This is a genomic window from Pseudomonas sp. LjRoot277, from assembly GCF_964253845.1.
Taxonomy (GTDB): Bacteria; Pseudomonadota; Gammaproteobacteria; order Pseudomonadales; family Pseudomonadaceae; genus Aquipseudomonas.
In genome coordinates this window covers 2,710,650-2,825,992 of sequence record NZ_CAXURI020000001.1, presented here as the reverse complement: position 1 = coordinate 2,825,992, position 115,343 = coordinate 2,710,650, and the positions used below count along the sequence as shown (strand labels likewise).

The following is a 115,343-nucleotide window of genomic DNA, read 5'->3' as shown; positions in this document are numbered from 1 at the left end:
TGCGCAGTGACGTGGACACCCTGTACCAGGCGCAGAACCCGACTGCGCACCTCTACCATGACTTCGCCTGGCGTACGGACAACTCGTCGTCGGGGATTTCCGACCTGACCACACAGACCACCATCCTGCGCCTGGATGCACCGATTGCCGAAGGTCAGGGCTTCCTCCAGGCCGAGCAGGTGGAGCTGGATGTCGGCAGTTTCGCCACCGATGCGAACGGCCTGCACCGCGAGGAGTTCGGCACCTGCGCAGTGGTCACCAGCGGTTGCCCGGATACCTTGGAAAGTACCAGCGGCACAGGCTTGGCGATGGGCTGGAAAAATGAGCGCTGGGCGCTGGATCTGGGGCACTCGCCAGAAGGCTTCAAGGTGCCGAACTGGCTCGGCGGGGTCAGCTACAGCAGTGACTGGCGGTCCCTTGGCTGGTCCCTTACGGCCTCGCGACGGCCGATGAGCAACTCTCTGGTGTCCTATGCCGGCGCGGTCGACCCGATCACCGGAATTACCTGGGGGGGCGTCACCGCCAATGGCGTCACCCTGGGGCTCAGTCATGACGAAGGGGGGGTCGACGGCATCTGGGCCAGCCTTGGCGCCCACTGGTTGCGGGGCAAGAACGTCGCCGACAACCAGCGCCGATCGGCCATGGCCGGCTATTACTACCGCCTGATCGACCGCGCCGACGAGCGTCTTCGCACCGGTCTGACCCTCATGTACTGGGGCTACGACAAGGACCTGAGCGAGTACAGCCTGGGCCAGGGCGGTTACTACAGCCCACAGCAGTACTATTCCATCGGCGTACCGCTCAACTATGCCTGGCGAAATGCCGACTGGTCAGTGCTGCTGGAAAGCTCGGTGGGCTGGTCCTATGCCAAGACCAGCGATAGCGATCTTTACCCCGATCACGGGGCGGACAAGTTGCGCGAGCTGGTTGAGCAGGCCGGCTACGTGTTCGACGAAAATGCCAGCCAGGTCACCACCGGCAGCAGTAGCAGCGGGGTCAACGTCCGCCTGCAAGGCCTGTTCGAACGCAGGCTATCGGACAACCTGGTCCTGGGCTCCGGCATCACCTGGCAGCACAGCGAGGGCTACGCGCCGAGCCGGGCGTTGCTCTACCTGCGTTACACCTTCGACCCCTGGCAAGGCAACCTGCCGTTGCCGGTCGAACCCATAGCGCCTTACGCCGACAGGCGCTGAGGGGCAAGCCGATGGGTGGCAGGCCGATAACGGGAGGTCCGAGGCCGTTGCAGATTTTCGAGCCCCTGGTTCCTGGGTTCGAAAATCTGCAACGGCCCTCCCGGACTGTGCCCCTTGTCGCTGTCTTTGGCCTCGGGGCAGAACTTCATGCAGTACTGGTAATACGCAGCCCATGGGCGCTGCACTGACTCAACAACTGTGCCGCTGTACTGAAGTCATAGGGCAGTTCGGTCTCACGCAAATCCAACAGACGCGGCTCGATCAGCAAGGGGGCGACCTTATCCGGCCACTCCCCCATCAACCCCATAATTGTCGCTTTGTCAGTGCTATGGCCAATACCGGTGGCCGACAGCGAACCCTACAACCGCACTTCGATGCGCTGCACCTGCGCCAGCATTTCCCGTTCGCGCAAGGCCTCGACAAACAGAGCTCCGGCACGCATTGGGCCGACGGTATGGGAACTGGAGGGGCCGACCTCTATCCTGAACAAGTCAAAAATACTGATAGCCATCGTTGATCTCCGTGCTTGATCACACGCCAATCGAGCCTCTTTAAGGCTGACCGCCGGATACAGCCCCCAGGAAATGCGGACCTGCCGAGCACCTGATTGGAGTACTGAAAATGTACCCGCCGGGGCTGGATCTGAGTGTTTTCAACGGATGTCGCGGAAAAAGCCAAAGAAAGACTTTTCTTTGGACGAAAAAAATGGACCTCTTTTCAGAGATCCATTTTTTAATGCTTGGAGCGGGAAACGAGACTCGAACTCGCGACCCCGACCTTGGCAAGGTCGTGCTCTACCAACTGAGCTATTCCCGCGTCTTGGTGTGGCGCATTCTATAGAATCCAGATGCCCCGTCAACCCCTTGATTCAAAAAAGTTTATTTCTTTTCCACGTCGGTCTTCAGATGCGGCCAGGCAGCCCGCAAATACTGGACCATGGACCACAACGTCAGGCCCGCAGATATCAGCAGCAAGGCGTAACCCAGCAGCACCCAGAACGTGAAATCCGACGGATTGGCCAGCAGGATCACCAGCGCCAGCATTTGCGCGGCGGTCTTCCATTTGCCCAGGTTCGACACCGCGACGTGAGCACGGGCGCCGAGTTCGGCCATCCATTCGCGAAGTGCCGAGACGACAATCTCGCGACCGATGATCACGGCGGCCGGCAGCGTGAGCCACAGGTTACCGTGTTCTTGCACCAGCAATACCAGCGCAACGGCAACCATCAGCTTGTCAGCCACCGGATCGAGGAAAGCCCCGAACGGTGTGCTTTGTTCCAGTCGGCGGGCCAGATACCCATCCAGCCAGTCTGTGGCGGCGGCAAATGCGAACACCGAGGCGGACGCCAGGTAGCTCCATTGATATGGCAGGTAGAACAGTAAAATGAAGATCGGAATGAGCAGGACGCGTAGTACGGTAATCAGATTAGGGATATTCATCGGCACAACTGGCTACGAGGTGAGGGGGCATTCTACTCGCTGTGCAGATTGGCATAAATCAACTCTGCGAGCTTTTTACTGATCCCGGGGGCTTTGGCGATCTCTTCGATGCTGGCACGAGACAGCTCCTGCAATCCACCAAAATGTTTCAACAAATCGCGGCGACGGGTCGGTCCGACACCGGCAACGCCCTCCAGTGTAGACGTGCGGCGAGTTTTCCCACGGCGTGCGCGGTGCCCGGTAATCGCGAAACGGTGGGCTTCGTCGCGTATCTGCTGGATCAAATGCAGCGCGGGGGAATCGCCGCGCAAGGTGAATTCATGGGCGGCATCGTTCAGGTACAGGGTTTCGAAACCGGCCTTGCGCGTGGCGCCCTTGGCCACGCCCAGCAGAATCAGATCAGGCACGGCCAGTTCATTGAGCACGTCGCGGGCCATGGACAACTGCCCCTTGCCACCGTCCACCAGCAAAATGTCCGGTAGCTTGCCCTCCCCGTCCTTCAGTTTGCTGAAGCGTCGGGTCAGGGCCTGATGCATCGCGGCGTAGTCATCGCCCGGGGTGACGCCTTCAATGTTGTAGCGACGGTAGTCGGACTTGATCGGACCTTCGGGGCCGAACACCACGCAGGAGGCCACGGTTGCTTCACCACTGGAGTGACTGATGTCGTAACACTCCAGGCGCTGTGGCGGTTCGTCCAGGTTCAGAACTTCTGCCAGCGCATCGAAGCGTGCAGCAACGTGTTGACGGTTGGCCAGTCGCGCGCCCAAAGCCTGCTCGGCATTGGTGACCGCCAACTGTTGCCAGCGCGCTCGCGTACCACGAACCCGATGACTGATGGTCAGTTCGCGACCGCGCAGCTCATCGATGGCCGCGATCAGGGTCGGGAAGTCTTCGTGAACCACGTTGACGATCAGTTCGCTCGGCAAGTCGCGCTCGGGACTGCTGATGAAGTACTGACCGAGAAACGCCGCCATGACTTCGGAAACGTCCTCTTCAATACCCACCTGAGGAAAGAAGTTCTTGCTCCCCAGCACCCGCCCGCCACGCACACTGATCAAATGAACGCAGGCACCACCCGGATTGACAAACGCTGCGATCACGTCGACATCGCCCGTCCCGCCTTCCATGCTTTGCTGGTCCTGGACACGGCGCAGTAATGAAATCTGATCGCGCAACTCGGCTGCACGCTCGAACTCGAGGTTGATCGCCGCCTCTTCCATTCCGGCGGACAACTCATCCGTCAGTGCATTGCTGCGCCCCTCAAGGAACATCACCGAGTGCCGTACGTCTTCAGCGTATACCTCGGGCTCCACCAGCCCGACACAGGGCGCCTTGCAGCGTTTGATCTGGTATTGCAGACAAGGGCGTGTGCGGTTCTTGTAATAGCTGTCTTCGCACTGACGAACGAAAAACGTCTTTTGCAGCAAACTCAGGCTTTCGCGAATCGCACCGGCGCTGGGATAAGGGCCGAAATATTTGCCCTTGGCCTTTTTTGCACCGCGATGGATGCTCAAGCGAGGGAACTGGCCATCCGAGAGAAAGACGTAGGGGTAGGATTTGTCATCGCGCAGCAGGATGTTGTAGGGCGGACGCCACTCCTTGATCAGCGTCTGCTCAAGCAACAAGGCTTCGGTTTCATTGGCCGTAATCGTCGTTTCGACCTGAGCGATACGCGCGACCAGCGCCGCGGTCTTGGGCGCAAGACCGGATTTTCGGAAGTAACTCGACAGGCGATTCTTGAGGTTCTTGGCCTTGCCGACGTAGAGCAGGCGTGCCTCGCTGTCGAACATGCGATACACACCGGGACGCCCACTGACCGTCGACAGAAAGGCGCTTGGATCGAAGACTTCAGTCATTTTCAGAGACTGGCATCGACCATGCCGTGACGAACCGCCAACAGCGTCAACTCGACATCGCTGCTGATCGAAAGCTTTTCGAAAATGCGGTAACGGTAAGTGTTCACGGTTTTTGGCGACAGACACAGTTTGTCGGAAATGATCTGGACCTTCTGACAGCCGACAATCATCAGCGCGATCTGGATTTCACGCTCCGACAAGGCGTCGAAAGGCGAATCATTGGTCGGCTGGAAAGATTTGATCGCCAGTTGCTGTGCAATTTGCGGGCTGATGTAGCGTTGCCCGGCAAACACCAGGCGGATGGCCTGGACCATTTCCGGCAGCCCTGCACCCTTGGTCAGATAACCCGCCGCACCGGCCTGCAACAACCTTGTCGGAAACGGATCCTCCTCGCACACCGTGACCGCGACGACTTTGATATCCGGATGACTGCGCAATAATTTGCGCGTGGCTTCAAGACCGCCGATACCGGGCATCTTGACGTCCATCAACACCACATCGGGTTTCAACTCACGCGCCTTGAGCAGGGATTCTTCGCCTGACTCAGCCTGGCCGACTACTTGCAGGCCATCGATGTCAGCCAGCATTCGTGTAATGCCTGTACGAACGAGATCATGATCATCGACTACTAGCACCCTAATCAAGCAGACACCTCGCGATATGGTCTTATTGGGTTGCCGACACCTTAGCAAAAAGCAACTGGCAGACCTAGCGGCAAGCATCATATAAAAAGTTTCAATACATCTTGAAAGGCTTGCCGTATGCATGTTTCAGCCAGGCGAGGCATCGACATCGCGCTGCATTCTCAGGAAACACTCGTCTGTGCCGACCACCTTCAGGCCCTTTCTCTCATACAACGCTTGCGCGGGATTATTTTCAAAAACCGTCAAACGCAATGCCGGACGCCGTTCCTTGCACGCCATGTCGAATACCTGATCAATCGCCCAGGAACCGGCGCCCTGCCCTCGAAACGCTTCGAGGACGTGCAGTTCACGGATGTACAGGGCTTTGGCGTCACGACTCAGACTGAAAAAGCCCAACACGGTACTGCCACTTACAATCAACCAGTTCTCGCGCCCTGCCCAGCCAACATCGAACCCTTCGTCCTGCCACAGCAGATCGTGCTGAATGTAATAGCGGAGCATGTTGTTGCGGGTCAGTTCACGAGCGAAGTCGAGGTCCCGGGATGTCGCCGGACGCAATTCAAATACCATCACCCCAATGCAACCTCCACTAATTGCCCTTTCCAGCCGTCAGCGTTGCGTCGAGCAACGACCATCAGGTTGCCTGTCCCCGGAGCGGCCGCAATCAGCGAACCGTCCGACGCCCAGATCGCGCTGCGTCCTGCCGATTCCCAGCCACCCGTTGCACCACCATGGTTGGCCATCAGGACCGTCATCGAATGAGCGCTGGCGTAGCCTTGCAACAACTCGGTATCCGGGGCGTAGCCGTTTTCTGTGATCAGCACGCCCGCCGCATAGAGATCGGCGCCTTGCTGCGCCGCCGCGGCGGCATGACTGGCGTGAGAGAAATCCGCGCACACCGCCAACGCGACCGTGTCGGCACCTATGGTCAGGGTCGAACCGCCGGTTCCCGGTGCAAATGCCACCTCCTCGCCTGGATGCAGATGTTGCTTGCTGTAGATCCCGAGCGATCCATCAGCGCCCAACACCAGCGCCCCAATCAATACTGGCGAATCTTCCGACAGCAGAATCGGCATCCCGACGACAGTCGTCACACCGATTTCCCGCGCGAAATCCCGTAGCGGTTGCAGAACCTCGGCGTCTGGCGCAATGGCCAATTCAGCCGCAAGTTCACGCTCGTACCCGGTCAGCGATAACTCCGGGAACACCAGCAATTGCACGCCCTGCTCCGCCGCAAGTTGCATGAAGCGCTGATGCCACACAATGTTTGCGGCAAGGTCACCGGCGATGGAGATCGATTGGGCAGCGGCAATGATCAGTGGCGTCATGGTTCGTCCTTGTGACGTTGTACGTAAGCGAAGCACAAAGTGTGTCACAACCGGCGACGCACTCAAGCGATAGAAAATGCCGCCGGTGATCGATAGCATTTTCTGATTGAAACCGCGTACCGGCCTCTAGTAAGCTCGGCGCACTCATCGGAGACAAAACCATGTTCAACGCCCTCTCACAGCTTCGTACCATCAGCGCCCTGCGCTCGGTAGCGGCTGCCCGGGTGAATGACGTTTGTGCTCCGGTCAGCTTTTATTTTGGGTATTGGTTTAGCCACTGGCGCGCCTGATACCCCAACGGCGCCCACTTTAAACGGGTCGCCACCAGAGAATTCTCAACCCCCGGTCGGCTTCCCGACCGGGGGTTTTGTTTTTTCAGCCCCGCACATTTTTAGCGACACACCAGACAACCAGAGGATTCAACAATGAACTACGCCACTTATTACCGTTACGACAGTTTTACCGCCTGGCGATTTAGCAGCCTCCGCTCGGGACAGCCTGCCGCCTCCGATCGGTCACCCACAGGTGGCAAGCACACACACGCAGCCAATCCGGCCAATTGTCGAACACCCCAGTAGGGCCGAGCGCGCGGGAACGATCCCGCCGCCAGCCCAGGAAGCCCGAATATGAACTCGTCCGTCTCTGCTCTGCCGCTGTCCACCTTGAGCCCTGCCAATGAAGCGCTGACCCTGCGTCTGCCCAGCTCATTGCAACTCAAACAGCAATTGCCACTCAGCAATGCCCTGAGCCAACAAGTCGCCGCCCACCGCCAAGCGGTTCGCGCGATCCTCAACGGTGAAGACTCCCGTCTGCTGGTCATCGTCGGCCCCTGCTCGATCCACGATCCTCAGTCCGCCCTCGAATACGCCGGCAACCTTGCCCGCCTCGCCGCCGAGGTCAGCGATGAAATGCTGCTGGTGATGCGCGCCTACGTCGAAAAACCCCGCACCACCATCGGCTGGAAAGGCCTGGCCTACGACCCGCAGCTTGATGGCAGCGACGACATGGCCGGCGGTTTGACCCTGTCCCGCGAGTTGATGCGCGAAATGCTCCGCCTGGGACTGCCGATTGCCACCGAACTGCTGCAACCGATGGCTGTCGGCTACTTCGACGATCTGCTGAGCTGGGTCGCTATTGGCGCTCGCACCACCGAATCGCAGATCCACCGTGAAATGGCCAGCGGCCTGAGCATGCCGGTCGGCTTCAAGAACGGCACCGATGGTGGTGTCGGTGTGGCCAGCGACGCGATGCGCTCTGCCGCCCATCCGCATCGCCATTTCGGTGTCGACAGCCAGGGTCATCCAGCAATCATTCAGACGCCGGGCAACCCCGACACCCACCTGGTGCTGCGTGGCGGACACCGCGGGCCGAACTACGACCGCGACAGTGTCGCCCAAGTGAACAGCGATTTGACCAAACTGAAGATCCCGGCCCGGATCATGGTCGACTGCAGCCATGCCAACAGCGGCAAAGACCCGTTGCGTCAGCCAGCGGTATTTAACGATGTGCTTGAACAGCGCCTGCAAGGTGATCGATCACTGATCGGCATGATGATCGAGAGTCACCTGTTCGAAGGCTGCCAACCGCTGAGCCCTTCAATGCGTTACGGCGTATCAGTCACGGACGGCTGCCTTGGCTGGAGCGGGACGGAATCATTGTTGCGCCAGGCCGCCGATCGGCTCAGAGCGCAGAGCAGGGATCAACAATCGGCGTGAGGCAAACCCATCGTCCAGTCCTCCCATTGAGGACTGGACGTCGGAATCGAGACACTATCAACAGGCAAAGGGTGTTCCCGAAGTAGGCCATCGCAGGAAAACGCTCTGTTACAGATAAAAAGATGTCCAAATATTCCGACCAAGACCTCATCTACTTTCGAACTTTCGTACATTTTCTATTCCGTTTTCATCAGGTTACAGCGGCTTTTTCATACAACGGCGAACAGCGGGTGTGCATTAGAGTGAGCCCATCAACACACCCCTGAACGACTGCGAAAAAGGAAAGAACATGCTACGGAATGCAACTACTCAGTATCCGATCCTGTTGGTCCACGGGCTCTTCGGCTTCGATCGCATCGGCAAGGTCGAACTCTTTCATGACGTCAAGCAGGCCCTCAGGAGTGCAGGCGCAAGAGTGTTTATCCCGCACGTGTCGGCTACCCATAGCAACGAAGCTCGCGGCGACCAACTGTTGATGCAGATCGAACGGGTACTGGAAGGAACCGGTGCAAACAAAGTCAACCTGATCGGCCACAGCCAAGGCGCACTCGCTGCACGTTATGCGGCAGCGACAGCGCCGGAAGCAGTCGCTTCGGTGACGTCCGTCAGCGGCCCGAATCACGGTTCGGAACTGGCCGACTTCTTGCGCAAGGCGCTGACGCCCGGGCGCCTGCCGGAACACGTCGCCTCGACCGTTGCAACGTTGTTTGCAGACTGTCTATCGTTGCTCAGCGGCCACCGCCACCTGCCGCAGAACGCCATCGCCGCGCTGAATGCCCTGACCACCGAAGGTGTAGGCGCGTTCAACGACAAGTACCCCCAGGGGTTGCCGAAAACCTGGGGTGGCAAGGGTCGCGAACGGGTCGACGGCGTACGTTATTACTCCTGGAGCGGCACCCTGCAGGGCGACATCCTCGACAAAGGGCTAGATGCATTGAATCCGCTGCACGGGTTCCTCCGCGCCTTTTCCCGATACTTCACCACCGAACCTGAGCAGAACGATGGCCTGGTTGGCCGCTACAGCTCTCATTTGGGCAAAGTCATCCGCTCCGACTACCCGCTGGATCATCTGGACAGCCTCAGCCAGACCGCCGGCCCGCTGCGCAAGGGCATCGACCCGATTGACCTGTATGTGCAGCATGCGGAGCGTCTGAGAAATGCCGGCCTGTAAAGGAATGCCGTACCGGCCTGCATAGTCTGTACGGAACTTTGAGAAGAAATAGACCACTGAATCCGGTAGGCTCCGCACTTTACTGAACATTGAATGGAGAGTTTTCCCATGCCTAAAGCCACTGCCCGTCACATCCTGGTTGCCTCGGAAGCCAAGTGCAACGAACTCAAAGCCCAGATCGAGGGCGGCGCTGATTTCGCCGAAGTCGCCAAAGCCAACTCCACTTGCCCGTCCAGCCGCCAGGGCGGTGATCTGGGTTCGTTCGGTCCAGGCCAGATGGTCAAGGAATTCGACACCGTGGTCTTCAGCGCACCGATCAACGTGGTGCAGGGCCCGGTCAAGACCCAGTTCGGTTACCACCTGCTGGAAGTGACCAGCCGCCAGGACTGATCAATCCTTGTTTTCTGCACAACGGCCCGCCTTTTGGCGGGCCGTTGTGTTTGGGATACGTGATACGAGTGGCAAGGGACGCGCCGCTAGCGTACAAATTGCGGTTATTGACCACCCGGCTCTAAGGCTGACAATGCGACTGGCTTTCCCTACTTTATTGTTCACTGCCGTAGCCCTGTTGTTGGGCGCCGCAGGCGTGAATGCCGCACCGCAACATGCGTTGACCGTGTACGGTGAACCGGCGAAGTATCCTGCCGGCTTTAGTCATTTTGCCTACACGAACCCGCAAGCCCCCAAGGGCGGCACAATGCGCCGCTCGGCAATCGAAATCGGTCATTTCGATCATATGTTGCCTTACATCGACAAAGGCATTGGCGTCACACAGATCGACGGCCTGCTTTACTCGCCCCTCGCCCAGCGTTCGCTGGACGAGCCTTACACCGTGTACGGCCTGGTGGCTCAGAAGATGGAGCGCTCGGACGACGGTTTGTTCTTGCGCTTCTACCTGAACCCCAAAGCCCGTTTTGCAGACGGCAAACCGATCACGGCCGAAGACGTTCGTTACACCTTCGACCTGTTGATGACCCAGGGCAGCCTGCGTTATCGCACCCAATTTGCCGACGTTAAAGGCGTCGAAGTGGAATCACCCCTGACGGTTCGGTTCGACTTGAAAAGCAATGAAAACCGTACCCTGCCCCTTGATATCGCGACCCTGCCGGTGTTTCCCGAGCATTGGTGGAAGACGCGCGACTTCGCCAATGGTGGCGGTTACGAGCCACCTTTGGGCAGCGGCCCCTACAGGGTGAGCAAGGTCGACTCCGGTCGCAGCATCACCTTCGAGCGCAATGCCGATTGGTGGGGCAAGGATTTACCGGTCAGCCGCGGCCTCTACAACTTCGATCGTTTCAGCATCGAGTACTTCGGCGATACCGACGTCGCCCGTCAGGTCCTGCGCGGCGGAGCCTACGACTACAACCGCGAATTCTCCGCCACCGCTTACTCCATCGGCTACGACGGCCCGGCCCTGAGCGACGGGCGCCTGCAAAAGGCGCATCTGGCAACCCAAGCCCCCCAACCGGCTCAGGGCTTTGTGTTCAACCTGCAAAACCCGTTGTTCCAGGACCGACGAGTGCGTCAGGCGCTGGTCATGCTCTGGGATTTCGAGTGGAGCAACCGGCAGATGATGCGCGATATGTACATCCGCCAGCAGAGCTTCTTTTCCAACACCGACCTCGCCGCCCGACAACTGCCGGACGCCGGCGAACTGGCGATTCTCGAACCGCTGCGAGGGCAGATCCCCGACGAAGTTTTCAGCCAGGTTTTCCAGGCACCGAAAACCGATGGCAGTGGCCTGATACGCGACAAACAGTTGCAGGCACTCGATTTGCTCGAACAGGCCGGCTGGAAACCCGATGGAGATCAACTGGTCAACGCCGAAGGCACGTCATTGAGTTTCACTTTCCTGGTCAGCCAGAACGGTATGGACCGATTGCTGCTGCCTTATAAGCGCACCCTGAAACAGATCGGCATCGACATGAACATCCGCCGCATCGACTCGTCCCAATACGTGAATCGTCTGATGAGCCGCGACTACGACATGATCGTCACCGGCTACCCGGTCACGACTTCGCCCGGGGGCGAACTGCTCAATTATTTCGGCTCGGTCTCGGCCAACGACCCTGGCGCCAATAACTACATGGTGTTGAAAAATCCGGCGGTCGACACACTGATCGCCGGATTGATTCGCGCCACCACCCAACCCGAAATGCTGCACTACGCCCACGCGCTGGACCGGGTGCTGCAATGGAACTACTACTGGATTCCCAACTATTACCCGCCGGGCAGCTCCACCGTGTGGTGGAATCGTTTCGGCAGGCCCAACGAACAGGCGAGCAATGACGAAGCCATCGAGAGCTGGTGGGAAATCAGCACCACGCCGCTGACCAACCAACAGATGACCGCTGAGCAAATCAGCCGTGGCAAACCCGGAGGGCCGCACTGATGTGGGCTTACATACTGCGGCGTCTGCTGCTGATCATTCCGACGCTGGTGATCATTCTTCTGGTCAACTTCATCATCGTCCAGGCCGCGCCGGGCGGCCCGGTGGAACAGGCCATCGCGCACTTGCAAGGCATCGGCGGCGCGAGTGTCGGCGGTGGTTCCGGCGAACGCATGTCCGGCACCTCCCGATCCAGCCGCGGCCTCGACCCGCAACTGATCAAGGACATCGAAAAGCAATACGGCTTCGACAAACCAGCACACGAACGCCTGTGGCTGATGCTCACCAGTTATGCGCGCCTGGACTTCGGCAAGAGCTTTTTCCGCGGCGCGACCGTCACCGACCTGATCCTGGAAAAAATGCCGGTGACTATTTCCCTTGGGCTTTGGGCGACGCTGATCACCTACCTGGTGTCGATTCCTTTGGGCATCCGCAAGGCCGTGCACCACGGCAGCCACTTCGATATCTGGAGCAGCACCGCGATCGTCATCGGCTACGCCATGCCGGCGTTCCTGTTCGCGATGTTCCTGATCGTGGTCTTCGCCGGCGGTACCTCGCTAAACTGGTTCCCGGTGCGGGGGCTGGTCTCGGACAACTTCGAATCGCTGTCGACCGTGGGCAAAATCGCCGATTACTTCTGGCACCTGGTATTGCCGGTGACAGCGCTGGTGATCGGCGGGTTCGCCACGCTGACCATTCTGACCAAGAACTCCTTCCTCAATGAAATCACGCGCCAGTACGTGGTCACCGCCCGCGCCAAGGGTCTGAGCGAACGCCGAGTGCTCTACGGTCATGTGTTTCGCAACGCCATGCTGTTGGTGGTCTCGGGGATTCCTCAAGCGTTTATCAGCGTATTTTTTGCCGGTTCCCTGCTAATCGAAGTGATCTTCTCCCTCGACGGCCTGGGTCGCATGAGTTACGAGGCCGCGGTTTCACGCGACTATCCGGTGGTGTTCGGTTCGCTGTTCATCTTCACGCTGTTCGGTCTCTTGATAAAACTGGTCGGTGACCTCTGCTACACCCTCGTCGACCCGCGCATCGACTTCGCCGCGAGGAACGCCTGATGTTCAAGCTCTCGCCGTTAGGTCGTCGTCGTTTCGAGCGATTCAAGAAAAACCGTCGCGGCTGGTGGTCGCTGTGGCTGTTTGTCGGTCTGTTCCTGCTGACCCTCGGTGGCGAGCTGATCGCCAACGACAAACCGCTGATCGTCAGCTACCAGGGATCCCTCTACTTCCCGGCCCTGAAGCGCCATACCGAGCAGGAGTTTGGCGGGCAGCTGCCGTTCCAGGCCGATTACCGCAGCGATTATGTGCAAAAACTGATTCACCAGGACGGTGGCTGGCTGCTGTTCCCGCCAATCCCCTTCAGCGACGACACCCCGAACTATGACCTCAACCAACCGGCGCCGAGCCCTCCGACCAAGGTCAACTGGCTGGGCACCGACGATCAGGCGCGGGATGTGTTGGCCCGAGTGATTTTCGGTGCACGGGTGTCGATCCTGTTTGCCTTGATGCTGACTTTTGTCAGCGCACTGATCGGCATCGCTGCCGGCGCCCTGCAAGGCTATTACGGTGGCTGGGTCGACCTGATCGGCCAACGGTTGCTGGAGGTTTGGTCGGGGCTGCCGGTGCTGTACCTGCTGATCATCCTGTCGGGTTTCGTCGAGCCGAATTTCTGGTGGCTGCTGGGGATCATGGCGCTGTTTTCCTGGCTGGCCCTGGTCGACGTGGTGCGCGCCGAGTTTCTGCGCGGGCGCAACCTGGAATACGTCAAAGCCGCCCGTGCGCTGGGCCTGACCGACCGTAAAGTCATCGTCCGGCACATCCTGCCCAACGCAATGAACGCGACACTGAGTTATCTGCCGTTCATTCTGACTGGGGCAATCTCGACCCTCACGGCACTGGACTTCCTCGGTTTCGGCATGCCCGCCGGCAGTGCATCGCTGGGCGAGTTGATCGGTCAAGGCAAGCAGAACCTGCAAGCGCCGTGGTTGGGATTGACGGCGTTTTTCACCCTGGCGCTGATTCTTTCTTTACTGGTGTTTATCGGGGAGGCGTTACGTGACGCTTTCGACCCGAGATCATGACGCGGACGGCTGATATGAGTAACAACCTGATCGAAATCCGTGACCTGCGCGTCGCCTTTAGCGGCCAGGCCGTGGTGCGCAATCTGTGCCTGGACATCCGCCCCGGTGAATGCCTGGCACTGGTGGGCGAGTCGGGCTGCGGCAAGTCGGTGACCGCTCACTCGATCCTGCAACTGCTGCCCGAGACCGGTACCGAAACCACGGGCAGTATTCGCTACCGTGGCCGGGAGCTGGTCGGCGCTTCGTCCAAGGTGCTGCGAGAACTGCGGGGTAACCGCATCGCGATGATCTTCCAGGAGCCGATGACCTCGCTCAACCCGCTGCACAGCATCGAAAAGCAGATCGGCGAAACCCTGCTGTTGCACAAAGGCCTGGCCGGCAAAGCGGCGCAAGCGCGGATTCTCGAGTTGCTGCATCTGGTCGGTATTCAGAAGCCCAAAGAGCGGCTCAAGGCCTATCCCCATCAATTGTCCGGCGGCCAGCGGCAACGGGTAATGATCGCCATGGCCCTGGCCTGCGAACCGGAGTTGCTGATCGCCGACGAGCCGACCACCGCGCTGGACGTGACAGTGCAGCGCAAGATCCTGCTGCTGCTCAAATCCCTGCAACAGCGTCTCGGCATGTCGCTGCTGCTGATCAGCCACGACCTCAATCTGGTGCGCAGCATTGCCCAACGAGTCTGCGTGATGAAGGCCGGAGAAATCGTCGAGCAGGCACCTTGCGAGACGCTGTTTACCGAACCGAAACATCCTTATAGCTGCGTGCTTCTGAACGCCGAACCGGAAGGTGAAGCGCTGCCCCGGGACGAGCGCGAGAACGTGCTGGAAGTCGATAATCTGCGCGTTCAGTTTGCCCTCGGTGGCGGGCTGTTTCAACGCAAGACCTACCTGAAGGCCGTGGACGGCATCAGCCTGAACATTCAACGCGGCAAGACGCTGGGTATTGTGGGCGAATCCGGCTCCGGCAAGTCGACGCTGGGTCAGGCGATCCTGCGCTTGCTCGATTCCGAAGGCGGCATTCGCTTTCAGGGTGAAGCGCTGGATGGCCTGACGCAAAAACAGCTGAGGCCGTGGCGCAAGAAAATGCAGGTGGTGTTTCAGGATCCGTTCGGCAGTCTCAGCCCGCGGATGTCCGTGGCGCAGATCATCAGCGAAGGCCTTGAGGTGCATAGCCAGTTGACGGCTGACGAATGCAAAGCCGAGGTAATTCGGGCATTGGAGGAAGTCGGACTTGATCCGCAAAGCCGTCATCGCTACCCGCACGAGTTTTCCGGCGGCCAACGCCAACGCATCGCCATCGCCCGGGCGCTGGTGCTGAAACCGGCGCTGATCCTGCTGGACGAACCAACCTCGGCACTGGATCGCACGGTGCAAAAACAAGTGGTCGCCCTGCTCCGCCAGCTTCAGGAAAAACACGGTTTGACCTACCTGTTCATCAGCCACGACCTGGCAGTGGTCCGCGCACTGGCTCACGACATGATCGTGATCAAGGACGGCAAAGTGGTGGAAAGCGGTGCCAGCCACGACGTGTTCGATTCGCCGCAGCATCCGTATACCAAAGAGCTGTTAGCGGCAGCGCATCCTGGAGCCGTCCGATGAACACCACCGAAAGCCTCAAGGACTATCAGCGCGTTCGCCTGCTGGCGATCCGTTCCTTGTTCGAGATCATCGAGCAGTCCAGCGAAGGCACGGTGATTGTCGACCGCGATGCGAACATCGTCTGGATGAACGAGCGTTATGCCCGACGCTTCGGCCTGGAATCGGCGGAAGTGGCGATCGGCAAGGCCTGCGAAAGCGTGATCCCCGGCAGCCTGTTGCGCGAGGTGGTGCGCACCGGTCGGCCGATTTTGCTCGACATGCAGGACACCCCCAAAGAACCGCTGGTGGTGATGCGCCTACCGATTCACGACGACGCCGGCGTGGTGATCGGCGCCATCGGGTTTGCGCTGTTCGACGAATTGCGCAGCCTCTCGCCGATGCTCAAGCGCTACATGAGCATGCAGGAAGAACTGGCCTCCACCCGCTCGCTGTTGCGAGCGCGGCAGACCAAGTACAACTTCGCGCACTTTATCGGTACCAGCGCCGCCAGCCTCGAAGTCAAGCGCCGTGCCCGACGCAGTGCCAGCGCCGAGTCCCCAGTGTTGCTGCTCGGTGAAACCGGCACCGGCAAAGAGCTGCTGGCCCAGGCGATCCACGGCGCTTCGCCGCGCGCGCACAAAGCCTTTGTCAGCATCAACAGCGCGGCGATTCCCGAATCGTTGCTGGAAGCGGAATTCTTCGGTACCGCGCCCGGCGCGTTTACCGGTGCTGATCGCAAGGGTCGCACCGGCAAGTTGCAGATTGCTCAGGGCGGCACCCTGTTTCTCGATGAAATCGGCGACATGCCGTTGCCACTGCAAAGCAAACTGCTGCGGGTACTGCAGGAGAAAGAATTCGAGCCGGTGGGTTCCAACGAAGTGATCCAGAGCGATGTGCGGGTGATTGCCGCGACCTCCACGGATTTGCAAGCTGCGATCAAACGCGGTGAATTTCGCGCCGATCTGTATTACCGCCTCAACGTGCTGCCGATCCAGGTCCCACCGCTGCGTGATCGACTCGACGATCTCCCGGCGCTCAGTGAAGCCATTTTGGAAGAACTGCGCAGTCAGCACGAATTGAACCGCGAAGCCCTGGAACTGCTGGGTCAACATGCCTGGCCGGGGAATATTCGTGAGCTGCGCAATGTGCTGGAGCGTGCGGCGCTGCTCAGTGATGACTTGATGTTGAGTGCCACAGATATCCGCGCGGCGATTGGTACGTTCACACCCGTAGAGCGCGTGACGCCGGTAACGATTGAGCCGGTTGCGCATGAGACTTTCAGTGAGGCTCGAGAGCGGTTTGATCGGCAGTTGATTGAAGCCGCCCTCGAGCAATGCGGCGGGAAGGTTGTTGAAGCCGCGGCGCGGTTGGGGCTGGGGCGGTCGACGTTGTACAAGAAAATGGTGGCTCTGGGGATTGCAGAGTCTCCATAAAGAGACACAGGTCTCTATTGTTAGACGCGGCCTCGGGAGCGCTGCGCGCTCTTCGCGAGCAAGCCCGCTCCCACATTTCTACCGAGTCGTTCAAAAGAATGCGGTCAAATGTGGGAGCGGGCTTGCTCGCGAAAGGGCCTGCCCTGTCAGAAAAAGTCTCAAAATAGAGATAAACATTCTAGAACCAATGCTCAACTCAAAAAATATCCTTATATTTCAATACGTTGAATGCATGGCACGAAACTCGCTAAAGCCCTCTCCCACAACAGTTCCACCCTAAAAAAATAACAATCCAGGAGACACACCATGAGTGTGATCATTGCCTTGGCAGCCCTCACGCTGCTAATGCTCGCGGCTTACCGTGGCTACAGCGTTATCCTCTTCGCCCCGATTGCCGCCCTCGGCGCCGTGCTGCTCACCGACCCTTCCGCCGTCGCCCCCGCTTTCACCGGGGTGTTCATGGAGAAAATGGTCGGCTTCATCAAACTGTATTTCCCGGTGTTCCTGCTCGGTGCAGTGTTCGGCAAGCTGATCGAGCTGTCGGGCTTTTCGCGCTCCATCGTCGCAGCGGCGATTCGCCTCCTTGGCACGAGTCAGGCGATGCTGGTGATCGTACTGGTCTGCGCCCTGCTGACTTACGGCGGCGTGTCGCTGTTCGTGGTGGTATTCGCGGTCTACCCGTTTGCCGCTGAAATGTTCCGCCAGAGCAATATTCCCAAGCGACTGATCCCGGCGACCATCGCCCTCGGTGCCTTCTCGTTCACCATGGACGCCCTGCCCGGCACCCCGCAAATCCAGAACATCATCCCCAGCACCTTCTTCAACACCACCGCCTGGGCCGCGCCCTGGCTGGGCCTGATCGGCGCGATCTTCGTGGTCTGCGCCGGCATGCTGTTTCTGCAGCGCCAGCGCAACAAGGCGCAGCACGCCGGTGAAGGGTATGGCACCGATCTGCGCAATGAGCCGGAAACCGCTGCCGACATCAAACTGCCCAACCCGTGGATCGCCGTGTCGCCGCTGCTGGCCGTCGGCATCATGAACCTGCTGTTCACCCAGTGGATTCCGCAGTGGTACGGCAAGACCCACAGCCTCGCGCTGCCGGGCATGGCCGCGCCGGTGACCACCGACATCGCCAAGCTCACGGCGATCTGGGCCGTTCAGGCAGCCTTGCTGGTCGGCATCATCATGGTGCTGGTATTCGGCTTCCAGGCCATTCGCGGCAAGTTGGCCGAAGGCAGTCGAAGCTCAGTCAGCGGTTCGTTGCTGGCGGCGATGAACACCGCGTCGGAGTACGGCTTTGGTGCGGTGATCGCCTCCTTGCCGGGCTTCCTGGTATTGGCCGACTGGCTCAAAAGCATTCCCAATCCGCTGGTCAACGAAGCGATCACCGTGACCCTGCTGGCCGGCATCACCGGTTCTGCATCGGGCGGTATGAGCATTGCGCTGGCGGCCATGGCCAATGACTTCATCGCCGCCGCCCACGCCGCCAACATCCCGCTGGAAGTGCTGCACCGGGTGGCCGCGATGGCCAGTGGCGGCATGGACACCCTGCCACATAACGGCGCAGTGATTACCTTGCTGGCGGTCACCGGCCTGACCCACCGCGAAGCCTACAAAGACATTTTCTGTATTACGCTGATCAAGACCCTGGCGGTTTTTGTGGTGATCGGTACTTTCTACGCCACTGGCATTGTGTGAGGTATTCATGACGACTCTTTCGGGCAAGACTGCACTGGTCACCGGTTCCACCAGCGGCATCGGCCTGGGCATCGCCCTCAGCCTCGCCAAGGCTGGCGCCAATCTGATCCTCAACGGTTTCGGTGATGCATCCAAAGTGATTGCCGAGGTGGAGCTGCTCAATAACAAAAGCGGTGGCAAGGTCGGCCATCACCCGGCCGATGTCAGCGACCCGGCGCAAATCGCCGACATGATTGCCTACGCCGAGCGTGAGTTCGGCGGCGTGGACATCCTGGTCAACAACGCCGGTATTCAGCATGTGGCGCCGGTGGAAGACTTCCCGGTAGAGCGTTGGGATTCGATCATTGCGATCAACCTGTCGTCGGTATTCCACAGCACCCGTTTGAGCCTGCCAGGCATGCGCGCCAAAGGTTGGGGACGGATCATCAACATCGCCTCGGTGCACGGCCAGGTCGGCTCCGTGGGCAAAGCTGCATACGTGGCGGCCAAGCATGGGGTGATCGGTTTGACCAAGGTGGTGGGTCTGGAAACCGCCACCACCAACGTCACCTGCAACGCCATCTGCCCGGGCTGGGTGTTGACGCCACTGGTGCAGAAGCAGATTGATGATCGCATCGCCAAAGGGATCGACCCGCAACAGGCGCAGCATGATTTGCTGGCCGAGAAACAGCCTTCCCTGGAGTTTGTGACGCCGCCACAATTGGGCGAACTGGTGCTGTTTTTGTGCAGTGAGGCCGGTAGCCAGGTGCGTGGCGCGGCGTGGAATATCGATGGTGGGTGGTTGGCGCAGTAACCACCAGCAGACACCTGTGGCGAGGGGGCTTGCCCCCGTTCGGCTGCGCAGCAGTCGTAAAATGGTTGGCGCTACTATTTTCAGGACGGCTTCGCCGCCAAACGGGGGCAAGCCCCCTCGCCACAAAAGCCAGTGCGCATACACATAAGAAAGAAGAGGCAAGCCATGTCCGACATCCTCTGGCAACCCAGCGCCAAGCGCATCGGCAAGACCCGCATGGAGGCCTTTCGGCGCTTCATCAATCAGCGACACAACCTCCACGTCGACGACTACCCTGCCCTGCATCAATGGTCCATCGATCAGCGGGTCGCGTTCTGGCAGGCCATCGTCGATTTCTTCGACATCCGTTTCCACGATCAACCGGACGCTGTGCTGGTTGAGGGCGCGCAAATGCCCAGCGCCCAATGGTTTCCCGGCGCCACCCTGAACTTCGCCGAACACCTGATGCGCCGTCGCGACGATGCCGTGGCGGTCATTGCCATCGGCGAGAACGGCCAGCGTGAACACCTGACCTGGGCAGAACTGGCCGAGCATGTCGCCGGGTTTCAGAACAGCTTGAAAGCCGCCGGTGTCGGCCTCGGTGACCGCGTCGCGGCGTGCATGCCCAATACCTGGCAAACCCTCGTGGCGATGCTCGGCACCACCAGTTTGGGAGCGATCTGGTCCTGCTCTTCGCCGGACTTCGGCACCCAGGGTGTAATCGACCGTTTCGGCCAGATCGAGCCCAAAGTGCTGATCACCTGCGCCGGTTACCGCTATGCCGGCAAGGACATCGACCAGACCGCCAAGGTCAATGAAATCCTTGAACGCCTGCCGTCCTTGCAGCAGTTGATTGTCGTGCCTTACGCCCGGCCGCAAGCGCGCATCGAACACTTCCATACCCGGGCCAACGTGACGCTCTGGGATGATTTCTACGACGCTGGCGGCGAGCCGGATTTCGTTCCCGTGCCCTTCGCGCATCCGCTGTACATCCTCTATTCCAGCGGCACCACCGGCGTGCCGAAATGCATCATTCACAGCACTGGCGGCGTGTTGCTGCAACACGTCAAGGAACACGGACTGCATTGCGATCTCGGTTCCGGTGACCGGTTGTTCTACTACACCACGTGCGGCTGGATGATGTGGAATTGGCTGGTCTCGGCGCTGGCCGTGGACAGCGCGGTGGTGTTGTACGACGGCTCGCCATTTCATCCCGCCCCCGAGCGGCTGATCGACCTGATCGACGACGAATGCATCAGTGTCTTTGGCACCAGCCCCAAGTACCTCGCGACCCTGGAAAGCAGCGGCATCAAACCTCGCGAAAGCCATGACCTGAGCAGCCTCAAAACCCTGCTCTGCACCGGCTCCGCGTTGTCGCCGCAGAGTTACGACTACGTCTACCGCGACTTCAAGGCTGACCTGTGCCTGGCCTCTATGTCCGGCGGCACCGACATCGTTTCGTGCTTTGTGAACAGCAATCCGCTACAACCGGTACGCCGTGGCGAGATACAAGGCAAAAGCCTGGGCATGGCGGTGGAGGTCTGGAACGACAACGGCCAGCCGGTGATCGGCGAAAAAGGTGAGCTGGTGTGCACCCGCCACTTCCCGGCAATCCCCATCGGGTTCTGGAATGATCCTCAGCAGGAAAAGCTTCGCACCTCGTATTTCAGTCAGTTCCCCGGCGTCTGGGCCCAAGGCGATTACGCGGAACAATTGCCCCACGGCGGGATGATGATCCACGGACGCTCCGACGCTGTGCTCAACCCCGGCGGTGTGCGCATCGGCACCGCGGAAATCTACCGTCAGGTGGAGAAAGTCCCACAGGTTCTGGACAGCGTGGCCATCGGTCAGCAATGGCAGGATGACGTACGGGTGGTGCTGTTCGTGCGGTTGCGCGAGGGCGTCGAGCTGGACGAAGCACTGCAGCAACAGATCCGCCAGGTCATCCGCGCCAACACCACGCCACGGCATGTACCGGCGAAGATTGTCGCGGTGACGGACATTCCACGGACGATCAGTGGCAAGGTTGTCGAGTTGGCCGTGCGAAATGTAGTGCACGGGCAGAAGGTGAAGAACACCGATGCCTTGGCCAATCCCGAGGCGCTGGAACAATTCCGCAATCGCCCCGAACTCCTTGATTGACAGAGATCAAGTGTGGGAGCGGGCTTGCTCGCGAAAGCGGTGTGTCAGTCGACATCTACATTGATTGTTAAACCGCTTTCGCGAGCAAGCCCGCTCCCACAGGAGTTGCACATCAGTCCATGAGCCCCCATTCGCCCGGCGGCGCATGGAGGCCTGGTGATGCTTCGGCGTGCAGCTTCAGCCGCAGGCGCAAATTGTTCACCGAATCCGCATGCTTCAACGCTTCCTCCTCATCGATAGACCCTTCTGCGACCAACTCGAATAGCGCACCGTCAAACGTCTGCATCCCCAGCTCCACAGACTTCTCCATGATTCCCTTGAGCTCTGAAAACTCATTGCGCCGGATCAAGTCGCCGACGGTCGGGGTCCCGATCATCACTTCCACCGCCGCCCGTCGCTGACCGTCACGGGTATGCACCAACCGCTGGGAAACGAAGGCCTTGAGGTTGTTGCCCAGATCATGAAGCAGCTGCGGCCGGCGTTCTTCGGGGAAGAAATTGATGATGCGGTCCAGCGCCTGATGAGCGTTGTGGGCATGCAGGGTGGAGATAACCAGATGACCGGTATCGGCAAACGCCAGCGCATGCTCCATCGTCTCGCGGTCACGGATTTCGCCGATCAGCACCACGTCCGGTGCCTGGCGCAGGGTATTTTTCAAAGCGGCGTGAAAACTGCGGGTGTCGACGCCGACTTCGCGCTGGTTGATGATCGATTTTTTGTGCCTATGGATGTACTCGACCGGGTCCTCGATGGTGATGATGTGGCCACTGCTATGGCGATTGCGGTAGTCAATCAACGCTGCCAGCGAAGTTGACTTGCCCGAGTCAGTAGCGCCGACGAACAGCATCAGTCCTTGTTTGAGCATCACCGTTTCGAGCAGCACCGGCGGCAGCTTGAGGTCTTCGAAACGCGGAATGTCGAGTTTGATATTGCGCGCCACGATCGACACATCGTTGCGTTGTTTGAAGATATTGACCCGAAAGCGCCCGACACCGGTCAAAGAGATCGCCAGGTTCATCTCCAGCTCCCGATCGAACTCCAGACGCTGTTCGGCGTCCATGATGGACGCGGCAACGGCCGCGACTTCTCCCGGCTTGAACGGCTGATCGGCCAAGGGTTTAAGCACACCCTCGAACCGTGCGCTGGGTGGCGCACCGGTAGACAGATAAAGATCGGAGCCATTCTGGCTGGCCAGGAGCCTTAACAGTGCATCGATTTCCATGGCAAAAAGCACCCGCGAAGCATTCAATGAATAAAAATGACCCAAAAAGGGTCATACAGCGTCTTCTGCGGTACAAGGATAGTTGACACCGCTACACCGACTTAAATGCAGGACATCTAGATGAACGCATCACCGACCGGCAGCGATGCCCAGGCCTTGATTGCCCGACTAGACTGGAGACGCAGCCCGCTGGGCGCGGCCAGTACCTGGCCACAAAGCCTGCGAACCGCCGTGGATATCGTGATTCATTCGCCGATGCCCATGCTATTGCTGTGGGGGCCGCAGCTCACGCAGATCTACAACGACGGCTTCGCCCTGCTGGCCGGCAGCAAGCATCCACACGCATTCGGACAGCCGACACACCTGATCTGGCCAGAGTTAAAAGACTTTACCGACCCCATTTACAGCGCCGTCCTACAAGGACAGGTACGGACCTACAGCGAACAGCGCTTCACCTTGCAACGCAATGGCCATGATTCCGACTTCTGGCTGGACCTGACCTACAGCCCCATCCGCGATGAAAGCGCCCAGGTCGCCGGGATTCTGGTGACCGCCATCGAAACCAACGAACGCCGACGCATCGCCCTCGAACTCGAGCAGCGTTCGGCCGCCAGCCTCAAGGCCCAGCACGAAACCGAGGAGCGTCTGCAACTGGCCCTCGCGGCCACCGACGCCGTCGGCACCTGGGACTGGGACATAAACGAAGACCGCTTCATTGCCGACGCCCACTTCGCCCAGTTACACGGTATCGACCCGCTGCTCGCCAATCAGTTGCCCATCAGCGCCTACCTTCAGGGGGTGCACCCGGAAGACCGCGCCATGGTCGCCCGCAGCATCAAGCACTCCATCACCCACGGCACCGAGTACGCCGAGGAATATCGCCTGCTGCAAGCCGACGGTCAGCTGCGCTGGGTGTTTGCCCGGGGTCGTTGCTACAAGGACCACCATGGCCGGCCGATCCGCTTCCTCGGCGCCGCCCTGGACCTGACCGAACGCAAACACACAGAACAAGCCTTGCGGCAAAGTCAGACCGAGCTGCAACTGATCATCAACGCCATGCCGATCCTGATCAGCTACGTGGACAGCGAGGAACGCTTTCGCCTGAACAATGCGGCCTACCTCGACTGGTACGGGCTGACGCCTCAGGAGCTCTTTGGCAAAACCATCCGTGAAGTACTGGGTGACGAAGCCTATGCCTTGCGCGCCGAATACATCGCCCAGGCACTGTCCGGCAAGCCTTGTAGTTTCAGCATCCGCACCCCGCACCGTGACGGCAGTATCCGACATGCCCTGATGAACTACTTGCCGCGCCACGGTGCGGATGGTGCGGTCAATGGTTTCTATATCTTTGTGATCGACGAAACCGAGCGCAAACAGACCGAAGAAGCCCTGCGCAATCTCAACGAAACGCTCGAGGAACGGGTCGCCGCCCGCACCCAACAATTGGCTGAATCCAACCAGCGACTGCAGAACGAGATGTTCGAACGCGAACGCGCCGAAGAGGCGTTGCGCCATGCGCAGAAGATGGAAGCGCTCGGCCAGCTCACCGGCGGCATCGCCCATGACTTCAACAATATGCTCACCGGGATCATCGGCAGCCTCGACTTGATGCAGCGCTACATCGCCGACGGGCGCGCCGCCGAGGTGGGCCGTTTCACCGAGGCGGCAGTGTCATCGGCCAACCGCGCCGCCGCCCTGACCCATCGCCTGCTGGCGTTTTCCCGGCGTCAGTCACTGGACCGCAAGCCGCTGAACGCCAATGATCTGATCCATTCTCTGGAGGATCTGCTCAGCCGGACCAAAGGCGAGCACATCACGCTCAAACTGCAACTGGCCGAGGACGTCTGGCCGGTCAGCACCGACGTCAGCCAGCTGGAAAATGCCCTGCTCAATCTGGTGATCAACGCCCGGGACGCCATGCCCGATGGCGGCGAGTTGCGGATTGAAACCGCCAACGTTTACCTCGACAGCAGTGACATCAACACCCTGGAACCGGTCAAGGCCGGGGATTATCTGATGATTGCCGTCAGCGACAACGGTAGCGGCATGACACCGTCGGTGCTGGCCAAGGCTTTCGACCCGTTCTTCACCACCAAACCCATCGGCCAGGGCACCGGTCTTGGGCTGTCGATGATCTATGGTTTTGCCCAGCAGTCGGGCGGTCATGTCAGCCTGTTCAGCTTGCCGGGCCAGGGCACCAGCGTTCGTCTGTACCTGCCGCGGCTGCACGCCGCAGAGCCCGAAAACATCCTGATGCCGGTCACCAGCGAAGCGCCGGCCGCGATCGCCGGTGAAACCGTGGTGTTGGTGGAGGACGACCCGGCGGTGCGCATGCTGGTACTCGACCTGCTCAACGAGCTGGGTTATCACGCCCATGAAGCCAAAGACGCGAAGACCGCCCTGCCCCTGCTGGAGTCCGACCTGCGGGTCGATTTGTTGGTCACCGATGTCGGACTGCCGGGAATGAACGGTCGACAATTGGCGGAGATTGCGCGCCAGCACCGCCCCGAACTCAAAGTGCTGTTCATGACCGGTTACGCGGAAAAAGCCGCCGAGCGCCAGGGCTTCCTGGAAGAAGGCATGGACATGGTGGCCAAGCCCTTTTCCATTGACCTGCTGGCCAACAAGATTCGCGCGATGATCGGCCAACCGGACTGAGTTAAGGCATAATCGCGCGCCCCGCTGGCACCAACATAGCCACCACCGTTGCAAGGTACTGCCCATGAAAGCTCAAGCCCGCCATATTCTGGTGAAAACCTCGGAAGAAGCCGAACAGCTCAAACAACGCATCGCCAAGGGCGAAGCCTTCGATGTGCTGGCCAAGAAGTATTCCACCTGCCCGTCCGGCAAACGCGGCGGCGACCTGGGTGAAGTGCGGCCAGGGCAGATGGTCGGGGTCATCGATGCCGTGATCTTCAAAAAACCGTTGCGGGTTGTGCACGGACCGATCAAGAGCAAGTTCGGCTATCACCTGGTGCAGGTGTTTTACCGGGATTAACGGGTTGGCTGAGGGCCCTGTGGCGAGGGGGCTTGCCCCCGTTCGGCTGCGCAGCAGTCGTAAATCCTGCGCTCTCGGTGTGTCAGGTAGGTCAAGGTCACAGGTTTTGGGGCTGCTTCGCAGCCCAACGGGGGCAAGCCCCCTCGCCACAGGGATTGCATTTCAGTTTTTCGGAATGAGTGCTCCCGGCACCTGTATCACCCGACTCGCCAACCGATGCCCCGCTTCAGCAGCCTCAACCGGGCTGCCTCCTTTCAGGCGACTGGCCAAATACGCCGCGCTAAATGAATCCCCCGCCGCCGTGGTGTCCACCACCCGCTCGACCACCTGCGCCGGCACTTCAAACGACTCTCCATCACAACGAATCAAACACGCCTCGGCGCCACGCTTGAGTACCACTTCAGGCGTGCCTATCTGCTCGTAAGCGGCAAACACCGCCTCGCAATCGGAAAAATCAAACAGCGCCTGTTCGTCATCGACGGTCAGCAATGCCAGGTCGACATAGGGCAGAACGCTGCGATAGGCCGCCCGTGCGTCCTCGATCGACGCCCACAAACGTGGCCGGTAATTGTTGTCGAACACGATCCGCGCATCCCGCTGCCGGGCTTCGATCAGGGTTTCCAGCAATTTCTCCCGACCTTGCACACCCAGTACCGCCAGGGTGATGCCACTGAAATACAGCACATCGTAATCCGGCAGCGCCGCCAGGATCGGCGCGGCGGCCGGGGTGGTGAAACAATCGCGGACGGCCGCTTCATTGCGCCAGTAGAGAAAACGCCGTTCGCCGGCAGCGTCAGTCTGGATGCAATACAAGCCGGGCAATCGGCCGGGCAAGCGCTGGACCATGCCCAGCCCGATGCTTTCGTCGGCCCAGCTCTGGCACATGGCATCGCTGAAACTGTCGTCGCCCAGGGCGGTGACGTAATCCACCGTACCGCCCTCACCCAGCTCCCGGGACAGGTAGACCGCCGTGTTCAAGGTATCGCCACCGAAACTCTGTTGCAGGCTGCCGTCGGCGCGTTGCTGCAACTCGATCATGCATTCGCCGATCAGGGCGATGCGCGGGGTGTTGGGGCCGAGGGTGCTGATGGTGTTCATTGTTCGTTCTCAGTCTGTCCGGTGTTTTTGTGGCGTCTGGTCGGCCGTCTTCGCGAGCAAGCCCGCTCCCACATGGGTTATGTGAACACCGGAGATCCAATGTGGGAGCGAGCTTGCTCGCGAATGCCGCGCCTCGGTCTGGAGGGTCAGAAACAGGTTTCCATGGTTTCGATGACATTCAGTTGCTCATCCACCAGACACCCGATACGCCACTTGTCGAACGTCAGGCACGGGTGCGAAGTGCCAAAGGAAATAATGTCCCCCACCCGCAACTCAACCCCCGGCGCCACGGTCATGAACGCATGCTGGTCCATCACCGCCGTCACCTTGCAGGCGCTGACGTCGTCGCCCGTCGCCGGCACCACGCCCGCCTTGTAACGCAACAGCGGCACCGGCAACCCGGCGTCGTAGGCCACGTCGCGTTTACCCAGGGCGATCACCGCAAAGCCCGGTTCCGGCAACGACTGCACGTGAGCCCAGACTTCCAGCGCCGGGCGCAGTCCTTCGTGCAGGTCGCTGCGGCGGTCGAGCACGCAGCATTGAGCTTCTTTATAGATGCCATGGTCGTGAGCTACGTAGCTGCCGGGACGCAGCACACTGAGGAAACGCCCGCCGGCGTTCTGCGCTTCGAAGGATTCAGCGATCAGGTCGTACCAGGCCGAACCAGACGCAGTGATGATCGGCTTGGGAATGGCGAACGCCCCGCTGTCCTGCAACTGCACGGCCAGGCGCACCAAAGAATCAGCGAACGCACGGATGCCGCTCACCGCGTGATCACCGTGAATCACCCCTTCGTAACCTTCGATCCCGGTCAGCGCCAACGCCGGTTGTGCAGCGATGGCCTTGGCCAACGCGACCACTTCGTCTTCCGTGCGGCAACCGCAGCGACCGCCGACCACGCCGTACTCGATCATCACGTTCAAGCGCACACCGCGCGAGGCGAAATACGCGCCGAGGTCAGCGACGTTGTCCGGGTGATCGACCATGCAATGGAAGTCGAAAGTCGGGTCCGTCAGCAGATCGGCGATCAACGCCATGTTCGGCGTACCGACCAATTGGTTGGCCATCAGCACCCGATGCACGCCATGGGCGTAAGCCGCGCGGGTTTGCGTGGCGCTGGCCAGGGTAATGCCCCAGGCACCGGCATCCAGTTGGCGACGAAACAGCGCCGGAGTCATGCTGGTTTTACCGTGCGGCGCCAGTTCCGCGCCGCTGTTGCTGACGAAGTCCTGCATCCAGCGAATGTTGTGTTCCAGCGCTTCGCGGTGCAGCACCAGCGCAGGCAGGCTGACGTCGCGCACCAGATTGGCGCCTGTGTGGGCAAAGCCCTTTTCCACGGTGGCAGTATTTTTGGCAGAAAACATGGTCGAACTCCTCACATTCGCAGCCGCAGGCAGCCGCTGTTATTCGTTGATGCGACGGGCCAGGCTGTTGGCGCTGTCAATCAGCACCCGGCGGTAGTCGTTGTAATTGTTCTTGGCATCGGCCCGTGGGGCGACGATGCACAGGGTCGCAATGGCCACGCCGTTCGGGTCTTTGACCGGGGCGGCGAAGCAGTGGGTAAAGGTGTCGGCAACGCTATCGAAGGAGAAGAAGCCATCGATATCGGCCTGACGGATTTCACCGAGAAACTGTTCAAGCGGCAGGCGTTCACCATTGGGCAGGATGAAGTCGTCGTGATCAATCAGGTCGACGATTTCCTGGTCGCTCAAATGCGCCAGCAGCAGGCGCCCGGAAGCGGTCCAGGGGATCGGCGCGTTCTCGCCGATGTCCGAGGAAATGCGGAAATGCCGCTCGCCCTCTTTCATCAAGGCCACGGTGTATTTTCGTCCGTTGAGCAGGCACATCTGCGCGGTTTCGCGGGTCTGGCTGACGATTTCCTGCAAGGCGTGATCGGCCTCGCGGGTCAGGTCGAAATGGCGTAAATGTGCTTGCCCGAGGAAGTACAGCTGACGGCCGAGGTAGACGTGACCGTCCTTGCCCACGGCCTCCAGAATCCGTCGCTCCAGCAGGGAGGCAACCAATTCGTAGACTGTGGATTTCGGGCTGCCGATGCCGCTGGCGATTTCGTTCGGGCGCAGGGGCTTGCCGACTTCCTTGAGGAAATCGAGGATATCGAACGCCCGGTCCAGACCGCGAGCCCGGCGCTTGATGGTGTCTTCGGTCATTGCTTCAGGTTCCCATTCAAAGTGGCCGGGAGTTTAACCAGAGTGCAGCGGCGACTGTTAGGCCGCTTTCGCGAGCAGGCTCGCTCCCACAGGGGAACGCGATCCAAATGTGGGAGCGAGCCTGCTCGCGAAGAATTCACCGCAAATCTCAGGCCTTTTTCTTGTACGCGATGCAGTCGATCTCGACCTTGCAATCGACCATCATGTTCGCCTGCACACAGGCCCGGGCCGGTGCGTGTTCGGGTTTGAAGTACTCGGAGAAGACCTTGTTGAAACTCGTGAAGTCCCGCGGATCCTCCAACCACACACCAGCACGCACCACATCTTCCAGGCCATAACCGGCCTCTTGCAGGATCGCGATCAGATTCTTCATGGTCTGGTGGGTCTGTTCGACAATTCCGCCAGTAATGATCTCGCCATCCAGCGCCGGCACCTGCCCGGAAACGTGCAGCCAGCCATCGGCTTCAACGGCTCGGGCGAAAGGGCGAGGCTGACCGCCTGCGGCGGTGCTGCCGGTGCCGTAACGAGTAATGCTCATGAATGTTTCTCCTGATTGAAAGTGAGTATTCTTTTGTAAAAGTCAGAACCGCGTGTTCTTGAGAAATTCCGCCAGTCGTGGCGATTGCGGGCGTTCGAACAGTTCCTTGGGTGGCCCCTGCTCTTCGATCCGCCCCTGATTCATGAAGACGATCTTGTCCGAGACCTCGAAAGCGAAGCGCATTTCGTGGGTCACCAGCAGCATGGTCATGCCGTCTTCGGCCAGGCCTTTGATCACGTTCAGCACTTCGCCCACCAGTTCCGGATCGAGGGCTGAGGTGACTTCGTCAAACAGCATCAGGCTCGGGTTCATCGCAATCGCCCGGGCAATCGCCACGCGCTGCTGCTGACCTCCGGACAACTGACCGGGGAAGTGATCGCGGCGTTCCAGCAAGCCGACCCGCTCCAGCCATTTTTCCGCCAGGGCCACCGCTTCATCCTTGTGCAGCTTTTTGACCTTGAGCAAACCGAGGGTGACGTTCTGCAGCGCCGTGAGATGCGGAAACAGGTTGAACTGCTGGAACGCCATGCCGGTCATGGCCCGATGCCGGGCGATGACTTTTTCCGGGTGACGCACGCGCTTGCCGTTGACCTCGTCATAACCGATGGACTCGCCATCGAGCATGATCTGCCCGCCCTGGAACTCTTCGAGCATGTTCACGCAGCGCAGCAGCGTGGTCTTGCCCGAGCCGCTGGAACCGATCAGCGTCACGACGTTGCCGCGCTGCATGGTCAGGTCGACGCCCTTGAGCACTTCGAGTTGGCCGTATTGTTTGTGCAGGCCGCGGATGTCCAGCAAGGCCTGACCGTTTTGAGCATCTTTTACGTTAGAGAGCGAAGGTTGAGTCATGGCAAGGCCACCCGCTTTTCAATGTGCCGGCCGAGTAATTCGATGGCGTAGTTGATGACGAAAAACAGAAATCCGGCGAACAGGTAAAACTCGAGGGTCATGAAGGTCCGGGCGATAATCTGCTGCGTGCTGAGCAGCAACTCAGCCACGCCGATCACCGACAGCAGCGTGGAAGCCTTGACGATCTCAGTGGACGAGTTGACCCAGGTCGGCAAGATCTGCCGCAGCGCCTGAGGCAACAGGACGTAACCGAGTGCTTGATAAAACGTCAGGCCGATGGCCTTGCTCGCTTCCATCTGACCACTGGGCAGTGCTTGCAACGCGCCGCGCACGATCTCGGCGACGTGGGAGCCGCAAAACAGCGTCAGCCCCAACGCACCGGCCTGAAAGGCACTGATCTGCCAGCCCAGCGCCGGCGCCATGTAGAAGCAGGCCAGCACCAATACAAACACCGGCGTGCCGCGAATGATGTCGACGTAAAACCGAAACGGCGCGCGCATCCAGAACTTTCCGTACGTCAGCACCAGACCGGCGACGATGCCGACTATCGTGCCCAACAGAATCGCCAGGGCCGAGACCTGCACACTGGTCAAAAAGCCCTGCCACAAAACTTCCCGGGCAACCCATAACTCATGCAACCAACTGGGGGATTCGTACATGTGGGCCTCCTATCGGCGAATCGCCAGACGCTGCTCGAGGTAACGCAGCATCATGGCAATGAGGTAACAGGCCGCCACATAGAGCGCTGTGGTCACCAGCCAGGTTTCAATCACCCGGTAGCTCTCGACATTGATCTTGCGCGCGTAATAGGTCAGCTCCGGCACGGCAATCGCCGCGGCCAGCGAGGTGTCCTTGAACAGCGAAATGAAGTTGTTCGACAAGGCCGGCAGCACATTGCGCAGCATCACCGGCACGGTGACGTACGCCTTGACCTGCCACTCGCCCAGACCGATTGCCAACCCGGCTTCACGTTGCCCTTTGGGAATGCTCAACAGCCCGCCGCGAAACACTTCGGTCAGATAGGCCCCGGCATACAGCGACAGCGTGATGATGAACGACGGGATCTTGTCCAGACGAATCCCCAGACTGGGCAAGGCAAAGTAGATCAACAGAATCAACACCAGAATCGGCGTGTTACGGATCACCGTCACATACACCGACGCCATCACCCGCAATGCGCGGTGCTTTGACAGCAAAGCAAACGCCATCATCAGGCCGATCACGCAACCGATGGCGATCGACACCAGCGCCAGTTCGAGGCCCAGACCGAGCCCCGCCAGCAAGGTGTCGAAATCGCGCCACACGGCGGCAAAATTCAACTGATAGTTCATGGTCAGCAGTACCTTGAACGGGGCGATTCATCACCGCCCCGCTCTCACGGGATCATTTGAATTCGACAGGGAAACCGATGGCTGGCGACGGCAGGTCTACACCAAACCATTGCTTGAACGACGCCGCGTAGGTCGGGAACTCCACGCCGGTCATGCCTTCATGCAAAACAGTGTTGACGAAGTTCAGCCAATCCTGATCGCCACGTTTGACGGCGCAGGCGTAGGTTTGCGGGCTCCAGGCGTAGGTCGGGCTGCGATAGCGGCCAGGGTTCTGCACCATCAGGTATTTCACCGAGGACTGATCGGTGGCAGCGGCGTCGGCGCGACCGGAGTTCACCGCCTGATACATCAGGTCCACGCTGTCGTACTGATCGACCTTGGCTTTGGGCAACGCCTGATGCACCAACTCTTCGGCGTACACGTTCTGCAACACCGCCACGGTCACGCCGTCACCGGCAGCTTTCAGGTCTTCGATTTCCTTGTACTTGCTGTTGGCCGGCAACAGCAGGCCGACACCTTCGCGGTAGTACGGCAGCGTGAACGCCACTTGCTGCGCACGACTGGCGGTGACGGTGATGAACTGGCAACTCATGTCGACCTTGTCGGTCAGCAGGTTGGGAATCCGCGCATCGGACGACTGCACCACGAACTCGACCTTGCTCGGGTCGTTGAACAACCCTTTGGCCACCATCCGCGCGATATCGATATCAAAACCCTGCAACTTGCCGTCCGCTCCCTGGAAGTGCCACGGCGCATTGGTACTGCCGGTGCCCACAATCAGTTTCCCGCGGGCCAGCACGCTATCGAGCTTGCTGTCCGCCGCCTGGGCCACACCCATGGCAGCAGCCGAAGCCGCGAGAACAAAAACACACGCTTTAAACAAGGAAGGTCGGCGATGCATGGCAAGCACTCCAGGGTGATGTTTATTCCGCTATACCGGAAGATGGTATGTAACAACGGAATAGACAGCAGAAAGTGTGCCACAGGATTGACGGAAAATCTTCGTGGATCCGAAAAGACTATTAATTCAAGAAGATAGAAAAACATGACCTGAACATTGCGCGCCATCGACCGCGGCGAGGCTGCTACCGCGGGCTACACCCATGAGTAGCAAGGCCACAAAAGGTGCGTGGCGTACCATAAAAACACGGCGCATGCCTGCCCGTTCGCACTAATTCGCCAGGCTATCCACTTATGACCGTTCATCGGTTTTTAGACGTGACCTGTCAGATATGACAGTTGTGGGCCGCAGGTTATGAGCGCTCAATCCGTGCAGCCGCTCAAACCTCCCCTCTCACGCGATTGGATGGGCTTGCGGTTTTTGACAAACCACTTACAGGAGTTTTCCCATGCCTCAACAATCCGCAACCGCCAACTTGCTGCGCAATGGTGAATTCACACAGGAAGGCCAGTACTGGACGACTGATACACCGCAGAAAGCCCGCTACGAAGAAGGTTATTGTGTCTTGCAGGCACCTGGCCTGATCACTCAGGACGTTACGATCGCCAGCGAGGGTGAGTTCCGGTTTTCCGTGAAAATGAAAACAGAGCGAGGCTCCGCCTGCACAGCACAAGTTTTGTTGCATCCATCATGGGAGATGCGACGCCTCGATATCGGCGGTGACACCCCCTGGAGCGCACACTTCGTAGACTTCACTGTGCCTGCAGGCACCAACAAAGTGTCGATCAAGCTGGAAGCAAACGATGGTCCATTCGACGCTTTTGGATCTTATTTCGATGATGTGCGGCTCGAACGCCGTTGAAGTCTGACCAGTTGGTAGCCGGCCATCTGGCTACCAACCCCTTCACTGCTACAACACGTGCCCATATTGAAGATGGAGATTTCAATGAGCTCGATAACCACTCTTACAGCACTGGCCCCTGTCTACCGCAAGGCCCTGAAAACCTGGCGCCCGGTGATCCTGTATTTCGGCAATGAACACTGCCCCGCCTGCGAAACAGCCGCGCCGATTTTTCGTCAGATTGGCGAGCGATATCGCCATCACGCGCAGATCTACATGCTGAACACCAGCGAATCCCCCCGCCACCCGAACGTCACCGGCACTCCGACCGTGCTGTTTTACAAGGATGGGAAGCTGCTGAAGAAGCTCAAGGGAATCGGCACTGAGCAAACCCTGCAGGAAGACTTCGCCAGGCACATTGGCAAGGTGAAACCGGCAACGGTGAAGCGTAAACCGGTTCACGATCTGGCATGGTTGCGCCAGACCCTGCGAAGGTTGCGCACTGTGCCTCGCGCAACTGGGCAATTGAGTCGGCGGGTTTGCTGTTAGATCGCTTTCGCGCTTAGCGATTTTTGACCTGCTCGATATACCTGGACACCGCAGCGGACTTCTCGAACCGACGATAAATCAACGACAACCACGAACTCGCCTCGCAACCTTTGATTGCCCGGTACAACACGCCGGGTAAACCCACATGCCCGACCACCGACTCAGGCACGACTGCAACGCCCTGCCCCAACGATACCAACGCAATGACCGCCACCAACCCACCCGGTTGCGCACCCAGTTTCGGCGCAAATCCACCCTCGGCGGCGACTTGCAAGGTGCCGCTGATTTGCTCCGGCAGGATGAACGTCTCGTTCTGCAAATGTTCCGGGCCAATCTCTGGCAATCGGCACAGCCAGGACTCGGTCGGCAGCGCCAGCACAAAACCTTCTGCGTCCAGGCGAATGGCATCCAGACCTTCGGGCAAAGTCATGGGTGAGCGGACATAGCCAATATCGAAACGCCCCTCGGCCACCATCACCGGCAATGACGCCATGGGACTTTCCCGTACGTTCAGGCTGACGTCAGGACACTCGCGGCTGAAGGCTTGCACCTGTTTCTGCAGTAAGCCCGAATACACCGCCGAAGCCACGTAACCCAGTTCGATATGGCCAATATCCCCGCGCCCGGCACGCTGGGCGTTGTACTGAGCGTATTCGAATTGCCGCACCGTCGCCTCGGCCTCGATCAACAGCGCGGCGCCGGCCTCGGTCAGGCTGACTTCACGTGTCTGGCGCACGAACAATCGCGTGCCGAGTTCGTTTTCCATGTCCTGGATCTGTCGAGTCAAGGTCGGCGGTGCGATACCGAGTTGTTCGGCGGCGCGGGTGAAGTTGCCTTGCCGGGCAACGGCGAGGAAATAACGAAAATGGCGAATATCCATCTGTGCGTTAGCTCAAAGGTAATGAAGTGACAAGGCGTACCTAACAAGGAAAGTAGCAGCCGGCGATAAGCTGCACTGACTTTCACAGTAGAGAAACGCTGCCATGCCCGTCAAACCCAAGGTGAGCCCGCGTCTGACATTACTCACAGCCTCAGGCGTTTGCTCGCTGATCGTTCTCGACACCAACATCGTCGCCGTGACGCTGCCCACGATCGCCCGCGACCTGGGCGCAAACTTTGCCGACATCGAATGGGTAGTCAGCGCTTACATGCTGGCCTTCGCCGCCCTTTTGTTGCCGGCTGGCAGCATCGCCGACCGCTTCGGTCGGCAGAAAACCTTGCTCTGCGGATTGGCCATTTTCATCCTCGCGTCCATCGGTTGCGGTGCCGCGCCCAACGCGCTGTTCCTCGACATCGCCCGGGCAGTCAAGGGTGTCGGCGCGGCGTTGTTGCTGACCTCGGCGCTCGCCTCCATCGGCCACACCTTTCACGACGAAGTGGAGCGGGCCAAGGCCTGGGCGTTCTGGGGCGCGTGCATGGGGGTGGCGATGACCACCGCGCCGACAGTCGGCGGGCTGATCACCGAATACATGGGCTGGCGCTGGATTTTCTACCTTAACCTGCCCGTCGGATTGTTCCTGATGGTGATGGTCTGGCGCGCCGTGCCGGAGTCCCGCGACACTCAATCCGCACGCCTCGATCCCTGGGGCAGCCTGGCGTTCAGTGCGAGTTTGTTGTGCCTGATCTGGGGCCTGATCGAGGCGAACCGGATCGGCTGGAGCAATCCGCTGACCTACGCTCGTCTGATCGGCGGCGCCTTGTTGCTGGGGCTGTTCGTAGTGATTGAACGGATGCAGCCGCGGCCGATGGTCGATCTGCAACTGTTCAAGCATCCGCGCTTCATCGGCGCGCTATTGGGCATGTTTGCCTACGCCGGTTGTGCCCAGGTGATGATGACCCTGTTGCCGTTCTACCTGCAAAACGGCTTGGGTTTCTCGGCCATCGCTTCAGGCCTGGGGATGTTGCCGTTTGCCCTGACCATGCTGATTTGCCCGCGCATCGGCGTACGTCTGGCGCGTCGATTTGCCCCCGCCACGTTGATGGCCGCCGGTTTGACCCTGGTCGGCAGCGGCAATCTGCTCAGTGCCTGGGCGGTCAGCAGCGGCGGTTACCTGCCCTTCGCCCTGGCGATTGCCGTGACGGGCGCCGGTGCCGGGCTGCTCAACGGAGATACGCAAAAGAACATCATGGCTTGCGTGCCACGGGAGCGCACCGGCATGGCCTCAGGCATGAGCACCACCATGCGTTTCAGCGCCATCGTGCTGGCCATTGGCGTGTTCGGCGCCTTGCTGTCCAGTCATACCGAGCTGTTGTTGCGTACGAGCCTGACGGCACAGGGTGCGCAATGGCTCGGCCAAACCCAGGGCATCGCCTCGCGGGTGGTCGCTGGCGATATGACGGCGGCGATGGGCCTGTTGCCGGAAACCGCGCGCACCGTGGTCGAACCGTTGTCCCGCCAAGCCTTCGTCGGTGGTTTCAGCCTGCTGCTTTGGGTCGCGGGGTTGTTGGCACTACTGGGTGCGCTGGTGGTGGGCACGCTGATGCGCAATCCGATCCCCGCTCCGTCGACTGCAGCTATCGGCGCGAATGCTTGAATGACGCCAGCACCCGCTCGGCATTCGCATCACAGCCCATGCCTTCGGGTTTCGCCTGTATGTCGTCGATCACCGCCAGCAGCTTCGCCTTGCTCTGCGCCAGGTGTAGCTGCATTTCTTCGATCTGATCGACTTTGCGCTTAAGCCCCGCCAGCAGTTCGTCGTGCTTGAATTCACCGGTGATGGTGTCCGGCATCAACTGTTTCAACTCTTCCAGGCTGAACCCGGCCTGCTGGGCGCATTGGATCAGGTACAGCGTCTGCAATACCTGCTCGGGGTAATGCCGGTAGCCATTGGCCCGACGTTCCACTTTCTGTATCAGGCCCTGGGCCTCGTAAAACCGAATACGCGACGGGTTGAAGCCACTTAACTCCGCCAGTTCACCAATCTTCATCACAACCTCATTTGCCTGCTTGACATTAAAGTTAACTTTAAGCTTAGCCTCTACTCTTCACTGATGAGGAGTCAAGCATGTCGCCCTTCCAAGCGTTGAATTTGCCCAACGGCCAGACCATCGGCAACCGCATCGCCAAAGCCGCGATGGAAGAGAACCTCGCTGACAGCGGGCAGGCACCTGCAGAGGCCCTGTTTCGGCTGTATCAGGCGTGGGCCGAAGGCGAAACCGGACTGTTGCTGACTGGCAACGTGATGATCGACCGCCGCGCCATGACCGGCCCCGGCGGCGTGGTGCTGGAAGATGAGCGCCACCTGGACCGCTTTCGCCAGTGGGCCAGCATCGGTCGGGCCGGTGGCGCGCAGTTCTGGATGCAGCTCAATCATCCCGGCCGTCAGACCATGGCCAACCTCGGCCAGCAAGCCTGGGCGCCGTCCGCGGTGGCGCTGGACCTGGGTGCGTTCTCGAAGATGTTTGCCGAGCCCAAACCCATGAGCGAGCGCGACATCGAAGAGGTCATCCAACGCTTCGCCACCAGCGCTGCCCTGGCGGAAAAGGCCGGCTTCACCGGGGTGCAGATTCATGCCGCACACGGTTATCTGATCAGCCAGTTTCTCTCGCCGTTGACCAATCGCCGAACCGACCGCTGGGGTGGTTCTCTGGAAAATCGTGCGCGCTTGTTGTTGGCGGTGGTCAGCGCCGTGCGCAAGGCCGTGTCGCCGACATTTTGCGTGGCGGTGAAGCTCAACTCCGCAGACTTCCAGCGCGGCGGTTTCGATGCCGACGACGCCCGACAAGTCATCCAGTGGCTCAACGATCAACCGATCGATCTGCTGGAACTCTCCGGCGGCAGCTACGAAGCCCCGGCCATGCAAGGCGAGGCCCGGGATGGTCGGACCCTGGCGCGTGAAGCGTACTTTCTGGAGATGGCCGGTGAGCTGGCCAGCGTGGCGAACATGCCGGTGATGGTGACGGGCGGGATTCGACGCCTGGCGATCGTCGAACAGGTGCTCGACAGCGGCATCGCCATGGCCGGGATCGGCACGGCGCTGGCGATTGAACCTCAACTGGTCAAACGCTGGCGCGAAGGTCAGAACAGTCACCCGCAACTGCCGCCGATTCGCTGGAAACGCAAACCTCTGGCGGCACTGGCGAGCATGGCCGTCGTGAAATTCCAGCTCAATCGCCTGAGCCGTGGGCGCAAGACCCGTCCCGACGTGTCGGCTCTATGGGCACTGATTCTCGACCGCCTATACATCGCACGGCGTACTCGCCAGTACCGGCAGGCGATGAACAGGTCATAGCGCTTATCGGCCCGAAAAGCGCACTCTCGACAGCATCCGCAAATCCCCCGCGCGATAGTAATCATCGGTCCAGCTGTCATCCGCCGCCAACGGCTGGACCTGCTTGAGCGCGAGTTTTTTGGCGAAATAGCGAAAGCGGTAATGCTCGTAGAACCGCAGCAGTTCCAGACCATAACGGTCTGCCAGATCGGTATCACCGCGAATGATCAGGTAGTTTTCATCATTGCCATTGCTGGCCGCGGCACTGAGGTTATGGCTGCCGCTGATGATCGTCGGCGCATCGCTGGTGAAGTCCGCCACCACGGCTTTGGTGTGCACCAGCAGGTTGCCCTTCTGACCTTTCATGTTCTCGCGGAGCCAGCCTTCCAGCCCGGTATTGAGCAGCGCGGTGGCGGCGAATTCGGCGGTGCGGTCGGCGTGAAAACCGGTGATGCTGCTGGCGGTGTTTTGCAGGCCGTAACGCAAAATGTCGTCGTGGGGCAGACCGAGCAAGGCGCTCAGGATGTCGTCGGGCAAGGCGAACGCGGTGACGAACAGCACGTCTTTTTTCGCCGCGTTGATGATCTCGACAAACGTTTGCAGATCACCTTTTCCCGAGCGCGGAGAGAAACCGGCGAACATCGGCTGCAGCGGATCCATCGGGTTGTTTTGCGTGAGCCAGTTTCGGGTGGCACCGACATCCGCCGGGTTAGCCCAGACCTGCTCGAAGGTGTGCAGATAGCTGGCGCTGACGCGTGTGTCGTCCAGCACATGCACCACGTTGGCCTGTCGGTAAACGCCGTTGGGCGTGAAATTGGTGCTGCCGCAAAGCACCGCTTCGGGTTGACGCTGTCCCGCTGTGTCGAGCCGGCTCAGGACGATGAATTTGTTATGGAAGATGTTGTGGGTGACCCGCCCGCGTTTGTGCACCGCTGGGATTTTTTCCAGGCTGGCCTCGTTGATGGTGGTGTCATCATCGTCCGGTTGAGCGTGATACAGGACTCGAACGTTTACCCCACGTTCGAACGCGGCATTGACCGCATCGACAACGGCCTGCAATTCATACTCGTAGATGGCAATGTCCAGCGCCCACTGTTCATCCACCGCACGCTCGATAAACCCCAGCAAACGCCCGAGCAAACCGTTCTCCAGCCATTGCCGCGGGGCATCCGGCCAGGCTTCGATGGGCAGGTTCTTGTTGGCGCTGATCAGCGCGTCGAGCTCGGGAAACTTGCGCTGGAACGCCTGGCTGGCGGCGACCGCACGGTTGAAGATCACGCTTTGGTTACCCGGCTGACCATTGTCGGAGGTGACCGTCACTTCCAGGGATTCACCCAGTTGCGGCGCATCAACGCTGCCGTAGGCCAGGTGGATTCGGTAATGGATCGTCATCCCCGGATTGACCGCATAATCGGCCCAGCGAAATTTCTGCAACGGCGCGATATCGCTGGGGGTGGCGTGGAACTGGGGAAATGTGTGCACCTTGCCGGGGAAGGTCAGGCTGTTGAACAGGAACAACCAGGGCTTGCTGCCTTGCTGTTTTTCGATGGCGAAACCCAATAAGCCTTTGCGGCGGGGTTCGGCCAGGTCCATGGCCAACAGCACGCCATTGGTGCCGGCGTAGGCTTTGACGCGGAAATCATCCTGATGGTTGACAGCTAGAACGCGCATGACTCACTCCTGTGAAGATCAAAAGATCGCAGCCTTCGGCAGCTCCTACGGTCGTACGTCGTTCATTCATCGATATGCCGATACTCGGCCTGCAACTCGGTAGCCAATACTCTAGACCGCCCAAGCCGAATCGGCCCCCGTTCGATGTCGATCAACAGCCCCGGACAATCGAGCGCCGGCAACATCGACCAATCCTTCAATCGGCCATCGGTCACCAGCAACAAGCGCTGCTGTTCCGCCGGAAAACGCTTCTGCCTGACCGCCAGCCAGCGCCCCGCCTCACCCAGCGCCGCCAGCAACGGCGTACCACCGCCCGCGCCCAGGCCATCAAGCCAGTTGCGCAAACCGGCGGAGGCTTTCAACCCTTGCACCTGCCACTTCGGCACATGACCACTGGCCGTGAGCAACGCCAGGCGTGCACGCTGGCGATAGGCATCGTCGAACAGTTGCGCCAGCAAGCCCTTGGCATCGCTCAACGCCTGATGGCGACGAGTCGAAGCCGAGGCGTCGACGATCACCAGCCACAGTTCATGGGGCGAACGAGTGCGCAGGTGAAACAAGACGTCGTCGCGCTGACGCGGGCGGCCGTTCAGCAATGTGCCGGGCCAATTGATCGAGCCGCTACGCGCCGCGTGACGTTTACCCTGTTTGCCGTTATCCAGCCGTCCGGCGCGGGGTCTGGCATTCGCCCCCGCGTCAGATCGAGGGCGAATGCCTAGGGCTTTTTTGGCCAGCTCGGCACGTCACGTCGTGCGCCGACCGGTAGCGCCTGAGCGGGCATTTCACCCCATTGGCCCTGGCCTTCGCTCGGGTTGGCATTTTGCGTAGAGGGCGGCTGACTGTGTTGCGGCGCCGGTGGCGATGGCTCGCGGCGGCGATGGCGCAAGGCAAATTCGGCAACGGCGTCGATATCTTCCTCGGCGATTGCGCTCGCCCCACGCCACGCTGCATGGGCACGCGCCGCGCGCAACCAGACCAGGTCGGCCCGCAAGCCATCGACACCGGCGGCAAAGCAGCGCTCGGTAATCTGCGCCAGCGCATGATCGTCGAGCGGGATGCTTGCCAGTCCGCTGCGCGCTTTCTGGCAACGCTCTCGCAGTGACTGCTGTTGGCTTTCCCATTCGGCGCAGAAGCTGTGGGGATCGCTGTCGAAATCCAGCCGTCGCCGGATGATCTGGCCGCGCTCGGTCGGTGCTGTGTGACCGCTGAGGGCGACGTTCAGGCCAAAACGGTCGAGCAGTTGCGGACGCAGCTCACCCTCTTCCGGGTTCATGGTGCCGATCAGCACGAACTTCGCCGAATGCCGATGGGAAATGCCGTCGCGCTCGATCAGGTTGGTACCGCTGGCGGCCACATCCAGCAGCAGGTCCACCAAGTGATCGGGCAATAAATTGACCTCATCGACGTAGAGCACGCCGCCGTCGGCCTTGGCCAGCACACCGGGGGAAAACTGTGCGCGACCCTCGCTCAGGGCGGCGTCCAGGTCGAGGGTGCCGACCAGACGTTCTTCGGTGGCGCCGAGCGGCAAGGTGACGAATTGGCCGCTGGCGAGCAAGTCCGCCAGGCCACGGGCCAGCGTTGACTTGGCCATGCCGCGAGGGCCTTCGATGAGTACACCGCCGATTTTCGGGTCGATGGCGGTCAGGTACAGGGCGAGTTTCAGATCGTCGGCACCGACCACGGCGGAGAGAGGGAAATGGGGGGTGTCGGTCATCTTAAATACTCGGTCATGGTCGGTAGTTGCATCAGTGCAATTCACAGGCAAACCTCATACCTGTGGGAGCGGGCTTGCTCGCGAAGGCGGTGGGACATTCAATACTGATGTTGACTGACACGCCGCCTTCGCGAGCAAGCCCGCTCCCACAGGGTTTAGCGCACTAACTGTCTTCTTCTATATCGAGCAACAAATTCTCCAGCGCTTCACGGTAGTCACCCGGCTCCTTCCACATCCCCCGCTGCTGCGCCTCCAGCATCCGCTCGGTCATGTCGCGCAACGCATGCGGATTATGCTCGCGAACAAAATCCCGGGTCGCCGGATCCAGCAAATACGCATCCGCCAGTAACGCGTACTGGTGGTCGTCGATCAACTGCGTTGTAGCGTCGAAGGCAAACAGATTATCAACCGTCGCCGCCAGTTCAAACGCGCCTTTATAGCCATGGCGCTTCACGCCGTCGATCCACTTCGGATTGGCTGCCCGGGAGCGAATCACCCGGTTCAGCTCTTCCTTCAACGTGCGGATCTTCGGCAAGTCCGGCTGACTGTGATCGCCATGGTAACTGGCCGCGGCTTCACCACTGAGGCTTTCCACGGCCGCGAGCATGCCGCCCTGGAACTGGTAATAGTCGTTGGAGTCGAGCAAGTCGTGTTCACGGTTGTCCTGGTTTTGCAGCACAGCCTGAACCTGGCTCAGGCGCTGAGCGAACTGCGCTCGCGCCGCGGTGCCTTCGTCAGAACCGCCGTAAGCGTAGCCGCCCCAGTTCAGATAAACCTCGGCCAGGTCGTCACGGCTTTGCCACAGACGACCATCGATGGCGCCCTGCACGCCCGCGCCATAGGCACCGGGTTTGGCGCCAAAGATGCGCCAACCGGCCTGACGCTTGGCCGCGTCTTCATCCAGCCCCGATTGCATCAATGCTTCGCGCTCGGCACGCACTTTGGCCGCCAAGGGGTTGAGGTCGTCCGGCTCATCGAGGGCGGCGACCGCTTGCACGGCGGCGTCGAACAGGCGGATCAGATTGGCAAAGGCATCGCGGAAGAATCCGGAGACGCGCAACGTCACGTCCACGCGCGGACGGTCCAGCAGGCTCAGCGGCAGAATCTCGAAGTCGTCGACCCGCTGACTGCCCGTGGCCCAGACCGGGCGCACGCCCATCAGCGCCATGGCCTGGGCGATGTCATCGCCACCGGTGCGCATGGTCGCGGTACCCCACACCGACAGGCCGAGCTGACGCAGGTGATCGCCGTGGTCTTGCAGGTGTCGTTCGAGAATCAGGTTGGCCGACTGGAAACCGATGCGCCACGCGGTTGTGGTCGGCAGGTTACGCACGTCCACCGAGTAAAAGTTGCGCCCGGTCGGCAGCACGTCGAGCCGACCGCGACTCGGCGCACCACTGGGACCGGCGGGCACGAAGCGACCGCTGAGGGCGTCGAGCAGACCGCGCATTTCCGCCGGACCGCAGGCGTCCAGTCGTGGCGCGACGACTTCGCGCAGGCTGTCGATGATGGCTTTCATCTCTGACCAGCCTGGCTCGTTCAGCTGCTCAACCTCAGTGACCAAGGCTTGCTCGATCAATTGCGCGGCAAACAGTTCCAGACGTTCGCGGGTATCACCTGCCGTGCGCCAGATTTCATCGGTGAGGGCTTGCAGTTCAATCGGACGCGGCCCGATCCAAGGCTCGGCGAGCGTACAATCCAGCGGATCGAAGCCCAACGTGAACGCCTTGGCCAAGGCACGCAGCAGGCTCGATTGCGCACCACGCCCGTCGCCACGCGGAATACGCAACAACGCCAACAACGTATCGATACGCAAACGCCCGGTCGGTGATTCGCCGAAAATGTGCAGGCCGTCGCGGATCTGCGACTCTTTCAAGTCGCACAAATACGTGTCCAGACGCGGCAACCAGATCGCCGCATCAGCATCACTGTCGAGTTTTTCGTCCAGTTGCAGTTCGCGGTCGATGTGCGTCTCGCGCACCAGTTGCAGGATGTCGCGCTGCAATTCCCGGGCACGGCGCGGATCGAGCAATTGCGCTTCGTAATACTCGTCGGCGAGTAATTCGAGGTTGCGTAGCGGGCCGTAAGTTTCGGCGCGGGTCAGCGGCGGCATCAGGTGATCGATGATCACCGCCTGCGTACGGCGCTTGGCCTGGGCGCCCTCGCCCGGATCGTTGACGATGAACGGATAGATGTTCGGCAGCGGCCCGAGCAGCGCATCCGGCCAGCAATGCTCCGACAGCCCGACGCCTTTGCCCGGCAGCCATTCGAGGTTGCCGTGCTTGCCGACGTGGATCACGCCGTGGGCGCCGTAAGTGTTGCGCAACCAGAAATAGAACGCCAAGTAACCGTGAGGCGGCACCAGGTCCGGATCGTGATACACCGCACTTGGGTCCACCTGATAACCCCGCGCCGGTTGAATGCCGACGAAGGTCAGGCCAAAGCGCAGTCCGGCAATCATCATTCGCCCGCCACGGCACATCGGATCGCTTTGCGGCGAGCCCCATCGTTCCAGCACGGCCTGCCGATTGGACTCGGGCAAGGCGTTGAACATCAGGTTGTAGTCGTCCATCGACAGGCTTTGATGACACGGACGTTGGTCGAGGGTTTCGAGGTCGTTGCTGACGCCACCCAGCAACTGCTGGATCAACGCGGTGCCGCTATCAGGCAACTCGGCCGGCAGCGGATAACCTTCTTTATGCAGCGCACGCAGGATATTCAGCGCGGCGGCCGGGGTGTCGAGACCCACGCCATTGCCGATGCGACCATCACGGGTCGGGTAGTTGGCGAGGATCAGGGCGATGCGTTTTTCAGCATTGGGCACCCGCGCCAGATCGATCCAGCGTCGCGCCAGTTCGGCGACAAAATCCATACGCTCCGGTTGTGGCCGATAGCAGACCACATCGGATTGGCTGCGCTCACTGCGCCAGGCCAGGTCTTTGAAGCTGATCGGTCGGCTGATGATCCGCCCGTCCAGTTCCGGCAGCGCGATGTGCATCGCCAGATCGCGCGGACCGAGGCCTTGTTCGCTGGCGCGCCAACCGGGTTCGTTGTCCTGGGCGCAAATCGCCTGGATCACCGGGATGTTGCGGCGAAACGGTCGCAAGTGCGGCGCTTCGGGACTGGATTGAGCGAAACCGGTGGTGTTGAGAATCACGCCGGCTTCGACTTCGTCCAACAGGTCCTCGACCACCGTCAGGCAGCCGGGTTCTTTCAAACTGGCCACTGCAATCGGCAAAGGATTCAACCCTGCCGCCTGCAAACGCTGGCAGAAAATATCGATGAAACCGGTGTTGGCCGCCTGCAAATGCGAGCGGTAGAACAGCACCGCCGCCACCGGTTGATCGGCCTGCCAGTCGGCTTGCCAATCCTTCAGTTCAGCGGGGCTTTTTTGCGGGTGGTAGATCGCCGTGCGCGGCAGGGTTTGCGGCTCGGCCCAGGCGTAGTCGCGATCCAGCCAACGATTGGCAAGGCAGCGGAAAAAATCCAGGGCATTGCTCATGCCGCCCTGACGCAGAAACTGCCAGAGCCGATCGCGGTCTTCCGCACCCACCGTGCTTAGCTCGCTGAGTTCAGGGTCCGGGCGGTCATCGCCTGGCACCAGAATCAGCTGCACACCGCGCTCCGACAGTTGCACCAGTTGCTCGACGCCGTAACGCCAATAGGCGATGCCGCCGTGCAACGAAATCAGAATCACCTTGGCGTGGCGCAGCACTTCGTCGAAGTAGAGATCGACCGAGGCGTGATTCTGCACCTGCATCGGGTTGGCCAGGCGCACGCTCGGGTAATCGTCGGGCAACTGCTGCGCCGCTTCGGCGAGCAGCGCGAGGCTGGAATCGCCGCTGCACAGGATCACCAGCTCGGCGGGGGTTTGCCCTAGGTCGGCAATGTTGTCATCCGACACGAAACCGCCGGGCTGGGTCCTGAGCAGGTGCATGGCTTAAACGCTGAGCGCGGCGCGCAATTGCGTTTCGAGCAGCGCGGCATCCAGCGCCTGACCGATCAACACCAGACGCGTGGTGCGCGCTTCATCGGCGCCCCACTGACGGTCGAAGTGCTTGTCGAAACGTGTGCCCACGCCCTGGATCAGCAAGCGCATCGGCTTGTTCGGAATCGCCGCGAAGCCTTTGACGCGCAGGATGCCGTGCTGGACCACCAGTTGGGTCAGCGCGTCCAGCAGCAGACTTTCGTCGGCTTGCGGCAGTTCGATGGAGATGGAGTCAAAGGCATCGTGGTCGTGATCGTCTTCGCCTTCATGGTGGTGATCGTGATGGCTGTGACGGCTGTCAATGTGTTCTTCGGAGCCGGCGCCGAGGCCGATCAGCACGTCCAGTGGCAGACGACCGCTGCTGGCTTCGATGACTTTCACCGCGGGCGGCAGTTCTTCAGCGACTTCCAGGCGCACACGGGCCAGGTCTTCGGGGCTGATCAGGTCGGCCTTGTTGAGGATCACCAGGTCGGCGCTGGCCAGTTGGTCGGCGAACAGTTCGTGCAGCGGCGATTCGTGGTCCAGGTTCGGGTCGAGTTTGCGCTGGGCATCGACCTGGTCCGGGAAAGCCGCGAAGGTGCCGGCGGCAACCGCTGGGCTGTCGACCACGGTGATCACCGCATCAACGGTGCAGGCGCTGCGGATTTCCGGCCACTGGAAGGCTTGCACCAACGGTTTTGGCAGGGCCAGGCCCGAGGTTTCGATGAGGATGTGGTCGAGGTCGCCGCGACGGGCGACGAGTTCGCGCATCACCGGGAAGAACTCTTCCTGAACGGTGCAGCACAGGCAGCCGTTGGCCAGTTCGTAGACGCGGCCGTTGGCTTCTTCTTCAGTGCAGCCGATGGAGCACTGCTTGAGGATTTCGCCGTCGATGCCCAGCTCGCCGAACTCGTTGACGATCACCGCAATGCGACGGCCCTGAGCGTTGTCGAGCATGTGCCGCAGCAAGGTGGTTTTGCCCGAGCCGAGGAAGCCGGTAACGATGGTGACGGGGAGTTTGGCCAGTGTTTTCATCGGATGCCCTTTGGCAAGGTGGCGGGCATACGGGACGACAATCGCTGCGACGGATGTGCGCGCGCAAGAGTTCCGCCACCGGATCACCCCGCCCGGTTGTAGTGAGAATCTGTGTCGAGGCAGGTCTCCTGGCTGACGGTGTGCCGGGTTTGTGGGCCTGGCATTCGCTGCGCCTTCCCGCGAACCCGTTGCACAGGGTTTGCAGTGGCGTGGCAGCGAACATCACCGTTCACAGTTGCGGGGGCAGCCGCGGCATCGACCGCGTTCCCTTCTTAGCTTCGGCAGACGCCGAAGAACCTCGAAAGCGCAAGGCTACGCATCGTGTGGGGGCGGGTCAATGTTCACCTGAGTTCTATGGCGCCCCCTTCGCGAGCAAGTCGAATCGTCGCACCGCCGCTCCCACAGGGGAATGCATTCCAAATGTGGGAGCGGGCTTGCTCGCGAAGGGAGCGCCGCAGTTTCCAACTGAGAACCCTTGCCAATTGACGTCCAACCCCCGCCCATGCTCTCCTACACGCCTTGTTACGGGTGCCCTTCAGAGGGTGAAACGGGAAACCGGTGAATCATGTGCTTTACTCTAAAGTCATGTCAGTCCGGTGCTGCCCCCGCAACGGTAAGCGAGCGAAGCGTCAGATCCACTGTGCCAGCAGTTCGGCATGGGAAGGTGATGCTTGCAGGTCAAGGCGAAAGCCAGTGCCCCTCGTGAGCCCGGAGACCGGCCCGCAACACAAAGTGACCATTACGATCACTGAATAACAAACCCGCGGTGGGCGGGCGCTGTTTGAACCTCTGCGTGCCCGACTCGCAGGGGTCTTCCATGCGCTCTAAATCACCCGCTGACAGACCAGAGGGAAGCGCCATGTCGATCATCAGCAGCACCGGCAGCAACACCGATAAGAGCACCGCCAGCACCACCAACACCCTGACTCAACGCCTGACCGCCGCCGTATGTGCGTCGATCCTGGGTGCCTGCCTGGTGTATTTCGCCGGTTTCTCGCACATCGAAGCGGTGCATAACGCCGCGCACGATACCCGCCACAGCTCCGCATTCCCGTGCCATTGAGACCTGATGACATGATCAAGCGTATTGCGCAAACCGCAGGGTTCACCGGGCTGCTGGCCGCCCTGTTGCTGACCCTGCTGCAAAGCTTCTGGGTGGCGCCACTGATTCTGCAGGCCGAGACGTTCGAAAAATCCGAGCCCGCCGCTGTTGAAGTTCACGAACACGCCGCAGGTGCAGTCGCCGCTCACACCCACGATGCTGAAGCGTGGGAACCGGAAGACGGCTGGCAGCGCGTGCTGTCCACTACCGGCGGCAACCTGGTGGTAGCAGTCGGTTTCGCGCTGATGCTGGCCGGTCTTTACACCTTGCGCGCTCCGACCAAAACCTCCCAAGGCCTGCTTTGGGGTCTGGCCGGTTACGCGACGTTCGTGCTGGCACCGACCCTCGGTCTGCCGCCTGAGCTGCCGGGCACTGCCGCGGCTGATTTGGCGCAACGGCAGATCTGGTGGATCGGCACGGCTGCCTCCACCGCAGTTGGCATCGCATTGATCGTGTTCAGCCGTCACTGGCTGATGAAAGTGCTCGGCGTAGCAATCCTGGCCGTTCCTCACGTGATCGGCGCACCACAACCGGAAGTCCACTCGATGCTGGCTCCGCAAGCCCTGGAAGCTCAGTTCAAAATCGCTTCGCAGCTGACCAACGTGGCATTCTGGCTGGCCCTGGGCCTGATCAGTGCCTGGTTGTTCCGCCGCAAAAGCGATGGTCAATACCACGCATGACTGAGATCAGCACAGCGCCGACTTTAGTGGTCGGCCTGGGCTGCCAGCGCGGCTGCCCCGTCAGCACGCTGCGGGCGCTGCTCGATCAGGCGTTACAGGCACATAAAATCGAACTTCACCAGATCAAGGCGCTGGCCAGCATCGACCTGAAGCGCGAAGAACCTGGCTTGATCGAACTGGCCGAACAGCTGGAGTTACCGTTGATGTACTTCAGCAGCGAACAACTGGCCGGCTATCAACCGCAACTCAGCCACCGCTCGGACATCGCGTTCGAACGCACCGGCTGCTACGGCGTAGCGGAAAGTGCCGCCCTGGCCCTGGCCGAACAACTGACCCAGGCACCGGCAAAATTGCTGATTTCACGACAAAAATATGCCCAGGCCACCTTGGCATTGGCCGGCGCCGCCTAAAATCCTCGATAATCCTCGCCTTCGATCATGAGCAATCTTCATCTGAAGCTTTGCCCAGCCCCTTTTTCTCACAGGAACCGACGATGACCGTCTACTTCATTGGCGCAGGTCCCGGCGACCCGGAACTGATCACCGTCAAAGGCCAACGGCTGATTCGCAGCTGCCCGGTGATCATCTATGCCGGCTCCCTGGTGCCCGCCGCCGTGCTGGAAGGCCATCGCGCCGAACAGGTAGTCAACAGCGCCGAACTGCACCTGAAACAGATCATCGAGCTGATCAAATCCGCCCATGCCAAGGGCCAGGACGTGGCCCGGGTGCACTCTGGCGACCCGAGTCTTTACGGCGCCATTGGCGAGCAGATCCGCTACCTGCGCGAACTCGACATCCCGTTTGAAATCATTCCCGGTGTCACGGCGACGGCGGCCTGCGCGGCGCTGTTGGGCGCGGAACTAACGTTACCCGACGTATCGCAAAGCGTGATCCTGACCCGCTATGCCGACAAAACCGCGATGCCCGCCGGCGAAGAGCTCGGCAGCCTGGCGCAGCACGGGGCGACCATGGCGATCCATCTGGGGGTTAATCATCTGGAGAAAATCCTGGCCGAATTGCTGCCGCATTACGGCGCGGATTGCCCGATTGCGGTGATTCACCGGGCGACCTGGCCGGATCAGGACTGGGTGGTGGGGACGTTGGCGGATATTGCCCAGAAGGTTGAAGCCAAGGGATTTCGACGCACGGCGTTGATTTTGGTGGGTCGGGTTTTGGGCAGTGATCACTTCAGTGAATCATCGCTGTACCGTGCGGGGCATGCGCATTTGTATCGCCCATAGGGCCCCTTCGCGAGCAAGCCCGCTCCCACATTGGAATGCGATCAAATGTGGGAGCGGGCTTGCTCGCGAAGGCGTCAGTGAATTTCACCCATAAAAAAACGGCGCTCACGGGGCGCCGTTTTTTATGTTTGCAGCGAACACCTTACTCAGTAGTAGGCATTTTCTTTCTGCGTGTGGTCGGTGACGTCACGAACGCCCTTGAGCTCGGGAATGCGCTCGAGCAAGGTGCGCTCGATGCCTTCGCGCAAGGTAACGTCTGCCTGGCCGCAGCCCTGGCAACCGCCGCCGAACTTCAGCACGGCGATGCCGTCTTCGACCACATCGATCAGGCTGACCTGACCGCCGTGGCTGGCCAGCCCCGGGTTGATCTCGGTTTGCAGGTAATAGTTGATACGCTCGTTGATCGGGCTGTCGGCATTGACCATCGGTACTTTGGCGTTTGGCGCCTTGATGGTGAGCTGGCCGCCCATACGGTCGGTGGCGTAGTCGACTACCGCATCGTCCAGGAACGCTTCGCTGAACGAGTCGATGTAAGCGGTGAAGCTTTTGAGCCCCAGCGCCGTGTCTTCAGGTTTTTCTTCGCCCGGCTTGCAATAAGCAATGCAGGTTTCGGCGTACTGGGTGCCAGGCTGGGTGATAAAGACGCGGATGCCGATGCCTGGGGTGTTCTGCTTGGAGAGCAGATCAGCCAGATAATCGTGGGCGGCGTCGGTAATGGTAATAGCGGTCATGGAAACTCCTCGCAGGCTTGGGCGCAGTTTACGCCAATCATCGCGCCGTACAAAGTCCTAGTATTTTTGTCGGGAACTGTGGCGAGGGGGCTTGCCCCCGTTCGGCTGCGCAGCAGTCGTAAACCAGACAACTCGGTGTATCTGAAGAATGCAGAGGGCTGCTTCGCAACCCAACGGGGGCAAGCCCCCTCGCCACAGGGCCCTTAATCAAAGATTCTCGTACCGGTTCATGTCCAGCACGCCCTCTTCTACCGGATCGGTCTCGTGGACGTACCGGCTCAGGTCATGGAAGTAGAACCAGAACTGCGGATGGCTGCGGCGAATGCCCCAGCGCTCGACGATTTTTTCGAAGCGATTAGCATCCTTGGCGTTTTCCATCTCGTCCACGAACTCAGGCACTTGCTCGGCCGGAATGTTGAACATGAAGTTCGGATAGCTGCTGAGCACGCCCGGAAAAATGGTGATCGTGTCGAGCCCCGGTTGATAACGCCGGGATTCACCGAGCAGGAACGCGACGTTACTGTGCGCCCGGTTGCGCAGCAGGCTGTAAACCTCACGCTTGCCGCTCGCGGTTTCGATGCGCAGCAGAGTCGCTTCCGGCAACTGATCGATAACCTTCAGCCCGGCCGCCGGACGCGAAGTCAGACGACTCAACGCCTGCTCGGCGCTCTGCAAGGCCAGATCGATGTTCGGCCGCGAGCAATAAGCGCCGTCACAACGGTTGATCGGATCCGGCTTGGCGTTGAGGTCGCCGTAACGGGCCAGCAACTGCAGGGTGAAATCGCGTTTCGGGTCCTTTTCGTCCAGTACCAGCGCCGTCTCTTTGTCGTTATCGATGGCCTCGTAGTCCAGCCACATCTTGAATTTGCCGCCGCTCTGGTACCAGTCGTCGAGGTAGTCGTCGCGCGAATCGGCCGGCATCAGGCGCAGGAAGTTTTGCTCGGCGCCGTTGCGGATCAGGTCGAAGTACAGCCGGGTTTGCGCCTGATGGGAGACGTTGCCGAACACGTCGAAGTTGACCGCCAACTGGTAATAGGTGCGCTCCAGCAGCGGGAAGTCGAACAGCCACATCGTTTGCGGCACGTCACCGATCAGGCCTTTGTTCACCGAGGCACTGTCAAAATGCCGGAAGATCGTCAGCAAGGCGTTATCGTTACCGGCCCACAAGGTCGACCAGCTCGGCGCCGGCGCGTCGGCGTAACTGTCACGGCGCAGCGCCTCGTACTCGTTACGCTTGTCGCGGTAGTCATGCCACAGGCTCAGGACGCTGCCGACATCGTCGTTCTGCCCCGGCATCGCCAACAACGGCGTGGCCTGGCCGCGATAATTCGGATCGATGATGTAGAGATCATGTTCAGGCGCCTGGAACAGTGCCCAGAAGTTATCGCGGATCACGTCGGTGGCGATCTGCCCACGGCACACCGGGCCGCGAACAAACGTACGGACGAAGTATTCGGCGTTATCGAGCATGAATTGATAACGCGCCTGGGCCGGGATTGCCTCGAACGTGGTGAACGGATTGGCCCGACGCTCCGGCCCGTAGCCCGGCAAGGCGTTGACCTGCCAGTTGCCGTTATAGAAGAGGCTTTTGATCCGTGCCATCTTCGCCGCGCTCAACGGGTAGGTGATGTGCGTCTTCTGCACAACCACGCCTTGCACCGGCCACAAGCGGTAATACACCTGAGTGCCCGGATCGTCATTCGGGCGGCGTGTGTTGATCAGATCAATCGGCTGGCCAGTCGGCGTGCGCGAACGTACCCACTGAAAGAAATGCCCCGGCTCGCCGTCCTTGAAATAGAGATGAGCGAGAAACCAATGCTCGAACAACCAACGCCCCACCAGGCTTTGCCGTCCGCCCGGTGAATTGAGCAGGTTTTCCCACTGCACCACCTGCAACGCTTCTTTGGCGCTCGGTACAAGACCTTGCTCGTCAATCGGCGCGCCGGACGCCAGCCAGCGTTGCAGCGTCTGGTATTGCTGGTCAGTCAGACCGGTGACCGCCAGCGGCATGCCCTCTTTGGGATGTGATTTGGCGTAGCCGTCGAACTCGGCCGGCATCGCGCACGTGTTTTCCCGGCTCAGGCCCAGAACGATCTCTTCTGGCAACCTGGCATTGGGTTGCAAAGGCGTTTTGTGGCCCAGCTCGAGCATCCGCGCCATCAACGCGGCCTGACTGCCTTGAGCGTCGAGCACCGAATAGAAATCCTTTTGCTGCCAGGCGCGTTTACCGAAGGCGTCATAAAACAGCCGGGTCGGCGCGGCAGCCTGGCGGCGTTGGCCGTCGTAGACCGGGACCTTGGTCGCGCCACGAGCGGCCCCTTCGCCACTGCCCAGGTTGAGCTGACAGGCGGCGTCATAGCAGGCATGGCAGGCCACACACTTTTCGGTGAAGATCGGTTGGATGTCGCGGCTGTAGGAAATGGCAGAGGAAATGGCCGGATCCTGCGCGGCGGCGCCCCAGCTTAAAAACAGCAAAACAATGCTGATGACGCGATAAGACATATCCCTGGTCCCGATCATGAAAAAACGTCGCGATTCTACCGGTCTGCCCCCCGCTCCAACATGAGCGATATTCATGCAAAACCGGGACATGCTCTAAAACCACGCAGGTTTGCTATTATCCCGCCCCTTCGTCATGGTCTTTCCGAGTAGTCCAAATGTCCGATCGCAGTGTTCGCCTTCAAGCTCTCAAGCACGCCCTCAAAGAGCGCATCCTGATTCTCGATGGCGGCATGGGCACGATGATCCAGAGCTACAAGCTCGAAGAGCAGGATTACCGCGGCAAACGCTTCGCCGACTGGCCAAGTGACGTCAAGGGCAACAACGACCTGTTGGTCCTGACGCGCCCGGACGTGATTGGCGCCATCGAGAAAGCCTACCTGGATGCCGGCGCCGACATTCTGGAAACCAACACCTTCAATGCCACCCAAGTGTCCCAAGCTGACTACGGCATGCAAGGCCTGGCGTACGAGCTAAACGTAGAAGGCGCACGCCTGGCGCGCAAGGTGGCAGACGCCAAGACCCTGGAAACCCCGGACAAGCCGCGCTTCGTCGCTGGCGTGCTCGGCCCTACAAGCCGCACCTGCTCGCTGTCGCCTGACGTGAACAACCCTGGCTACCGCAACGTGACCTTCGATGAACTGGTGGAAAACTACACCGAGGCCACTAAAGGCCTGATCGAAGGCGGTGCCGACCTGATTCTGATCGAAACCATTTTCGACACCCTGAACGCCAAAGCGGCGATCTTCGCGGTGCAAGGTGTGTACGAAGAACTCGGCGTCGAATTGCCGATCATGATCTCCGGCACCATTACCGATGCCTCCGGCCGTACGCTCTCCGGCCAGACTACCGAAGCTTTCTGGAACTCCGTGGCCCACGCCAAGCCCATCTCGGTCGGTTTGAACTGCGCCCTCGGCGCCAGCGAATTGCGCCCGTACCTGGAAGAACTGTCGAACAAGGCCAGCACCCACGTATCCGCGCACCCGAACGCCGGCCTGCCGAATGAATTTGGCGAGTACGACGAACTGCCGTCGGAAACCGCCAAGGTCATCGAAGAATTTGCCCAAAGCGGCTTCCTCAATATCGTCGGCGGTTGCTGCGGCACCACGCCGGGCCACATCGAAGCCATCGCCAACGCCGTCGCCGGTTATGCGCCGCGCGAAATCCCGGACATCCCGAAGGCCTGCCGCCTCTCGGGCCTGGAACCGTTCACCATCGATCGCAGCTCGCTGTTCGTCAACGTCGGCGAACGCACCAACATCACCGGTTCCGCCAAGTTCGCCCGGCTGATCCGTGAAGACAATTACACCGAAGCCCTGGAAGTCGCCCTGCAGCAGGTTGAAGCCGGCGCCCAGGTGATCGACATCAACATGGACGAAGGGATGCTCGATTCGAAGAAGGCCATGGTGACCTTCCTCAATCTGATTGCCGGCGAACCGGACATCTCCCGCGTCCCGATCATGATCGACTCCTCCAAGTGGGAAGTGATCGAAGCCGGCCTCAAGTGCATCCAGGGCAAGGGCATCGTCAACTCCATCAGCATGAAAGAAGGCGTCGAGCAGTTCATTCATCACGCCAAACTGTGCAAGCGCTACGGCGCCGCCGTGGTGGTGATGGCCTTCGACGAAGCCGGCCAGGCCGACACCGAAGCGCGCAAGAAAGAAATCTGCAAACGCTCCTACGACATTCTGGTCAACGAAGTCGGCTTCCCACCGGAAGACATCATCTTTGACCCGAACATCTTCGCCGTGGCCACCGGTATCGAAGAACACAACAACTACGCTGTGGACTTCATCAATGCCTGTGCCTACATCCGTGACGAACTGCCGTACGCGCTGACCTCGGGCGGCGTGTCCAACGTGTCGTTCTCGTTCCGGGGCAACAACCCGGTGCGCGAGGCGATTCACTCGGTGTTCCTGCTGTATGCGATCCGCAACGGCCTGACCATGGGCATCGTCAACGCCGGTCAGCTGGAGATCTACGACCAGATCCCGGCCGAGCTGCGTGACGCCGTTGAAGACGTAGTGCTCAACCGCACCCCGGAAGGCACCGACGCCCTCCTCGCCATTGCCGACAAGTACAAGGGCGACGGCAGCGTCAAGGAAACCGAAACCGAAGAATGGCGCGGCTGGGACGTCAACAAGCGTCTGGAGCATGCGCTGGTCAAAGGCATCACCACACATATTGTTGAAGACACTGAAGAATCCCGTCAGTCGTTCGCTCGCCCGATCGAAGTGATCGAAGGCCCGCTGATGTCCGGCATGAACATCGTCGGCGACCTGTTCGGCGCGGGCAAAATGTTCTTGCCGCAGGTGGTGAAATCCGCCCGCGTGATGAAGCAGGCCGTGGCCCACTTGATCCCGTTCATCGAACTGGAAAAAGGCGACAAACCGGAAGCCAAGGGCAAGATCCTCATGGCCACGGTAAAAGGCGACGTGCACGACATCGGCAAGAACATCGTCGGCGTGGTGCTGGGCTGTAACGGCTACGACATCGTCGACCTCGGCGTGATGGTGCCGGCCGAAAAAATCCTGCAAGTGGCCAAGGAGCAGAAGTGCGACATCATCGGCTTGTCCGGCCTGATTACGCCATCGCTGGATGAAATGGTCCACGTGGCCCGCGAGATGCAGCGTCAGGACTTCCATCTGCCACTGATGATCGGCGGCGCGACCACCTCGAAAGCGCACACGGCAGTGAAGATCGAGCCGAAATACAGCAACGACGCAGTGATCTACGTCACCGACGCTTCCCGCGCCGTGGGCGTGGCGACGCAGTTACTGTCCAAGGAGTTGAAACCGGCTTTCGTCGAGAAGACCCGCCTGGAATACATCGACGTCCGCGAGCGTACTGCCAACCGTAGCGCCCGTACCGAGCGCCTGAGTTACCCGGCGGCCATCGCCAAGAAACCGCAGTTCGACTGGAGCACTTACGCGCCGGTCAAACCGACCTTTACCGGTGCCAAGGTGCTGGACAACATCGACTTGAAAGTCCTGGCCGAATACATCGACTGGACGCCGTTCTTTATCTCCTGGGACCTGGCCGGCAAGTACCCGCGCATTCTGCAGGACGAAGTGGTCGGTGAAGCCGCCACCGCGCTGTTCGCCGATGCCCAGGAAATGCTCGCCAAGCTGATCGACGAGAAACTCATCAGCGCCCGCGCGGTGTTCGGCTTCTGGCCGGCCAACCAGGTGCGTGACGACGACATCGAAGTTTATGGCGATGACGGCAAGCCGATTGCCAAGCTGCATCACCTGCGTCAGCAGATCATCAAGACCGACGGCAAACCGAACTTCTCCCTGGCTGACTTCGTTGCACCGAAGGACAGCGAAGTGACCGACTACGTGGGTGGTTTCATCACCACCGCCGGGATCGGCGCCGAAGAAGTGGCCAAGGCCTATCAGGATGCCGGCGACGACTACAACTCGATCATGGTCAAGGCACTGGCCGACCGTTTGGCCGAGGCGTGCGCCGAGTGGCTGCACCAGCAGGTCCGTAAAGATTATTGGGGTTACGCCAAGGACGAGACGCTCGACAACGAGGCGCTGATCAAAGAGCAATACACCGGTATCCGCCCTGCCCCGGGCTACCCGGCCTGCCCGGATCACACCGAGAAATCCACACTGTTCAAGTTGCTGGACCCCGAGGCCTCGGAAATGAAAGCCGGCCGCAGCGGCGTGTTCCTCACTGAGCACTACGCCATGTTCCCGGCGGCAGCGGTCAGCGGTTGGTACTTCGCTCACCCGCAGGCGCAGTATTTTGCCGTGGGCAAGATCGACAAGGATCAAGTGCAGAGCTACACGTCGCGCAAGGGTCAGGAGTTGAGCGTGACCGAGCGCTGGCTGGCGCCGAACCTGGGTTACGACAACTGATGATGGTCCCGGGAGTCGACTGGTGCGACTCCCGGGGTTCTTGTGAAAGCTGCCGCTAAACGTTACAGCCCCACCAGCGTCCGTTCTTTTTCAGACAATTCGCGCACCAACTTTCCTTGCTCGAAGAGAAGGTCTGCCTCTATCACCCGCATGGCGGTCTTGTACTGTTCCTCCGCGCCTTCGCCGTAATTTGGATACGCCTCGTCTACCTCATGCTCTCTGCCTGCAAACCCCTCTCGCACCTGGGCGAACCGTTCAGGGTATTTGTCCTTCAAATAGTCGCTCCAGTACTGGCGGCCGACCAAATCATCAACAAATGCCGATGATTGTTCTGCCGCGATCACTTCAGCATGGGCCGCATCCAGCATGACAGGCGTTACGTTGCCGCTGTAGCGCATGCCTCTTGGTTGCCCCGGCAACTCAAGTCGCTCGGCAAGGCCGATACGATAGGCTAACCGCACTTCCGCCGGATCAGTTGAACGGCGGCTTGCCTGTCGCTGGACAATGTCGCGGTTAGCGATTTTCTCGACTTCGCCAAGGCGAAACAGGTTCCTGCCAAGTCTGAACAAGACTTTACCTTGTTGGCCCGGGGAAATTGACTTCGCGGTCTCACATTCGAAAGTCTTAACTTCTATATCGCTGAACAACAGGATTTGACCATCAACGCAGGTTGCGCCAGACCTCGCCATTTCGAAGATCGTATCCCTCAGACCTGCGTCGCTATCGGCCACCCTCATCACGGTATGGACCCGCCGCACAAGATCAGGACGTCCCGTCAGGAAGTCTGTCGTACCTTCCATTCTGGTCAGCAGATTGAAGAAGAACTTACTGTTTTGCGCTTGCTCGAAGTCATTCCATATCCGTATCAATTCCTCTGAGTCGGCTGCTGACGGAGCGATCCATCGCTCACGGGCGTCAGTACCTGTCACCTCATCCAAATCTACTTCTACGTCACTTGCAATCGAGTCATCGCTATCGCTGTCGTTAAAGCTGCGGCTGTCGCTACTGCTATCAATCCGCTCCAACGCCTCATCAATCTCTTCTGGCGTCCATCCCACTATCTGCTCGCCCTCCAGCACCTGATTACGCAGCATTAGCAGGCTCGCGCCATCCAGAGTTTCGTTGCTGGCCAGATTCGTGCCCGCACGCAATTCCCTGTGTTCATCGGCCATCAGGACCGACGGAATGGACTCGATCATGTTGTCGCGCAAATCCAGCGCGCTGAGCGAGGGGAGCTGAAGCGTTCCCTGCGGCCAGATGACCAGGCGATTGCCACTCAGATCGAGGGCCTGCAAACGGGTAAGAGGGCTGACATCCAGCGACTCAAGCCAGTTTTCGGACAGGTTCAATGATTCCAGGTTGCTCAATCCTGCAAGCTGACGCTGGAGCTGAGGTGCATTGGAAAAACGGTTATTGACTGCCGAAAGTCGCTTGAGGCTGTTCAATGAGGTCACGGACTCTGGCAAGGCACTCAATGCGTTGGCATTCAGCGCCAGGGTATGAACGTGAGTAAACGCGCCGAGGAAATCGCTTAGCCCCTCCTCTCTCAGATAAACGTTGTTCAGGTTCAACGCACCGACATGAGCGAAGTCGGCGGGTAGAGCCGGGAGATTGCCCAAGGGGTTATCGGACAGATCAAGGATGTAACCTCCCGATGCGCTCTCCACGGCCTGCGCCCCGCGAAGGTTCTGCCTCCAGCACGCCATTATCCGGTCAGCCGCCTGACGACGCTCGGTGGCTGCAATCCACACAGGAGGAGAGGATTCACCCATCCGCTGTGGTTGGGTTTCGATCCATGTGTTCAGGGTCTTCGTCAATGCCTGATGTTGTCTGTCCCATTTGGCCAATTGCTCATACAGGGGGCCAGCGCCGCCATGGCGTAACGTCAGTTCATCAATTATCCGTATCGCCTCGACGCCTGGCAGGTCCGGATCAAGCCTTCGCAAGCGGGCTTGTGGGGTCAAGCGTGTCAGGTCATTGCCAGGTACAACGGGCAGCGGCAATAACAAGTCCGGATTTTGCGCGACCAGAACCGGAAAGTACTCTGGCTCACCCAGGGTAATGCCCGCCTGCAAGCTGGCTCTGGAGATACCCATGGGTGTTTCGGAAGAAGTACTCGCCAGCAAATCGGTGCGGGCCTTGGCCGTCAATCGACAGCCAGTCATATCGATCCTTAGAGCGTCATGGCCGGTCAGGGCAGCCTCAGGAATCGTCGTGATAGCGCTGTTGTTCAACTCGAGCTTGCCGAGGCCGGACAAGTTCAATGCACCTTTTGGCCAGTCCTTAATGGCGGAATGACCCACACGCAGGGTCTTTAAGCGGGTCATGGCGCTGACATCCAGCGAATCGAGCCGGTTATAGCGCAAGTCCAGGCTTTCAAGGGCAGACAACCGGTTCAAGCGTTGCTGCATACTCGGGGTAATTGTCAGGTGATTTCGGCTCAGCTCCAGATAACTGAGTTTTCCGAGATTGCCCAATGCCGACGGGAGATCCTGCAGTTGATTGCCACTCAGATCCAACCCACGAATGTCGGTGAAGCCGCTCAAAAAACGACTGAAATCCTCGGATGAGGCCACCACACCCGACATTTGCAGGGTTTGCACATGGGCAAAATTCGTTGCTGACAGCGCTGGCAGTTCAGGCAGATCGCCCAGCGGCCAGCCGGACAAATCAAGAGTCGATGCAATGATTTGTCGCGGCATGCCAGGCAATGGCCACACCGTTGAAGACCCGGCCAGAGGCTGCGAAGACTGTGCCTCCTGCGTACCGCCATAGCGTTTACGCAGACCATCACGCCAACACTCACGGATTCGCCGGGCAACGGATTCTCGTTCCCGAATGTTGACTTGCCGGCCATTGACTCTTGCTGTTCGCTGCTGCCACGCCTCCAGTTGCTGTCGCAATGCCTGTCCATCCTGGCGCAGTGCATTGATCCGTGCCAGCAACACCCGCCCTGCCAACCCCTCAACCTTCATTCGCCCAAGGGCAATCTTCGAAAGCTCGTCGCTTGTCTCCAGGGCGTTGTGTAGCGTGCCTTGGCAATAACGATCCAGCATTTGCCCGGTATCCAGCAAATGCGCAGGATTGTCGTGCACATACTCGTATGCCTTCACGAAGTCCTCAGTGCTCAGCCTGGCCCAGTTGAGTTTCATGCCGGGCCACAGTGATTCATGACCGGATAGCCATTCAGGGGGAAGTGTCTTGACGCTTGAGTGAGTGAGATCCAGCGACCTGAGCTGCGGCAATTGCAGAGCGCCCTTCGGCCAGACCTCTGTCGTTCCGTACACACTCAACGAATGCAGTTGAGTCAGGCGACTGACATCCAGCTCGCCCGCCATGCCGATCACGTCCAATCGTTGCAGTTGTGGCATCGCGTCTATCACCGATTGGGCAGCGTCGGTGAATTCCGGACCCAGCGGCCCTGCCATCTCCAGCTCACGAATACCCGGCAGTGCCTTTAGTCTCTCGGCCAGTTGAACCCTATCGACGCCATCCTGGACTCCCAACGTCAGCGACCGGGCGTTGGGGAACTGGCGCACAAAGGCTTCCGGCGTCTGACTCAATACTCCACCAACACTCATATTCAGACGACTTACGTGAGGAAAGTTGCCGGCCAGTTCCGGCAGGCTGTCTGCAGCGCCCACGTCCAGAGAAACACTGGCATCGCCATCGTAAATACCCCTCCGCTGCCAGACGTATCGAATGTTTCGTGCGACTTGATGGCGGGCAGTATTCTGGCCGCCGCTGGTTATCCATTGTTCGAGCTGCGCCGTCAGGGCCTCGTATTCCCGGCCCCGCATGTTCAGAAAATGGGCGATCTGCGTTTCGGTCATGCCATCACGCGCAAGCTTGATGACCATCAATTCCGCCACCTCATCGGAGAAGATCGGATAGACATCCCGCAACCTGGAGACCAATGAGGGATTCACCTTTGCTCCGGCACCTCGCCCGCTCAATGGGTAGCCGACCCTGCCGTCGGCCAGTCGCACCGGCGAACGGAATCGTGGCATGGCGGCGTTGGGCACGAGGGTTTCCATCATCTGATCACGGTGGCCCATGGCGTAGGTGGTCAACGTCTTTTGTAACCTGGCACCCTGCGTCACATTGGGCATGCCCAACTGAGTGCGGACGTCGTCCGGCAACGCATGCATGACCGAAGAGAAAAAGTTGTCGCCTTCTTTCGGTACGCTGCTCAACGAGTTTTCTTGCTGGTCGAAGGCCTGGAACTGATTGGCTTGATGATGTTGATAGCCGTCCTTGACCAGGTATTTGACTTGCTCGGCCGTCTCGCTACCGATGGTGTCGAGCAGTTTTCCGCCGCAATCGCCCTGACGAACTTCCAGGCGCAGGCTTTTCGGCCTGTCGGGGAGTTTTTCAAGGCTGTGCAGCGCCAGGCGCTGGCTGTCGGATGACGCCATGCTCTCCAGCTGCAGTCCGGCCAAGGCCTTGTTCAGCCGAGTCACCCGGGCGCGCGCACGCCCCTTGAGCAACAGACTGGTGGGAAGTCGGCCGGTTTGTTTGATGTGCAGCCGTTCCTTGGCGGTGGCATTGGCCAGGACTCCTTGCGCCGCGTCCGTCGATAGACTGGGGAAAGTACGCTGCAGCGCCTGAATTTCACGCGTTGTTGCCTTGGAATCCTGGCTGAGTGTGTCGAACAATGAGGTTTTGTTGCCCGAAAGGTGGTCGCCAAGCTGTTGTCGAAAAACCGTTTCACGCTCTGCCTCGACCCGTGCACCTTCACCCCCCAGCAAGCGAACGATTTCTTCCTCCTCCAGTGCCGCAAGCACTCGTTCGGGCAATTTCCCGGCAGACACATCCTCACGGGAAATCCTGATGCTCGGCTTCACGGGTGTCGACGCCTCACCATAGCGGGACGAAGCACCGCTCAGGCTTGCATTGTCGAACACGTCGATCACCCGCCCCTGCGGCCAACGCGGCATATTGATCACGTGTGGCAAGATCGCGTTGTAGCGGCTGTCCGGCACCGGCTGATCGAGACGAATCTGTTCAATCATTTCATTGAGCTGACGGTCGATTTGAAACTGCCGCAACGTGTCGGATAACGCTGATGGCAAGCGCAGGTTATCCGTATGGATCTTGCGCAACGCGTCGTCGTTAACGCCGCTGATATCGGCGATTTTCTCCAGCGTCGCCGCGTCAATACCGTCGGTGACCGGGCCAAGACGTCGTAACAAGGTGGCACGATCCCACCCCAGCGGGCGCTCGAAACGATGGCGCCACGCGCCCTCACCGTTGTGTTCAAGAACGGGGGAGTAAGCGTTCGGGTCCGTCGGGTGTTTGAAACGCCATTTGTTCAGCGTGGGGTCGAAGGTTTTTTCGTAGACGTTACCGTCGAGCCTGATATAGGTCTTGCCGCCCACTTCATACTGCCCAAGCTTGTCGGGCTTGAGCCCCGCCGGCAAGACCCTGTCGCTCAGGTAAGGCGTCAAGCCAGGCCGCCACAACTGTTCGTTGCCAAACGGCAATTTGACCTTGACCAGGCCATCGACGATGGGTGTAGACAGCACTTTCGGCGCTTTACTGACAGCCGCGCCTACAGCCGCCATGAATGCCACGTTCACGGCCACCGACTTCAAATAACTCCAGGCCTGATCCGTGTCCCCGATGCTCCACGCTTCAACCCCGTGATAAATGTCTGTGGTCAGTTGCACAGCCATCACGGCCATCATTACCTCGCCCAGGCCGGGCACAAAAAAAGCCGCCACGTTGAGTATGTTCAGCCCCCACTCGGCATAGCGGGCGAGTCGTTCATACCAGGCGTCATGATCGACCTTGGCCGTCGGTACCGCCAGTTGCTCGGCTGTCTCCTTGAGGCGCGTCTGGTGCCGCGTGTACAGCTCGCCGAACAGCTCCGTGCCAAAAAATTCTTCACTGATATCAAGAGCCGGCTCGTCCCGGTAAACATTTTCGTAGATTCCGTCTATGTGCCCCAAGAGGGTTTCTTTACGGTGTGGGAAATCCGGGTTCCATTTGAGTGTTTGCAGAGCAGTCTTGATCTTGCCGAGGAACTTGCCCGCATCACCGTGAGGAATGAGCCTGAGGAAAGAGCGCTGGTAGTTCATATCGCGCAGCCTGTAGCTCAGGTCATTTTCAAAGGACTTGAGCGAGGCATATTCCATGACCGGCGCCACCGGATCGCCCGGAATACAGACGATGATCCGCGAGTCCTGGTAACCCAGTACGTCAAACAGGTTTACACCGGGATTGGTCCAGCTGAAGTTGACCTTTTTACCTTTGCGCCGGCTTGCGCCAATGACAAACAGCTCACTGACAGGCGACCCCAGCACATGCAACTGACTGCAAGTGACGCGCTCACCATCCAGTGTTGCCGATTTGTCGCCGTTGAGCACGGCCAGCAATGTGCTGTAGGCCGATGGCGTGATCAGCGATTTGAGGTGGGCGATATGGGCATGCACCCGCAGACTGTCCGCCCACGCGCCGAGCGTTTGGGTGCGCACGGTGGCCGCCCTGTCCGCGGCGTCAAACATCGCCGTCAGATGTTCCTGATACTGCTTGCCGATATCCAGTTCACGGCACAGCGAGGCGAAATCGGCGGGCTTTATCGGTAGCTTCTTGATCCTGTAGCGCGTTGAAGGGCCCTTTTGCGGATAGTCCCAACCGTAAGGTCCTCCTTGAGTTTCCAGAGAGGCAGCCCGCATACCTCGTTCAGCAATGACGTCATGTTCATCAAACGCCTGGTGTTCTTCAAAATTGCGCAGTGCCAATTGCAGCAGTGTCTGGTGAGTGATCAGCGAGCCTGCAAAGGGCTCGTAGAACCAGGTCTGCGCAACATCAACTTTCAACCCGAACTTTTTTTGCAACGCTGCTTCGAGCAACGGCTTCGCGAATTCGGTGACCCCTTTGAGCCCGGTGAGTGTTTTTGCCAGGGTTTCGTTGGCGGTTCGACTGCGCTTCTGGTCGTCCCGTACGGTTTGTCGTTGGTCGCTGGAGGCCTTCTGAAACCAGTCTGGCATGGCATTTTCGGCCAGGCCTCCTGGTGTTCTCGCCCGATCCAGAGCCTGGATGTTTGCCGGGGTCAGGTGGCGTATCCGATCGTGCAGCTTTTTTTTGATGAAATGGTTGTGAAGGCCCTTTTCCTGGGCCGTTGGGATTCCACTCATGTGGCAATACCTGATGCTGTTAAATGAAGCACCAGTCAATCAGCAGGTTTGTCGTCCAGGGCGGTACATATTTATACCGGGTAGCGCCTGGGGCGATCTTCTTTCCGTGGGTTGTCTATGCTTGTCTTACTCAAACGGCAGACGAGGGGTTTATGGACGATCCAGCCGACAACAAGCCGCCCACTTTCTGGCAGATGCTGCACAGCGTCATGGCGGCGGCGTTCGGGGTGCAGAGCGGGAAGAACCGGGCGCGGGACTTCACTCACGGCAAGCCCAGTCATTTCGTGATTCTGGGGATTTTGTTCACCGCGGTGTTCGCATTGACGCTGTACGGCATCGTGCAACTGGTGGTGCATCTGGCCGGGGTTTAGCGCATCAAGGTTTGCAGGCTGAACGGATAGCGATACGACGTCGACCGGCCCTTGGCTGAAAGACGGCGGAAGTTCACACCGTAATCCGGTGATTCCCCCATGGCCAGCAATCGCTTGGCCTGTGCCTTGTCGATCAATTGCAGCAACGGGATTTGCCGGTCTCGGCCGCCGTAATGGCTGAGATCCACACCCAGTTCAAGATCATGCAACTCCACCAGCGCCCAGCCGCCCAACGTGAAGTGCCCGCCCAACAGCACGCTGATGCGTCCGTCGACCTTCGCCTGTAACGCCGCCGGCGAGGTGTTGACCGCACTGAACAACGCATCCTTGCCGGGTATCCCACCCGTCTCCGAATACGCCTGCATGGCGCCAAACGCCATTTCGTCATTGGCTGACCACACCAGCGAGACCTTCGGATAACGCCGGAACAGCAGTTTGGCCTGTTCGTAGGCCCGTTCCCGGGTCCAGCCGCTGTAAACCAGTTGGCGCAAGCGCACTTCAGGGTGCTCGGCCAAGGCCCGCATCATGCCTTGCTCGCGCAGTTGCGCCGAAGGGGTGATCTTCAGGCCGGAAAACGCCAGCAACTCGATGACCTGACCGGGCGCCGCGGGCGGATGCTGGCGAATCAGTTCCTTGAGCATCAGGTAGCCACCCTCCTCATCGTTGGGCACCAGGCTGCCCAACTGATCAGAGCGATCCCGCAGCAGACTCTGCTGATTGGCCGTCAGCGAAGCGTTAACCATAAACAGCTTTACCCCGCTGCCCTGGGCCAGGCGAATGATCTGCGGGGCGACGTACTGTTCGTTGGCGAACACCAGATAGTCCGGACGATCAGGGCCTTGCAGCGCCTGACGCGCTTGCGCCAACGTGAGCTCCGGCATGCGTCGGGAATAGAGAATTCGCAGATCGATGCCCAGATCCGTGGCTGCCGCCTGCATGAATTGCGAATAGCTGATCCAGAAGGCTTCGTCAGTCTTTCCAGGGCTCAGGAACAATACCGATTCCGCGCGCACAACGGGGCCGTAAACTGCGCCAAGCATCAGCAGGAATGAGTAGAAAAACTTCAACATTGATCGTTCGAGCCCCCCGGCAATTCGCCGCGCATTATAGCCAGCGAAGTCCCGGAAAACGGCGTTTATTCCGGTTATTGTCCGACAATCGTCGGTATGGGACCCGGACGAGGTCGGTTATTGATGACTGACCCAAAATACCGCAGTGCCCACGACCAGGATGATCAGGAACAGAATGGCCCAAGCATCGACCGTGCTATCGGGTTTTGACGTTTTGGTAGGGTTGCTCATTGCATCGCCTCTTGTCGGTTTTATCGGTGATTGCATAAAGACTCGAGCACAGTTAAGACGATGATTGCCCGCACCACAAATGTGGGTTTTAGCTCGTTGGCCTTCATTAGTCGTTTTGGTTCTTTACATATACTCAAACATCACTTTTGCGCATAACTGCAAACTGGTATCTTGCCCCGGCTCCGTTGGGAGTGCGCGGCCGTGCGCGCAGAATTGCCGAGGCAGTATCGGAAACTTCAGCAAGCGAAAAACGCAACTGGATCCGACCGGCCCAAGCCTGAGAACAGGACTTATATGTACGTATACGACGAGTACGATCAGCGGATCATCGAGGACCGCGTCAAGCAGTTCCGTGATCAGACCCGACGCTATCTGGCAGGCGAGCTGAGCGAAGAAGAATTCCGCCCCCTGCGCCTGCAAAATGGCCTTTATATCCAGCGCTTCGCGCCGATGTTGCGGGTGGCGGTGCCTTACGGCCAACTGACTTCGCGCCAGACGCGAATGATGGCCAGGATTGCCCGCGATTTCGACAAGGGCTATGCCCACATCAGCACCCGGCAGAACGTACAGTTCAACTGGCCGGCGCTGGAAGACATCCCGGACATCCTTGCCGAACTGGCGACCGTGCAGATGCACGCGATCCAGACCAGCGGCAACTGCTTGCGCAACGTCACCACCGACCAGTTCGCCGGTGTCGCTGCCGACGAGCTGATCGATCCGCGCCCGTGGTGCGAGATCGTCCGCCAATGGACCACGTTCCACCCTGAATTCGCTTACTTGCCGCGCAAGTTCAAGATCGCCATCAACGGTTCGACTTCCGACCGTGCGGCCATCGAAGTCCATGACATCGGCCTTGAGCCGGTGCACAACGCCGCTGGCGAGCTGGGCTTCCGTGTGCTGGTGGGTGGCGGTCTCGGCCGTACCCCGGTGGTCGGCGCGTTCATCAATGAATTCCTGCCGTGGCAAGACCTGTTGAGCTACCTCGACGCCATCCTGCGGGTCTACAACCGCTACGGCCGTCGTGACAACAAGTACAAGGCGCGGATCAAGATTCTGGTCAAGGCCCTGACACCTGAAGTCTTCGCGCAAAAAGTCGATGCGGAAATGGAGCACCTTCGCGGTGGCCAGACCACGCTGACCGAAGCCGAAGTGCATCGTGTGGCCAAACACTTCGTCGACCCCGAGTACAAGGCTCTGGACAACCAGACCTTGGCATTGGCCGAACTCGATAAAGAACACCCGGGCTTCGCGCGCTGGCGCACCCGCAATACCCTGGCCCACAAAAAGCCGGGTTATGTGGCCGTGACCCTGTCCCTGAAGCCGACCGGTGTTGCACCGGGCGACATCACCGACAAGCAACTCGATGCCGTTGCCGACCTGGCCGATCGTTACAGCTTCGGCCAGCTGCGCACGTCTCACGAGCAGAACATCATTCTGGCCGACGTTGAACAAAGTCAGTTGTTCGCGATGTGGGGCGAGTTGCGTGAGCAGGGTTTCGCCACGCCGAACATCGGCTTGCTGACCGACATCATCTGCTGCCCGGGCGGTGACTTCTGCTCCTTGGCCAACGCCAAGTCGATCCCGATCGCCGAGTCGATCCAGCGTCGCTTCGAAGACCTGGATTACCTGTTCGATATCGGCGAACTGGACCTGAACATCTCCGGCTGCATGAACGCCTGTGGTCACCACCACGTCGGCCACATCGGCATCCTCGGGGTGGACAAGAAAGGCGAAGAGTTCTACCAGGTGTCCCTGGGTGGCAGCGCCAGTCGCGACGCGAGCCTGGGCAAAATCCTCGGCCCGTCCTTCGCCCAGGAAGCCATGCCTGATGTGATTGAAAAGCTGATCGACGTGTACATCGAACAACGTACCGAAGACGAGCGTTTCATCGACACCTATCAGCGTATTGGCATCGACCTCTTCAAGGAGCGTGTCTATGCAGCGAATAATTAAGAACAACGAAGTCGTCGACGAAACCTGGCACTTGCTGCCCAAGGACTTCAACATCGACGAGATCAGCAACTGCGACGACTACATCGTCCCGTTGCAGCTGTGGCGCGAACACAGCCGCATGCTCAAGGCCCGCGATGGCGGCCTGGGCGTATGGCTGGATGCCGATGAAGAAGCGGAAGAAATCGGTGACGACGTGGAAAATTTCCAGGTCATCGCCTTGAACTTCCCGGCCTTCACCGACGGCCGCAACTACTCCAACGCCCGCCTGCTGCGTGACCGTTATGGTTTCAAAGGCGAATTGCGGGCAATTGGCGATGTGCTGCGCGACCAGCTGTTCTACCTGCACCGCTGCGGTTTCGACGCCTTTGCGATCCGCGCCGATAAAGACCCGTACGAAGCCCTTGAAGGTCTCAAGGACTTCTCGGTGACCTATCAGGCCGCCACCGACGAACCGTTGCCGCTGTTCCGTCGCCGCTGATCGTCAAACCTTGAACCCCTTCGCGGGGTTCAAGGCTCCCTCCTTGTACCGAACCCACGGATAAATCCGTTTAAAGGCCTGCGCGCTGTTCCAGCGCCCTGAAAGCCACCAATGGGTTTTCAAACCGTCCACGCCCCGCGCTCAATCGACTCCATACTGCGTCTGAAAGATCTGCCGCCTCCAAGAGTCGCCAGACTCGCGCCTGAATCGACAGATAACTGACCTGAAAGTCGGCGATCAGGCTCAGCCTGTCTATTACGCCTAAAAACCGCGTACCGGAGGGCTTACCTGCCAGCCGCTGCCAAAGGGCCTGTCGGGACTGTTGCAGCGGCTCGTCGCAGTCTCGTAGCCACACAATCGGCTGTCCATAGTCAGCACTTGGCGCGCTCAGCCATAAATTGATTCCCGTTTGCTCACGATGACTGATCAGTCGGCGCAGCGTGTCCTCGTCCGTCAGTGGATTACCCCACAGCTGCACACGCTCCACCGAGACGGCCTGATTCATCACCGCGGGCGGAACCCGGGTAATGCGGTTATCACGCAAATCCAGTGAGATCATGTAGGGCTCATCTCTGATGCCGATCGGGCACCGGGTAATCTGGGTGTCGCTCAGGTTCAGCTGACGCAAGTCATTCATCCCGAGCAGCACGGGAGGTACGCTCAATGGGTTTTCACTCAGGTCCAGCGTGTGAAGCCTGACCAACCCGGTCAACTGCGACGCCGTCTCTTGGGTGAACACCAGGCCCGTGGCCCTGAGATTCAGCGACGTGAGATGAGTCAGGCTGAACATGGCCGTCGGCAGAAAGGTCTGCGCCCTACCCTCGGCGTCGAATTGAGTCAGCTCGGCACTCTCAAGATTCAAGGTCTGCAGATTCGGAAAACACTCGAGGAACCCACTCAAGGTTTCACGCTCGGTTACATGGAAGTGCGGCATCGACAACTCGACGACCTCGTTGAACCGGATGTTCATGACCGGCAATCGATGATAGTCCTCGCCCGCCAGGTCGAGCTTGAACCCCACAAGCTGTCCGCCTGAATAGACGCGCTGATCTTGCGATGCCCGCTTTTGCCAGAGGGCGATCAGCTCGTCAGCCAGCTCGGTCCTGGTTTCACGCTCGTAGTGCATGGTGTTCCGAACCATGTCCGCGTTATGTTCTTCAATCTGCTCATCAGTCAGCCCCTGTGCCTCGTTGTCAGCTTCGTTCAGGAAGGGAATGTCCATGTCCTCAATGTCTTCCGCCACCTGATCGATCCAGCCACTCAAGTCAATGTTGAGCTGCTGAAACTGTTGCTTCAGCTGATCGATGTGTACCTGAGCATTGCCACCAGCACGCTGTAACAGTTCATCTGCTTCAGCGTTCGAGAAATCCGGATAAAGCTCCTTGAGCTGCAACCTCATCATCTCGTGCGTCAACCCTTCGGCCTGCGGCGTACCGGGGTAGCCGCCACCGCGCAGCCCTTGCGCCTCAAAGGGCAGACCGGAATCCATCCTGCCCAGACCGAGCACGAGTTCGGATCGAGGCATTGCCCGCTCGCCGACTTTCAGCCGCAACTCGCGGGCCGGATCGAGCGATGAAAGTTGCAGCCCCTCACGTTCGTCCCCGGACAAGATTTCCAGGACCACTTCATAAAAGCCCGTTGGCACATCGCGACTCTGGTAACGGTTTCCCACCTTGATCAACCGTCGAACACTGGCGGCGTCAAACGCACCGCTACGATCCAGAACACGGCCAGCGAGGGAACTGTCGTGCACCTCAATTCGAAGGCTTTTTGGCCATCCGGGGAGATTTTTGAGGGAATGCAGGGCCAGTGTGTCCGACTCCGGGCTAACCACCGACCGAAGGTACAAGCCTTCATAGGCACGATTGAACCGCACATGTTGTTGATACTGGCGGGCCTTGCTGTCGAGACGGCCGAATGATTGCCGGACCTGAGCCGCCTCGGGCGGACTCTGGATGTCTATTCCATAGCGGTCGAGCATCTGCTCAATGGCGCTTTTGGGCAGGCCGGGGTATTGGCGCTGAAACAACCGGCCCCATTCATGTTCCGAGTGCTGAAGCGCTTCGTAACGGCTGTTGAACAGTTCGACTCGCTCGCCCTGTGCCACGGTAGTTTGCCCGAGCTCCTGATCAATCCTGAAACGGCTGATCGTATCGGCCAGCAAAGGCGTCGGCGGGCGCCCGGCCTGCATCAGTCGCAGCATGTCGTCATCGACTGTACTGACCTTGCCGATCTGCGCCAGCATTTCATCGCTGAAAGACGCCACCGACGGGCCGATTCCGCGCAGAAGTTCCACGCGGGTCGGCAGTATCAGGTTCGATAGTCCGGGAGTCGGGGCAACGGCCAGATCCGGCGTCGGTCTGGCAACCTCCTCCCTCGGCGCTACGCCAGGTTCGTGCACTCTCTCGGCAATGGCACCGGCCTCGGTAGCTTCACTCTTGAGCGCCACGCCTGCGCCTGCCAGCGGCAGCGCATTGAGCAAGCCAAACACCGTGCGGGTCACGCCCGACGCTCGATCACTCGATGTTGCGCCGTTGACGGCCTGATCAAGGCCATACCCGGCGTCGATGATACCGGCCAGCACCAGCAATCCTTCACCACCGGGCACGAACAACGCCAACGGACCGAAACGGTTGATCCACTGCACGACCGGTTCGACGACGGCACTCAAGTTGTCCCGGTTGACCTGCGCATCGTCACGAATGGTTTTGACACTGGCCCGGGAGGCCTCCTTCATGGTCAGAACCAGCTGGGCAAACGGATCGATGCCTGATGGCGAGTCATCGAAACCGATGTATCCGGCCGGTTCCCAAAGGCCGTCATCGTTGAAGAACCCCGCCTCTTTCCTCAGCCTGTGTACCTTCGGGTAGACCGCCATGCCATCCAGCGCCGTCAACACACCGGCATGGAAAGTGCCGTCCTTGCGATCGTCCTCGGCGAAGTGGGCGGCCAAGGCCTGTTTTGTATCGTCATGCCTGCCCTGCTTCACAACCCATTGATGCAATTGCCCGGAATCGTCAAACAGGTGCAAGGGCGACGAGTTGCCGGGGATGTACAACAGAATCCTGCCGTCGGGGTCACGGTAGCCCCAGATATCTTCCGCGGTGTAGCGATAAAGCTTCAGGCGTCCCGTCTTGAGCATCGCGGGCACCCTGGTGGGCGTCTGCAGTTGTTCGACCGTCAGCGTTGCCCATGCCTGATCCGACGGCAGCCCTGCCGCCTGCATGGCCAGCTCGCTCCCCTTTGGGGTCAGACTGTTCTCATGCTGCTGCAGCAAAGCGGCCATGACGAAGGCCGCTTTGGCCGAGGTTTTCAGCGCATGGGGTCTGGGGGCGACAATCACTTCATCCGATGGCCAGGCTTGATCGAGGTAAGCCTGATATCGGTCCTGGAGATTCAGTTCCCAGACCCATTTCTTGAAATCGGCGGGCCTCACGGCGATCTGGGTCAGCGGTCCGTAGCGCTGCGGAACGGTTCGGCGATAAATGCCTTCGTAGGAATGGTGATAGTCATTACCGGGCTCGGCCAACTCATCGACGTGTTCCGTAACAACGATGGACGGCCCGACATCGGGTGGCGTGTACAAGCCAAACGCTGTTTCGCCGAAACGCCCGTCGCCCACGGTTTGATAGTTGGAAATCAGCACCTGCGCCAGGGACATGGAACTCGCCACCCGCCCCTGATGGACGCCGTTCTGCGCAGAACGCCCGACGTAGTCGTAATCGAGTGTCACCAGCTGCGCTGTCGTCGGGTCAATGTCTTGACCCCACTTCTGCTTGATCAGGTGTCCGCCAAACTGGCCGGGAGTCTGCGGCAGCGCGGCATCCACAGCGGACTTCAGCTCTTCGCGCATGCCGGGAAAGGTCGGTGCATTGTCGTCTTTGTGAGGGTAGTCGGTCATGGTGCATTCCATTGCAAGCGTTTCAGGAACACCACCCTAACTGACCACGGATCAACCGGAAGCGGGAGCGATCGACAATGACCTCAGGAAAATTCGCAAACACCGGAAGGAAAACGTATGGACTTAAAACCCGCAAAAAAAAATGAAACCGGGGGAGATATCCACGGTTTCATTTTTTTAACGATGATGCTTTTTGAGTATTACCAGAAGCGTTGCTGGGTCAACCGGCTCCACCAGCTCAATAGCACACGATCGACCGAGCCGCTGGCCGCCATGCCAATGCGCTCCTGCAAGCTTTTACGTTCGGCGTAGTGCAAGTGGTACAGCTCGGACTTCTTCGCACGTTCGGCGAGGTATTCATCGCTGGTCTTGAGTTCGTCCACCAGTTGCTTGTCCAGCGCGGCAACACCGAGCCAGATTTCACCAGTGGCCACTTCGTCGATGGCCAGTTGCGGGCGATAGCGCGAAACGAAGTTCTTGAACAGCTGGTGAGTGATGTCCAGGTCTTCCTGGAACTTCTCGCGGCCCTTCTCGGTGTTTTCGCCAAACACTGTCAGGGTGCGTTTGTATTCGCCGGCGGTCAGCACTTCGAAGTCGATGTCGTGCTTTTTCAGCAGGCGGTTGACGTTAGGCAACTGGGCCACAACGCCGATCGAGCCGAGGATCGCGAACGGCGCGCTGATGATCTTCTCGCCGATGCACGCCATCATGTAGCCGCCGCTGGCCGCGACCTTGTCGATGCACACGGTTAACGGCACACCGGCATCACGGATACGCGCCAGTTGCGAGGACGCCAGGCCGTAGCTGTGAACCATGCCGCCGCCGCTTTCAAGGCGCAGCACCACTTCATCCTTGGGCGTGGCGAGGGTCAGCAGCGCGGTGATTTCATGGCGCAGGCTTTCAGTGGCCGACGCCTTGATGTCGCCGTCGAAATCCAGCACGAACACCCGAGGTTTGGCTGCCTCAGGTTTTTTCTTTTGCTTTTTCTCGGATTTAGCCTCGACCTTGCGCAAGGCCTTGAGCTGGTCCTTGTCGAGCAAGGTTTGCTCCAGGCGTTCGCGCAGTCCTTTGTAGAAATCATTGAGTTTGCTGACTTGCAACTGGCCGACCGACTTGCGCCGACCTTTGCTGCGCAATGCCGCGAAACTGGCCAGGACCACCAGAATGGCGATCACCAGTGTCACGGTCTTAGCCAGAAAAACTGCGTACTCGGCAAAAAACTCCATAAGGCTTCCAATGAGGCATGAGAGGCCCATTCTACGGACATCTTTCGACGTATGTCTAACGCTGTTGTTACAGAGTTCTAACACTTTGTGACACCGCCGAGGCCCCAAAATGCCTGACTTCCAGAGGCCTGCGAGCTCGCGCTAAGGACCCCACGCAGGCGCACGATAAGGCTCAGGCGCGAGGGCCCCACGGGGGACTTTGGGACCATAGAAGCACTGAGGTGGTCATTCAGATTTTTCTGTCAGATTCTCAAAGGCATCCATCACGAGTTGAAGGCCCCCACTGCGACTGTCACTCGATCTACACTGGGCGCATCTACCAGCGATGAGGCGAGTCCTATGCAGCTCACCGAAAAACAGAAGATCGAGAAGAAATACTTCGACTTGTTCAGTAAACACTATGAGCTGCCACTTGGAACCGTTGAGCACGGCGACAAGCCTGATGTGGTAATTCTTGGCGAGAACAACCAGAGTACGCTTGGGATAGAGATTGCCCACCTCTACATAAAGGATGGTGATGTTAAGGATAGCGAACAACTTCAGAGCGTTAATCGACTCAAGGTGATCGACTCAGCTGAAGAAATCTACCTATCGCGTGGCGGGCGCAAGATCGCGCTTTATGTAGGATTCTGCGAATTGAATCTGATTAAACCAAAACGTATTAAACAAATCGCGAAAGACCTGGCTTCGTATGCTTTGGAAATTTCAACGCTATCAGATGGGTATCTAAGCTGTTGGCCCCTCGACGCCACACCGGAGATAGGCTATCTCTCTCACGATGGAAATGAATATCCCAAATGTAGATGGGAGCTGTCGCAGACCTTCCGCACGCCGCTCTTATCAGTGACACGAGTGAAGGATGTAGTCGCGCGGAAAGCCGCAAAGGCTCAACAATATGCTCCATGTGAAGCCACTTGGTTATTGCTCGTTGTTGAGTTTTGGGACCCTGCACAAGATCAGTTAATTTATTGGCCCGCAGACGAGAGCGTTGGGGAGACCCCTTTCGATCGTATTCTCATCTACAAGACTGGCTTCACTGAGGTCATTGAGGTAAGGCAGTGAATCCGCGAGGCCCCTGCCAGAATCGCCACGAAGTCACTCGGCGCAGCCTCCAAGTAGAACGCAGACGACATCCCCAAGGGCTTCGGCCAAAGGACCACCTTGAGCAGCTCCCAGAGTGACAAGGAGCAAACCAAGAAATCGATAGGTGACACGATGGGTAGCCAGAGTGCGGAGTACAGCAACACAGGTCTTCCACCGTGTAGTCATCGCATAGCCCTCCTTGAGCTGTAGGGTTAGGTGGACGATAACCACCATCTCTGAGGGCCTCTAATACTCAAATCCAACTTTGGGGTTTCTCCTACAGACCCGCCCTTCCGTTTCCGGTAGCCTCCCGCGAGCCAGCATATGACTGGTTCATGACCATGGATGAAAGACGCAAGGACGATGCAAAATGATTTCTTCTGCTCGATTGGGTGACAAACACGTCTGCCCATTGCCAAGCCACGGCACTACCCCTATCGCCTCTGCATCTGCTGACACCAACATCAACTTTATGGGCTCTGCCCGAGTTGGCGATACCTGTGGGTGTGGCGCAGTCGTCACCACCGGCTTTCCTTCTATTCAAGTGAATGGCCGTCCAATGGCCCACTTAGGGAGCCCTACCAGTCACGGTGGGACAATCATCTCGGGGTCAGGCGATGTCGGTGGTGGCTTTGTCATGGGTGACGCTGGCGGTGCAACCATCATCAACTTTATGGCCCTCGGAGCATTCCGGCCAGATGGCTCTATAGACGAGACGACGAGAAGATGGCGACCTTGTTGGCTGACCCTAAGCTCGTAGAGAAAGCCACAGCGGCGAACGCTTTGGTAGATCCCAAGGCAGCCTCTAAGCAGCCGGATGCGAAGCCTGAGCCAAAAGCTCAACCTGCCGTCTGTAAAGACCCTGACATGATGGAGGAGCTGGCGAGTTACATTGCTGGCGAGATAAATACCAACATCCATCACCCCTCCGTCTTGAAGATGAAAGAACTGCTCAGCTATGACGTTGCGGAAGAAACGCGCAAGCAAATGGAGCTGCCTTGGTACGCCCAAATCGGAACGACCAGCCCTCAAGCTATTAGTGCTGCAAATGTGGCGGCAGCTATGGGGCTTTGGACTGAGCGAGTTGGCCAAGGCCGTAAGTGGGACCACAAAGTGGAGCTGGCAAAGAAGTACGACGGCGTCGTGTACCACAAACAGGGTGACTACGATTATTTCTATGACATTTGGTCGAACATTCACTACGGCTACGTGGGACGAGCTGGAGGCCTTTCGGAAAGCGCCCTATCCGACGGTGCGGGTCTTGAGCAGATCGCGTCCGAATCCGTCAGGAAGATATTTGATTGGGGTAAACGGCAGTGGCCCCATGCGGCCGAAGGTGTCGATGGGTTGAGGGCTTACGACGACGACCAGGACCGTATATCAATCAGTATCGGGATCAAACTATTCGCCGAACATCCTAACGGGGGAATTACCGCTCAGATGATCATGGAAAAAGTTCTTGCAATTAAACCAGAGGATTGGGGAGATGGCACTCGTGTCCACATTTGTAAGAAAGCTGAGTAAACGACGAGTAGTAACCCTACTCCTGCTTGCATTACTTGTATTTTGGTATGTGACGTTGCCGAGAGTAGTCGTCAATTACCCCAAGGATGGAAAGGATGAGCTGCGCTATATCTGGAACACCCAGCACCGTATTGACAAAGGAGGCATTCTCCCCGGCCAAGGGACAGCAGATATTGGTCACATCTTCCCCGATAAGGATTTCTTCATGATGTTCGATTGGTGGTCAAACAAGGGGCTTCGGAGGTGCATCGCCATCACGCCGAAATGGGGAACAACAACAGAAATTAACCTTGATGAAACAGGCAGGATCGACACCGCGAAAACTTCCGCTGACGTTATTACTCGTTTGAAACCATGCAAGGGGGAACTTGACCCTTTCCGCCCTTAAGCAAATATGACCAACAAGCAAAGAGTTTCACGCGGTGACGGAGCACCACAGCAATGAAATGGCGCAAGCGACGTCTCGAACTACGTGATTTCGGTTTGGCCCTGTACCTACTTAGCCTCGTGCTGCCAGCGGTGTGGCAAGAAGATGATAACTGGCTGCATGGAACACTCACCCAAGACACTTTGCCGGGATCGTGTGCATTCATCATGGGGTTTCTGTCAATCGTCTACGGTTACGCCGCTTGGTTAGCAAACCCCTTGCTCATCGCCGCCTACCGCACCCGGACCGCCAAGCGCAGCCTAATCTATGCCTTACTCGCATTAATGGCAGGACTGTCGGTGCAATTGCAGCACGCTACTTGGTACGACGAAGACGGCAGGCTCACCGTTATAGGGTATACCTATGGCTATTACGTCTGGTTGCTTGCCTTTGCCTGGATGGCCAGATTGGCTGTTCGTGATAGGTATAAGGATTGGCGATAATCATCAGACAGAGCAGCCTCAGCGTTATCTATACGAGGGTTCCTGAAAGAGTAACCTCTAGCCCCCTCTGCTTTTAGTGGGGGTATTTGCAGGCCGTACAGATGGGGCCTCTCAGAGGTGGTCATTTTGAAAAATAAGGGAACCCGTTAAGGTCCCCTTTGAAGCCACAGCGATTTACTTCGTGGTGTCGATGCCCCACCGCTCAAACATCTCAACGGTCGCTCGCTGGCTCATAGGATCGTTGGGGATTACCCCCCGGAATCCGTTGAAGATGTCTGTACGGTACTGCAGGGCCATGTCGGGACTGTTAATGGTTCCTGCAAGGTTGTATCCGACCTGCGCAGCACTGCTAACCAAGCCAGCCGCTGGGACCTGCTTCAGGGCACCTGTAAGAATTTCACCGGACTTGTCGAGGTCACTCAGGCCGTACAGCCATGCTTTCTCCTTTGGGTCCCTCTTTTGCTACCTCAGGAAGAATCGAAGTTCGCACCATCGCCGCCTGATCAAAGCCCAATGGTGCAGCCACGATGTTAGCCAGGCCAAAGGCAGTTCCGAGGTACGACCCGCGCGTCAGAGCCGCATAGGCAATCATGTTGGGATCAAGTCAGTTGGCAAAAAACTCCACAGGGACTCCTTTAATACGATGCGCTGCAAAAATGCGCGCGAGATACCTCCAGCGCCGCCCCGTCGGCCAGCCGTGAAACCTCTGGCAACAGCCCTGTAACGGGCATTTCAAACAAGCGTATGTTTTTTCATTGACAGCTCACCGTCATCCTCATAACCTCGCCGAACCTTCAACGTACCGGGATGACGCGGACGTGGGCAGTATCTATTTGATTCGACATGGCCAGGCCTCCTTTGGTGCAGACGACTATGACGTTCTGTCGCCGACCGGTATTCGCCAGGCAGAAGTCCTCGGCCAGCACCTCGCCGAGCTGGGTATCAGCTTCGATCGCTGCCTCTCGGGCGATCTGCGCCGCCAGCAGCACACGGCCAACAGCGCACTGGAACAGTTCGCTGCGGCAGGCCTGCCGGTTCCCGTCCTGGAGATCGATTCCGCTTTCAATGAGTTCGACGCCGATGCGGTGATCCGCGCGCTGCTGCCGGCCATGTTACCGGACGAACCCGAAGCGCTGCACATCCTGCGCAATGCCGCGCAAAACCGCGGTGAGTTCCAGCGCATCTTCGCCCTGATCATCGAACGCTGGCTCGCCGGCACCTATGACACACCGGGCCTGGAAAGCTGGCTGGGGTTTGTCGAACGGGTGCAGGCCGGTCTGCAGCGAATCCTCGAAAGCGCCGACAACACCCAGAAAATCGCCGTGTTCACCTCCGGCGGCACTATCACGGCCCTGCTCCATCTCATTACACAAATGCCTGCCAGGCAGGCGTTTGAACTGAACTGGCAAATCGTCAACACCTCGCTCAACCTGCTGAAGTTTCGCGGTCGCGAGGTGGCTCTGTCTTCTTTCAACAGTCATGCGCACCTGCAACTGTTGAAGACCCCGGAACTCATCACGTTTCGCTGAGTCCGGACTATTGTGACCCTGGCTGTATTCACCCAGCTCTAATTACCCAAGAAAGGATCGAACCATGACCTCCGTAGCTGATGCCGTACAAGCAATGAAAGCCAAGTTCAACCCAGCCGCTGCTGCCGGCCTGGACCTGGTATTCGGTTTCCGCATCGACGACACCAAGAACTTCTCGCTGATCGTCAAGGACAGCACTTGCGAGCTCCAGGAAGGCGAAAACCCGGACGCCCAGGTGACTCTGGTCATGGACGGCGAAACCCTGGAAGGCATCGTCGACGGTTCGACTGACGGTATGCAAGCGTTCATGGGCGGCAAACTGCGCGCTGAAGGCGACATGATGCTGGCCATGAAACTGTCCGAGCTGTTCCCGAGCTAAGCGCGCCGCTCCCGACCTTCGGGAGCACGCCTTGCCGCAAACGAATCCCGTCCCTCGAGGCGGGATTCGTCGTTTTTCACCATTGGAAAACGGCTACCTGTGGATTTGCCGTCTATATTCCTTCTGGCCGCATGCGTCAGACATCGGCTGTTTGCCTTCGCTTTTTTATGAAGAGCCTTTACGCGGAGCACTGCCCATGAGCCCACCTGACGACCACGACGGAATTAACCGCCGACGTGTACTGCAAGGCCTTTCGGCAGGTGCCGTCGGTGCCTGGATCAGCCCGCTAATCGCAGGGAGTAAAACCATGCCCGACGCCCCCGCCGACCTCATTCTGTACAACGGACGCCTGCATACCGTCGATCGCAAAAAACCCCAAGCCAGCGCCGTCGCGATCAAGGACGGACGCTTCGTGGTGGTCGGCAGCGATGCCCAGGCCATGGCCCTGCAAGGCCCCGGCAGCCAAATTATCGACCTGCACGGCCGCACGGTGATTCCTGGCCTCAACGACTCGCACCTGCACCTGATCCGTGGTGGCCTCAACTACAACCTCGAACTGCGCTGGGAAGGCGTCCCCTCCCTGGTTGACGCGCTGCGTATGCTCAAGGATCAGGCGGACCGCACGCCCACGCCGCAATGGGTGCGGGTAGTCGGTGGCTGGAACGAATTCCAGTTCGCCGAAAAACGCCTGCCGACGATTGATGAACTGAACAAGGCCGCGCCGGATACCCCGGTGTTCGTCCTGCACCTCTATGATCGCGCACTGCTCAACCGCGCCGCGTTGAAGGTGGTCGGCTATACCCGTGACACGCCGAATCCGCCAGGTGGCGAAATCCAGCGCGATGCCAATGGCGACCCGACGGGCATGCTGATCGCCCGCCCCAACGCGATGATTCTTTACTCGACCCTGGCCAAAGGGCCGAAACTGCCACTGGAATACCAGGTCAACTCCACCCGCCAATTCATGCGCGAACTCAATCGCCTGGGTGTCACCAGCGCCATCGATGCTGGCGGCGGATATCAGAATTATCCAGACGACTATCAAGTCATCCAGCAACTGGCCAAAGACCAACAACTCACGGTGCGCATTGCTTACAACCTGTTCACACAGAAACCCAAGGAAGAGCTGACCGACTTCAAGAACTGGACCAGCACCTCCCACTACGGTCAGGGCGATGACTTTCTACGGCACAACGGTGCCGGGGAAATGCTGGTGTTCTCGGCGGCCGACTTCGAGGACTTTCTCGAACCCCGCCCGGACCTGCCGCAAACCATGGAGCAAGAACTGGAACCGGTGGTCCGCCATCTGGTAGAACAGCGCTGGCCGTTCCGTTTGCACGCCACGTACAACGAATCCATCAGCCGCATGCTCGACGTGTTCGAGAAGGTCAATCGCGACATTCCGTTCGACGGATTGCCGTGGTTCTTCGACCACGCCGAAACCATCACCCCGCAGAACATCGAACGGGTCAAGGCCCTCGGTGGCGGCATCGCGATCCAGGACCGCATGGCATTCCAGGGCGAATACTTCGTCGACCGTTATGGCGCCAAGGCTGCCGAAGCCACGCCGCCCATCGCTCGTATGCTCGCCGAAGGCATTCCGGTCGGCGCCGGCACCGATGCCACGCGCGTCTCCAGCTACAACCCCTGGACTTCGCTGTACTGGCTGATCAGCGGTCGCACCGTCGGTGGTCTGGCGCTGTACCCGCAAGGCTTGAGCCGCGATACCGCGCTGGAACTCTTTACCAACGGCAGCGCCTGGTTTTCCTCCGAGCAAGGCAAAAAAGGCCAGATCAAGGTCGGGCAACTGGCGGACCTGATTGCGCTGTCGGCGGATTACTTCCACATCGAGGATGAAGCAGTCAAATGGATCGAATCGGTACTGACCATCGTTGACGGCAAGATCGTCTACGGCAGCGTCGAGTTTGAAAAACTCGGGCCGCCTCCCGTCCCGGTGGTGCCTGAGTGGTCGCCCGTTGCCAAAGTACCGGGCCATTGGAAACCCCTGGCGCCGCTGACGGCGCAGGTTCATCAATGCGTCGGGGCTTGCGCGGTGCATGCGCACAGTCACGAGAGAGCGAGACTGTCGGCCGCGCCGGTCAGTGACTTTCAAGGTTTTTGGGGGGCGTTTGGTTGTTCGTGTTTCGCCTTTTAGAAAAAACCCATAAAAAAGCCGGAACTCATTTGCAGTTCCGGCAATCACGTTCGACAGTTTAATCATCAACGAGTACGGCGCTCAAAACGAACCGTTTATTTTTATACGATGGCTTTCCTGTGTATTAACGAATGGCGTATTTAAGAATGTAAGAATAGAGGTTGTTCACTGCCAACTCCGCATCCATCCGATCCAGCTGAAGAGTACCCGCCAGAGCAGCGTGACATTCAAGCACCATCTTTTCACGACCATAACGGTGAAAGATCGCTCCATCGGCAATATCGGAAAACGCCTTGTATACCCCGAACAGGACAGCACCGGACGTGTATTCAATACGTACCTGATTTATGGCCACCGGCACCGAAACACTCCCGTTGTGTATCGGCTGCGGCGTCAACTCCCCGACTTTTACGCACTGACTGCGGCAAATCTGCCTGCTTCTTTTATCGGTACCAAAGTTACGGTCATACAACGTAATTTCCGAACCTTGTACCTTGGAACAGGCTTCTTCGAAGGCAGTCAGCACCGCCTTGGCATTCGCCATGCCCGCATCTATGTCCCGTAGCGAAACGAAGCGTTCCAGCTTGTTCCCCTTCACGCTGTCCAGTGCCCGCACGATGGTCGACACGTGCGCAAAATCTTTTTTGCTCGCGATGACATGAACCTCATACTCATAGAGACAAGCATGCTCACCCGTTTGAAAACCAGCAAACTCACGGGTTTCAAGGCCAGCCTCCATGATAATGCTGTACTTGTCTTCAAGGGACTTATCAAAGATCATCGCCCCCAGATCCCTGACAAACGCTTCAGTCTGCTTGTAGGCATATACCACGCCATGCTTCTCGATCTCGTCGTAGTGCGGATGACGGGTGCGATATTCAGGCTCGTACAGCGGGACGTAATTTGAATAACGGGAAGTTTTGAGCAACTCATTGAGCAAATGCGTTTTACCCGCGCCCTCCACGCCAACGACCACCAGCATCTTTGGCACAGATTCATCGTCCGCACCTGGCGTTCTGGACGCGAACAACTCTTCTTCCATTTCATGGAAAACTTTTTCTACATCCTGTTTCGTATAAGCATATTTATTCGACACTGGCTGAAATTCCTTTTCAGTTGAAATAAGTCCTTTAAATAATCATGACTTCGACACGGTAAAAGTTATTGACAATCGCCGAAGCCATTCAAAAGACAACTCAAGCTAAAACCATTTTGTTACATCGAACAACCAAGAAGATCATGCAAAACATTTCAAAAAATCGTCAACCGTAACTCCGGAAAAACCCCCTACAGAGCAAGCAGCAATGGACTACCTAACACACATCATCAAGTATCGCACTCAGCGAAACTTCATCGCCGCATCAACGAATCCCCCTATGCTCAACTTGACAAAATCCCTTCCAGAAACACCCTGTTTCTTATAAACCAATGACGCCATTTCAAACTCGAAGACCGGCCTGCGAGGTATCCGTTGCCAGCCCCTGCTCTTACAATGCCTGCACCTCCGACACCGGCCGCCCCATGGACATCGATCTCGCCCGCACCTTTCTGGAAATCGTCCGCCACGGCAGCCTTGCCGCAGCCGCCGAAAAACTCCACGTTACCCAGACCGCGATCACGGCGCGGGTACAGAAACTCGAAAGCCAGCTAGGCAGTACGTTGTTCGTGCGCAACCGCGCCGGTGCACGCCTGACGCCTAACGGTGAAGCCTTCGTGGTCTACGCCAATCAACTGGTCGAAACCTGGGAAGCGGCGCGACGGGACTTGCCGTTGCCCGAGGGTTACCGCGACGTGTTGCACATCGGTGGCGAGGTCAGTCTGTGCAACCCGCTGATGCTCAGCTGGGCCGGTGCGCTGCGCGAGAAGATCCCCAGCCACGCCCTGCGCATGGAAATCCGTGACGGTGAAAACCTGCTGCGCCAACTGGAACTGGGGGTTCTGGATGCGGCGCTGGTTTACCAGCCCGAGTATTGGCCACGCCTGCAAGTCGAACAGGTGCTGGAAGAAAAACTGGTCCTTATCCGCCTGGCGGCAAGACCCGATCCCTACGTGTACATCGACTGGGGCCCGGACTTCCGCCGCCAGCACGATGCGGCCCTGCCGGAAAAAGCCAAAGCCGCATTGAGCTTCAACCTCGGCCCACTGGGCTTGCAGTACATTCTGGAAAACGGCGGCAGCGGCTACTTCCGCACCCGGGTGGTCCAGAGCTATCTGGAAAGTGGTGTGCTGGAGCAAGTGCCTAAAGCCCCGGAGTTCAGCTATCCGACTTATCTGGTTTACTCCCGCGACCGCGACTCGGCGACCTTGCAACGAGCCTTCGACCTGCTGCGCGAAGTGATCAAATCCGACGATGACTGGTCGCAACGCTGGAACCCGCTGACCTGAATCCGGTTTGCACCGAAGCATGGCGGTTGCGTCCTCAAGGTTAGGCCAGCCAAAACGCCGGGATCGTCTAATCTGCTGGAGATAACAAAAACAACAGGTGAACGCAGTGAGGCAGACCACCGAAGCATTCCGCGCCCGCTACCGCGCCGACATTCATCCGCTCTACAACCCATGGCTGCACGGCGCTTTTGTGTTGCTGTTCGGGTTGCTGGCCATCGGCGGATTCTGGAGCACCGTACACCAGGTGCAGCCACTGGAATGGCTGGCGATGCCGTTGACGTTGTTGTTCTTCAACTTCGGCGTGTACATGGTCCATCGACACCTGGGGCATCACAAAAAAAACTTCGCGCGAATGTTCTACGCACGCCATGCCGGCGACCATCACAGCTTTTTCGCCCCCGGCCACATGACCTACGACAGTGTCCGGGACTGGCGGGTGATTCTGTTTCCAGCCTGGCTGATCGTGTTGCACACGGTCGTCATCACCCTACCCGTCTGGTGGCTGCTTGAGCAGTTCGATACCAACGTCGCCGGGTTGTTCGGCGGCTGCCTGGTCCTCGGCTACCTGACCTATGAAGTGTTCCATGCCTGCGAGCACCTGCCAGCGGAGAACCCCGTCACACGCTTGCCATGGATCCGCCAGATGCGCCGCCTGCATGAACTGCATCACCGTCGTGAGCTGATGCAGGAACGCAATTTCAATATCGTTTTTCCGCTGATGGACTACCTGTTCGGCACCCTCTATTGGGAACCGGAGCCGACGGATCTGCACCCGACGAGAACGACCATGACCCGCATGCAGCATCAGATCGACATTGCTGGAGACCCGATTGACGTGCTCGCCTATGCCAGCACCGTGGCCCGTTGGCCGGAGTGGCATCCCTCGTCCCTCAAGGTCGATGGCCAGAGCGGTCCGCTGCATGCCGGGGGGCGGTTCGAGGAAGACATCAAGGCGGGCGGGCGTGAGGGACACCTGCATTGGGAGGTTAACGAATACCTGCCAGGACGCCGCTGGAGTGCCTGGGCCCATGACGATCACGGGTTGTCTTTAGTGGTGACTTACGAGTGCGAGGCCCGGGGCGATGGCACACGCTTTGTGCGCACCCTGGAGTATCAGTTCAGCGGCCTGGCGATGCGCATTGCCAATCGACTGCTGCTCAAGCGGCGCATCGATCGTGAGTCGGCGGCGTCGATGCTGGCGTTGCGCGAGATGGCGCAAAAACAATTGGCCCCGGCAGGAGTCGGCGCATGAGTCGAACCGTCAAGTTTCGCCATCTGTTGTTGCTGATAATCGTTGCCATCGGCGCTTTTCTGCTGCTGATGCCGACCAAGGTTCAGCCGGTGGCCTGGACACCGACACCGGCACCCTCTCTCACCAGCGGCATCTACGCCGACAATCAGCGCCTAAAAGGCGTGGAGCGCGTCGGCGCCGCAGATATCGACGGGCCGGAAGCGTTGCTGCTGGAGGAAAACGTTCTCATCACGGGTTTGCATGACGGCCGACTGATCCGTACCAGCCTCGACGGCAAGGTCACCAAGGTCCTGGCCGATACGGGCGGCAGACCCTTGGGCCTGGCCCGTCATCCCAATGGTCTGCTGGTGATTGCCGACGGGGTCAAGGGCTTGCTGTCACTGGATGCCCAGGGCCGATTGATTGCATTGACCACGGCGGCCAACGGCGTGCCCTTCGGTTTCACCGACGACGTGGCGATCGACAAATCCGGGCACTACGCCTATTTCAGTGATGCCTCCAGCCGCTTTGGCTACGGCAGTGACGGCGAAGCGATCATCGAGCATGGCGGCGATGGCCGCTTGCTGCGTTATGACTTCCAGACCGGCAAAACCGCGGTCCTGCTGGATAAGCTGGAATTCGCCAACGGCGTGACGCTGGGACCGGACGATGCCTTTGTATTGGTCAACGAAACGGGCGCCTATCGTATCAGTCGTTACTGGCTGAGCGGGCCCAAAGCCGGCACCCGAGATCTATTCATCGACAACTTGCCAGGGTTGCCGGACAACCTCGCGTTCAATGGCCGCGACCGCTTCTGGGTGGCGCTTTATGCACCGCGCAACGCATTGCTCGATGCCACCGCACCGCATCCCTTCGTGCGCAAAATGATCGTGCGAGCCATGACTGTCCTGCCTAAACCGGTGGAGAAACGCGCCTTCGCGCTGGGCCTGGATCTGGACGGTAAAGTCATCGCAAACTTGCAGGACGGTAGCCGCGACAACTACTCGCCAATCACTACCGTTCGCGAGTATGGGGATTGGTTGTATTTCGGGTCGTTGAAGGCCAGACACATGGCGCGATTGCCGTTGAGTACCGCGCTGGATTGATGGTGGTGCGTTCGGTCATGGGGCACCTCGCATGGAGCCGTAAATTCGGACTCTGAACATTCGAGGTGCCGGTATTTATCGCCGTTCCAATTTTTCAGTCACCGGTCGTCGGTGACCAGACAGGGCGCGTCAGGACGGCGTCTGGAGTCGATCAACGATCTTTTGCTTAACCTCCACGCGCTTCGCCTTGAGCTTCTTCAATGCGTCATCACTGGGCGCATCCGATTTTGCGGACTCAGCCTTTACGACCTCGGCATCCGCCTGCGAATACTTGTTGATCAGTGAATCCAGTAACGGATCCTTGGTGCGTTTTTGCTGGATATCTTCCTTTGAAAGCTTGAGATCCTGATAAAGGTCGTGTGGCACCGGCATGGAACACCTCCGTTTGTTGATCGGAGGCAAACGCGATCAATTGCGTTCACCAACTATCAGAATGGCCTCGGTTAGCCCGTTCTGTCGACCGCCTATCAGACCAGCGGTGCCCGTTCGTCGCCCTGCCGCAAACGCAATAAAACCTTTGCCCGCTCGTCGGCCTCCACACGTTAACGATCAATCGATCGCCCATGAAAACCTGTGTGGAGAAAAACCAATGGACGGACTTACCCTGCGCCACCTCACGTTGGCCGTTGCCTTGAGCACCAGCATGGGCACGGCTTTCGCCGCCACTTCCAATGACTTCGTCGACAGCGCGGCCGCGGGCGGTATCGCGGAAGTCGAAACGAGCCGACTGGCCCTGGAAAAAAGCTCATCGGCGGACATCAAGGCATTCGCCAACATGATGATTACCGACCATTCCAAGGCCAACGATGAACTGGCGGCGCTGGCGAAAAAGAATGACATCGAGGTACCGGACAGCACGACGCTGGTCAAACAGGCAAAAGAGAAAATCCTCGACTTGCGCGATGAATCCTTCGATGCGGCCTACGCCAACAATCAGGTGAAGGCTCACGAAGACACTATCGAACTGTTCAAGAAAGAAGCCAACACGGTGACGGACGACAGAACCAAAGGCGCCACGGACTTGAAAGGTTTCGCGCAAAAAATGCTGCCAGCGCTGAAGAAGCATCTGGATATGGCGAAAAAACTCCAGGCTGCTCATCCGAGCAAATAACCCTTGTCTAGTCCTGAAACAGGTTTACACCTGTTTCACCCCAACGCCCGATGCACCGCATCGGGCGTTTTGTATTTCAGGGACAGGGTTCCATCGCAAGGCCGAATCAAAATCAAAAGATCGGGCCGCGTTCGGACGATCTTTTGATTTAGCCCAGGGTTCTGGCCAAAAAGGGTGCCGTCCGGCTCTTTTTACTCTTGGCCACTTTCTGCGGCGTGCCGCTGACGACAATCTTCCCGCCCTGATCCCCCGCCCCCGGGCCGATGTCGATCACCCAGTCACTCTGCGCCACCACACGCATTTCATGTTCGACGACGATCACCGTATGCCCCGCCGTCACTAGCGTATTCAACTGTTCGAGCAAGCGATCGACATCCCTTGGGTGCAAACCGGTGGTGGGCTCGTCGAGCACATACAACGTTGCCCCACGCTGGCTGCGTTGCAGCTCGGTGGCCAGTTTGATCCGTTGGGCTTCACCGCCCGACAGCTCGGTCGCCGGCTGGCCGAGGCGCAGGTAACCCAGGCCGATATCGCGCAGCACCTCCAGCGAGCGGCGAATACCCGGTTGCTCGGCAAACACCGTGACCGCCTCGTCCACCGTCAGTTGCAACACCTGGGCGATGTTCAACCCTTGCCAGATGATTGCCAGCGTCTCGGGGTTGTAGCGCGCACCGTGACAGGTCGAGCACGGTGCATAGACGCTGGGCATGAACAGCAACTCGACGCTGACAAAGCCTTCGCCTTCGCAGGTCGAGCAACGGCCCTTGGCGACGTTGAAGGAAAACTGGCCCGCGTCGTAACCCTCGGCCTGCGCTTCAGGAGTGGCGGCGTACAGTTTGCGCACGTTGTCGAACAGCCCGGTGTAGGTCGCCAGGTTCGAGCGCGGTGTGCGGCCAATGGGTTTCTGATCGACTTGCACCAGGCGCTTGATCGATTCCAGTCCCGCCGAGACCTGACCGCCGCTGACTTGCGGTGCGTCGTCCTCAAGGCTCAACTCTTGCGGTTCGCTATCGCTTGCCGCGCGCCCGAGATGCGCGCCCACCAGTTCCAGCAGCGCCTGACTGACCAGGCTCGATTTACCGGAACCGGAGACGCCCGTCACCGCGGTAAAACAGCCCAGCGGAAACTCGACGCTGAGGTTGTTCAGGTTATTGCGAGTGATACCTTCCAGCCGTAGCCAATCGTTCGCCTTACGGCTGGCTTGGGGCTGAGCGACCTGCTCGGCGAACAGATAAGCGCGCGTCTGCGAGTTCGTCACCTGCGCCAACCCTGGCGGCGGTCCGCTGTACAGGACTTGGCCGCCATGCTCGCCGGCCGCCGGACCCACGTCGATCAGCCAGTCGGCGCGGCGCATGGTTTCCAGGTCATGTTCGACCACGAACAAGGTGTTGCCGGCAGCCTTCAGGCGTTGCAGCGCTTCGAACAATGCTTCGCCATCCGCCGGGTGCAATCCGGCCGACGGTTCATCCAGCACGTAGATAACGCCGAACAACTGCGAACCCAATTGCGTGGCCAGACGCAGACGCTGCAACTCACCGGACGACAGCGTCGGCGTGCTGCGTTCCAGTGCCAGGTAACCGAGCCCCAGATCGGTCAACGTGCTGACCCGTTCCAGCAAGTCCTGAGCGATCCGCTGTGCGGCCAGGCGTTTCTCCACCGACAGGTTCGGTGTGTGGCGCACATCCGGCGCGTTGGCGTGACCACTGGCACCGTGGGCCACTCGTTGCTCGCGGGCCTCGCGGGTCTGGTCGTGCGTCAATACCTCACCCGCCGCCTCGGTCTGTTCGAGGTAGCTGTGAGCGGCCACGGGTTTCAATACTTCGGCCACTTGCAGTAACGGCATCTGCGACAACTCGCCGATGTCGTAACCGGCAAAGGTCACCGACAACGCCTCGCGCTTGAGCCGTTTTCCATCGCACAACGGGCACTGGCTGCCGAGCATGAATTGCGAGACGCGCTTCTTCATCAGCGCGCTTTGGGAATGGCTGAAGGTGTGCAGGATGTAGCGCCGGGCGCCGGTGAACGTGCCCTGGTAGCTCGGTTCCATTTTTCGTTTGAGCGCGACTCTGGTTTCTTCGGGGGTGAGCCCGGCATACACCGGCACCGTGGGTGTTTCTTCGGTGAAGAGAATCCAGTCGCGCAGTTTTTTCGGCAGATCGCACCAGGGTTTGTCGACGTCGTAACCCATCGTCACCAGGATGTCGCGCAGGTTCTGTCCCTGCCAGGCGGTGGGCCAGGAGGCGACCGCGCGCTGGCGAATGGTCAGGCTCGGGTCCGGGACCATCAACGCTTCGGTGACTTCATACACCCGCCCCAACCCATGACATTCGGGGCACGCGCCTTGGGGCGTGTTGGGCGAAAAATCTTCGGCATACAGCATCGGCTGCCCCGGCGGATAACTGCCGGCCCGGGAGTACAGCATGCGGATCAGGCTCGACAACGTCGTCACGCTGCCCACCGAAGAGCGCGTGCTCGGCGTCCCTCGTTGTTGCTGGAGCGCCACCGCCGGCGGTAAGCCTTCGATGGAGTCGACGTCCGGCACCCCGACCTGATCGATCAGGCGCCGCGCATAAGGCGCCACGGATTCGAAATAGCGGCGTTGCGCTTCGGCGTAGAGGGTCGAGAACGCCAACGACGACTTCCCCGAACCGGACACGCCAGTGAACACCACCAGGGCATCCCGGGGGATGTCGACATCGACGTTTTTGAGATTGTGTTCCCGGGCGCCGCGCACCCTGACCATGCCGGAGGGAGGGTTGGAAGTCATGGACCAGCCTTGATTCGAGGGTTCTAAGGAATGATTGATAGCGTGGGTCCGTACTCGATCAAAATGTGGGAGCGGCGGTGCGGCGATCCGACTTGCTCGCGAAAGCGGTCTCTCAGTTGACATCTCTGTCGACTGACACGGCCCCTTCGCGAGCAAGCCCGCTCCCACATTTTAATTGCGTCAGCCGTTGAGGACGGTGCGGACCATCTGTGTGAGCGCCTCGGGACCATAGGGTTTGCTCAGCAAATAAGTATCCGGGCTGAGTTGGTGATTGCGCGAGATAATGTCACGGGTGTGGCCCGAGGTGAACAGCACGGCCACCGGCGGCGTCTGCACCTTGGCCCAAGCGGCCAGGTCCGAGCTTTTGATCAGGCCGGGCATGACCACATCGGTGAAAATCAGGTCGACCACGGCGCCATCCAGCAACATCTGCATCGCGACGTCACCGTTGGCCGCCGTCAGCACTTGATAACCCTCTTCGTTCAGCAACTCCACTGCTGAGCTGCGCACCGCCTCGTTGTCCTCGACCACCAGAATGGTTTCGTGTCCGCCTCGCTGTTGCGGATCATGACGTGTCGTTTCGTTGAGCATCGGGCGCAGGCTGCGAGGGAAGTACAGCTGCACCCGAGTGCCCTGCCCGACCACGCTGGAAATCTCGATATGCCCGCCACTTTGCTTGACGAAACCGAACACCATGCTCAGGCCCAGACCCGTGCCCTGGCCATCGGCCTTGGTGGTAAAAAACGGTTCGAATGCCTGTGCGAGTACCTGCGGCGACATGCCGATACCCTTGTCAGCCACCGCTACGCAGACATAGTCGCCGGCGACGATGCCCTTGCCAGCACAAAACTTGCCATCAAGGGCAATGTTCTCGGCGCTCAGGTCAATGGTCCCCTCGCCGTTGATGGCGTCACGGGCATTGATCGCCAGATTGAGAATCGCGTTTTCCAGTTGATTGCGGTCCACGTAGATGTGCCAAAGGGCTTCGGCCGCAGTGACATTGATCTGAATGGTTTCCCCCAGCGCCCGCTGCAACAACTCCCCGAGTCCATCGAAGACCTGGCGCAGGTCGCAGACCGCTGGCGACAAGGGCTGACGACGGGCGAACGCGAGCAGTTGCGACGACAGTTTGGCGCCGCGCTCGACCGCGGCAATCGAAGCGCTGACCCGGCGCTGCACGTTGGCGTTGTCCGGCTCATGCCGCGCCAGCAAGTGCAGGTTGCCGGCGATCACCTGCAACAGGTTGTTGAAGTCATGGGCCACGCCGCCGGTGAGGCCGCCGATGGCTTCAAGTTTCTGCGATTGACGCAATTGCTCTTCAGCGGCCAGCCGCGCTTCGACTTCGTCGGCAACGCGTTGCTCCAGATTACGGGTGAACTTGAGCAGGGATTCTTCGGCGGTCTTGCGTTCGTGGATATCGATCAACACCCCGGGAAAACGGAACGGCTCGCCCTGTTCATTGAACTCGCAGCCACCACTCGCCTGCACCCACAGATAACTGCCATCCGGGCGCAAGACCCGATACTCGGCGTTAAAGGGTTCACCGGTTTCCACTGATCGATTGACCTGCTCCTGCACCCAGCTGCGGTCATCGGGATGGATCCGTGCTTCGACGATGCCCATTGGCAGGTCGGCCAGGTTTTGCTCCGGCGGGTAGGAAAAGGTACGGGCGAAACGCTCATCACCGGAGAGCACATTGTCCTTGATGTCCCAGACAAACGAGCCGAGCAAAGCCCCGGCATTGAGTGCCAGGCGCACCCGTTCGTTGTCGGCGTGATAGGCGTCCTCGGCGGCCTGGCGGCGGCGCTCGGAAATCACATGTTCAGTGGTCTCGACCACCATCGCCATGACCCCGGCCGGTTTCCCGTCATCATCCGCCACCGGGCTGTAATAGAGGTCCAGCCAGACGTCTTCGGGAACCCCGTCGCGCAGCAGCTCCAGGACTTTGTTGCGATAGGACAAGGTGCCGCCGGCCAGGCAGGTATCGACCACATGCCGATTGAATTCGGCGACTTCCGGCCAGCCCAGCTCCACCGGGGAACCCAACAGGTAAGGATGGCGGCCACCGGCAAACTTCGAATACGCGTCGTTGTAGATCATGTAACCCGGTCGACCCCACAGCATCACCATCGGCAATGGGGACGCGAGCATCAACTGCACCGCGCTGCACAGGCTTCCGGGCCAGGTCTCCATGTTCCCAAGCTCAGTCAGGCTCCAGTCGAACGCGCGGATGCGCCCGGCCATTTCACCGTTCCAGCCTGCACACCCATGGCTATCGTCTAGAAACTGCATCGACTGACTCTGTATCCCTGTAGATGACTGGCTTAAGGGATCGCAACGGCATGAGGACGGTGCGTGCCCGTTTGTTTCGAGCATCGCCGTCGCCAATCGTTTCATAGAGGTTAGCTGATTCTTGATTTGCAGATTTTTATGGCAATGGAGTTTGCCATGGGGAGGAACCTTGTAGCAGCTGTCGAGCAGCGCGAGGCTGCGTTCGGCGGCGCAGCCGTCGTAAACCCTGCATCCGAGTTTGTCCTGACACACCGTGGTGTTTGATTTCACGACGGCTTCGCCGCCGAACGCAGCCTCGCGCTGCTCGGCAGCTGCTACACGGTTTCAGCGTGGCTATACCTCGATCAGGTGCTTGAGCGGGTGGTAGCCGGTTTTCAGCGTGGCGGCGACGTCGAGAATGGCCTTCTCGATGCCATTCAAATGCATGCAGGTCAGTTCGATCGCGGCGCTCTGGTTGCCGGCTTCGATGTACTCGATCAGCCGCAGGTGTTCGTCGTCGCGGCAAACCTCGTGGCTGTCGTCATCCAGCGCGGCGGCGTACAGCGAGGCGCGGGAAATCAGCTTGCGGAACCAGTCCAGCAACACCGGATTGTTCAGGCTTTGCGCGAGCTTGATATGGAACTCACCAAGCAGATGAATCAACCGTTCATGGTCGCCACTGCGGTGCGCTTCATCCTCCAGTAACAGGTGATCACGCAGGTCCTGGGTCACGGCAGTATCACGACGACGACAGAGCTCAGTGACGATGCCGATCTCGATCAGGCGCCTCGTCTCGAACAGCGAACGGATCTCTTCGTCACTGGGCAACGACACCGACGCCCCTTTGTTGGGCTCGGTGGTGACCAGGCCATCGGCCTCCAACTGTTTGAGCGCGGCACGAACCGACGTTCGGCTGACATTAAAAAGTTCGGCCAATGACGCTTCGCCGAGCTTCATCCCGGGACGCAATGAACGTTTGCTGATCGCCTCGTAAACCCCTTGGTAGACGCGGTCGACCGTGGTCTCGAGTTTTTTCTCGGTCATCTGAACACTCCTTTAGCGCTAAACAACCGGCCCCAGGCGATGAGCAGCCTTTGAAAAAGGGGGTTGCACGAGCAGATTAATCCGGTTATTTCTAGATTGCATCCAGATATTGCATACAATAATTAGAGGAATGCACCATTATGGGTCATCCAACAGCGATTGAAGTGCGTAACGTCTCCAAGCGGTATTCCGACGATCCGGGGCTGGCTCCAGCCCTCGACAACGTTTCAGTCGACATTGCCGACAATGAATTCTTCACCCTGCTCGGCCCTTCCGGCTGCGGCAAGACCACTTTGTTGCGGACCATCGCCGGCTTCGAACAGGTCAGCGAGGGCGAGATCCGTCTGGCGGGCGAACCGGTCAATGATTTGCCACCGTTCAAGCGCCGGGTCAACACAGTATTCCAGAGCTACGCGCTGTTTCCGCACATGAGTGTCGCGCAGAATATCGCCTTCGGCCTCGAGATGCAGGGTCTTGATCGCAAGCAAATTGCCCAGCGCGTCGATGAGATGCTGGCGCTGGTGCAAATGCAACACCTGGCCGAGCGCAAACCGGCCGAGTTGTCCGGCGGCCAGCAGCAGCGCGTGGCCCTGGCCCGGGCCCTGGCGCCGAAGCCCAAAGTGCTGTTGCTCGACGAACCGCTGTCGGCGCTGGACTTGAAGCTGCGCAAGGAAATGCAGGTCGAACTCAAGCGCGTACAGAAGGAAGCCGGGATCACCTTCATTTTCGTCACCCACGATCAGGAAGAAGCCCTGACCCTGTCCGACCGTATCGCCGTGATGTCCGCCGGCAAGATCCTGCAAATCGGCACACCGAACGATATCTACGAACGACCGCAACACCAATTCGTTGCGCAGTTTATCGGCGACATCAACTTCCTCCCCGGCCACCTCAAGCGCGGCCAGCAGAACGAAAAACTGTTCGTGCCGAGCGGCATGCCGGTGGAAATCCCTTGCCCGGCTCAAGGCTTCGATGGCGCCAGCGTGCAACTGGCGTTCCGCCCGGAACGCTCGCAATTGGTCGACCTGGCGCAACCGCATCACCTGCGCGGCGTGATTGAAGCGGTGTTGTATGTCGGCACCGCGACCCTTTACCAGTGCCGCTTGAACAACGACATCAAGGTCATGTTGCGCGAGAACAACGAAGGCCTGAACCACGGTCGGGTGGTCGGTGATCGCGTCGCGGTCAACCTGCCGCCCCACGCCTGCCTGTTGATGGAGGCCTGAGATGAGCGTCAGCAGTACTTCTCCCGCCCTCAACCGTGCGCTGTTGCTCAGCCCGGTGGTTCTGACTTTGCTGGCGCTGATCGCCATTCCGCTCGGCATCATGGGCTACATCAGCCTGTTGCCGCGCAACGTGTATGGCGGTGTCGACTGGCAGGCCGACTGGCAATTGCAAAGCTATGTGCAGCTGTTTTTCCAGGAAGGTTTCGACGGTGAACTGGAACTGAACTGGGTCTACGCCCAGGCGCTGTTGCGCTCGGTGTTCCAGGCCGGTGGCACCACGTTGCTGTGTTTTCTGTTCGGCTTCCCGGTGGCGTTGTGGATGTCGAGCCTGACACCGCAACGGCGCAACCTCATGGTGTTGCTGATCACCATTCCGTTCTGGACCAACCTGCTGATCCGCAACTACGCGTGGCTGATCATCCTGCGCGAGCATGGCTGGGTTGCTCAGAGCCTCAACGCGCTGTTCCCGCAGGCCGGTGGCATCACCCTGCTCTACAACGACTTCGCGGTCAGCGTCGGGCTGGTCTACAGCTTCCTGCCGTTCATGATTTTGCCGATCTACTCGACCCTCGAAAAACTCGACTGGCGTCTGGTGGAAGCGGCTTACGACCTCGGCGCCAATCGCTGGCATGCGTTGCGGCGGATCATCCTGCCGCTGTCGATGCCCGGCGTAATTGCCGGCGCGCTGTTGGTGTTCGTGCCGAGCCTCGGCGCCTTCATCACCCCGGCGATTCTCGGCGGCGGCAAGACGCTGATGATCGGCAACCTGATCCAGCAACAGTTCGGCACGGCGCGCAACTGGCCGCTGGGCAGTTCGCTGTCGTTCCTGTTGCTGGGGATTCTGCTGCTGTCCCTGGTGCTTTATACCCTCTACAGCCGCAGCGTCGCCAAAACTCTACGCCGTGGAGCCACCGCATGATCGCCCTGCACCTGAAAAAACTACCGCTGACCCGCGAAGTCAGCCTGCTCATCCTGGCGTATCTGTACGTGCCGATATTCGTGCTGATCGCCTACAGCTTCAACGCCAACCGTTCGGCCACGGTGTGGACCGAGTTCTCCTTTGCCTGGTACGGAAGGATTCTGGCCAACCCGTCGATCCAGACCGCCGCGCTGAACTCGATCATCGTCGCCGGCATCGCCACGGTCTGCGCCACGGCCATTGCCTTGCTCGCGGCGCTGGCGACGTACCGGCCGTTCTATGGACAGAAGATGGTCGAGGGCGGGATCAACCTGCCGCTGATCCTGCCGGAGATCGTCACCGCCGTGGCCACGCTGCTGCTGTTCATGGCGCTGGGGATCAAGCTCGGTTTGCTGACGGTGATCGTCGCGCACATCGGCTTCTGCATTCCTTTCGCCTATCTGCCGATCCGCGCGCGACTCAATGACCTGGACAAGAGCCTGCTGGAGGCGGCGAACGATTTGTACGCCAACCCGTGGCAGGTGTTTCGCCGGGTCACCTTGCCGCTGTTGTGGCCGGCGGTGTTGTCCGGTTCGGTGCTGGCGTTCGTGGTCAGCCTCGACGATTTCATCATGACCTTCTTCGTTGCCGGCCCAGGTTCGACGACGTTGCCGGTGTACATCTTCTCGGCGATCAAGTCCGGTGTCACGCCGGAGATCAACGCGATTTCGACCCTGATGCTGGTGATTTCCATCGTGCTGGTGGTGCTGGCCTTCTGGCTGGGACAGCGCGGCAAAAACCAATGAGCCTTTGTCCTTCGTGGTACTTCTGGAGCGTACATCTATGAGCATCAAAAGCATGCGTTTCGCTGTCGCCGGTCTGGCCCTGAGTTGCTTCACGGCGTTCACCGCGCAGGCCGCCGAACCCAAGGAATTGTTCTTCTACAACTGGACCGACTACTACCCGGTCGATCTGCTGGCCAAGTTCGAAAAGGAGACCGGGATCAAGGTCACCATGGACGGCTACGACAGCAACGAAACCCTGCTGGCCAAGTTGCAGGCCGGCGGCGCAGCGTATGACGTGATCGTGCCGTCGCAATCGATCATGCGCACGTTGATCAACCAGAACCTGCTACTGCAAATCGACGCGTCGGCCTTGCCCAACTTCCAGTACGTCAAACCGGCGTTCCGCAACCCGGGTTTCGACCCGGGCCGCAAGTTCTCCGCCCCGTACCTGTGGGGCACCACCGGGTTTTCCTATGACAGCGCGCGGGTGCCCGGCGGCAAACTGGATGACTCGTGGAAAGAGTTCTTCGAACCGCGCAAGGAACTTGAAGGCCAACTCGCCGCCCTCGACACCTCCAGCAGTGTGATCAACGCCGCCAGCCATTACCTGAACGTCGACGAATGCAGCGAAAACCCGCAGGACGCCAAGCGCATTCTGGAGCTGCTGAAAAAACAGAAACCGCACTTGAAGATGTACAGCTCGGACAACACCGTCGACCGCATGGCCTCCGGTGAAGTGATCATGATGCAGAACTGGAACGGCTCCACCGCCCGGGCCACGTTGCAAAAAAGCACCATCAAGTACGTGTACCCGCGCGAAGGCCTGGCGATGTTCCAGGACAACTTCGCCGTACCGAAAAGCGCCCCGCACCCTGGCAACGCGAAGATCTTCATCGACTGGATGATGAAGCCGGAAAACGCCGCCGCCGTGTCCAACGCCATCGCCTACGCCAACGGCATCCAGAGCGACAAACTGATCGACGCCAAATGGCGGGTGATGGACGCGATCAACATGCCCGACGAGTTCGCCTCGCGCCTGCGGCCGGAGAAAGAGTGCAGCAACAAGGCACGCGAGCTGCAGGACCGGATCTGGTCGAAGCTCAAGGGTTGATCCGAGACCGCGTCGCGGCCTTCGCGAGCAAGCCCGCTCCCACAGGGGATTTGTGATCACAACAAATCCAGTGTGGGAGCGGGCTTGCTCGCGAAGAGGCCCTCCCACACAACACAGAGTTTGAGGTATGCAATGAATCAACCCCGCTGGCTGCGCAACGTGCGGTCCTACGGTTCAACCGCCGAAGACCTATTGATCGAAAACGGCCTGTTCAAGCAACGCCGCCCAGCATCAAACGCTGCCCTGACCCCCACCGACATCGACGGCCAAAACCAGCTCCTAACCCCTGCCCTGGTTGAAAGCCACGTCCATCTCGACAAAACCCTCTGGGGTCAACCCTGGCGCCCGAACAGCGCCGGCCCGACGCTCAAGGACTACATCGCCAACGAGCGCCGCGTGCTGCGTGAAGTCCAGGCACCGATTGCCCAGCGCGCTGGCGCCCTGCTGGAAAACTGCATCGCCCGTGGCTCGCTGACGATGCGTTGTCACGTCGACATCGACCCGGAATTCGGCCTGCGCCATGTCGAGGCCATGCAACAGCTGCGCGAAGGCTACCGCGACCTGATCGACCTGCAACTGGTGGTGTTCCCGCAAACCGGCCTGATCAGCCGCCCCGGCACCGCCGAACTGATGCGCGAAGCGATGGCCCTGGGCGTGGAAAACGTCGGCGGCCTCGACCCGTGTGGCATCGACAACGACCCGATCGCGCAGCTCGACTTCGTGTTTAAGCTGGCCAGCGAATTCGAGCGTGGCGTCGACATTCATTTGCATGACAAGGGCGAACTGGGCCTGTGGCAGATCGCACTGATCGCCGACTACACCGAACGCTTCGGGCGTCAGGGTCGGGTGATGATCAGCCACGCGTACTGCCTGGGGATGTTGCCGTGGAGCCAGGTCAAACCGGTGGCCGAACGCCTGGCGGCGCTGGGCATTTCGCTGATGAGTTCGGCACCGGCCGATTGCGCGGTGCCGCCGTTCCTCGCCCTGCGCGAGGCCGGGGTGAATGTCTGCCTGGGTTCGGACGGCATTCGTGATGCCTGGTCGCCCATGGGCAACGGCGACATGCTGGAGCGGGCGATGCTGCTGGCCTTTCGTTTCGACTTGAACAAGGACGATGAACTGACGGCGGCGTTCGAAGCCGCGACGGTGAATGGCGCTCGGGCGTTGGGCTGTGAAGGTTATGGGCTGGAGATCGGCCTACCGGCGGACTTTTTGCTGATGCCGGTGCAGACGCTGAGTGAGGCGGTGGTGTCGCGTCCGGTGCGGCAGGTTTATCGCGGCGGTGAGTTGATCGCCTCCGGTGGCCGACTGCTGGAAAGCCGTTTGTGAAGCGCATTGGCCTCAAGAGCAGCTGCGTCGTTGGTTTCGACGGCGCCCGGCACGTGTTGTGGCGCGACGGCGAAGTGGTGTTCGAAGGTTCGCGTATCGTGTTTGTCGGGCGGGATTATCCGGGGCCGGTGGATCAGTGGATTGATTATGGCAACGCGTTGATCGGTCCGGGCTTCATCGATCTGGATGCACTCGGGGATCTTGATTCGACGGTGCTGACGCTGGACAACGGCGATGAACGCGACATGGGCCGGATGTGGTCCGAGGACTACCTGACGGCAGGTCCGCGAGAGAGTTACAGCCCGGATGAAGAAGTCTTCAAATACCGCTACGCCTTCACTCAGTTGATCCGCAATGGCATCACCACCGCCATGCCGATCACTTCGATGTATTACCGCGAGTGGGCCGAGACTTACGACGAGTTTTCTGCGGTGGCCGGCGTGGCGGCCGAGTTGGGGCTGCGGACTTACCTCGGCCCCTGCTACATGAGCAGTATGAGTTACTGGCGCGCCGATGGAAGCCTCGGGCATCACTGGGATGAAGCGCGAGGCATGGCCGGGCTCGACGCGGCTGTGCGGTTTTTCCATGATTTCGACGGCGCGCACGAGGGTTTGATTCGGGGCGCGCTGCTGCCGGACCGCATCCAGACCTGCACCCCGGCCCTGCTGCAACGCACTGCCGCGCTCAGCCTGGAACTGAACGCGCCGATGCGTTTGCATTGCTGCCAGGGGCTCGGTGAGGTGGCGATGGTCGAACATCTGCGCGGTACTTCGCCGCTGGGCTGGTTGCAGCAATTGAATCTGCTGACCCCGCGCAGTCTGCTGCCCCACGGCATCTACACCTCAGGCGATGACGATCTGCAACGCGTGGTGGATGGCGGCGCGAGTCTGGTGCATTGCCCGGTGGTGTTTGCCCGTGACGGCGAGGCGCTGAACTCCTTCGGTCGCTATCGGGCCAAGGGCATCAACTTCGCCTTGGGCACCGACACCTGGCCGGCGGATTTGCTGGAAAACATGCGCCAGGGTCTGAACATCGCGCGATTGATGGAAGGCAGTGGTTCTTTGACCCGCACGCTGGATTTTTACAACGCGGCCACTCTCGGCGGCGCCAAAGCCTTGGGCCGCGATGATCTGGGCCGCTTGGCACCGGGCGCCAAGGCCGACATCACGGTGTTCAGCCTTCGCGGCCTGCATTTGGGGCCGCTGTTCGACCCACTGAAAAACCTGGTTTTGGCCGGGCGCGGTGACGACTGCATCGCCAGCTACATCAACGGCCGCTGCGTGATGCAGGACGGTCAGGTGCAGTGCATCGACTACCCCGCACTGCAACGCCAGGCCCAACAACAATTCGAAAAACTGATGCGCAGCCACAGCGACCGGGCCTTCGGCCAACCGGACTGGAAAGGCCTGTTCAAACCGGCCATCCCGTTCGCTGACGACTACAGCGCACACGCGCCGCTGAGCGCGATTGATCCCCTTCTTTAGAGAGTCCTGCCCATGCAAAGCTTCGACTTCAGCCAACTGAGCCCACGAGACAAGTACAAGATTCTGATCGGCAGCGTGGTGCCACGGCCAATTGCCCTGGTCACCACCATCGACGGCGAAGGCCGGATCAACGCCGCGCCCTTCAGCTTCTTCAACGCCCTCTCGGCCGACCCGCCGATCCTCGCGTTGGGCGTGGAAAACTACGGCGACCAAAGCCCCAAGGACACCACGCGCAATATCCAGCTCAACCAGGAATTCACCGTAAACATTGTCAGCGATGCCCTGGTGGAAGCCATGAACGTCTGCGCCGTGCCGTTCGCCCCCGGTTTCGATGAACTCACGGCCGCCGGCCTCACCGCCATTCCCGGCTCCACGGTCAAATGCCCACGGATTGGGGAAGCACCGGTGGCACTGGAGTGTCGGCGGATGATGGCGCTGTCCATCGGACAGTCACGGGAGATTATCTTTGGCGAAGTGTTGATGGCGCATGTGCGTGATGAATTGATCGATCCGAAAACCCTGTATATCGATCAGCTCGGGCTCGATGCGATTGGCCGGATGGGTGGGCATGGGTATGCGCGCACGCGGGATTATTTCGATTTGCCGACACGCTCGTTGCAGGCGTGGACGGATGCGCCGGGGGGTGGGGAGCGGTTTTGGCCGTTGGGTAAATGAGGGCGTGGGTGTGTCAGGTAGATCCCCCCTCACCCTAACCCTCTCCCGGAGGGAGAGGGGACTAACCGAGGTGTGTGGCAATATACGTCGACCTGCTAAATCGAGTCGATTATGGATTCAATGCAAAACATTCATATCACAGTCAGTCATGAGATACCCACGGTCAGTCCCCTCTCCCTCCGGGAGAGGGTTAGGGTGAGGGAGCGATTTTGAATGCTCACCTAAAATCCCGGCTGCGCACGTTGATGCCATCCAGCAACGAACTCAAATCGCTCAACCGTCCGGCAATCAAATGCCGCACCTCGCCTTCCTTCTCCCAACGCCCATCGACCTTGAGCAATTGCGAGCCCACCAACACCTGGCGCTGCCGGTCGGCCAGGTCGCGCCAGACAATCACGTTGACGTTGCCGAACTCATCTTCAAGGGTGACAAAGGTCACACCACTGGCGGTGCCCGGGCGTTGTCGACCGGTCACCAGCCCGGCGACACTGACCGGTCGCCCATGCTCGACCTCCAGCAGTTCCTTCGAACTGCGGCAGCGCCGGGCTTTCAATTCTCCCCGCAACAACGCCAGCGGATGCGGGCCGAGCGTGGTGCCGACACTGTTGTAATCGGCTAGCAGGTCCTCGCCGACGGTGGGTCTGGGCAACGACACCGCGCCCTCCTCCTGACTCGGCAGACCGGCAAACAAGCCAAGCTGTTTCTGCACTCCCGCCACTTCCCAGCGCGCCCGATGACGGTCACCGGCCAGGCCACGCAGCGCACCGGCATCGGCCAGTTGCTCCTGGGCGCGGGCATCGAGCCGCGCCCGCTCGCCGAGGTCGGCAACGTCGATAAACGCCCCCTTCGACCGTGCGGCTTCGATGCGCCGGGCATCGTCCTCGCGAAAGCCCTTGATCATCCGCAACCCCATGCGAATCGCCGGCTGGGCTCCGGTGATCGGTTCGAGGCTGCAATCCCAGTCACTGGCGCGCACGTCCACCGGGCGAATCTGCAATTGATGCCGGCGCGCGTCCTGCAGAATCTGGTCCGGGCTGTAGAAACCCATGGGCCAGCTGTTGATCAGCGCACAGGCGAAGGCCGCCGGCTCGTGGCATTTCAACCAGCAACTGGCGTAGGTCAGCAAGGCGAAACTGGCGGCGTGGGACTCGGGAAAACCATAACTGCCAAAGCCTTTGATCTGCTCGAAGATCTGCGCGGCAAACTCCGCCGTGTAACCGTTTTTCTTCATCCCGGCGGCCAGGCGATCCTTGTGCGGCTCCAGCCCGCCGTGGCGTTTCCAGGCGGCCATGGAGCGGCGCAACTGATCGGCCTCGCCGGGGCTGTAGTCGGCGGCGACAATCGCAATCTGCATCACTTGTTCCTGGAACAGCGGCACGCCCAACGTGCGCTTGAGCACGGTTTCCAGTGCCGGGGACGGATAGACCTCCGGTTCTTCCTTGTTTCGGCGTCGCAGGTATGGATGCACCATCCCACCCTGAATCGGCCCCGGACGGACGATCGCCACTTCAATCACCAGATCGTAGAAATTCACCGGTTTGAGCCTCGGCAGCATCGACATCTGCGCCCGGGACTCGATCTGGAACACACCGATGGTGTCGGCACGGCCAATCATTTCGTAGGTGGGCGCGTCTTCGGACGGGATCGTCGCCAGGCTCAGGTCCCGATGGCGATGACGGCGCAACAGATCGAAACAGCGACGGATCGCACTGAGCATACCCAATGCCAGGATATCCACCTTGAGCAGCCCGACGGCATCGAGGTCGTCCTTGTCCCACTGGATGATGGTGCGCTCGGCCATGGCGGCGTTTTCCACCGGAACCAGGCTGTCCAGAGGCTGTTCGGAAATCACGAAGCCGCCGGGGTGCTGGGACAGGTGTCGAGGAAAACCGATCAACTGCCCCGTCAGGCTCAACACCCGGCGCAGCACCGGGCTCTCGGGATCGAACCCGCCTTCAAGCAGGCGTTCCACGGGCGGTGTTTCATCACTCCAGTGGCCACAGCAATCGGCCAGGGCGTTGATCTGATCCGGCGGCAAACCCAGGGCCTTGGCCACATCACGCACCGCGCCGGCCGCGTGATACGTGCTGACCACCGCCGTCAACGCCGCGCGGGTCCGGCCATAACGCTGGAACACGTACTGCAGGACTTCTTCGCGACGTTCGTGTTCGAAATCGACGTCGATGTCCGGCGGTTCGTTGCGCTCTTTGGAGAGAAAGCGCTCGAACAACAGCGTGGTGCGATCCGGATCGATTTCCGTGATGCCCAAGGCAAAGCACACTGCGGAGTTGGCCGCCGAACCACGGCCCTGACACAGGATTTTTTGCTCACGGGCGAATCGCACAATGTCGTGAACCGTCAGGAAATAGCTTTCGTAACCCAGTTCGGCGATCAGCTCCAGTTCCTTGTCGATCTGCGTCAGCACCTCGGCCTGCGGGCCTTTTGGCCAGCGCCACGCGATGCCCTCTTCGGTCAGATGCCGCAGCCAGGACGTGGCTGTCTGGCCTTCAGGGACCAACTCCCGGGGATATTGATAACGCAACTGACCGAGGTCGAAGGTGCAACGCCGGGCGATGTTCAGCGTTTCATCGAGCAGTGTTTGCGGGTAGATCGATTGCAGAGCCTCGAGACTGCGCACATGCCGCTCGCCATTGGGATGAAGACGCAGCCCGGCCTCCGCCACCGGCAGGTGATGACGGATCGCGGTCATGGTGTCCTGCAAGGCGCGCCGCCCACGAGCGTGCATGTGCACATCGCCGCTGGCCACTGCCGGGATTCGCAGTTCGCCCGCCAGGGTCAGCAGCGCAGCCAGCCGTCGGGTATCGTCCTGGCCGCGATGCAACTGGACGGCCAACCACAGGCAATCGACGAAGGCCTGTTTCAGCCAGTGGCCCTGCTCGACGTCATCGACCGCGTCCGGCACCCACAACGCCAACAGCCCCGGCAAGGGTTCACTGAAGTCCTCGCGCAGCACTTGATACTGGCCTTTCTGCGTGCGGCGCCGCGCTCGGGTAATCAGTCGGCACAGGGTCTGGTAACCCTCGAGGTTTTCCACCAGCAACACCAGTTTCGGACCGTTCTCGATGCGCACTTCGCTGCCGATAATCAGCGGCAGCTCCACGGATTTGGCCGCTTGCCAGGCGCGGACGATACCGGCCAGGGTGCATTCGTCGGTGATCGCCAAGGCCTGATAGCCCTGTTTTTTCGCCCGCTGAAAGAGTTCGAGGGCACTGGAAGCACCGCGCTGAAAACTGAAGTTCGACAGGCAGTGCAGCTCGGCATAGTCGACGCTCATGCGAACCAGCCCTGCAGCCACAACGGGCCGTCCTCACCGACCGCACGATAGGCCCAGCCCTGCTGGCCGGAACGGGTTTCGATCAGGAAGTAATCGCGGCGCACATCGTCGCCGTCCCACCAACCGGACTCAATGCGTTCCGGGCCCATCAGGATGCGCGTCGAACCTTCGTGTACCGCCAACGGTTCAGTCAGCAGCCAGCCCGGACGTTGCACCGCAGGCAGCCCTGCACAGCGCTGACTGTCGACACTGGCCTGCCACGCGCATTCCGGCCGGTAATCGGCCTGGAACCGCAAGCCCTGCACCGCGTCATCCCCCAACCGCGCGCGCAAGCGTTCGCGCAGTTGCTCCCAGGGCAAGGACTGCTGCGGGCGGTCGTCGAACAGCTCCTGACGCTGGGGAACGAAGGCCGGCAAGTCTTCGGCGCGCAGGCGAAAACCGCGCACCGGGGCCTCGACCTGAACGTGTTCCAACCGGCCCCGGGCCAGTTCAAAGAGCATCGCCGGATCACGTTCGGCGCTGAGCAGGCCGACCTTGATGACGGTGTCCGGCAACCCGGCGTGTTCCAGGTGCAGGTCGAAACGCTGCACGCCGCTGTCCCGACCGCAAAGAAACGCCGACAGGTCGCCGGTCAGCCGGCGTAACGGAAACAGCAGCGCCTGATGGGACTGCACGTCGAAGTTGAGCTCGATGCGCACATCGAAGCGGTCCGGCGGCAAGTAGAACGCCAGCGCCAGCCGCCGTAACCCGAGCAAGGCGTCCAGATGCTTGAGCACCTGAGCCTCGAAACGCCGGGCCAGACTATGGCGAGGCAACGCCTGAACCTGGCTCAAGGTGCGCAACCCCATGCGCGACAACGCGGTGGCAACGCTGGTTTCCAGCCCGATCCGGTCGATGGGCAACTGTCCAAGATGATGTTGTAAGGCTTGATCGTCAGGCACCACCAGACCGTCATAAGCGTTGGCCAGCACCCGTGCGGCCACCGGGTTGGGCGCGGCAACAATCCGATGGCGAAACCCCAGCTCGCCGAGCTCGGTCCGCAACCGCGCCTCGAATTGCGGCCAGGCGCCGAACAATCCCAGGCTGGATTCGATTTCAAACACCACCGCACGCGGGTAATGCACGCTGACTTGTGAACTGAATCGATAAGCCCAGGCGGCCAGAAACTGCTGCCAGTGCTCGATCTCGGCAGCGTCGTACTCAGCCGTGACAAACCCTTTGCTCAAGGCCTGGGCGGCGGTCATCGACTGGCCCGGACGCAAGCCCAGCGCCCGGGCCGAAGCGTTGACCGCTTGCAACACCCGACGCTGGGCCGGGCCGGTCAGCAGCGCCAGCGGCTCATCGGGATCGGCGCGCTGACGCAGTACCGCGTCCAGCGCCAATTGCGGGAAGAGAATGCAGACCCAGCGCATGGCAACCTCAATGTCCCACAGGGAAGGCAATCGGCGCCGAACGCGCCAGCCCACCCCGGCACTTGAGCACGCGCAATTGCGCAGGCCTGGCATCGATGGCGATGCGCAGGGCGGCGGGCGAAGGGTTGATCGCCTCATTGATCGAGCGGTAGGCGAACGCCAGGGTCGAGCCGGTTTCCGCCGCCACCTGCAAGCGCCGCAACGCCCGGTCATCGGCCTTGTGCGGCCAGCACAGCACTGCGCCGCAACTGCCCGAACGCAGGCATTGTTCCGCAGCCCACAAGGCATCGCGCTCGCTGGCCTGGATGATCGACAACTGACGCAGATCGACCCCGGCGTTCTGCCAGGCCTGGGGGTATGGCACGTAAGGCGGCGCCACCAGCACGATTCGTTCGCCCGCAGCGGACAACCGTGCCAGCGCCGGCCACACCAGTTGCAACTCGCCAACACCCTGCCCGGCCAAAAGGATTTCGGTCAGCGCCGCTTCCGGCCAACCACCCGTCGGCAACGCCGCATCCAGCGCGGCATGCCCGGTGGGTTGCGGGCTGACGGCCGGTGGCGCAGGCCGGCCCTTCCAGACCTGGCCGCCATTGAACAGCGTATCCAGCGCAACGACGGCGCCCATCACCCTTGCCTCACCAGACCGCAGAACACCCCTTCGATGGCCAGGTCCTGACTGGCTTCGACGATGATCGGCTGATAGGCCGGATTGCGTGGCAGCAATCGGACGACCTCGCCGACCCGCTCGAAACGTTTGATGGTGACTTCGCCGTCGAGTCGCGCGACGACGATCTGGCCGTTGACCGCCTCGGGATTGCGGTGCACGCCCACCAGGTCGCCGTCGAGAATGCCGTCTTCGATCATCGAGTCACCCTGGACCCGCAGCATGTAATCCGGCACCCGCGAGAAGATCGACGGGTCAAGCAGCAAGCGGCTGTGAACCTCGGCATCGGCACCGATCGGCGCACCCGCTGCCACCCGGCCGAGTACCGGGATGTCCAGCAATTCGGGCCGCGCCGGCTGCCCGAGCAAACGAATGCCCCGGGCCTGATGCGCATTGACCTCGATGAAACCGGCCTCAGTCAGCGCCAGCACATGCTTGCGCGCCACGCTACGGGAGGCGAAACCGAACGCCTCGCTGATTTCAGCGAGGCTCGGGGACTGGCCATGCTCGGCGATTCGATCGCGGATAAAGGTCAGGATGGCGGTACGGCGGGGAGTTAAAGTCGTCATGGAGTACATTTGTACTCTTTTGGCTTTTTTCTGGCAAGGACCGCCAGTCAGCTGGCGGTCGACCACACAACCTGAGGTAAACACCGATTAAATGTGGGAGCGGGCTTGCTCGCGAATGCGGTTCAACATTCAACATTGATGTCGACTGACCCACCGCCTTCGCGAGCAAGTCGAATCGTCGCACCGCCGCTCCCACATTAGATTTCAGTAGGTTCGGGGGTGAGTTGTGCCAGGTAGGGCCAGGGGTAAATGCCGCGTTCGTGGCCATCGCTGAATACCAGTTGCAGACCGTAGCCCTGGGAATTGAGTTCGACCACACGGATGCGCTCATCGACTTTCACCCTCAACCCCTGCAACCGAAACGCCCGGCATTGCGAGCACGGGCATTGGCGGCGCAATTCAGCGTGATCCAACAACTGCTCGCGACCATCCGGCCAGTTCAACCGCAGCTGCTGTTTACCTTGGGAATTGCCAATCGCCACCGGGTTCATTGCAGCTGACTCAAGGCGATGCGCACGGCTTTGCGCACTTCCGGGTCGCCGTCGTCCTGCGCGGCCTGCAAGGGTGCGATGGCGCCCCGATCGTTCAATTCTCCGAGGGCCAGGGCGGCTTCCTTGCGCAGGTTGCTGATGCGATGGCCGAGGGTTTCGATCAACGCTTCAAGGGCCGGGACGTAACGCAAACGGCCGAGGCTACGAGTGGCGCGCAGGCGGACTTGCCAGTAATCGTCACTCAAGGCTTCGACCAAGGCCGGGCCGGCGTCGACGTGCCCGATCTTACCCAGCGTGGTGGCAGCCTCTTCGCGGACTTGCCAGGCTGCGTCCTGCAAGGCGTGGCGCAACGCCGGCAGCACCTGGGCGTCGGACGCCAGGCCAAGGGCACCGGTGGCGGCGCGGCGGACTTCGGTGTCCGGGTCGTCACTGGCTAATCGAGCAAGCGCCGGCAAGGCATCGATCTGCTTAAGCCAGCCGAGTACGCCGACAGCTTCGCGGCGAACACTGGCGTCTTCATCGGTCAATGCCCCTAAAGCGGCAGCGGCGGCATCGGGAAAGCGCAACTCACGCAAGGCCCGGAAAGCAGCGATGCGCACGTTGATGTCGGCATGCCCGGTCCACGGCAGAATCACCCTGCCCGCCGCCTCGGTCTTGAGCAGGCTAAGGCTTTGCGCGGCGGCCGCTCGCACGGCTTGGGAAGGATCGGTCAGCGCCTGACACAGCGCTTCCACCACCGGTTCGTCCTCCCAGGCTTCGAGCAATCGTGCGGCTTCGGCGCGGACTTCTTCGGTCGGGTCTTGCGCAAGGCGATTGACCAGCCACAGCAAACCGTCCGGCTCTTCAAGGTCGGCCAGTTCGATCAGGGCAATTCTGCGCACGCCGGGATCTTCATCCGTCAGGCGTGGTTGCAGGGCGAGAATGTCGTCGTTATCGGTTACATCGAATAGAGAGGTCATAGGGCAAATCGCGGCAGTTTGTTTTCAAGGGGAAGTCCGAGAGGGTTCAGGCGCGGTAACTGCCGACCGTCTTCGTGACGCAGCAACTCGAGGCAATGACGCTTCAAGCGGGAGAACTCGTGGCTGGTGACCCGTTCGGTGGTGCGTGGCCGTGGAAAATCGAGGCGCAGGTCTTCAATGATCCGGCCCGGGCGCGAACTCATGACCAGCAGCCGATCGGCGAGGAACAGCGCTTCATCGATGTCATGGGTGACGAACACCACGGTGGTGCGAATTCGCGTCCAGATGTCCAGCAGCAGCTCCTGCATGTTCAACCGGGTCAGCGCGTCGAGGGCGCCAAAGGGTTCATCCATCAGCAACAGGCGTGGGCGGTTGATCAGCACCCGGGCGATTTCTACCCGTTGCTGCATGCCACCGGAAAGCTGATCGGGCCAGCGCTCGGCAAACCCTTCGAGGCCCACCAGGGCAAGGATTTCATCGGCAGCTTTATGCCTTTCGGCTTTTCCGATGCCGCGCATTTTCAGGCCGAAAGCGACGTTGTCGCGCACGGTGCGCCAAGGGAACAGCGTGTGGTGCTGGAACACCATGCCGCGCTGCGGGGACGGGCCCGAGACCGGCGCACCGTCGACTTTCAGGGTGCCGGTTCGCGGTTGCAGGTGACCGGCCAGCGCACCGAGCAAGGTCGATTTGCCGCAACCGGACGGCCCGAGAATGCACACGAATTGCCCCGGCTCGATCTGGCAATCCAGACCTTGCACGGCTTCGAAGGCTTGCTTGTGTTCGCCGAGGACAATGGACAATTGTCGGATGTCGATCCGCCCTTCAGGGGTTTGCATCACGCTCATCAGGCTTTTCCTCGTGGTCGGTGCCAAGGCGTGAACAGCCCGCCCAGACGTTTGATCAGCAGGCTGCTGCCCATCCCCAGTACGCCAATCAGCAACATGCCGACCACGATGTCGGCGTAGTTCTGGATGGTGTAGGACTCCCAGGTGTAATAACCAATGCCGTATTGGCCGGAGATCATTTCGGCGGTCACCAGGCAGAACCATGAGGTGCCCATGCCGATAGCCAGGCCGGTGATGATGCTCGGCGCGGCGCCCGGCAGGATCACCTCCAGCAGAATCGCCCGGCGCCCTGCCCCGAGGCTTTTCGCCGAGGCGATCAGCCGAGGGTCGACGCCTTCGACGCCATGCACGGTGTTGAGCAGAATCGGAAACAGCGCGCCGGTGAAGGTGATGAAGACCATCGACAGCTCTGAGGATGGGAACATCAGGATCGCCAGCGGAATCCAGGCCACGGCGGGGATCGGACGCAGGACTTCCAGCGGTGGTAGCAGCAGGTCTTCAGCCCATTTCGAGCGACCGATGGCCAAGCCCAACGCGATGCCGATGATCAGCGCCGCGAGGTAACCGGCGAAGACTCGGCTGAGGCTGCTGCCGAGGTGTTGCGCGAGCTTGCCGGAGTCGCCGAGGCCGAGGGCGGCTTCGATCACCGCCAGTGGCGTCGGGACGTTGGCGAAGGTGACCAGGCCGAGGTTCCAGTGGTGACTGGCGGCGAGTTGCCAGAACAGGAGGCAGAGCAGTAAGGAGGCTGCTCGGGGAATCCAGCGGGCGAATGATCTGTGCATGGATGGAATACCAGCTTGATTCGGTTGAATTGAAGATCTTCGGTGTGGGTTGAAATCCCCCCCTCACCCCAGCCCTCTCCCCAGTGGGGAGAGGGGGAAAGGGAGCCGATCTCCATACTTTTCAAAGCCTGAGTTCGACTCGAGGTCGCAGGTCGCAGTACATCGCCCAAACACCTCGGTCAGTCCCCTCTCCCCTCTGGGGAGAGGGTTAGGGTGAGGGGTGGTTCTTGAGTCCACCCCACAACTCAGCGGGTAGCGACTGCCTGGGTGGTGGCGTCGGTGAAGTCGAAGACTTTTCCGCCCTGGGCCGTGGCAAATTGTTGGGCCTGGCCTTTGAGCAGAAACGCACTCAGCCGCCCTTTCGCATCACTGGCAAACCACGCCTGATCCGCCAGCAACTTGATCCCGCTGTCACTCGCCTGGGCATACACCGCGCGGATGTTTTTGCCTTCCTGCTTCAGGCTGGCCAACGCGGTGAACGCCGACTCCGCCGAGGCGTACTGCCGAACCTTCGGCTCGCCACGCACCCAGATCTCCGACACATGACTGAAATCGGTGATGGCTTTGCCACTCGACGCATCCACCGCCTTGAGCGGCGTCTGCCCGTAGTTGGCCAGTTGCGCGGTGTAGTCCAGATTCGACGCCTTGAACGCGGCGCGGATGTATTGGTCATCGATGAAGGTATTCAGATCGAGACCACGATCAGCCTTCTTCAGCAGCTTGAGGGTATCGATGGCAGTCCCAACGGCCTGACGGTATTCCGGCTTCCAGCTGAGGTCGCGAGTCTGCACGCCGAGTGGACCGTGGAACAGGTAATTGACCTCGGCATCGACGCCGGTGACCTTGGCGATCAACTCGCTGTATTTCTCCGGCTCAGCCGCGAGCAACTGGTTGGCTTCGATGCTCGCCCGCAGGTAAGCCACGACGATTTCCGGGTACTTCTTCGCGTAGGCCTGATCCACCAGCGCGCCGTGGAAGGTCGGCGCATTGGCCTGGGCGCCGTCATAAATCTTGCGCGCGAAACCACGGCTGGGGAACAGTTCGGCGAACGGCACGAAATCGGCGTGGGCATCAATCTTCCCGGCCTGCAATGCCGAGCCGGCGACTTCCGGCGGCTGGGCGATGATGTTCACGTCTTTCAGCGGATCCCAGCCTTGGGCAGCCACGGCCCGCAGCAACATGCCGTGCGCCGTCGAGGCGAACGGCACGGAAATGGTTTTGCCTTTGAGCTCCGCCAGCGACTGCACGCTCGAGGCGCTCGGCACCACAATGCCGTTGCCACTGCCCTTGATGCTGCCCGACAGCACGCTGATAAACAGGCTGTGCTTGCCCGCGGTTTCGAACGCCACACCGTTGAACGAACCGGGGAAATCGGCCATCGCACCGAAGTCGAGTTTGCCGGCGACCATCTCGTTGGTCAGGGGCGCGCCGCTGGTGAAGTTCTTCCACTCCACCTCGTACTTGGCGTCTTTGTAGGGGCCGTCGTGGGGCAGGTATTTGTCCAGCAGGCCCAGTTCGCGAATCAACAAACCGCCGGCGGCGCAGTTGATCGTGGTGTCCTGGGTGCCGATGGCAATGCGGATGGTTTCGGCCGATGCCGACAAGGTGAATGAAGCCAGTACCAGACCGGCTAATGCTGCACGCAACATAGATGTGTCCCCTCGAATCATTTATAGGATGTTCGTCTCCGCCACGATCAGGGCGCGGTGGGAAACGAGGGGTGTTTTGGATCAGGCGTCCGGTGGTTGCCGGATAGCGTTAGGTTGTTTGGACTGGCCTCTTCGCGAGCAAGCCCGCTCCCACAGGGTTCTTTGGAGTTTTCAAAATCTGAGGCACAGCACAAATCATTGTGGGAGCGGGCTTGCTCGCGAAGGCGTCCGATCAATCAATGGAGATGCCATCTGTGTCCACACTCAGCGCAACAAATAAGGAATCTCGACTTTCACCGCCCCGGTCGGGCAGTCCTTTTCACACGGCATGCAGTACCAGCATTCGTCGAACGCCATGTAGGCCTTTTGCGTGGCCGGGTTGATCGCCAACAGATCCATCGGGCAGACGTCGACGCACACGGTGCAGCCTTTGTGGGCAATGCAAAGGTCCTCATCGACCGTGACGGGCGCATTGGAGCGGAAGAAGATTTCCTGGGGTTGATAGGCCATTTCGCGGTCTCTCTTTTTTGTGATGCTCAAGCAGCAAAGGCACCGACTCTCAGCCGGTCGTAGGCCTGCATTTCATCGGCGTCCAGCGGGATGATGTAAGGCTCGACGGCTTTCTTGAAACTGCTCATCACGCCGTTTTCATCCTTCTTCAGGTGGCAATGGCAGAACCAGTCGCTGTCGTTGCGTTGCGGGTGGTCGACCCGATAGTGGTAAAGCCCCCAGCGACTTTCGGCGCGGAACAGCGAAGCGCGGGCGGCCATTTCGGCGCAGTCGCGGATCATGCTGACTTCCATTGCGCGCATCAGTTCGTGGGCGTTGTGGGCCTTGATCTGATCGAGATCGCGCTGGATATCGCTGAAGCGTTGCAGGCCGATTTGCATCTTCTTGGTCACTTTCGGCGGTTGCAGGTAGTCGTTGACGAAGCGCCGCAGCTTGTACTCGACCTGAGCCGGCGGCAGGCCATGTTCGCGGTCCAGCGGTGCGTAGACCCGAGCCTTTTCCGTTTCAATCTGCTGGGCATCGACCGCTGAAAACTCGCGTCCGGCGACAAAGTCCGCCGCATTGGTGCCGGCAAACCAGCCGTAGGTGAACGCGCCGAGCATGTAATTGTGTGGCACCGCAGCCATGTCACCCGCCGAGTACAAGCCCTTGACCGAGGTCTCGGCCTTCTCGTTGACCCACACACCTGATGCCGAGTGACCGCTGCAAAAACCGATTTCCGAGATGTGCATTTCGACCATTTGCGTGCGGTAGTCAGTGCCGCGATTGGCGTGAAACTGGCCGCGACTCGGGCGTTCGTTGCTGTGCAGGATCTCTTCGATGTTCTGGATGGTTTCCTCGGCCAGGTGATCGAGTTTGAGGAACACCGGACCGTTGCCGCTTTCGAGTTCCTGGTGGAACTCCCACATCATCTGGCCGCTCCAGTAATCGCATTCAATAAAGCGTTCGCCCTTATTGTTCGCGGTGTAGCCGCCCAACGGACCGGTGACGTAGGCGCAGGCCGGGCCGTTGTAATCCTTGATCAGCGGGTTGATCTGGAAGCATTCCAGGTTCGCCAGTTCTGCCCCGGCGTGATAAGCCATGGCGTAACCGTCGCCAGCATTGGTTGGGTTTTCGTAGGTGCCCATCAGGTAACCCGACGACGGCAAACCCAGGCGCCCGGCGGCGCCGCAGCAGAGGATCACGGCTTTGGCCTTGATCACGTGGAAGTCGGCGGTGCGGCAATCGAAGCCCATCACGCCATTGACCGCGCCCTCTTCGTCCGTCAGCAATCGCGTGCAGACCAGCCGATTGGTGATGCTTACCCGCGCCCGTTTCAACTGGCGATACAGGACTTTTTTGATGTCGTGCCCTTCCGGCATCGGCAGCACGTAGGCGCCCATGTGGTGGACCTTTTTCACCGCGTAGTCGCCGGTTTCATCCTTCTCGAACTTCACGCCCCAACGATCCAGCTGCTCGATGGTTTCGAAGCTGTGGGTCGCGTAGGCATACACCGCTGCCTGATTGACGATGCCGTCATTGGCGATGGTGATTTCCTTGGTGTACTGCTCGGGCGTCGAGTGACCGGGAATGATCGCGTTGTTCAGGCCGTCCATGCCCATGCTGATCGCGCCACTGCGTTTGACATTGGCCTTGTCGATCAGCAGCACGCGCAAATCGCGGTTGCGTTCCTTGGCCTTGATCGCCGCCATCGGTCCTGCGGTGCCGCCGCCGATCACGACGATGTCGTATTCCTGTTCGAGCGTCTTTCTAGTCATTGAGCCGTGAGTCATGCCTGCGCCCCTTTTTGCCGGTCGATCCGCAGGCGGTACTGGAAGGCATCGCCGCGGTAGTAAAGGTGTTCGAAGTCCACGGGTTGGCCGCTGGCGTCGTGGGTCAGGCGCTCGATGCGCATGATCGGCGAGCCGGGCTCGACGTTCAGCGCCTGGGTCAGGTCGCTGTCGGCCAGCACCGCGTCGATGGCCAGATCCGCGTGACCGAGGGCCAGGCCGCAGTCGTTTTCCAGGATCAGAAAAATGTCGCGAGTGACAAGGTCGGCCTTCTCCAGGCGCTCACCGATGGCTTTGGGCAGGTAGGTGATCTCCAGGGAAATCGGCTCGCGGTTGATCAGCCGTACGCGTTTGATCTGCGCCACCGTCTCGCCTTCGGCGACGTGCAAGCGCTCGGCAACGAGTTTGTCGGCGGCAATGAATTTGAAGCTGCGCAGGCGGTTGATCACCTCGTAGCCGCGACCGGTCATGGACTCGGCGAGGCCTTGCAGGGTGCTGACGTTCTGGAAGGTTTTTGGCTTGGCGACGAAGGTGCCTTTGCCGTGGATCTTGAAGATCAGCCCTTCTTTCTGCAGATCCCCCAGGGCTTGGCGCACGGTGATGCGGCTGACTTTGAACAGCGCGCCGAGTTCGCTTTCGGAAGGCATCTGGCTGTCTTGTGGGTATTCGCCGTCAAGGATGCGGGCGCGCAGCACATCCCGCAGTTGAGTGTGCAGCGGAACGCTACTGAGGGAGAGAACGTTATCGGTCATGGAAGATCACTTGTTATAACGAGTTATGACGTGATCTTAAAGTTCTAATGGGAGGCTTGAGAAATACTGTTTGAGCATAAGGTTAGAAGCCGCGCTTGAGGATCTGGTCCATCACCCAATCGGTTTTCAATGCCTGCTCGGCCACAGCCGGATGCTGCGCCTCACCCCGAATGTGCGCGTTCATGCCCAGTACGTGATGCCACTGGATGTGCTCATGATTCTCGATGTGCAGGCTGAGGGTTTCATCGGCTTCAAGCTGAACCGGATGTTCATCGAATACGGAAAAGCTGATCCGGCCTTTGCTGCCGATCAGCTCGACCCGATCTCCGCGGCGGTCCGCAACAAAATTCCAGCAGCCCATACCCAGGACGCCCGAAGCAAACCGCCAACTGGCGCTGACGGCGTCTTCAGCGGCATACAAACCGGCCTGGTGCGCGGTAAACCCGGCGACTTCGACGATGTCACCGAGCAGGTACTGGAACAGGTCGAAGCCATGGCTGGCCAGGTCGGCGAAATAACCACCGCCAGCAATGGCCGGGTCGGTACGCCAGTTATCTGTACCACCAAGATCGATCGGAGATGGCGCTTTGGTCAGGGTCCAGGTCAGGTGCCGTACCTCGCCGATCCGCCCTTCCTCCAGCCATTGCCGCACCTGCTGGAAGCGCGGCAGCGAGCGTCGGTAGTAGGAAACAAACAGGTGCAGCCCGGCATCGGCAAAGACCTTCTGCATCTCACGGCTTTGCCCGGCATTCAACGACATCGGTTTTTCGACGCAGCAATGTTTGCCGGCGGCGGCCACCCTCAAGGCGTAAGCGTGATGACTGTCAGGCGGCGTGGCGATGTACACCGCGTCGACCTCGGGATCATTGATCAACGCGTCGACGTCGGTGTAGACCCGAGCGATGCCGTGGCGCGCGGCGTAATCGGTCACCGCGTCCAGACGCCGACCCATCACCGCCACCAACGCCGAGCCGGGCGCCTTGTAGAAGGCCGGCCCGCTCTTGCGTTCAGCGACGCTGCCACAACCGATCATGCCCCAGCGCACCACGTTCATACTCACTCCCTGATGTTTAGCCGATGCGCAGAGCGCGCAGGTCCAGATGACCGTCCTTGAGCGGCGGGCACCAGTAGTAGCCGCCGGTGATCGGCCGGCTGATGCGGTACAAACCGTCGGTGATGCCGTCTTCCAGACCGCTCATGCGGCGCAATTGGGCTTCGAAGGCATCGAGGGAGAAACCGAAGGCCAGGAACATCAGGCCGGCGCGATCGCCTTCGATCCAGGGCATGGAACGGCGCACCACGAAGGCCTCGGGGGCGAAGCTTTCCTGGGCGGTGCGTTTGACGTGAGCGGAAATCGGCGCGTCGTCGATCTCTTCGTTGTCGCTCAAACGACGGCCCATGATGTTGTCCTTCTCATGGGGCGGCATCGCGTGGAAGCCTTTCAGATCATGCTGCCACTGCTGGATCGCGGCGAAGCTGCCGCCGACCATTCCGTCAGCGCCGTCACTCACCAGCGCAGCGGCAACGGCGGCTTCGTCGTGAGGGTTTTCGGTGCCGTCTTCGTAACCGGTCAGGTCATGGCCGGTGAGGTGGCGGAAGGTTTCGTTCATCTGCACCAGGCGCAGGGCCGGGGCCAGCGCGGCTTCGATGGCGT

At 59.8% G+C, this 115,343-nt stretch carries 90 protein-coding genes, 1 tRNA gene, 2 pseudogenes and 2 riboswitches (2 of these 95 cut by a window edge); of the genes and pseudogenes, 44 read left to right on the top strand and 49 right to left on the bottom strand.

Annotation, left to right across the window (positions count from 1 at the left end):
* Positions 1-1,193 carry the 3' end of a cellulose synthase complex outer membrane protein BcsC gene (gene bcsC, locus ACSQ87_RS13440; RefSeq protein WP_223430229.1) on the top strand. The gene continues 2,302 nt to the left of window position 1, outside the view, so only the last 1,193 of its 3,495 coding nucleotides appear in the window; its start codon lies off the left edge, out of view; its stop codon occupies positions 1,191-1,193.
* A 226-nt stretch (positions 1,194-1,419) separates the two neighbouring features.
* Here bcsC and ACSQ87_RS13435 read toward each other — a convergent pair.
* The 7 genes and pseudogenes from ACSQ87_RS13435 to ACSQ87_RS13405 form a co-directional block, all read right to left on the bottom strand.
* Positions 1,420-1,704: pseudogene (locus ACSQ87_RS13435) on the bottom strand (serine dehydratase beta chain); the annotation flags it as partial.
* A gap of 229 nt (positions 1,705-1,933) precedes the next feature.
* Positions 1,934-2,009 (bottom strand) — tRNA-Gly (locus ACSQ87_RS13430).
* 62 nt (positions 2,010-2,071) lie between these two features.
* A complete protein-coding gene (gene pgsA, locus ACSQ87_RS13425) occupies positions 2,072-2,632 on the bottom strand; it encodes a CDP-diacylglycerol--glycerol-3-phosphate 3-phosphatidyltransferase (RefSeq protein ID WP_008150904.1) in 561 nt (186 codons plus the stop codon).
* A gap of 32 nt (positions 2,633-2,664) precedes the next feature.
* Positions 2,665-4,488, bottom strand: a complete 1,824-nt coding sequence (gene uvrC, locus ACSQ87_RS13420; RefSeq protein ID WP_056741535.1) for an excinuclease ABC subunit UvrC — start codon at positions 4,486-4,488, stop codon at positions 2,665-2,667.
* Between the two features lie 2 nt (positions 4,489-4,490).
* A complete protein-coding gene (gacA, locus tag ACSQ87_RS13415; protein ID WP_008015884.1) occupies positions 4,491-5,132 on the bottom strand; it encodes a response regulator transcription factor GacA in 642 nt (213 codons plus the stop codon).
* A gap of 126 nt (positions 5,133-5,258) precedes the next feature.
* The gene (locus ACSQ87_RS13410) at positions 5,259-5,702 is read right to left on the bottom strand and encodes a GNAT family N-acetyltransferase (protein WP_223430230.1); all 444 of its coding nucleotides are present in this window, start codon (positions 5,700-5,702) and stop codon (positions 5,259-5,261) included.
* Positions 5,702-6,460 carry a carbon-nitrogen hydrolase family protein gene (locus ACSQ87_RS13405; RefSeq protein WP_223430199.1) on the bottom strand — a complete coding sequence of 253 codons (759 nt, stop codon included), beginning with the start codon at positions 6,458-6,460 and terminating at the stop codon, positions 5,702-5,704. The genes ACSQ87_RS13410 and ACSQ87_RS13405 overlap by 1 nt, the downstream gene beginning before the upstream one ends.
* Before the next feature lie 626 nt (positions 6,461-7,086).
* On the opposite strand from ACSQ87_RS13405, the gene ACSQ87_RS13400 reads away from it, so the two are divergent.
* The 11 genes from ACSQ87_RS13400 to ACSQ87_RS13350 all read left to right on the top strand — a co-directional run bounded on the left by ACSQ87_RS13400 (position 7,087) and on the right by ACSQ87_RS13350 (position 21,443).
* Positions 7,087-8,175 carry a 3-deoxy-7-phosphoheptulonate synthase gene (locus ACSQ87_RS13400; protein ID WP_223430200.1) on the top strand — a complete coding sequence of 363 codons (1,089 nt, stop codon included), beginning with the start codon at positions 7,087-7,089 and terminating at the stop codon, positions 8,173-8,175.
* 289 nt (positions 8,176-8,464) lie between these two features.
* Positions 8,465-9,346: a lipase family alpha/beta hydrolase gene (locus ACSQ87_RS13395; RefSeq protein WP_436273668.1), complete on the top strand. Its 882-nt coding sequence runs from the start codon at positions 8,465-8,467 to the stop codon at positions 9,344-9,346.
* A 108-nt stretch (positions 9,347-9,454) separates the two neighbouring features.
* The gene (locus ACSQ87_RS13390) at positions 9,455-9,736 is read left to right on the top strand and encodes a peptidylprolyl isomerase (RefSeq protein WP_033061676.1); all 282 of its coding nucleotides are present in this window, start codon (positions 9,455-9,457) and stop codon (positions 9,734-9,736) included.
* Between the two features lie 133 nt (positions 9,737-9,869).
* Positions 9,870-11,738 carry an extracellular solute-binding protein gene (locus ACSQ87_RS13385; protein WP_223430203.1) on the top strand — a complete coding sequence of 623 codons (1,869 nt, stop codon included), beginning with the start codon at positions 9,870-9,872 and terminating at the stop codon, positions 11,736-11,738.
* Complete coding sequence (locus ACSQ87_RS13380; RefSeq protein WP_123368175.1) at positions 11,738-12,799, top strand: microcin C ABC transporter permease YejB; 1,062 nt, start codon at positions 11,738-11,740, stop codon at positions 12,797-12,799. Before ACSQ87_RS13385 ends, ACSQ87_RS13380 begins: the two co-directional genes overlap by 1 nt.
* Complete coding sequence (locus ACSQ87_RS13375) at positions 12,799-13,821, top strand: ABC transporter permease (RefSeq protein ID WP_223430204.1); 1,023 nt, start codon at positions 12,799-12,801, stop codon at positions 13,819-13,821. The genes ACSQ87_RS13380 and ACSQ87_RS13375 overlap by 1 nt, the downstream gene beginning before the upstream one ends.
* Positions 13,822-13,835: 14 nt before the next feature.
* Positions 13,836-15,419 carry an ABC transporter ATP-binding protein gene (locus tag ACSQ87_RS13370; protein ID WP_223430205.1) on the top strand — a complete coding sequence of 528 codons (1,584 nt, stop codon included), beginning with the start codon at positions 13,836-13,838 and terminating at the stop codon, positions 15,417-15,419.
* On the top strand, positions 15,416-16,831 hold the full coding sequence (locus ACSQ87_RS13365; RefSeq protein WP_223430206.1) for a sigma-54 interaction domain-containing protein: 1,416 nt from the start codon (positions 15,416-15,418) through the stop codon (positions 16,829-16,831). The genes ACSQ87_RS13370 and ACSQ87_RS13365 overlap by 4 nt, the downstream gene beginning before the upstream one ends.
* 306 nt (positions 16,832-17,137) lie before the next feature.
* Positions 17,138-18,529, top strand: a complete 1,392-nt coding sequence (locus ACSQ87_RS13360; RefSeq protein ID WP_223430207.1) for a GntP family permease — start codon at positions 17,138-17,140, stop codon at positions 18,527-18,529.
* Positions 18,530-18,536: 7 nt separating this feature from the next.
* Complete coding sequence (locus ACSQ87_RS13355) at positions 18,537-19,322, top strand: 3-hydroxybutyrate dehydrogenase (RefSeq protein WP_223430208.1); 786 nt, start codon at positions 18,537-18,539, stop codon at positions 19,320-19,322.
* A 165-nt stretch (positions 19,323-19,487) separates the two neighbouring features.
* Positions 19,488-21,443, top strand: a complete 1,956-nt coding sequence (locus ACSQ87_RS13350; RefSeq protein ID WP_223430209.1) for an acetoacetate--CoA ligase — start codon at positions 19,488-19,490, stop codon at positions 21,441-21,443.
* 112 nt (positions 21,444-21,555) lie between these two features.
* Here the strand turns inward: ACSQ87_RS13350 and ACSQ87_RS13345 are convergent, their stop codons facing one another.
* On the bottom strand, positions 21,556-22,665 hold the full coding sequence (locus ACSQ87_RS13345; protein ID WP_223430210.1) for a PilT/PilU family type 4a pilus ATPase: 1,110 nt from the start codon (positions 22,663-22,665) through the stop codon (positions 21,556-21,558).
* Positions 22,666-22,785: 120 nt separating this feature from the next.
* On the opposite strand from ACSQ87_RS13345, the gene ACSQ87_RS13340 reads away from it, so the two are divergent.
* On the top strand, positions 22,786-25,323 hold the full coding sequence (locus ACSQ87_RS13340; RefSeq protein WP_223430211.1) for a PAS domain-containing hybrid sensor histidine kinase/response regulator: 2,538 nt from the start codon (positions 22,786-22,788) through the stop codon (positions 25,321-25,323).
* A gap of 64 nt (positions 25,324-25,387) precedes the next feature.
* Positions 25,388-25,663 carry a peptidylprolyl isomerase gene (locus ACSQ87_RS13335; RefSeq protein ID WP_007898282.1) on the top strand — a complete coding sequence of 92 codons (276 nt, stop codon included), beginning with the start codon at positions 25,388-25,390 and terminating at the stop codon, positions 25,661-25,663.
* Between the two features lie 162 nt (positions 25,664-25,825).
* Here the strand turns inward: ACSQ87_RS13335 and ACSQ87_RS13330 are convergent, their stop codons facing one another.
* The 8 genes from ACSQ87_RS13330 to ACSQ87_RS13295 form a co-directional block, all read right to left on the bottom strand.
* A complete protein-coding gene (locus ACSQ87_RS13330; RefSeq protein ID WP_223430212.1) occupies positions 25,826-26,761 on the bottom strand; it encodes a sugar kinase in 936 nt (311 codons plus the stop codon).
* A 146-nt stretch (positions 26,762-26,907) separates the two neighbouring features.
* Positions 26,908-28,125, bottom strand: a complete 1,218-nt coding sequence (locus tag ACSQ87_RS13325) for an amino acid deaminase (RefSeq protein ID WP_150655658.1) — start codon at positions 28,123-28,125, stop codon at positions 26,908-26,910.
* Between the two features lie 39 nt (positions 28,126-28,164).
* A complete protein-coding gene (locus ACSQ87_RS13320) occupies positions 28,165-28,929 on the bottom strand; it encodes an IclR family transcriptional regulator (RefSeq protein WP_150655657.1) in 765 nt (254 codons plus the stop codon).
* Between the two features lie 148 nt (positions 28,930-29,077).
* Positions 29,078-29,467 carry a RidA family protein gene (locus tag ACSQ87_RS13315; protein ID WP_223430213.1) on the bottom strand — a complete coding sequence of 130 codons (390 nt, stop codon included), beginning with the start codon at positions 29,465-29,467 and terminating at the stop codon, positions 29,078-29,080.
* A 42-nt stretch (positions 29,468-29,509) separates the two neighbouring features.
* On the bottom strand, positions 29,510-30,316 hold the full coding sequence (locus ACSQ87_RS13310) for an amino acid ABC transporter ATP-binding protein (protein ID WP_223430214.1): 807 nt from the start codon (positions 30,314-30,316) through the stop codon (positions 29,510-29,512).
* The gene (locus ACSQ87_RS13305; RefSeq protein ID WP_223430215.1) at positions 30,313-30,975 is read right to left on the bottom strand and encodes an amino acid ABC transporter permease; all 663 of its coding nucleotides are present in this window, start codon (positions 30,973-30,975) and stop codon (positions 30,313-30,315) included. Before ACSQ87_RS13305 ends, ACSQ87_RS13310 begins: the two co-directional genes overlap by 4 nt.
* Before the next feature lie 9 nt (positions 30,976-30,984).
* Positions 30,985-31,647, bottom strand: coding sequence for an amino acid ABC transporter permease (locus ACSQ87_RS13300; RefSeq protein WP_008033038.1), 663 nt, complete (start codon positions 31,645-31,647; stop codon positions 30,985-30,987).
* A gap of 52 nt (positions 31,648-31,699) precedes the next feature.
* Positions 31,700-32,548, bottom strand: coding sequence for a transporter substrate-binding domain-containing protein (locus tag ACSQ87_RS13295; protein WP_223430216.1), 849 nt, complete (start codon positions 32,546-32,548; stop codon positions 31,700-31,702).
* 448 nt (positions 32,549-32,996) lie between these two features.
* On the opposite strand from ACSQ87_RS13295, the gene ACSQ87_RS13290 reads away from it, so the two are divergent.
* Both ACSQ87_RS13290 and ACSQ87_RS13285 read left to right on the top strand, forming a co-directional pair.
* Complete coding sequence (locus tag ACSQ87_RS13290; protein ID WP_223430217.1) at positions 32,997-33,410, top strand: hypothetical protein; 414 nt, start codon at positions 32,997-32,999, stop codon at positions 33,408-33,410.
* 84 nt (positions 33,411-33,494) lie between these two features.
* Entirely contained in the window at positions 33,495-33,938 is a 444-nt protein-coding gene (locus ACSQ87_RS13285; RefSeq protein ID WP_223430218.1) for a thioredoxin family protein, read from the top strand.
* 13 nt (positions 33,939-33,951) lie between these two features.
* Here ACSQ87_RS13285 and ACSQ87_RS13280 read toward each other — a convergent pair whose 3' ends face one another.
* Positions 33,952-34,818 (bottom strand): LysR family transcriptional regulator, encoded by an 867-nt coding sequence (locus tag ACSQ87_RS13280; RefSeq protein ID WP_223430219.1) that lies wholly within the window; start codon positions 34,816-34,818, stop codon positions 33,952-33,954.
* Positions 34,819-34,921: 103 nt separating this feature from the next.
* On the opposite strand from ACSQ87_RS13280, the gene ACSQ87_RS13275 reads away from it, so the two are divergent.
* Positions 34,922-36,472, top strand: a complete 1,551-nt coding sequence (locus tag ACSQ87_RS13275) for an MFS transporter (RefSeq protein ID WP_223430220.1) — start codon at positions 34,922-34,924, stop codon at positions 36,470-36,472.
* Here ACSQ87_RS13275 and ACSQ87_RS13270 read toward each other — a convergent pair.
* Complete coding sequence (locus ACSQ87_RS13270; protein WP_150655653.1) at positions 36,453-36,866, bottom strand: MerR family transcriptional regulator; 414 nt, start codon at positions 36,864-36,866, stop codon at positions 36,453-36,455. The two genes, ACSQ87_RS13275 and ACSQ87_RS13270, sit on opposite strands and share 20 nt — an antisense overlap.
* A 77-nt stretch (positions 36,867-36,943) precedes the next feature.
* Here ACSQ87_RS13270 and ACSQ87_RS13265 point away from each other — a divergent pair, with 77 nt between their 5' ends.
* The gene (locus tag ACSQ87_RS13265) at positions 36,944-38,170 is read left to right on the top strand and encodes an NADH:flavin oxidoreductase/NADH oxidase family protein (protein ID WP_223430221.1); all 1,227 of its coding nucleotides are present in this window, start codon (positions 36,944-36,946) and stop codon (positions 38,168-38,170) included.
* Between the two features lie 3 nt (positions 38,171-38,173).
* Here ACSQ87_RS13265 and ACSQ87_RS13260 read toward each other — a convergent pair whose 3' ends face one another.
* The 5 genes from ACSQ87_RS13260 to cobW all read right to left on the bottom strand — a co-directional run bounded on the left by ACSQ87_RS13260 (position 38,174) and on the right by cobW (position 46,536).
* Positions 38,174-39,820 carry a phospholipase D-like domain-containing protein gene (locus tag ACSQ87_RS13260; protein ID WP_223430222.1) on the bottom strand — a complete coding sequence of 549 codons (1,647 nt, stop codon included), beginning with the start codon at positions 39,818-39,820 and terminating at the stop codon, positions 38,174-38,176.
* Positions 39,821-39,882: 62 nt separating this feature from the next.
* The gene (locus tag ACSQ87_RS13255; protein WP_317851608.1) at positions 39,883-40,416 is read right to left on the bottom strand and encodes a vWA domain-containing protein; all 534 of its coding nucleotides are present in this window, start codon (positions 40,414-40,416) and stop codon (positions 39,883-39,885) included.
* A gap of 119 nt (positions 40,417-40,535) precedes the next feature.
* A complete protein-coding gene (locus tag ACSQ87_RS13250) occupies positions 40,536-41,534 on the bottom strand; it encodes an ATP-binding protein (protein WP_223430223.1) in 999 nt (332 codons plus the stop codon).
* Positions 41,535-41,697: 163 nt separating this feature from the next.
* Positions 41,698-45,471, bottom strand: coding sequence for a cobaltochelatase subunit CobN (cobN, locus tag ACSQ87_RS13245; RefSeq protein WP_436273667.1), 3,774 nt, complete (start codon positions 45,469-45,471; stop codon positions 41,698-41,700).
* A gap of 3 nt (positions 45,472-45,474) precedes the next feature.
* A complete protein-coding gene (cobW, locus tag ACSQ87_RS13240; protein ID WP_317851632.1) occupies positions 45,475-46,536 on the bottom strand; it encodes a cobalamin biosynthesis protein CobW in 1,062 nt (353 codons plus the stop codon).
* 101 nt (positions 46,537-46,637) lie between these two features.
* Positions 46,638-46,852: riboswitch (cobalamin riboswitch) on the bottom strand.
* Between the two features lie 193 nt (positions 46,853-47,045).
* Positions 47,046-47,274, top strand: a riboswitch (cobalamin riboswitch).
* A gap of 121 nt (positions 47,275-47,395) precedes the next feature.
* On the opposite strand from cobW, the gene ACSQ87_RS13235 reads away from it, so the two are divergent.
* The 4 genes from ACSQ87_RS13235 (at position 47,396) to cobM (ending at position 49,558) form a co-directional block, all read left to right on the top strand.
* The gene (locus tag ACSQ87_RS13235; RefSeq protein WP_008150980.1) at positions 47,396-47,599 is read left to right on the top strand and encodes a CbtB domain-containing protein; all 204 of its coding nucleotides are present in this window, start codon (positions 47,396-47,398) and stop codon (positions 47,597-47,599) included.
* Positions 47,600-47,610: 11 nt separating this feature from the next.
* A complete protein-coding gene (locus tag ACSQ87_RS13230) occupies positions 47,611-48,318 on the top strand; it encodes a CbtA family protein (RefSeq protein ID WP_150655646.1) in 708 nt (235 codons plus the stop codon).
* Positions 48,315-48,728, top strand: a complete 414-nt coding sequence (locus ACSQ87_RS13225) for a cobalamin biosynthesis protein (RefSeq protein ID WP_223433071.1) — start codon at positions 48,315-48,317, stop codon at positions 48,726-48,728. The genes ACSQ87_RS13230 and ACSQ87_RS13225 overlap by 4 nt, the downstream gene beginning before the upstream one ends.
* An 83-nt stretch (positions 48,729-48,811) precedes the next feature.
* A complete protein-coding gene (cobM, locus tag ACSQ87_RS13220) occupies positions 48,812-49,558 on the top strand; it encodes a precorrin-4 C(11)-methyltransferase (RefSeq protein WP_436273666.1) in 747 nt (248 codons plus the stop codon).
* 146 nt (positions 49,559-49,704) lie between these two features.
* Here the strand turns inward: cobM and nfuA are convergent, their stop codons facing one another.
* Complete coding sequence (gene nfuA / locus ACSQ87_RS13215; protein WP_046048486.1) at positions 49,705-50,289, bottom strand: Fe-S biogenesis protein NfuA; 585 nt, start codon at positions 50,287-50,289, stop codon at positions 49,705-49,707.
* Between the two features lie 207 nt (positions 50,290-50,496).
* Positions 50,497-52,791 carry a fatty acid cis/trans isomerase gene (locus ACSQ87_RS13210; RefSeq protein WP_436273665.1) on the bottom strand — a complete coding sequence of 765 codons (2,295 nt, stop codon included), beginning with the start codon at positions 52,789-52,791 and terminating at the stop codon, positions 50,497-50,499.
* 155 nt (positions 52,792-52,946) lie between these two features.
* Here ACSQ87_RS13210 and metH point away from each other — a divergent pair, with 155 nt between their 5' ends.
* A complete protein-coding gene (gene metH, locus ACSQ87_RS13205; protein WP_223433074.1) occupies positions 52,947-56,657 on the top strand; it encodes a methionine synthase in 3,711 nt (1,236 codons plus the stop codon).
* A gap of 62 nt (positions 56,658-56,719) precedes the next feature.
* On the opposite strand, the gene ACSQ87_RS13200 is transcribed toward metH, so the two are convergent.
* Positions 56,720-63,799 (bottom strand): NEL-type E3 ubiquitin ligase domain-containing protein, encoded by a 7,080-nt coding sequence (locus tag ACSQ87_RS13200; RefSeq protein WP_436273664.1) that lies wholly within the window; start codon positions 63,797-63,799, stop codon positions 56,720-56,722.
* Positions 63,800-63,951: 152 nt separating this feature from the next.
* On the opposite strand from ACSQ87_RS13200, the gene ACSQ87_RS13195 reads away from it, so the two are divergent.
* Positions 63,952-64,170, top strand: coding sequence for a DUF2970 domain-containing protein (locus tag ACSQ87_RS13195; protein ID WP_008154959.1), 219 nt, complete (start codon positions 63,952-63,954; stop codon positions 64,168-64,170).
* Here the strand turns inward: ACSQ87_RS13195 and ACSQ87_RS13190 are convergent.
* The gene (locus ACSQ87_RS13190; RefSeq protein ID WP_223433076.1) at positions 64,167-65,240 is read right to left on the bottom strand and encodes an ABC transporter substrate-binding protein; all 1,074 of its coding nucleotides are present in this window, start codon (positions 65,238-65,240) and stop codon (positions 64,167-64,169) included. The genes ACSQ87_RS13195 and ACSQ87_RS13190 overlap by 4 nt on opposite strands.
* 525 nt (positions 65,241-65,765) lie before the next feature.
* Between ACSQ87_RS13190 and ACSQ87_RS13185 the strand changes: the two genes are divergently transcribed.
* Both ACSQ87_RS13185 and ACSQ87_RS13180 read left to right on the top strand, forming a co-directional pair.
* Entirely contained in the window at positions 65,766-67,424 is a 1,659-nt protein-coding gene (locus ACSQ87_RS13185; protein ID WP_223433077.1) for a nitrite/sulfite reductase, read from the top strand.
* Positions 67,408-67,902: a DUF934 domain-containing protein gene (locus ACSQ87_RS13180; protein ID WP_111449837.1), complete on the top strand. Its 495-nt coding sequence runs from the start codon at positions 67,408-67,410 to the stop codon at positions 67,900-67,902. Before ACSQ87_RS13185 ends, ACSQ87_RS13180 begins: the two co-directional genes overlap by 17 nt.
* A 70-nt stretch (positions 67,903-67,972) precedes the next feature.
* On the opposite strand, the gene ACSQ87_RS13175 is transcribed toward ACSQ87_RS13180, so the two are convergent.
* Together ACSQ87_RS13175 and sohB are read right to left on the bottom strand one after the other, a co-directional pair.
* Positions 67,973-71,803 (bottom strand): leucine-rich repeat domain-containing protein, encoded by a 3,831-nt coding sequence (locus ACSQ87_RS13175; protein ID WP_223433078.1) that lies wholly within the window; start codon positions 71,801-71,803, stop codon positions 67,973-67,975.
* Positions 71,804-72,003: 200 nt separating this feature from the next.
* Positions 72,004-73,029 (bottom strand): protease SohB, encoded by a 1,026-nt coding sequence (sohB, locus tag ACSQ87_RS13170; protein ID WP_150655640.1) that lies wholly within the window; start codon positions 73,027-73,029, stop codon positions 72,004-72,006.
* A gap of 339 nt (positions 73,030-73,368) precedes the next feature.
* Here sohB and ACSQ87_RS13165 point away from each other — a divergent pair, with 339 nt between their 5' ends.
* A complete protein-coding gene (locus tag ACSQ87_RS13165) occupies positions 73,369-74,091 on the top strand; it encodes a hypothetical protein (protein ID WP_223433079.1) in 723 nt (240 codons plus the stop codon).
* A gap of 33 nt (positions 74,092-74,124) precedes the next feature.
* On the opposite strand, the gene ACSQ87_RS13160 is transcribed toward ACSQ87_RS13165, so the two are convergent.
* Entirely contained in the window at positions 74,125-74,298 is a 174-nt protein-coding gene (locus tag ACSQ87_RS13160) for a gp19.5 family protein (RefSeq protein ID WP_223433087.1), read from the bottom strand.
* Positions 74,299-74,482: 184 nt separating this feature from the next.
* Here ACSQ87_RS13160 and ACSQ87_RS13155 point away from each other — a divergent pair.
* The 6 genes and pseudogenes from ACSQ87_RS13155 to ACSQ87_RS13130 all read left to right on the top strand — a co-directional run bounded on the left by ACSQ87_RS13155 (position 74,483) and on the right by ACSQ87_RS13130 (position 80,569).
* Positions 74,483-75,636 (top strand): annotated as a pseudogene (locus ACSQ87_RS13155) (polymorphic toxin type 44 domain-containing protein).
* Entirely contained in the window at positions 75,599-76,024 is a 426-nt protein-coding gene (locus tag ACSQ87_RS13150) for a hypothetical protein (RefSeq protein ID WP_223433080.1), read from the top strand. The pseudogene ACSQ87_RS13155 and the gene ACSQ87_RS13150 overlap by 38 nt, the downstream one beginning before the upstream one ends.
* Positions 76,025-76,077: 53 nt before the next feature.
* Positions 76,078-76,506 (top strand): hypothetical protein, encoded by a 429-nt coding sequence (locus tag ACSQ87_RS13145; RefSeq protein WP_223433081.1) that lies wholly within the window; start codon positions 76,078-76,080, stop codon positions 76,504-76,506.
* 818 nt (positions 76,507-77,324) lie between these two features.
* The gene (locus tag ACSQ87_RS13140; protein ID WP_150655639.1) at positions 77,325-78,035 is read left to right on the top strand and encodes a histidine phosphatase family protein; all 711 of its coding nucleotides are present in this window, start codon (positions 77,325-77,327) and stop codon (positions 78,033-78,035) included.
* A gap of 64 nt (positions 78,036-78,099) precedes the next feature.
* Positions 78,100-78,414, top strand: a complete 315-nt coding sequence (locus ACSQ87_RS13135) for an SCP2 sterol-binding domain-containing protein (protein WP_008015934.1) — start codon at positions 78,100-78,102, stop codon at positions 78,412-78,414.
* 307 nt (positions 78,415-78,721) lie between these two features.
* Complete coding sequence (locus ACSQ87_RS13130; RefSeq protein ID WP_436275087.1) at positions 78,722-80,569, top strand: amidohydrolase; 1,848 nt, start codon at positions 78,722-78,724, stop codon at positions 80,567-80,569.
* A gap of 124 nt (positions 80,570-80,693) precedes the next feature.
* Here ACSQ87_RS13130 and ACSQ87_RS13125 read toward each other — a convergent pair whose 3' ends face one another.
* Positions 80,694-81,665 carry a zeta toxin family protein gene (locus ACSQ87_RS13125; RefSeq protein WP_223433082.1) on the bottom strand — a complete coding sequence of 324 codons (972 nt, stop codon included), beginning with the start codon at positions 81,663-81,665 and terminating at the stop codon, positions 80,694-80,696.
* Between the two features lie 425 nt (positions 81,666-82,090).
* On the opposite strand from ACSQ87_RS13125, the gene ACSQ87_RS13120 reads away from it, so the two are divergent.
* From ACSQ87_RS13120 to ACSQ87_RS13110, 3 genes are all read left to right on the top strand, one after another.
* Positions 82,091-82,954, top strand: a complete 864-nt coding sequence (locus ACSQ87_RS13120; protein WP_033061633.1) for a LysR family transcriptional regulator — start codon at positions 82,091-82,093, stop codon at positions 82,952-82,954.
* Between the two features lie 106 nt (positions 82,955-83,060).
* Positions 83,061-84,206: an SRPBCC family protein gene (locus tag ACSQ87_RS13115; protein ID WP_223433083.1), complete on the top strand. Its 1,146-nt coding sequence runs from the start codon at positions 83,061-83,063 to the stop codon at positions 84,204-84,206.
* Positions 84,203-85,291 carry an SMP-30/gluconolactonase/LRE family protein gene (locus tag ACSQ87_RS13110; protein WP_223433084.1) on the top strand — a complete coding sequence of 363 codons (1,089 nt, stop codon included), beginning with the start codon at positions 84,203-84,205 and terminating at the stop codon, positions 85,289-85,291. Before ACSQ87_RS13115 ends, ACSQ87_RS13110 begins: the two co-directional genes overlap by 4 nt.
* A 129-nt stretch (positions 85,292-85,420) precedes the next feature.
* Here ACSQ87_RS13110 and ACSQ87_RS13105 read toward each other — a convergent pair whose 3' ends face one another.
* Positions 85,421-85,663 (bottom strand): DUF465 domain-containing protein, encoded by a 243-nt coding sequence (locus ACSQ87_RS13105; RefSeq protein WP_046048501.1) that lies wholly within the window; start codon positions 85,661-85,663, stop codon positions 85,421-85,423.
* A gap of 217 nt (positions 85,664-85,880) precedes the next feature.
* Between ACSQ87_RS13105 and ACSQ87_RS13100 the strand changes: the two genes are divergently transcribed.
* Entirely contained in the window at positions 85,881-86,402 is a 522-nt protein-coding gene (locus ACSQ87_RS13100; RefSeq protein ID WP_150655635.1) for a DUF4142 domain-containing protein, read from the top strand.
* A gap of 148 nt (positions 86,403-86,550) precedes the next feature.
* Here ACSQ87_RS13100 and uvrA read toward each other — a convergent pair whose 3' ends face one another.
* The 3 genes from uvrA to ACSQ87_RS13085 all read right to left on the bottom strand — a co-directional run bounded on the left by uvrA (position 86,551) and on the right by ACSQ87_RS13085 (position 92,484).
* A complete protein-coding gene (gene uvrA / locus ACSQ87_RS13095) occupies positions 86,551-89,169 on the bottom strand; it encodes an excinuclease ABC subunit UvrA (protein WP_436273663.1) in 2,619 nt (872 codons plus the stop codon).
* A gap of 180 nt (positions 89,170-89,349) precedes the next feature.
* Positions 89,350-91,461 carry a hybrid sensor histidine kinase/response regulator gene (locus tag ACSQ87_RS13090; RefSeq protein WP_223432512.1) on the bottom strand — a complete coding sequence of 704 codons (2,112 nt, stop codon included), beginning with the start codon at positions 91,459-91,461 and terminating at the stop codon, positions 89,350-89,352.
* A gap of 333 nt (positions 91,462-91,794) precedes the next feature.
* Complete coding sequence (locus ACSQ87_RS13085) at positions 91,795-92,484, bottom strand: GntR family transcriptional regulator (protein ID WP_223432513.1); 690 nt, start codon at positions 92,482-92,484, stop codon at positions 91,795-91,797.
* A 140-nt stretch (positions 92,485-92,624) separates the two neighbouring features.
* On the opposite strand from ACSQ87_RS13085, the gene ACSQ87_RS13080 reads away from it, so the two are divergent.
* From ACSQ87_RS13080 to ACSQ87_RS13050, 7 genes are all read left to right on the top strand, one after another.
* Positions 92,625-93,710 carry an ABC transporter ATP-binding protein gene (locus ACSQ87_RS13080; RefSeq protein ID WP_223432514.1) on the top strand — a complete coding sequence of 362 codons (1,086 nt, stop codon included), beginning with the start codon at positions 92,625-92,627 and terminating at the stop codon, positions 93,708-93,710.
* Position 93,711: 1 nt separating this feature from the next.
* A complete protein-coding gene (locus ACSQ87_RS13075; protein ID WP_223432515.1) occupies positions 93,712-94,629 on the top strand; it encodes an ABC transporter permease in 918 nt (305 codons plus the stop codon).
* Entirely contained in the window at positions 94,626-95,414 is a 789-nt protein-coding gene (locus tag ACSQ87_RS13070; protein ID WP_046048507.1) for an ABC transporter permease, read from the top strand. The genes ACSQ87_RS13075 and ACSQ87_RS13070 overlap by 4 nt, the downstream gene beginning before the upstream one ends.
* A gap of 37 nt (positions 95,415-95,451) precedes the next feature.
* Positions 95,452-96,504, top strand: coding sequence for an extracellular solute-binding protein (locus ACSQ87_RS13065; protein ID WP_223432516.1), 1,053 nt, complete (start codon positions 95,452-95,454; stop codon positions 96,502-96,504).
* Between the two features lie 132 nt (positions 96,505-96,636).
* Positions 96,637-97,833: an amidohydrolase family protein gene (locus ACSQ87_RS13060; RefSeq protein ID WP_223432517.1), complete on the top strand. Its 1,197-nt coding sequence runs from the start codon at positions 96,637-96,639 to the stop codon at positions 97,831-97,833.
* The gene (locus ACSQ87_RS13055) at positions 97,830-99,317 is read left to right on the top strand and encodes an amidohydrolase family protein (protein ID WP_223432518.1); all 1,488 of its coding nucleotides are present in this window, start codon (positions 97,830-97,832) and stop codon (positions 99,315-99,317) included. The genes ACSQ87_RS13060 and ACSQ87_RS13055 overlap by 4 nt, the downstream gene beginning before the upstream one ends.
* A 12-nt stretch (positions 99,318-99,329) precedes the next feature.
* Positions 99,330-99,992 (top strand): flavin reductase family protein, encoded by a 663-nt coding sequence (locus ACSQ87_RS13050; RefSeq protein ID WP_223432519.1) that lies wholly within the window; start codon positions 99,330-99,332, stop codon positions 99,990-99,992.
* Positions 99,993-100,209: 217 nt separating this feature from the next.
* Here ACSQ87_RS13050 and ACSQ87_RS13045 read toward each other — a convergent pair whose 3' ends face one another.
* From ACSQ87_RS13045 to ACSQ87_RS12980, 14 genes are all read right to left on the bottom strand, one after another.
* A complete protein-coding gene (locus ACSQ87_RS13045) occupies positions 100,210-103,308 on the bottom strand; it encodes an error-prone DNA polymerase (protein WP_223432520.1) in 3,099 nt (1,032 codons plus the stop codon).
* The gene (locus ACSQ87_RS13040; protein ID WP_223432521.1) at positions 103,284-104,699 is read right to left on the bottom strand and encodes a Y-family DNA polymerase; all 1,416 of its coding nucleotides are present in this window, start codon (positions 104,697-104,699) and stop codon (positions 103,284-103,286) included. The genes ACSQ87_RS13045 and ACSQ87_RS13040 overlap by 25 nt, the downstream gene beginning before the upstream one ends.
* A gap of 7 nt (positions 104,700-104,706) precedes the next feature.
* The gene (imuA, locus tag ACSQ87_RS13035; protein ID WP_033061610.1) at positions 104,707-105,324 is read right to left on the bottom strand and encodes a translesion DNA synthesis-associated protein ImuA; all 618 of its coding nucleotides are present in this window, start codon (positions 105,322-105,324) and stop codon (positions 104,707-104,709) included.
* Positions 105,324-105,941, bottom strand: coding sequence for a transcriptional repressor LexA (gene lexA / locus ACSQ87_RS13030; RefSeq protein WP_223432522.1), 618 nt, complete (start codon positions 105,939-105,941; stop codon positions 105,324-105,326). The genes imuA and lexA overlap by 1 nt, the downstream gene beginning before the upstream one ends.
* Positions 105,942-106,129: 188 nt before the next feature.
* Positions 106,130-106,423, bottom strand: a complete 294-nt coding sequence (locus tag ACSQ87_RS13025; protein ID WP_223432523.1) for a DUF971 domain-containing protein — start codon at positions 106,421-106,423, stop codon at positions 106,130-106,132.
* Positions 106,420-107,382 carry a HEAT repeat domain-containing protein gene (locus tag ACSQ87_RS13020; RefSeq protein WP_223432524.1) on the bottom strand — a complete coding sequence of 321 codons (963 nt, stop codon included), beginning with the start codon at positions 107,380-107,382 and terminating at the stop codon, positions 106,420-106,422. Before ACSQ87_RS13020 ends, ACSQ87_RS13025 begins: the two co-directional genes overlap by 4 nt.
* Positions 107,379-108,227 (bottom strand): ABC transporter ATP-binding protein, encoded by an 849-nt coding sequence (locus ACSQ87_RS13015; protein WP_223432525.1) that lies wholly within the window; start codon positions 108,225-108,227, stop codon positions 107,379-107,381. The genes ACSQ87_RS13020 and ACSQ87_RS13015 overlap by 4 nt, the downstream gene beginning before the upstream one ends.
* Positions 108,227-109,009 (bottom strand): ABC transporter permease, encoded by a 783-nt coding sequence (locus ACSQ87_RS13010; protein WP_223432526.1) that lies wholly within the window; start codon positions 109,007-109,009, stop codon positions 108,227-108,229. The genes ACSQ87_RS13015 and ACSQ87_RS13010 overlap by 1 nt, the downstream gene beginning before the upstream one ends.
* A 245-nt stretch (positions 109,010-109,254) precedes the next feature.
* Positions 109,255-110,658, bottom strand: a complete 1,404-nt coding sequence (locus ACSQ87_RS13005) for an ABC transporter substrate-binding protein (RefSeq protein ID WP_223432527.1) — start codon at positions 110,656-110,658, stop codon at positions 109,255-109,257.
* A gap of 264 nt (positions 110,659-110,922) precedes the next feature.
* On the bottom strand, positions 110,923-111,168 hold the full coding sequence (locus ACSQ87_RS13000) for a 4Fe-4S dicluster domain-containing protein (RefSeq protein ID WP_007946457.1): 246 nt from the start codon (positions 111,166-111,168) through the stop codon (positions 110,923-110,925).
* 26 nt (positions 111,169-111,194) lie between these two features.
* A complete protein-coding gene (locus tag ACSQ87_RS12995; protein WP_223432528.1) occupies positions 111,195-112,925 on the bottom strand; it encodes a fumarate reductase/succinate dehydrogenase flavoprotein subunit in 1,731 nt (576 codons plus the stop codon).
* A gap of 11 nt (positions 112,926-112,936) precedes the next feature.
* Complete coding sequence (locus ACSQ87_RS12990) at positions 112,937-113,689, bottom strand: GntR family transcriptional regulator (protein ID WP_123368107.1); 753 nt, start codon at positions 113,687-113,689, stop codon at positions 112,937-112,939.
* Between the two features lie 82 nt (positions 113,690-113,771).
* Positions 113,772-114,743 carry a Gfo/Idh/MocA family protein gene (locus ACSQ87_RS12985; protein ID WP_223432529.1) on the bottom strand — a complete coding sequence of 324 codons (972 nt, stop codon included), beginning with the start codon at positions 114,741-114,743 and terminating at the stop codon, positions 113,772-113,774.
* A gap of 16 nt (positions 114,744-114,759) precedes the next feature.
* Positions 114,760-115,343: the 3' portion of a Dyp-type peroxidase gene (locus tag ACSQ87_RS12980; RefSeq protein WP_223432530.1), read on the bottom strand. It continues 304 nt past the right edge of the window; only the last 584 of its 888 coding nucleotides appear in the window; its start codon lies beyond the right edge, outside the window; its stop codon occupies positions 114,760-114,762.

Excerpts from the sequence above, each read along its gene's own strand:
- pgsA (WP_008150904.1), bottom strand. The coding sequence starts at position 2,632 with ATGAATATCCCTAATCTGATTACCGTACTACGCGTCCTGCTCATTCCG.
- uvrC (WP_056741535.1), bottom strand. The coding sequence starts at position 4,488 with ATGACTGAAGTCTTCGATCCAAGCGCCTTTCTGTCGACGGTCAGTGGG.
- ACSQ87_RS13410 (WP_223430230.1), bottom strand. The coding sequence starts at position 5,702 with ATGGTATTTGAATTGCGTCCGGCGACATCCCGGGACCTCGACTTCGCT.
- ACSQ87_RS13405 (WP_223430199.1), bottom strand. The coding sequence starts at position 6,460 with ATGACGCCACTGATCATTGCCGCTGCCCAATCGATCTCCATCGCCGGT.
- ACSQ87_RS13400 (WP_223430200.1), top strand. The coding sequence starts at position 7,087 with ATGAACTCGTCCGTCTCTGCTCTGCCGCTGTCCACCTTGAGCCCTGCC.
- ACSQ87_RS13395 (WP_436273668.1), top strand. The coding sequence starts at position 8,465 with ATGCTACGGAATGCAACTACTCAGTATCCGATCCTGTTGGTCCACGGG.
- ACSQ87_RS13390 (WP_033061676.1), top strand. The coding sequence starts at position 9,455 with ATGCCTAAAGCCACTGCCCGTCACATCCTGGTTGCCTCGGAAGCCAAG.
- ACSQ87_RS13385 (WP_223430203.1), top strand. The coding sequence starts at position 9,870 with ATGCGACTGGCTTTCCCTACTTTATTGTTCACTGCCGTAGCCCTGTTG.
- ACSQ87_RS13380 (WP_123368175.1), top strand. The coding sequence starts at position 11,738 with ATGTGGGCTTACATACTGCGGCGTCTGCTGCTGATCATTCCGACGCTG.
- ACSQ87_RS13375 (WP_223430204.1), top strand. The coding sequence starts at position 12,799 with ATGTTCAAGCTCTCGCCGTTAGGTCGTCGTCGTTTCGAGCGATTCAAG.
- ACSQ87_RS13370 (WP_223430205.1), top strand. The coding sequence starts at position 13,836 with ATGAGTAACAACCTGATCGAAATCCGTGACCTGCGCGTCGCCTTTAGC.
- ACSQ87_RS13365 (WP_223430206.1), top strand. The coding sequence starts at position 15,416 with ATGAACACCACCGAAAGCCTCAAGGACTATCAGCGCGTTCGCCTGCTG.
- ACSQ87_RS13360 (WP_223430207.1), top strand. The coding sequence starts at position 17,138 with ATGAGTGTGATCATTGCCTTGGCAGCCCTCACGCTGCTAATGCTCGCG.
- ACSQ87_RS13355 (WP_223430208.1), top strand. The coding sequence starts at position 18,537 with ATGACGACTCTTTCGGGCAAGACTGCACTGGTCACCGGTTCCACCAGC.
- ACSQ87_RS13350 (WP_223430209.1), top strand. The coding sequence starts at position 19,488 with ATGTCCGACATCCTCTGGCAACCCAGCGCCAAGCGCATCGGCAAGACC.
- ACSQ87_RS13345 (WP_223430210.1), bottom strand. The coding sequence starts at position 22,665 with ATGGAAATCGATGCACTGTTAAGGCTCCTGGCCAGCCAGAATGGCTCC.
- ACSQ87_RS13340 (WP_223430211.1), top strand. The coding sequence starts at position 22,786 with ATGAACGCATCACCGACCGGCAGCGATGCCCAGGCCTTGATTGCCCGA.
- ACSQ87_RS13335 (WP_007898282.1), top strand. The coding sequence starts at position 25,388 with ATGAAAGCTCAAGCCCGCCATATTCTGGTGAAAACCTCGGAAGAAGCC.
- ACSQ87_RS13330 (WP_223430212.1), bottom strand. The coding sequence starts at position 26,761 with ATGAACACCATCAGCACCCTCGGCCCCAACACCCCGCGCATCGCCCTG.
- ACSQ87_RS13325 (WP_150655658.1), bottom strand. The coding sequence starts at position 28,125 with ATGTTTTCTGCCAAAAATACTGCCACCGTGGAAAAGGGCTTTGCCCAC.
- ACSQ87_RS13320 (WP_150655657.1), bottom strand. The coding sequence starts at position 28,929 with ATGACCGAAGACACCATCAAGCGCCGGGCTCGCGGTCTGGACCGGGCG.
- ACSQ87_RS13315 (WP_223430213.1), bottom strand. The coding sequence starts at position 29,467 with ATGAGCATTACTCGTTACGGCACCGGCAGCACCGCCGCAGGCGGTCAG.
- ACSQ87_RS13310 (WP_223430214.1), bottom strand. The coding sequence starts at position 30,316 with ATGACTCAACCTTCGCTCTCTAACGTAAAAGATGCTCAAAACGGTCAG.
- ACSQ87_RS13305 (WP_223430215.1), bottom strand. The coding sequence starts at position 30,975 with ATGTACGAATCCCCCAGTTGGTTGCATGAGTTATGGGTTGCCCGGGAA.
- ACSQ87_RS13300 (WP_008033038.1), bottom strand. The coding sequence starts at position 31,647 with ATGAACTATCAGTTGAATTTTGCCGCCGTGTGGCGCGATTTCGACACC.
- ACSQ87_RS13295 (WP_223430216.1), bottom strand. The coding sequence starts at position 32,548 with ATGCATCGCCGACCTTCCTTGTTTAAAGCGTGTGTTTTTGTTCTCGCG.
- ACSQ87_RS13290 (WP_223430217.1), top strand. The coding sequence starts at position 32,997 with ATGCCTCAACAATCCGCAACCGCCAACTTGCTGCGCAATGGTGAATTC.
- ACSQ87_RS13285 (WP_223430218.1), top strand. The coding sequence starts at position 33,495 with ATGAGCTCGATAACCACTCTTACAGCACTGGCCCCTGTCTACCGCAAG.
- ACSQ87_RS13280 (WP_223430219.1), bottom strand. The coding sequence starts at position 34,818 with ATGGATATTCGCCATTTTCGTTATTTCCTCGCCGTTGCCCGGCAAGGC.
- ACSQ87_RS13275 (WP_223430220.1), top strand. The coding sequence starts at position 34,922 with ATGCCCGTCAAACCCAAGGTGAGCCCGCGTCTGACATTACTCACAGCC.
- ACSQ87_RS13270 (WP_150655653.1), bottom strand. The coding sequence starts at position 36,866 with ATGAAGATTGGTGAACTGGCGGAGTTAAGTGGCTTCAACCCGTCGCGT.
- ACSQ87_RS13265 (WP_223430221.1), top strand. The coding sequence starts at position 36,944 with ATGTCGCCCTTCCAAGCGTTGAATTTGCCCAACGGCCAGACCATCGGC.
- ACSQ87_RS13260 (WP_223430222.1), bottom strand. The coding sequence starts at position 39,820 with ATGCGCGTTCTAGCTGTCAACCATCAGGATGATTTCCGCGTCAAAGCC.
- ACSQ87_RS13250 (WP_223430223.1), bottom strand. The coding sequence starts at position 41,534 with ATGACCGACACCCCCCATTTCCCTCTCTCCGCCGTGGTCGGTGCCGAC.
- cobN (WP_436273667.1), bottom strand. The coding sequence starts at position 45,471 with ATGCACCTGCTCAGGACCCAGCCCGGCGGTTTCGTGTCGGATGACAAC.
- cobW (WP_317851632.1), bottom strand. The coding sequence starts at position 46,536 with ATGAAAACACTGGCCAAACTCCCCGTCACCATCGTTACCGGCTTCCTC.
- ACSQ87_RS13235 (WP_008150980.1), top strand. The coding sequence starts at position 47,396 with ATGTCGATCATCAGCAGCACCGGCAGCAACACCGATAAGAGCACCGCC.
- ACSQ87_RS13230 (WP_150655646.1), top strand. The coding sequence starts at position 47,611 with ATGATCAAGCGTATTGCGCAAACCGCAGGGTTCACCGGGCTGCTGGCC.
- ACSQ87_RS13225 (WP_223433071.1), top strand. The coding sequence starts at position 48,315 with ATGACTGAGATCAGCACAGCGCCGACTTTAGTGGTCGGCCTGGGCTGC.
- cobM (WP_436273666.1), top strand. The coding sequence starts at position 48,812 with ATGACCGTCTACTTCATTGGCGCAGGTCCCGGCGACCCGGAACTGATC.
- nfuA (WP_046048486.1), bottom strand. The coding sequence starts at position 50,289 with ATGACCGCTATTACCATTACCGACGCCGCCCACGATTATCTGGCTGAT.
- ACSQ87_RS13210 (WP_436273665.1), bottom strand. The coding sequence starts at position 52,791 with ATGTCTTATCGCGTCATCAGCATTGTTTTGCTGTTTTTAAGCTGGGGC.
- metH (WP_223433074.1), top strand. The coding sequence starts at position 52,947 with ATGTCCGATCGCAGTGTTCGCCTTCAAGCTCTCAAGCACGCCCTCAAA.
- ACSQ87_RS13200 (WP_436273664.1), bottom strand. The coding sequence starts at position 63,799 with ATGAGTGGAATCCCAACGGCCCAGGAAAAGGGCCTTCACAACCATTTC.
- ACSQ87_RS13195 (WP_008154959.1), top strand. The coding sequence starts at position 63,952 with ATGGACGATCCAGCCGACAACAAGCCGCCCACTTTCTGGCAGATGCTG.
- ACSQ87_RS13190 (WP_223433076.1), bottom strand. The coding sequence starts at position 65,240 with ATGTTGAAGTTTTTCTACTCATTCCTGCTGATGCTTGGCGCAGTTTAC.
- ACSQ87_RS13185 (WP_223433077.1), top strand. The coding sequence starts at position 65,766 with ATGTACGTATACGACGAGTACGATCAGCGGATCATCGAGGACCGCGTC.
- ACSQ87_RS13180 (WP_111449837.1), top strand. The coding sequence starts at position 67,408 with ATGCAGCGAATAATTAAGAACAACGAAGTCGTCGACGAAACCTGGCAC.
- ACSQ87_RS13175 (WP_223433078.1), bottom strand. The coding sequence starts at position 71,803 with ATGACCGACTACCCTCACAAAGACGACAATGCACCGACCTTTCCCGGC.
- sohB (WP_150655640.1), bottom strand. The coding sequence starts at position 73,029 with ATGGAGTTTTTTGCCGAGTACGCAGTTTTTCTGGCTAAGACCGTGACA.
- ACSQ87_RS13165 (WP_223433079.1), top strand. The coding sequence starts at position 73,369 with ATGCAGCTCACCGAAAAACAGAAGATCGAGAAGAAATACTTCGACTTG.
- ACSQ87_RS13160 (WP_223433087.1), bottom strand. The coding sequence starts at position 74,298 with ATGACTACACGGTGGAAGACCTGTGTTGCTGTACTCCGCACTCTGGCT.
- ACSQ87_RS13150 (WP_223433080.1), top strand. The coding sequence starts at position 75,599 with ATGGCACTCGTGTCCACATTTGTAAGAAAGCTGAGTAAACGACGAGTA.
- ACSQ87_RS13145 (WP_223433081.1), top strand. The coding sequence starts at position 76,078 with ATGAAATGGCGCAAGCGACGTCTCGAACTACGTGATTTCGGTTTGGCC.
- ACSQ87_RS13135 (WP_008015934.1), top strand. The coding sequence starts at position 78,100 with ATGACCTCCGTAGCTGATGCCGTACAAGCAATGAAAGCCAAGTTCAAC.
- ACSQ87_RS13130 (WP_436275087.1), top strand. The coding sequence starts at position 78,722 with ATGCCCGACGCCCCCGCCGACCTCATTCTGTACAACGGACGCCTGCAT.
- ACSQ87_RS13120 (WP_033061633.1), top strand. The coding sequence starts at position 82,091 with ATGGACATCGATCTCGCCCGCACCTTTCTGGAAATCGTCCGCCACGGC.
- ACSQ87_RS13110 (WP_223433084.1), top strand. The coding sequence starts at position 84,203 with ATGAGTCGAACCGTCAAGTTTCGCCATCTGTTGTTGCTGATAATCGTT.
- ACSQ87_RS13105 (WP_046048501.1), bottom strand. The coding sequence starts at position 85,663 with ATGCCGGTGCCACACGACCTTTATCAGGATCTCAAGCTTTCAAAGGAA.
- ACSQ87_RS13100 (WP_150655635.1), top strand. The coding sequence starts at position 85,881 with ATGGACGGACTTACCCTGCGCCACCTCACGTTGGCCGTTGCCTTGAGC.
- uvrA (WP_436273663.1), bottom strand. The coding sequence starts at position 89,169 with ATGACTTCCAACCCTCCCTCCGGCATGGTCAGGGTGCGCGGCGCCCGG.
- ACSQ87_RS13090 (WP_223432512.1), bottom strand. The coding sequence starts at position 91,461 with ATGCAGTTTCTAGACGATAGCCATGGGTGTGCAGGCTGGAACGGTGAA.
- ACSQ87_RS13085 (WP_223432513.1), bottom strand. The coding sequence starts at position 92,484 with ATGACCGAGAAAAAACTCGAGACCACGGTCGACCGCGTCTACCAAGGG.
- ACSQ87_RS13080 (WP_223432514.1), top strand. The coding sequence starts at position 92,625 with ATGGGTCATCCAACAGCGATTGAAGTGCGTAACGTCTCCAAGCGGTAT.
- ACSQ87_RS13075 (WP_223432515.1), top strand. The coding sequence starts at position 93,712 with ATGAGCGTCAGCAGTACTTCTCCCGCCCTCAACCGTGCGCTGTTGCTC.
- ACSQ87_RS13070 (WP_046048507.1), top strand. The coding sequence starts at position 94,626 with ATGATCGCCCTGCACCTGAAAAAACTACCGCTGACCCGCGAAGTCAGC.
- ACSQ87_RS13065 (WP_223432516.1), top strand. The coding sequence starts at position 95,452 with ATGAGCATCAAAAGCATGCGTTTCGCTGTCGCCGGTCTGGCCCTGAGT.
- ACSQ87_RS13060 (WP_223432517.1), top strand. The coding sequence starts at position 96,637 with ATGAATCAACCCCGCTGGCTGCGCAACGTGCGGTCCTACGGTTCAACC.
- ACSQ87_RS13050 (WP_223432519.1), top strand. The coding sequence starts at position 99,330 with ATGCAAAGCTTCGACTTCAGCCAACTGAGCCCACGAGACAAGTACAAG.
- ACSQ87_RS13040 (WP_223432521.1), bottom strand. The coding sequence starts at position 104,699 with ATGCGCTGGGTCTGCATTCTCTTCCCGCAATTGGCGCTGGACGCGGTA.
- imuA (WP_033061610.1), bottom strand. The coding sequence starts at position 105,324 with ATGGGCGCCGTCGTTGCGCTGGATACGCTGTTCAATGGCGGCCAGGTC.
- lexA (WP_223432522.1), bottom strand. The coding sequence starts at position 105,941 with ATGTACTCCATGACGACTTTAACTCCCCGCCGTACCGCCATCCTGACC.
- ACSQ87_RS13025 (WP_223432523.1), bottom strand. The coding sequence starts at position 106,423 with ATGAACCCGGTGGCGATTGGCAATTCCCAAGGTAAACAGCAGCTGCGG.
- ACSQ87_RS13020 (WP_223432524.1), bottom strand. The coding sequence starts at position 107,382 with ATGACCTCTCTATTCGATGTAACCGATAACGACGACATTCTCGCCCTG.
- ACSQ87_RS13015 (WP_223432525.1), bottom strand. The coding sequence starts at position 108,227 with ATGAGCGTGATGCAAACCCCTGAAGGGCGGATCGACATCCGACAATTG.
- ACSQ87_RS13010 (WP_223432526.1), bottom strand. The coding sequence starts at position 109,009 with ATGCACAGATCATTCGCCCGCTGGATTCCCCGAGCAGCCTCCTTACTG.
- ACSQ87_RS13005 (WP_223432527.1), bottom strand. The coding sequence starts at position 110,658 with ATGTTGCGTGCAGCATTAGCCGGTCTGGTACTGGCTTCATTCACCTTG.
- ACSQ87_RS13000 (WP_007946457.1), bottom strand. The coding sequence starts at position 111,168 with ATGGCCTATCAACCCCAGGAAATCTTCTTCCGCTCCAATGCGCCCGTC.
- ACSQ87_RS12995 (WP_223432528.1), bottom strand. The coding sequence starts at position 112,925 with ATGACTAGAAAGACGCTCGAACAGGAATACGACATCGTCGTGATCGGC.
- ACSQ87_RS12990 (WP_123368107.1), bottom strand. The coding sequence starts at position 113,689 with ATGACCGATAACGTTCTCTCCCTCAGTAGCGTTCCGCTGCACACTCAA.
- ACSQ87_RS12985 (WP_223432529.1), bottom strand. The coding sequence starts at position 114,743 with ATGAACGTGGTGCGCTGGGGCATGATCGGTTGTGGCAGCGTCGCTGAA.